The organism is Pseudomonas kairouanensis, assembly GCF_004682055.1.
Lineage (GTDB): Bacteria > Pseudomonadota > Gammaproteobacteria > Pseudomonadales > Pseudomonadaceae > Aquipseudomonas > Aquipseudomonas kairouanensis.
Genome location: NZ_QUZU01000022.1, coordinates 1 through 96913 on the forward strand (window position 1 = coordinate 1; position 96913 = coordinate 96913).

Here is a 96913-nt window from a genome sequence, read left to right on the forward strand (position 1 = left end):
AGATGCAAGCCCCGGCCCACCGCTGCAGCCATTCAGCCAATCCCAAACACACTCCCCTGCATCACCGGCTCCACACTCCCGGTCAACACCACCCCACCCTCACCCGCCCAGTGCACGGTCACTGTGCCGCCGTCGCACTGCACCTGCACCGTGGCATCCAGCAACCCGCGACGGATGCCATTGACCACCGCCCCGCAACAGCACGAGCCGGAGCCCAGCGGCACACCGCCGCCACGTTCCCAGATACGCAGGCGGATGCGGCCACGGTCGAGCACCTGCACAAAATGCACATTGGTCTTGGCCGGGAACAGTGGGTTAACTTCCAATAGAGGCCCCACGGCGGCCACATCCACAGTGGCAATGTCGTCGACAAAAAACGTGCAATGAGGATTGCCCATGCTGCACGCCGCCGGGTCGCCTTCGATGGGCAAATGCTGTGTATCCATGGCCTCGGCCAACGGCACCGCCGACCAATCCAGCGACGGCTCGCCCATGTTCACCGACACTTGTCGCCCGGGCTGCCACACGCAGGTCAGCAAGCCGCGATCAGTGCGCAGCACCACCGAGTCGCTGCAGGTTTCGTGCATCAAACGCTCGGCGACGCCACGGGTGGCGCTGCCGCAGGTGGCCAGCGGCGTGCCGTTGGGGTTCCAGAACTTGATGCGGGCGGCGGCGTCATCACAGTCCAGCACCACGGCCAGCTGGTTGAAGCCGATGCCAGTGTGGCGGTTGCCCAACTGGCGGGCGATCTGCGGCGTAATCGGATCATTCAGGCCACGGCGGTCGATGATGATGAAGTCGTCGCCATGGGCGTGCATTTTCACGAACTGCAAGGGCATGGGCGGTCCTGTCTTCAGCGGGAGTGAGTGGCAGGATACCTTCATCAAATCCTACGCACCCATTAAAAACATCCTACTTGTTGATAACCATTATCAACTACCGCTAAACTCCGCGCCCTCCCACTTCCCAGTCTGTGCCCGATCGCACAGTCGCGCGCAGGCAGCTGACTCTCTTGGCGGATGAAAAACTCCAGCTTTACCTGACCCACCGGGCCGCGCTGCTGGATTATGCCGCGCCCATCGTGGGCTGCCGCGCCCGCGCCGAGGACGTGGTGCAGGAAGCCTGGCTGCGTTTCAGCGGCCAGGACGCGCAGGCCGATATCCGCCACCCGGCCAGCTACCTGTACCGCATCGTGCGCAACCTGGCGCTGGACCTCACGCGCCGCACCGCCACCGAACGGGTGCAGCCGGGTGGTGATGAACTGCTCAACGAATTGCCCTCAAGCTCCGCCTCGCCGGAACGCGAAGTGAGCAGCCAGAACGAACTGCACGCCATCGCCCGCGCCCTGGCCCAGTTGCCCGAACGCACGCGGCTTGCCTTCGAGATGCACCGCCTGGGCGGCTTCACCTTGCAGCAAGTCGCGGCCGAGCTGGGCGTGTCAACGGCACTGGTACACCAACTGGTACACGACGCCCTGCGCCATTGCATGGACTGCCTGGAGCCGGACGATGACTGATTTTCTGAAAAAACCCGTGGCTGCCGCGTCTTTTGCAGTCAAGGGCGATTCCATGGGAAGCTGCCCGCCGATTTTTGCCAGCGGAGATGCCCCGTTCATGCCCACCGAGGATTGCGCCAACGCCCGCCGTGACCAGGCGCTTGACTGGCTGCTGCGCGCGCAACAGGCCCCGCAGGATGCGGATTTGCAGGCACAGCTGACCCGCTGGTGCGCCCTCGACGAGGCCAATGCCAAGGCCTACCGCAAGGCCCAACGCATGTGGCAATTGACCGGGCAACTGGCCCCGACCACCGTGCAGCAATGGCCCACGCCGGTCGCGCCCTCGATAGCACGCCCGCTTGCCCGCCCACGGCGCACTCGCCGCTGGGTAGCTGCCGCCATCGCCGCCTGCCTGGTAGTGGCCTTGGCACCGAGCCTGCTGCTGCGCTGGCAAGCCGACTACCGCACAGGCTTTGGTGAAACCCGCGACATCACCTTAAGCGACGGCAGCGTGGTGCAACTGGACAGCCACTCGGCCATCGCCGTGGACATCGCCGGCAACCACCGCGACGTGAAGTTGCTCAGCGGCCAGGCGTTTTTCAAGGTGATGCCTGACAAGAGCAAACCTTTTCATGTGTGGACACAAACGTTGCAAGTGACCGTCACCGGCACAGCGTTCAACGTCGACACCCAACAAGACAGCGTCGCCGTGCAACAAGGCTCGGTCAACGTGAACAAGCGCCAGGCCGGCCGCCAACTCGCCAGCCTGGTACCGGGGCAACGCCTCACCTTGCGTGGCGGGCAGGCCGAACTCAGCGCCTTCGCCCCCAGCCAGGCCGCCGCCTGGCGCCAGGGCCAGTTGATTGCCGATGACTTGCCCATCAGCGACGTGCTGACGCAACTGCGCCGCTATACGCCTGCGATCATCGTACTGCGCGATAAACAGCTCGGCGCACAACGGGTCACCGGCGTCTACGACCTGCGCAAACCCCAGGCAGCACTGCAAGCGGTGCTGCAACCCTATGGGGCGAAAGTCACGGCCTACAGCCCGTGGTTGCTGATCCTGAGCAAGTGATTTCGCTGATTTCAAAAATATTTCATCTTTTTTCTGAAAATCCCCCGCGCTGTCCCGTCTTCTGTTCCGCGCGCAGCAATTGAGATTTATTCGTATTCATTTGACTGGCCGGTTGCTTGACCGGCGCGGGGACTTTTTGCATGACTCACACCCTTCACCGCTTGCCTGGGCAGCGCGGCCCATGGCCGCTGCGTCTTAAAAAAAGTGCCGGCGCCAGCTTGCTCGGCCTGTGCTGCGCCATGGCCGTGGTACCCCCGGCGCTGGCCCAACCCCAGGCCAGCGACACCAGCGCGGCGCGCGGTTTTGATATTCCGGCCCAATCCCTGGCGGGTGCGCTGATCGCCTTTGGGCAACAGAGCGGCCAACAGATCACCGTCGACCCGCAACTGCTCAAGGGCGTGAAGTCCCCCGGCGTGAACGGCGCCATGAGCAATGACGCCGCCCTCGCCTACCTGCTGCAAGGCACGGGTATCGGCTGGGGTTATCAGGACGGCGCGCTGATCTTCCATCGCCTGCCCACGGCCGAAGACGGGCCGGTGACCCTGGACAACACCGTCGTGCTGGGCTTTACCGAAGAGAACTCGTTCCAGGGCGCCACGGTGATCGATCACAAGGCGATCCAGGCGTTCCCCGGTGCCAACGGCGACATCACCACCCTGCTGCAAATGCACCCCAGCGTGCAGTTCAGCGGCTCGCAGCAAAAGTCCAATGCGCCCGGCGAAATCGACCCGGCCGATATCAGCATCAACGGCGCCAAGTTCTACCAAAACAACTTCATGATCGACGGCATCTCGATCAACAACGACCTCGACCCCGGCGCCCACGGCTACGGCGAAACACGCCAGTTCGACGCCGCCCCCAGCCGCTCCCATGGCATCGCCCTGGACGCCGACCTGCTGGAAGAAGTAAAGGTCTACGACAGCAACGTGCCGGCCGAATACGGGGGTTTCAACGGCGGTGTGGTCGATGCAATCACGCGGCGCCCCAGCCAGGACCTGCACGGCAAGCTGTCGTATTCGATGAGCCGTTCGGCGTGGACCAAATACCACATCACCGAGAAAGACCAGGCCAACTTCGACAACGCCTCCAACGAGCAGTACCAGCCCGAGTTCGAAAAGACCACCCTGCGCGGCCGCCTGGAAGGCCACCTGACCGAGGACTTCGGCGCTATGCTGAGCTTCTCGCAAAAGCGCTCGGTGATCCCCTTGAACAAGTACGAGGACGGCTATACCAGCGAGAACGGCGACAACCGGGAAGACCAAACGCGCCAGCTCGATAACTACATGCTCAACACCTACTGGAACGTCAACGACCGTCTCAGCCTCGACACTACCTTTATCAAGGCGCCCCAGGAAAACACCTACTTTCGCGAAAACTACAAGAACTCCAACTTCACCAACATCAACGGTGGCTGGCAGGGTTCGCTCAAAGCCGTATGGGAAGGCGACTCGGCGCGCTGGACCCACACCCTGGCGCTGACCGACCTCAATAGCTCTCGAGAGGCGGAGTCTGACGACGCCATCGCCTGGTATTACTCCAGCGTGAAGAACTGGGGCCGCCCTACCAGCGCGACCTCCCGCAGTGGCGAAGGATCCTATGGCAACCTCGATCAGACCCAACGCGGTATCAACTACAGGCTCAAGACCGACTGGCAGGCATTCAGCTGGGGCGGCGCCGAACACGCGCTGGTCAGCGGTATGGAGCTGACGCGCACTCAAGCTACTTGGGAGCGCGCCACCGAGGCCACCTCGGCCAATATCACACGACGCGATGACGGAGCGAGCTGCGTCAACGACGACCCGTTGTGCTCCGTGGGCCTGCTGATCAACGGCAACACCCGCCAGTGGGCCAACGCCCGTAACGTCTACGGCGCCGGCAAGCTGGACATGGTGGAAAACAAGTACGCGTTTTACATCCAGGACACGATGCAGATTGGCAAACTGGGTCTGCGTCCAGGCCTGCGCCTGGAAGGCGACGACTACATGAAGCAGCAAAACCTGGCGCCGCGTTTCTCGGGTGACTACGACTTCTTCGGCGATCGCAGCACGGTGATGGTGTTTGGTTTAAACCGTTACTACGGGCGCAACCTTTTCAAATACCGCCTGGCCGATGGTCGCCAGGGCTTTAACACCCGCTACACCCGCACCACCCAAGGCGGCGCCTGGACGGCGATCAAGACCGAAAACCTGAACAAGTTCAGCGACCTCAAAGTGCCCTACGACGACGAACTGACCCTGGGGCTGGATCAAGTCTGGCTCGACACCGACTTCCGTCTCAAATACGTGCACCGCGAGGGCAAGGACAAAATCGGCAGGGCCTCGTCCCGCGTGCTCGGGCTGGGCCCGCAGGCTGGCTTCGACAGCATCTACTACACCTACACCAACAAGGCTTCCAGCGAGAGCGACAACATCACGCTGAGCATCACCCCCAAGCATGAGTTTCGCTGGCAAAACACGCGCACCAGCCTGCAGGCGGCGTTTGATTGGTCGCGCACCAAGGACGCTTACGGCACATACGAGTCAGGCATCACCGCCGATCAATACGCCAACGAAGACGTGATGTACGACGGCAAGCAGATCGCCTACAGCGAATTGCCGGCCAGCGACTTCAACCGACCATGGACCGCACGACTCACCGCCATCACCGAAATCCCGCAGTGGAACCTGACGATCAGCAACTTCCTGCGTTATCGCGGGGCCTATGAGCAAATCGTCAGCACCGACGACATCGTCACCGTCAACGGTGAGGACCTTGCGGTCTACGAGGCCGCCAAGGTCAAGGCCGCCCCCACCTGGGACATGCGCATCGATTGGGAGATTCCCACCGGCAAGGACCAGGCGCTCTTCGCCGCCGTGGACATCACCAACGTCACTGACCAGGTCAACGAAATCGTCGGCAGTGGCAGCGCCACCGTCACCTATGAAGTCGGCCGCCAATACTGGCTGGAAGTCGGCTACCGCTTCTAACCCCCTCACCCGTTTAGCCTGGAAACCCTGATGAACAAGATGCTTGCTGGCCTGCTCGGCCCGCTACTGCTGTGCGCCTGCGCGTCGCCCGCAACCGAGACGCCGCTCCCTTGGGCCCCGCAAGTGGTGCGCGGGCAATTGGCCAATGGCCTGGAATACCGTCTGGTGCGCGACGCCAGCCAGGTCGGGCGCCTGGACCTGCGCCTGACCGTGCGCGCCGGCTCGGTGGACGAAGACGACGATCAGGTGGGCGTGGCCCATATGCTTGAACACTTGACCTTTCGCAGCCGTGCCGGGCAAGCCGTTGACCTGCGCGCACAAATGACCGAATTGGGCTGGGTGCAGGGGCGCAATTTCAATGCAGTGACCAGCTACGACCGCACCCAATACCTGCTCAGCCCCATGGCCGGCAGCACACAAACGCCGCTGGCCCTGGAAAAGCTCGCACAACTGGTCTTTGCCGGCGATTACAACGCCCTGGACCTTGAGCGCGAACGCCCCATCGTGATCGAAGAATGGCGCGGCGGCCTAGGGGTTGCGCAGCGCATGAATGACCAGCGCGCCGCCACCCAGCGCGTAGGCTCGCGTTACCCGCAGCACCGCACCATCGGCAATGAAGCGGCGATTCGTACGGCGTCCCTCAGTGCCTTGCAGCGCTTCCAGCAACGTTGGTATGTGCCGAACAATATGATCCTGTCGGTGGTCGGCGATTTCGATCCGCAGCAGCTGGCACAACAGATCGCGCAGGCCTTCGGTGGCCCTGCCGCGCAGGAACTGCCCACGCGCGATCATCGTGAGTTACCCCTCGACGACACGTTGAAAATCTTCCGCCTGCAAGACCCGCAAACCGGCAGCAACCAGGTGTCACTGCTGTTTCGCCTGCATGAGCCGGACAGCCGTGGCTCCACCGCCGAGGCCAGCCGCGAGCGCTTGATCGACCGCATCACCCTGTCGGCGCTGTTGGCCCAACTGCGCCTGCAACCGCTGCAACCCGGCGTGCGCAGCCTGACCGTGCAAAAGACCTTGATCGGCGAACAGTCCAGCGTGCTCGGGGTGGCCGCCGGTGTCGACGGCGCCCATCATGATGAGGCCTTGAAGCAAGTACTGACCGAGCTTGAGCGCTTGCGCCAACACGGTTTGACCGCCCAGGATTTGCAGCGCGAGCAAGCCAAGCTGCGCCAATTGGCCGACGGCATGCTGGCCAAGGATGAGTCGCGCACCTTCGAGCAGTGGGTAACCTCGCTCAACGATGCCGCCGTGCAAAACCGCCCTGTCGTGGCGCCGCACCAGATTGCCCAACGCACGTTGCGGGCACTGGACAGCATCGACCTGGCCGCCGTGAATGCGCGGCTCAACCGCTGGCTCGACAGCCCCGACCAAGTGCTGCAATTGACGGCACCGGGCAACAGCGTGGTGCGCCTGCCCAGCGTGAAAGAAGTGCAGCAACTGCGCACGACCATCGCTCAAACCTCGCTGGTTGCGCCGGTTACCGCAGCCCCTGTAGCGCCGCCGAGCATCACCTTCACACCCGCGTCTGCCGGCCAGCCGGGCAGCGTCGTGGGCAAGCGGGTTTTCGCCGCTGAACTGGTCGAACATTGGAACCTGGCCAACGGTGACCGACTGGTGTGGCTGCGCCGCAATGCCGAGGACGGTAAGTGGCGCCTGCAAGCCGAATCGGCCGCAGGCTTTAACCGTAGCGACGTGCCCGCCTGGCGCCTGCAAATGGCTGCGCAACTGGGCAGTGTCAGTGGCGGCGAGGGGTTGGAGGCGTGGCGCAAGCAACATAAAGCCACCCTCAGCCTTGAGCACAGCGCCACGCGCTTGCAGTTGAGCGGCACCAGCCCAGCGTCCAACGGAGCACTGGCCACACTGCTGCAAAGCTATCGCCAGAGCCAGGTGGGTGCGGTAATTGACGATGAGTTGTTCAGCGAGGCGCGGGATGATTTGTTGTCGCGGGTCAGCACACGCCCGGATGCCATCGCAGCGGCCCGGCGTGAAGTGCGCTACGGCGCCGACAGCTGGCAGGCGCCTGATCAAGCCGCGCTAGAGCAACTGCAACCGGGCACCCTGACGGGCGACTGGCAGCAACTGGTGAAGGCCCCTGTCACCTATTACCTGATGGCGGATATCGAGCCGGCGCAACTGGACGCCCTAGTGCGTGAGCAACTGGCCAATATCCCCCGTGGCACCGCACACCCTACCCTCCCGGCCCTGCAACAGCCCGGGCAACGCCTGCGCGATATTGCCGTCGCCCTTGAACCCCGTGTGGTGCTGGAAGCCAGCAGTTTCAGCGAGCACCCTTGGACACCCGAAGCCGCCGCCCGTGTCGCGGCCCTGCGTGACCTGGCCAACCAGCAACTCAAGCAGCGCCTGCGCGGTGAAGCCTCCGGCGTGTACCGCCTGCGCTTCGACAGCGAGCTAAACCCAGACACCCAACGCATCGAAAGCCAGCTGAGCTTCACCTGCGACCCTCGACGCGCCGATGAACTGTGGGCCCTGGCCCAGCAAACCCTCGCGCAATTGGGTCATTCGGTGGATGCAAAATGGGTCGCCAGCGCACGCAACGAACTGCGGCGCCAGGAGAAAGCCCGCCTTACCGATCCCGCTACCCAATGGCGCCGCCTGTTGCTTAGCGAACGCCAGTGGCAAGACCCGCGCTACCTGAGCCGCCAGGCGCGTTTGCCGGATGGCCTGCGTATCGAGTTGATCAAACCCTTGGCCAGCCAAGTGTTCCCCGCGTCTAACCAGGTGTTGTTGCGCGTACTGCCCAAGGCGCACGCCCAGTGAAAAGCCTGCGTACCTTCTACCGCCTGGCCGCGCCGTTCTGGCGCCAGGGCTCGCAATGGCTGGGCTGGCTGATGCTGGCCGGCATCATCGGCATGGGCTTGTTGATCGTGCAGATCAACGTGCTGATCAATGCCTGGAGCAAGACCTTCTACGACACCCTCGGCGAGTTCGACACCGGCGCGTTGTACGCGCTGATGGGCCGCTACGTGTTGTACCTCAGCGCCTACGTGCTGATCGTGGTGGCATTGGACTGGGTGCGCAAAGCCCTGGTACTGCGTTGGCGCCAGGCCATGACCGCGCAGTTCACCCAGGCCTGGCTGGCGGACCAGGCGTTCTATCGCCTGGGCCTCGCCGGTGAGCCGGACAACCCCGACCAGCGCATCGCCGAAGACGTAAACATCGTCGCCGACCTGAGTGTGGAGTTGGTGGCCTCGTTCATCATCAACATGGCCCAGGTGGGCGCGTTTATGAGCATCCTGTGGCAGTTGTCGGGGGTGCAGACGTTCACTGTCGGTGGCTACAGCATCACGCTGTCGGGTTACCTGGTGTGGATTGTGTTGCTCTACACCTTGGCGGGCAGCTTGATCACCCACTGGGTCGGCCGCCCGCTGCACCGGTTGAATGTGGATCGCCAACACTTTGAAGCCGACTTTCGTGCCAGCCTGTTGCGCAAGCGCGAGCATGCCGAACAAATCGCCCTGTACCGTGGCGAAGCGGTGGAGCGCCAGCACTTGGCCGAGCGTTTCCAGGCCATTACCGGCAACTGGCGCCAACTGATGGGGCGCGAGCGCAACCTGAGCTTGTTCACCGTCAGCTATGAGCGGGTGAGCCTGATCATCCCGGTGTTTGCCGCCCTGCCCGCCTTTTTGGCCAAGACCATCACCTTGGGCGGTTTGATGCAAATCCGCAGCGCCTTCGGTGCAGTGCAAGGCTCCCTCAGTTGGTTTATCAAGCTCTACCCGAAGTTGATGCACTGGAGTTCGGCGGTGGAACGGCTGGGGCAGTTCGAACAAGCCATCGCCGCCAGCCGCTGCCAGGCCAAGGCGCCGGTGATTGGCGACTGCCTGTGCATCAATGGCCTGGACGTATTGCGCCCGGACGCCGGGGTGCTGCTGGGGGATGTGTCGGTGCAAGTGGCCCAAGGCGAATGGCTGTTGATTGCCGGGCGCAGTGGCATCGGCAAATCGACCTTGCTGCGCACCTTGCAAGGTATCTGGCCGTACTGTCGCGGTGGCTGGCAACTGCCGCCGGGGCGCAGCTTGTTGCTGCCGCAGAAGCCTTATTTACCACGCATGCCGTTGCGTAACTTGCTGGCATACCCGGCGGTCGAGGTACCGAGTGCGGTGCGGTTGATGGCGGTGTTGCAGCAGGTGGGGTTGGCGGGACTGGTGCGGCGCCTGGATGAGCAGGTGGAATGGGCGCGGGAATTGTCTGGCGGTGAGCAACAGCGCATCGGCGTGGCGCGGGCGTTGTTGTATGCACCGGATACGTTGTATCTGGATGAGGCGACGAACCAGTTGGATGAGTTGAGTGCACGGGCATTGCTGGTGTTGCTGCGTGAAGAGTTACCCAATTGCACGGTGATTGGCATCAGCCATCAAGCGGCATTGGCAGCACTGTTCGATCGAATCTGGACCCCAAAATAACGGTTCAACTCGGTCAAATGTGGGAGGGGGCTTGCCCCCGATGGCAGTGTGTCAGTCGTAGATGTTCTGACTGAACCACCGCTATCGGGAGCAAGCCCCCTCCCACATTTTGACCGCGTTCGACCGAGTATTTAGAGCACGCTGCCCATGGCTTTCATGAGCACCAGATCCCTTCCATAGATATCCGGCGCATACACCAGCCCACCCTGGCGATCGACCTCCACGGTCCAATAGCCCAACAGCACCGGCACCGGTGTGGCCAGCCTGAACTCATGGGTCACTCCGGTGGCCAGCAGCGCATCGGTGCGCGCCCGCTCGGCCGGGGTCACCAGCAGGTCGCGCAGCAGCAACGGTTGTTCAACCCGCACACACCCTGAACTGAACGCCCGTGGCCCCTTGGTAAACAGCGGCTGGCTCGGGGTGTCGTGCAAGTACACCGAATACGGGTTGGGAAAGCGCATCACGATCTTGCCCAGCGGGTTACGCGGGCCGGCTTCCTGGCGCAGCAGGATATTGCCAGGGCGCGCCCAGTCGATTTGCTCGGGGGCCAGTGGGTGGCCTTCGGCGTCGAGCACTTGCAGGTTTTGTTGGCGCAGGTATTCGGGGTTGAGGCGGATGGCCGGGAGTTTGTCCTCGCGCATGATGGTGGGCGGGATGGTCCAGGTGGGGTTGAGGGTTAGCCGGGTAATGCGCGATTTGAGCAGCGGCGTCTGGCGTTCGGCACGCCCCACTTGCAGGCGGGTTTGCCATACGGGGATGCCGCTCTGGTACACGCTCAATTGCGCGGCGGCAACGTTGACCAGCACGCCTTCGGGCTCCAGGTCCTGGGCCAGCCAGCGGAAGCGTTCGAGGTTGATGCGCAGCTGTTCGCGGCGCACTGCCGGGCTGATATTCAGCTCGGCCACGGTGCCGGCACCGATCACACCATCGGCCTGCAACGAGTGGCTGAGCTGGAAGGCCTTGACCGCCTTGACCAGTTCGTCGCGGTATTGCCTGCCGCTGGGCGCGCTGGCCAGGTAGCCGCCACCGACCAGTCGCCGCGCCAGTTCCGGTACACGCGGGTCTTCCATGCCGGGGCGCAGCAACGGGCCGCTGGCGACCGGGTCCCAATGGGGCAAGGGCTGGTGGCGCACGCTGGAATATGCATTGCGCAAGCTACGGTACAGATCGGCGCTGGGGCGCGCCTGGTCGAAGGCTTGGGCCATGTCCTGCAAACCGGTGGCGGCAAACGCCAGCACTTCGGTATTGGGATCATGGGCAGGCGGCTGGGAATGCCACAGGGGCTCAAAACGCGATTGCTGCAAGCGCCCGTAGTGCAAATCCTGCAGGGCTTGCAGGTACTGGCGGCTGCTGTCGATATCGCTGCACAGCACGTTGGCCGTGGCGTCTGGCGCAGGCAGGCTATAGTGGGTGGGGTCCAGGCCGTCGTCGGCGAGCAGTTGCAACTGGGCGTTCAAGCCCTGGCGACGCTCGTCGACGGACCACAGCGGCGTGTTGCCCTGCTGCTGGTAGAAGGCTTGCAGGCGCAGTTGCGCGGCGGCGTCGAGGTGCGGCGCCAAGCTGGGACAAACGCTGGGCAGTTGGGCCAGCGCCTGCTGCACGGGCGCCAGATCCACCGGCGCCGGGGTGGTCACCGGTAGCGGCTCGGCCGGCAGCTCATCGGCTGTCGCGACCAGTGGTGCAACGAGCAGGCAAATGCTCAAGTAACATGCGTGTTTTTTGAACACTTGGCTTAACTCCAATCCGCAGCGGGGGGCTGTACTGCAGATGCTGACTTTTTTGTGCCGGCTTGGCCTGGCTACCATGACCCTGGCTGTTTTGAGCAATTTTGCGCTCGCCGCCAATGGCAACTCTCCTACCTTGTATAGCAGCCTGGCGCGCTCGGCTCCAGAACTCAATCCCACGGTACTCAAAAGCGCCCTGAACGCCGTGCAGTGTGCGGTCAATAACGGCGAGGAACGCTCCGACCGCCTGGCCGTCATTGACTACTCCCAACCGTCGACCGCCCGTCGGCTGTGGATCTTCGACCTGCGCAAAAAGACCCTGGTACTGCGTGACCTGGTGGCCCATGGCGCCAAGTCCGGGGAAAACTTCGCCACCGCGTTCTCCAATCGCGAGGGCAGCCACCAGTCGAGCCTGGGCCTGTTCCGCACCCAGGAAAGTTACCTGGGCACCCACGGCTATTCGCTGCGCATGGACGGCCTGGAGCCAGGGTTCAACGACCTGGCCCGCGACCGCGCCATCGTGATCCACGCCGCCGACTACGTGAGCCCCCTGTGGAGCAAGCGCGAAGGCCGCATCGGGCGCAGCCAGGGTTGCCCGGCCGTACGCCCGCAAGTGGCACGCCAAGTGGTGGACAAGCTCAAGGATGGCCAGTTCATGTTCTCGTGGTACCCCGACCAGCACTGGTTGAAGTCCTCGACGTACCTCAATTGCAAACCCCAACAGGTGGCAAGTAGTCGTACAATCCGTGGCGGATAGCCTGTCCCCATAGATATAAAAGAGAGCGACGCATGCTTCTACATAAGTCCACCTGGATCGAGATCGGACAGTTCCTGGAACGTAGCCGCACGGTGGTGATTCCCATCGGTTCCAATGAACAGCACGGCCCTACCGGTCTTTTGGGTACCGACTGGATGTGCCCGGAAATCATCGCCCATGAGGCGCAGAACACTGCCGACATCCTGATCGGCCCGACCTTCAACATTGGCATGGCCCAGCACCACCTGGGCTTTCCCGGCACCATTTCCCTGCGCCCTTCCACCTTTATCGCCGCGATTGGCGACTGGGTGCGTTCGCTGGCCGGGCATGGTTTTGACAAGATCCTGTTTCTGAACGGTCATGGCGGCAATATCGCCACGATTGAAGCCGCGTTTTCCGAACTGTACGCCGACGCCAGCTTTGCCCGACGCCCGGCCGGGTTTGCGTTGAAACTGGTGAACTGGTGGGATTTGGAAGGCGTCAACGACCTGGCCCAGCGCCAATTCCCGGTTGGCCACGGCAGCCACGCCACGCCGTCGGAGATCGCGGTGACGCAGTGGGCTTATCCGGATTCGATCAAGACTGCCGAGTACTCGCCGCAGATCGCCAATACCGGGCCGATTCGTGAAGCACTGGATTTCCGTGCACGTTTCCCGGATGGGCGCATGGGCTCTGACCCGGCGCTGGCGACGGTGGAAAAAGGTGGAGAGTTGGTGAAGTTGGCGGCGCAGGGGTTGGTCAAAACGGTCAATGCTTTCAGCAACGAAGCCAAGCCTTAAGCCAAGTACAAATTAAAATGTGGGAGGGGGCTTGCTCCCGATTGCAGAGTGTCAGTCACAGATGTTCTGACTGATCCACTGCAATCGGGGGCAAGCCCCCTCCCACATTTAGCCTTGTGTGTTACTTACATTCTTGTGCTGCCAGTTCTAACCGCGACGGCGTGAGCGCCGACGCCAACGGCTTGCGCTCATACAAGAACACCTTGCCGCCATCCTGGGCCTTGTAGACCTCCAGCACGTCATCGGCGGCGATCTTGCTGGTCAACACCACTTTGGCGTGACGCGAGTTCTGGGTCACCGTCGAAGTGATCCCATGTTTCTCCAGCTTGGGCAGTACGCACTGCACATAGGCTTCAGGTGCCTTGCTGCTCTGCAGGGTCAGGGTTGGGGCATTGGGGGCAGACACACAACCGGTCAGCAACAGCGAAGCAAAGGCCAGGCCCGGTACGAAAAAAGAACGCATGAAAAAATCCTGAAGATAAAGATAAAAGTTCACATCAACCCGCACGGACCAACGCTTTGAGCGACACATCAAACTGCTTCAAGGCGTCCAGTTGCACATCGCGCTGTTGCCCGATCTGCGCGGCAATTTCCGGCGCGGCCTTGTCGTGTACCCACACCGACGGCACTTGCTTGTGCACCGAGCCTTCGGCCTTGGCGATGTATTGCAGGTTCGCGTCATAGAACCGCGCAACAAACCGCGCCTCGACCACATCGTTACGCTGGGTCAGCAGTTGGTTATGGGTATCGAGCATCACCACCACATCGGGGTGAGCCTGCACCAGGGCGTCCAGGTTGTCGTAGACCGTGACCGACAAAAAGGTGCCTTGCAGCGAACTCATCAGCCAGTCAATGGCCAGTTCCGGGTCGGAACTGCTGACGAACGCCTGGCGGATACGCTCATCGAGCCCACCCTTGGCGCCATTCAAGGCCATGTCGTGATAGCGTTCAAGGTAACTGAGGTTATCGCGGGTGTTATCGCTCAACAGCACACCCACCGACTGCGCATGTTGCAGGGAGTCTACGCTACCGTCGATAGGTAGCAAATGGCTATCATGCAATTCATCCGCGAAGGCAGCGTTGCTGATGGCGACGGTACCCAGCATCAGGGCCATCAAAGCTAGTTGGATAATCGTCCTCATCGCGCATTTCCTTGAACAGCGTTTCGATGGGGTGATTTTCCGCTCAAGACCCAAAAAACAGAACTTGCGATCCGTGATGGTGACTATTATCTGAACCGATAGTGCACCCATAAAACCTATAAGGACCCGCTATGAAGCCCCACCAGAAAACCTTCGACCGCATCCGCGAAGCCGTCTTGCCAGAGTTTCGCGAGCGGGTTGCCGATTACCTGGTCGACTATGAAAAGGTGCTGCAGGACACAGCGGCCAACGCCGGTCAGGTCATCGCCAACGCCCAGCAATTGCGCGGTTACCTGCGCGGCTTGAACACCACGCGGGTGCTGGGCATGGCTGATTGGGAAGACCTGGACCGCCGCGTGGCCCAGGAATGGCTGTAAAAACCTAGAGCGCCGGACGCGTCAGGTTTACCCATTCCTGCACCGATGGCCGCTGCCATTGGCGCTGCGCGTAGGCCACCAGTTCGGCGGGCACGTCGTCGCCGTTGAGGATCAGGCGGTTGAGCATCACGGCCAGGTCCACGTCGGCAATCGACCACTCACCAAACAGGTTCGCCGGGTTCCCCGCCAACAACGCCTGCGCCGCACCGATCAACTTCGCGGCTGCCACTTCAGCCTGGGGCGACAGCGGCGGCATTTTTTGCCCGCAGAACACCACCAACGTCGAACGCTCCTGGCGAATCGGCAGCAGGTCGCTGCGCAACCAGGCCTGCACCTGCCGCGCCCTCGCCCGCTGCTTGGCATCGGTCGGGTAGATCGGTGTAGCGGGATACGTTTCTTCTAGGTACTCCGTGATCGCCGAGGATTCCGACAGCGCAAACTCGCCCTCCACCAGGGTGGGCACGCGTTGGGTCAGGGACAGCCTGGCAAAGTCGGCGCTCTGGTTTTGCGCCGCGTCCAGGTCCAGGGTCAGGGTATCGAAGGCCAGGCCTTTTTCCCGCAGGGCCACAAACACCGACATGGCATAGGGGCTGGTGAACAGACTATCGACGTACAGGCGCAACGCAGGTGGGTTCATGGCGGGTCTCCTTGTGTGATAGCCCACGCTACGAGATCTGCGGCGAGAAAGACAATGGCGGGTTTTTATAGGGGCATTCCGGTTGGGAATAGCCCCTCATTTGGACCTGCGTCGCGGTTTAGAAATCGACCGTGGCCGAGACCTTCACCGTTCGCGGCTCGCCCTGGGTCAGGTAGTTGTTGGCGGTGGAGGCCGACGCCCAGTACGCCTTGTTCGCCACGTTCTCGACGTTGGCACGCAGGGTGATGTACTTGTCATCGGCTTTGAAACCGTAGCGGGCACCGAGGTCGACGCGGGTCCAGGCCGGGATGTTCAGGGTGTTGGCGGCGTTGACGTATTCGCCCCCTGTTCGCAGCATCCGCGCGTTGACCGCAGCACCCTGGATGCCCGGAATATCCCAGTCGGCCCCCACGTTGTACTGGAAGCGCGGCACCCCGGCGGCACGGTTGCCGTCGGTGAGGCCGTTGGAGGTGTTCTGCAACTCGGTGTTCATCCAGGTGGCGCCGGCCAGCAGGCGCAGGCCATCAACCGGCTCACCGAAGACATTCAACTCCACCCCTTTGTTGATTTGTTTGCCATCCACGCTAAACGTGTTGGTGCCATTGGCGTTAGTGTTAGTCGCGCTATTGGGCTGCTCGATACGGTAAACACCCAGGGTTGCGCCGTAGGTATCCCAGTCCAGCTTCACCCCTGCCTCGGTTTGTTTGCTGCGGTTGGGCGCAAACACTTCACCGGGGTTGGTCACGTTGGTCAACGGTGCCGTTGGTCCCTGGGCCAGGCCTTCGATGCGGTTGGCATAGAACGACACGTGCTCCCACGGTTTAACCACCAGGCCATACACCGGCGTGGTGATCGACTCCGCGTAGTTGGCGTTGCGCACCCCTGTGGTGGTGTTCCAGGCATCCACTTCGATGGTCTGGCGACGAACGCCCAGGGTCAGCAGCACACGGTCATCGATAAAGCCCAAGGTGTCGGACACCGCCGCACTCTTGATACGGTTCTTGCCCACCACCCGTGGGTCGTGAATATCGCTGCCGAAATAGGTCACGCTGGGGCGCGGGATCTGGGTCGGGTTGTACAGGTTGCCCGGCTGGCGGTTGGCTTGCAGGATCGCCTCGAACGCCGAGCGCTGTTCGCCCCAGATGCCCGACAAGCCGACGTTCATCTGGTGGGTCACCGGCCCCGTGTCGAAATGCCCGTTCAGGCCGGCCATGGCGCTCTTGTTGTCCTCGTCATGGGGCGAATACAAAAAACCGACCCGTCCCGCGCCGTTGTTGCCCACGTACAGCGACGAATACTGACCGTTTTCTCGCGTGTGCTTGGCGCCGCCGCCCACGTAGGCGGTCCAGCTTTCATTCAGGTCATATTCGGCATTGAACATTCCGTAGGTGTCTTCCAGCTCCGACCAACTCCAGTCCTGGGCATAGTTATGCTTGGCCGACGGCGCCTTGGGCACTTGGGTGCCGTTGGGGTAGACCACCGAGCGGCCGTTGTTGATGCGCTCTTTCTGGTAGCCAAAGTCGGTGGACACCCGCAAGCGATCACCCCGGTAGTCCAGGGCCACGGCCACCAGTTGGGAGCTTTTGAACTCGTCATCGATGGCCGTGTCGCCACCGTGCTTAGCCAGGTTGATGCGTGCGCCGAAGCGGTTGTCTTCGCCAAAGCGCTGGCCCAGGTCCAGATGGCCGCCGGTTTGCCCGCCGCTGGCCGCATCCAGGGTGACGCTGCGAGTTGCAACGTCTTCGGCGCGCTTGGGCACCAGGTTGACGCTGCCGCCAATCCCCGAACCGGCTGGCGATACGCCGTTGACGAAGGCGTTGGGGCCTTTGAACAACTCCACGCGCTCCAGGGCTTCGGTGGTGATGATCTGCCGTGGCAGTACGCCGTACAAGCCGTTGAAGGCAATGTCATCGGTGTTCAGCGGCAGGCCGCGAATGGTGAACACCTGGGAAAAGTTGCCGAAGCCCGAGGATTGGCGCACCGAGGCATCGTTGAGCAATACATCGCCCACCGTGCGTGCCTGCTGGTCGGCGATGGTCTTAGCGGTGTAGCTGACCACGCTGAACGGCACATCATTGATCGAACGGTTGCCCAACACGCCAAGCCGCGCCGAACGCGCCACCTGGCCACCGCCGTAGGTGTCGGCCTGTGCACCGCTTTCGCCGCTGATGGTGGTCGCCCCCAGTTGCACCGCATCGCCCGTGGCCTCTGGCACCACGGTATAGCCATTCGCACCGGTGCTTTGCAGGGTGTAGCCGCTGCCTTGCAGCAACTGCATAAAGCCTGATTGCGCGGTGTAGTTGCCCTGCAAGCCGGGGCTTTGCTGGTCGTTGAGCAGCGTGGAGTCAAACGACAGCGGCACCCCCGACAACGCCGCAAACTGTGCCAACACATTGCCCAACGGCCCCGGTGCGATGTTGTAGCTACGCGCTGCGCTGGTGGACGCCGCGTCTGCGGCCTGCGCGTAATGCATCGGCGCGATGGCGGCCAGGGCAACGGCCAGGCTCAAGGCCTTCAGGGGGCGGATGGGGTGCGGGGTGGAGGTCATGGGCATTCCTGTCGGCGCGGTGCAAAGTTGAGGGTTCTCCCCTACACCGCACGACAACGAAAAAGGTGTCAGCGAAAGTTGAAATTCAATTCAGCGCGGTTCGACCGTCACCCAGTAGCCGGTCAAGCTGCTGACGGTGACCGGCAGGGTTTGCTGCAACAGGCGCAGGCTGGCGTCGATGTCACGCAGGGGAAACGCCCCGGAAACCCTCAGCCCAGCCACGCTGGCATGGCAGCGCAACACGCCATGGCGGTAGCGACCCAATTCATCCAGCAGGTCCGCCAGGGGCATCTGCTGGGCCAGCAACATGCCGTTTTCCCAGGTCATGGCGCTGATATCCAAGGGCTGCACCGCCGCGACAGTGTCGCTGCCGAATGCGCTCTGCTCACCGGCCTTGAGGATCACGCCGCGGCTTGCGTGCGCAGGCAGCATTTGCACCGCGCCTTCGCTGACCGCCACCCGGCTGCTGTGCTCCCCGACCCGCACGCTAAAATGCGTGCCCAGGGCGCGGGCCGTGCCATGGCGGGTCTGCACGACAAAGGGGCGATGGGTCGGTGCTGGGTCCTTGGCGGTGGTGATCATCACCTCGCCTTGCAGCAACTCGATGCGCCGCATCTGGTCGGTAAAGGCGATGTTCAGTGAGCTGGCGGTGTTGATCAGCAACTGCGTGCCATCGGGCAACGTGAGGTTGCGCTGTTCGCCAATGGCCGTGTGCTGGTCGGCGGTCCACGCTTGCCACGGCTTTTGCCGATAGGCCAACCAGGTCGCCGGGCCCGCCAACAGCAGCAGCCCCAGGGCCTGGCGGCGGCCGAGGGATTTCTTGCGGCCGATGCGCTTGAGGGTATCGCCGGCAATGGCGCCGGGCACGCTGTTGAAGTCCCCCAGGATCGCCTGCGCCCGCTGCCAGGCCTGAGCGTGCTGGGCACTGCGGCCTTGCCATTGGGCGATGGCGCGACGGTCTTCGTCGGTGGCGCTGCCGGACTGCAATTGCACCATCCAGTCGGCGGCTTCACCGAGGATCAGCGGGTCGATGGACGGGTTCATGCCACGCTCAGGCATGCGAGGAAGGCATCGCGCATATAGCGTTTGACCGACGCCAGCGACACCTTCAATTCATCGGCGATCTGCGGGTAAGTCAGGCCATCGATCTGCGACATCAGGAACGCCTGGCGGGTTTTGTCCGGCAGGTCGCGCAACATGGCTTCGATGCGATACAACGCCTCCAGGATCAACCAACGGGTTTCCGGCGACGGCACTTCCTGCTCCGGCAGGTGGGCGATGGTTTCCAGGTAGGCACGCTCGACTTCCTGGCGGCGCCAGCTGTCGATCATCAGGCCCTTGGCAATATGGGTGAGCAACGCCCGTGGCTCGCTGCCAAAGCCTGCTGGGTTCTGGCGGGTGAGCAAGCGCATGAAGGTGTCATGGGCCAGGTCCGCTGCATCACTGGCATTGCCCAGCTTGCGATCGAGCCAGCGGTACAGCCATCCGTGGTGTTCGCAGTACAACGCCTGGACAGGCAGATGGAGCGAAGTCGACATGCAGATCACCCGGAACCCGGAAGTAATTAAGAATTGATCGCATTCTAATCGGAGCAACGAAGCCCGGCAACGCACAAATTAATGTTATAGGATAACGCCCCCTTTCCCCCTGCCCTGCGATCCCGCCCATGACCGACGCTGTTCCCTTGCGCCAACGCCTGCTTTCCATCGACGCCCTGCGCGGCCTGGTGATCCTGTTCATGTTGCTGGACCACGTACGCGAAACCTTCCTGCTGCACCGCCAGGTCAGCGACCCCATGACCATCGACAGCACCGAGCCCGCGCTGTTTATCAGCCGCACCCTCGCCCACTTGTGCGCGCCGGTGTTTGTGTTGCTCACCGGGCTGTCCGCGTGGTTGTACGGCCAGAAGTACCAGGGCCGGCGCGATGTATCGGCGTTCCTGTTCAAGCGTGGGTTGTTCCTCGTGGTGCTGGAGTTCACCCTGGTCAACTTCGCCTGGACCTTCCAACTGCCGCCCAGCGTGATCTACATGCAAGTGATCTGGGCGATTGGCGTGAGCATGCTCGCCCTTGCCGCGCTGGTATGGCTGCCACGCCCGCTGTTGATCGGCGTGGCGCTGGTGATCATCGGCGGGCATAACCTGCTCGATGGCCTGCACTTCGCGCCGGGGTCGGCGCTGCAAAACCTGTGGGCGATCCTGCATGAGCGCAGCTGGATCGAGGTCGGCGACACCCTGCGCCTGCGCATCACTTACCCGGTGCTGCCCTGGATCGGCGTGATTGCCCTGGGCTATGGCCTGGGACCGTGGTTTGCCAATGGCGCGCTACCTGCGTTACGTAAGCGGTATTTGCTGCTGGCGGGTGTGGCTGCCTTGGTAGGGTTTGTGGTGTTGCGAGCCTTTAATGGCTACGGGGAAAAACCTTGGCAAGGCTATGAAAACGGCGTGCAGACGTTGATGAGTTTTTTCAACGTGACCAAGTACCCGCCTTCGCTGTTGTTTTTGGCGTTGACCTTGGGGGTTGGGTTACTGCTGTTGCGGGTGTTTGAGCGTGTGGGGCATAAGCGCTGGATCACAGTGCTGGCCACGTTTGGGGCCGTGCCGATGTTCTTCTACCTGTTGCACCTGTATGTGCTGAAAATACTGTATGTCGCGTGCGTGGCGTTGTTTAGCTTGAACCATGGCAACTACTTTGGTTTCGACAGTATTGGGGCGGTGTGGCTGGTGGCGCTGGTGTTGCCACTTGCACTGTATTGGCCAGTGCAATGGTTTGCCAGGCTAAAAGCCCGGCGCCGCGACCTGGCCTGGCTCAAATACCTCTGACCCAACACAGGCCAAAATGTGGGAGGGGGCTTGCTCCCGATTGCAGTGGGTCAGCTACAGATAAGCTGATTGATCCACCGCCATCGGGAGCAAGCCCCCTCCCACATTTAGATTGCGTTACTCCCAAGAATCAGGCCAGTTCAGCCCGCAGTTGGCGAGCCGCTGCAACCATATGAATCAACGCCGCCTCAGTCTCCGGCCAACCTCGCGTTTTCAACCCGCAATCGGGGTTCACCCACAACCGCTCGGCCGGAATCCGCTTGGCCGCCTTGCGCAGCAGGTTGGCCATCTCCGATACATCCGGCACCCGTGGCGAGTGGATGTCGTACACGCCGGGCCCGATTTCATTCGGGTAGGCGAAGGCTTCAAACGCCTCCAGCAACTCCATGTCCGAGCGCGATGTTTCGATGGTGATTACATCGGCATCCATCGCTGCGATGCTTTCGATCACATCGTTGAACTCGCTGTAGCACATGTGGGTGTGGATCTGGGTTTCATCGCGCACGCCCGAGGCACACAGGCGGAACACTTCGGTGGCCCAGTCCAGGTAGTGCTGCCACTGCGCCTGGCGCAACGGCAAGCCTTCACGGAACGCGGCTTCGTCGATCTGCACGATCTTGATGCCGGCCGTTTCCAGGTCCACCACCTCGTCACGAATCGCCAGGGCCAGTTGCCGGGCCTGCACTTCGCGGCTCACGTCTTCACGGGGGAACGACCACATCAGCATGGTCACCGGGCCGGTCAGCATGCCCTTCATCACTTTGCTGGTCAGGCCTTGGGCGTAGCGGATCCACTCCACGGTCATGGCCTTCGGGCGGCTCAGGTCGCCGAAGATCACTGCCGGTTTCACGCAGCGCGAGCCGTAGCTTTGCACCCAGCCGAAGCGGGTGAACACGTAGCCGTCGAGTTGCTCGGCAAAGTACTCGACCATGTCGTTGCGCTCGGCTTCGCCGTGCACCAGCACGTCCAGGCCGAGGTTTTCCTGCACTTCGACGGCGTGCTTGATCTCGCTGTGCATGGCTTCGACGTATTCGGCCTCGCTCAACTTGCCGGCTTTATAGGACTGGCGCGCCAGGCGGATCGAGGCGGTCTGCGGGAACGAACCGATGGTGGTGGTCGGGAACAGCGGCAGGTTCAGGCCGGCGCGTTGTTTCTCGATACGCTGGGCAAACAGCGATTGGCGCTGGCTGTCCTGGGCAGTGATCGCCGCCACACGGGCTTGTACCGCAGGTTTGTGAATACGGGGCGACGCAGCACGCGCGGCTTGCACGGCACGGCTGTGGGCCAAGGCGGCCAACACATCGGGGGCTTCAGGCGCGGTGACGGCTTTAGCCAGCACCGCCACTTCAGCGCATTTTTGCACGGCAAAGGCCAGCCAGCTTTTCAGTTCGGCATCCAGTTGGTCTTCGCGGCCCAAATCCACCGGGCTGTGCAGCAACGAGCAAGACGGTGCCACCCATAGGCGATCCCCGAGCTTTTCATGGGCGTGCTGCAAGGTCGCCAGGGCTTTTTCCAGGTCGCACCGCCATACGTTACGGCCATTGACCACACCCAAGGACAGCACTTTATAAGCAGGTAGACGGTCGAGAATGGTCGGGTACTGTTCCGGTGCGCGCACCAGGTCGATATGCAGGCCGTCCACCGGCAGGTTGGCGGCTAAACCAAGGTTCTCTTCCAGGCCACCGAAGTAGGTGGCCACCAGCTTTTTCAGCGGGTCGCGCTGGATCTGGTTGTAGGCACGCTCGAACGCGTTTTTCCATTCCTGCGGCAGGTCCAGCACCAGGATCGGCTCATCGATCTGCACCCACTCCACGCCCAGGTCGGCCAGGCGTTGGAAGATCTGGCCGTACAGCGGCAGCAGGCGGTCCAGCAGGTCGAGCTTGTCGAAATCACCGCCCTTGGCCTTGCCCAGCCACAGATACGTCAGCGGGCCAATCACCACCGGCTTGACGGTGTGGCCCAATTCGCGGGCTTCCTGAACTTCTTCGAACAACTGGTCCCAACCCAGGTGGAACTGCTGGTCAGCACTGAATTCCGGCACCAGGTAGTGATAGTTGGTATCGAACCACTTGGTCATTTCCTGGGCATGGGCACCGCCGCAGCAGCTGTCGCTGACGCCACGGGCCATGCCGAACAGGGTTTGCAGGGTGGCATGGCCGTCGGCCGGGCGGAAACGCTCGGGGATCACGCCGAACATCAGCGAATGAGTCAGCACCTGGTCGTACCAGGCGAAATCCCCAGCGGGCAGCAACTCGATGCCTGCTTGCTTTTGCAATGCCCAGTGGGTCTTGCGCAAATCACGGCCAATGGCCCGCAGGCCGGCTTCGTCGAGCTCGCCCTTCCAGAACGCTTCCTGCGCTTTTTTCAGTTCACGATCGCGTCCAATGCGCGGAAATCCCAGGGAATGAGCGACTGCCATGACTTACAACTCCAATGTCGTTTTGTATGGCAGCTATTGTCGGCAAGCAGTGATAGTGAGACAAACTCATATTATTCTAGATGATCACAAGATCTACTCATGTTGAGACCAGGTGCACGTAGAACGCGTGGAACATGAAATACGCACACACTGCCAGTGCGATTCCCATGCAGCGGTTGAACAAGGTGAACGCCGACGCCCCGTTGATCCGCCGCCCCAGCAGCGCCCCCAGCAATGAGTAAAGCCACGGCGCACCGAACGCCCCAAAGGCCAACACCGCCGAGACCGCCGCGATGGACACCCCAGTGATATGCGCCGCCGGCAGCATCACGCTGGTGATCGGCAACACCGCCATGATGCCCTTGGGGTTAAGCAGCTGGATCACCAGGCCGTTCCAGAAGGTGAGGGTTTTGGCCGGTGCGCTTGAGGACTCTTCAACCACCGTGCGTGCGTTGAATACCTGGTAAGCGAGGTAAAGCGTGTACACCCCGCCAATCAACGAGATGTACGGCAACGCCGCCTGGGAAATGATCGCCTCCCCGGTGTAGCCGAACACAACGAACAGCAACATCATCGCGCAGCCCACGCCGATGAAAAAGCCGGTAGAGCGGCGGAACTGACCGGTAAGCCCGGCGTTGAGCCCCATGAAATTCACGGGACCGGGGCTGTACATGACGCTGAAGGCGTAGAGGAAAATGTCCATGGAAGACCTGCACTGGAGAAAGTGCGGCCAGTCTATGGTGGGGGTTGGCAGGCAATCTTGTACGTTTGTGGTCGTAAGCCGGGCACAGCTTCAATGTGGGAGGGGGCTTGCTCCCGATGAGGGCGTGTCAGCCGATACATCTGCAACTGAAATACCGCTATCGGGAGCAAGCCCCCTCCCACATTAGACCGGGGTACATCCATAGATGGTCATGTTCAGTGGGTAGGTTGAAAACTGGCGCAGCAAATTCCGCCCACTAACCTTTCGATTCGCCCCAAGTGCGGGCACAATGCGTGTCCTTTTTTGGCAGGCACCGCCGCAGGCTCTCAAAAATGATCAAAACGCCGTACTACCTCATCGATAAACAGAAGCTTCTGGTCAACATGCAGAAGATCGCTTACGTACGCGAGCAGTCCGGCGCCAAGGCGTTGCTGGCGCTCAAGTGCTTTGCCACCTGGTCGGTGTTCGACCTGATGCAGCAATACATGGACGGCACCACCTCCTCGTCGCTGTATGAGTTGAAACTGGGCCGCCAGAAGTTCGAAGGTGAAGCGCACGCCTACAGCGTGGCCTGGGCCGACGATGAAATCGAAGAGATGCTGGATAACTGCGACAAGATCATCTTCAACTCCATCAGCCAATTGCAGCGTTTTGCCGAGCGTTCCGAAGGCAAGACCCGTGGCCTGCGCGTCAACCCGCAGGTGAGCAGCTCGGACTACCTGCTGGCCGACCCGGCGCGCCCGTTCAGCCGTTTGGGCGAGTGGGACCCAGTGAAGATCGAAGGCGTGATCGAGCAAATCTCCGGCTTCATGTTCCACAACAACTGCGAGAACGGCGATTTCAGCCTGTTCGACAAAATGCTCGGCACCATCGAAGAACGCTTCGGCGCGCTGCTGCATAAAGTCGAGTGGGTGAGCCTGGGCGGCGGTATCCACTTCACCGGCGAAGACTATGCCGTGGACGCCTTCTGCGCCCGCCTGAAAGCCTTCTCCGAAAAATACGGCGTACAGGTCTACCTGGAACCGGGTGAAGCGGCGATCACTAACAGCGCCTCCCTGGAAGTCACCGTGCTCGACACCCTCTACAACGGCAAGAACCTCGCCGTGGTAGACAGCTCCATCGAAGCCCACCTGCTGGACCTGCTGATCTATCGCCTCAACGCCAAGCTGGCGCCGAGCGATGGCGAACACACCGTGATGGTGTGCGGCAAATCCTGCCTGGCCGGGGACATCTTCGGTGAGTACCAATTTGATCGTCCGCTGGCCATCGGCGATCGGCTGTCGTTCATCGACACCGCGGGCTACACCATGGTCAAGAAAAATTGGTTCAACGGCCTGAAAATGCCGTCCATCGTAGTGAAACAACTCGACGGTACAGTCGAGGTGGTTCGTGAATTTGGTTACGACGACTACCTGTCCAGCCTTTCGTAAGCTGGCGGATAAAGGAGAGATAAAGCAATTGAAAAAGAACGTTCTTATCATTGGTGCAGGAGGTGTCGCCAAGGTGGTGGCCCACAAGTGCGCGCAGCACAACGACGAACTCGGTCGTATTGCTATCGCGTCGCGCAACATCTCCAAATGCCAGGCCATCATCGACAGCGTCAAGGCCAAGGGTAGCCTCAAAGTACCCGCCGATATCCAAGCCTTCGCGCTGAACGCCCTGGACGTGGAAGCGACCAAGGCCCTGATCCGCGAGACCCAATCGCAGATCGTCATCAACGTCGGGTCCTCGTTCCTGAACATGTCGGTCCTGCGTGCCTGCATCGACACCGGCGTGGCGTACCTCGACACCGCGATCCACGAAGAGCCGGGCAAGGTCTGCGAGACGCCACCTTGGTACGGCAACTACGAGTGGAACCACCTCGAAGAGTGCAAACAGAAGAACATCACCGCCATTCTTGGCGTGGGCTTCGACCCGGGTGTGGTCAACGCGTATGCCGCGTTGGCGCAGCAACAGCATTTTGACCGCATTGATTCGATCGACATTCTCGACGTCAATGCCGGCTCCCACGGCAAATACTTCGCCACCAATTTCGACCCGGAAATCAACTTCCGCGAATTCACCGGACAGGTGTGGAGCTGGCAGAACAGCCAGTGGACCAGCAACACCATGTTCGAAGTCAAACGCACCGACGACCTGCCGGTAGTCGGTTCGCAGAACCTCTACCTCACCGGCCACGATGAAGTGCACTCGCTGTCGAAAAACCTCGACGTGCCCAACGTGCGTTTCTGGATGAGTTTTGGCGAACACTACATCAACGTGTTCACCGTGCTGAACAAGCTCGGCCTGCTCTCCGAAAAACCGGTCACCACCGCCGAAGGCCTGGAAGTGGTGCCACTGAAACTGGTCAAGGCCGTACTGCCCGACCCGTCTTCACTGGCCCCTGGCTACACCGGCAAAACCTGCATCGGCGACCTGGTCAAAGGCACCAAGGACGGCAAGGCGCGCGAAGTGTTCATCTACAACGTAGCTGACCACGAAGAAGCCTTCGCTGAAACCGACAGCCAGGGCATCTCCTACACCGCAGGCGTACCACCGGTAGCCGCAGCGCTGCTGGTCGCCCGTGGCGAGTGGGACGTGCAACGCATGGCCAACGTCGAGGAGCTGCCGGCTGAGCCGTTCCTGAAGGCGCTGGACGTGATGGGCTTGCCGACACGTATCAAGGACGAGCACGGTGATCGTGCCTGGGATGCGATTGCCTGATAGGCGATAGCGACCCGAACAAAAAAATGCGCCCCCAGGGCGCATTTTTTGTTTGGGGAAAAACACATTTCTCAAGCCCAATGACGCCCAAAATGTGGGAGCGGGCTTGAAGGTGTGCAACTGTTGCTGGACATGGCGTTGGATCAAGCTCATCCGGTGACCTGATCGTGCTGGACGTGATGGGCTTAACGACTCGGATCAAGGACGCATACGGTGATCGTGCATGAGATTCGAATGCGCGATGCCCCTTAGACGATGCCTAGTTGCCTAGCGCATATTCATTGCAATATTTTCCGACGATTACGGTGATATGTCGCACACATTAACGACGCCGTCACTCAATCGTGCAAAAGGACTAAAGCCACTCAACTCTACAGCGCCGGATGCCACACCAAAAAAAACGCGCCTAATAGAAAGACCCGTGACATAAGGCAAAAAATAAGTTTGCCGGACAACAGAATCACAATCGATGAACAACTGCTCTGTCTCATCGGCCACTTGTGCATCCATCGTGACAACCCCCTTCCAAATCCGCCCCACTACTTCTTTCAACGCACGCACAATATCCTCGGCACCGGAAACATCAATATTGTTCGCCCGCAAACACACATCAAATAGCCTTATCCACTCACAAGACAAACCACGCAAGACAGATACGTCATCCAGCGCATAACAACTATATAAAGCTGACTTGGCAGCAGTCTCGCAACGCGAAAAATCGCCCTCACTGCACCGTTCGATCAAGACACTACGCCGAACCGCTCGGCGCGCCAATTCAGCAATCAACGCTTCATTATTACTCTCTGAGGGAAAACTCATCTTCCAGAGTGGCATCCAATTGTCCGTATGTAAAACATCACCCGCAAGCATCGTAACAAATACTGAGTGAAGCCTGGCGCTAGCGGATTTAGCAGCATAAGCGCTTTCAATTTCTGGCTGGCTGTGTGCGTAGGCGTATAACTGCCGCCATACTTGATATCGCGGCATCAGCAATTGCCATATACAGCCACCCATTGAAAGCTCAGCGGCCTCCTCGTGACCAAGTTCCCCGCACCGACATGACAGAACATCATCGGTCACAGCGGACAGCGCAGAGCCATAACCACGCACAGCCTCCACCCCGCCAGACAATAATGCGAAAAACACTTCATTTAAAACCTCACCATTTTGATGATCAGACACCACATCGGTCACTTCGTTATAACGCACGATATTATCGGTGGCGCGCTTTAACTTCCCACACCGACTCATTGACCTAAAATAACCTGACGCATCCACCAACCTACAGTATCGACTGGAGTTCATGATGATCTGCAGGTACTGAGGCATTGCCGCGTCCCAATAACGTAGCAAGAAGAACTCACGGGGCGTCACAATGCCACCCGCAGAAGCTACAAATAACGGCAACTCCGGTACATCCTGCATAGCGTTAACCATATATTGCTTTAGCTTCATGACCAGACAGGCAACGATCCCCCCCTGTAGCATTTTCTTCGGCGCTACGCCCCCAAGACAATCCAGGCCGTCGCTCGTGACCAGTTGAAAATCTTCAATCCTCGCTCCTGAGTCATCTGGAGCACCTACGTAATCAATAGCGGCAGTCAAAGATATTATCGATCCAGAAAGATCATGTATCTGAGGATCATCACTTCGAATGAACTGCCAAGCATAGAGGCTTGAAAAGTAGTCACGAAGCACCATCGCAGGTATATCCGAAACATCCAATAAAGGGCGGTGCGCATAGTACTCTCGGCCCCACGCCGAAATCTCGCCGCCTTTCTTCGGCGCCCATCGCGCGATAAAACATAACTTTCTCGAGACAGTGCAACTGGCTTCTGGCGCGATGTCAGTCATCAGCCACCTGCTTGCCGCTGTCACCATAGCCAAAGCTGACAATGGACTTTTCATCACTGAACAATCGAGCGCCTCACACTCCATAGCTTCAAGTGCCCGATCAAATATGTGCGCACCGATTGCATTGGGTTCGATACAGCGCGAATGGTACGGTTCATAACGAGTGGGCGTGGCAATATAGGTCATCGCGCCACTACTTTTATCTCGGTCGAGTCCGTTCCGGCTACGGCCTGCGAAACACTCATACAAACGTAACTCTCCAGCCTTGTCGCCGATCAAGTCCAACTCATCCACACTCCATATATCCAACTCCTTATATCGACCTAACAACTCAACGCGCAAACGACAAATCCCACTGGGATCCCGCAGCCATTGCGCAACGATGTGATCGCGCCTATAACCCAACGTATCCACTTTTACCTCCCGCGCCAAAGCTCACACATCAAACCTGAGGCAAGGGTTTTATAGACGCCCATAGCCTGCTTTCAAGCGCACAAGTTCCTGCCACAGCGCCTCAATACATTTATTCGGCGCAACTACGTCGCACAATTGTCGCCACCCTTCATCAAAGCATTGGTCGATACGCGTCACACCGCCTGCGCCCAGATGCGACAACATCGCCGCCGCCAGCGGACCAGGTTGCGCCCCACTGACAACCTCACTATTACGCTGCTGTAATCGCACAAAGTGTGCCGCGCTCAAATCCTCCGCCAACCAGGCCCAAACCCACGACGGTCGGTTGTTACGCAAATCTTCATAGCGTTTGGCAATGTCAACCTGGTCACTCAAATTGCTTAAGTCATCCAGCATTTGCAGCGCCTTACCCAACTGTTGCCCATACGCTGTCAACGCATCGACAAGTGCGACCGAACCTCCCGCTGCGATAGCCCCCAATGACGTCGCCAGCCCCATCAACTGCCCCGTTTTCAAACCAGAGACCACTGCGACAATGGACGGTAGTTCCTCTTGACGTAAAGCAGTGAGGCGCACGGACAGGTCCAGCGCTTGACCGGAATGGCAATGTAATAAGGTGGAAGAAAACCGGCGCGACAATTGCTGCTCAATGCCACTGGGCAGCTCTAAGCGATGTACCAGGTTGAGCGCCCAGAAATACAGCCAGTTGCCCGTATTCAGCGCCAACGGTAACCCGTGAGTCAGATACAGCGCCGGCCTGCCGCGCCGTTGGGTCGAGTAATCTTCGATGTCATCCACGATCAGCGAGCCCCCGTGAAGGGCTTCAAGAATGATCGGAAGCTCAGGCGGCACAGGCGATGCGCCACCCGCCAAGCGCCAGCCGAGATCGACCAGCGACGCACGAAAACTTTTCCCCGGCGCGCTGAAAAACGTCCGGGCCGGATCCAGTAACGCTTTCTCCCAAAAACACAGAGGCAAGGTGTGCCCTGGAACACATTGCGATGACAATAGACAGTCCTGCTCAAGCAACTGCAACAAGGTGATAGTCACTGGTGCGGGCGCTGACGATTGAAGGTCGATGGACATGATCGGCTCATCCCTGAACGGTTTACACAGAACCCACGTGTGCTGGGTGGCTATCGCATACCGTGGCGATTCCCCGCGTCAAGCGTGCATAGGGGTTGAAACCACCCAACTCTACGGCGCTGGTGGCTACGCCAAAAAAGGCACGCCGCACCACCAGCCCCATCGCCAACGGCAAGGCATAAGTGCGCCGCACCGCTGAGTCGCAATCAACATACAAGCGCTCAGTGTCAGCGCCAGCCTGTACGTCACAGGCCACCGTGTCTTGCCAGGCTCGAAGCAGCGCCGCGCGAAGCGCGTTCAGGATCTGCGGATACGCCGTGGGGCTGACAGAACTGACCTCCAGGCAAGCGTCAAACAGCCCAACCCAGTACTCGGCCAATTCACGCAGTTCCAAAAGCGTTTCCAGCCTGTCGCAACGCTCCAGGAGCGGCGCGATGAGGTGCTCCAAAGCATGCGGGTGCTGTCGGTTTTGCGGCAACAGACACCGCAGCATGACGCGGCGCGCCAACTCACTGATCAAGGTTGGCCCCTGGGCCGCAGAGCCAACCTGCCATAGGGGCTTCCAGGACCGGTCATGCAGGCACTCACCCGGCAACAACTTCAGCATCACGCCCTGTAATCGCTGTCCGGCAGGCAGAGGCGCAAAGGCTGTGCCCACATGGCCTGGACCGTCGCGAAACGCGTGCAATTGCCTCCAGACTTGAAAGCGCGGCAACAGCAGATACCAGAGCGCGCCGCCCATGGACATTTCGGCAGCGACCTCATGCCCTCGGGCCCCACATTCGCAGCGCAATACCTCGTCGGTCACACACGCCAGGCAAGTCCCATATTCACGCACCGCCTCGACGCCCCCCAACGACAGCGCAACGCGTGCCTCATTGAACACCTCACCATTGGTGTAATCAGGGACAAGATCGATTACTTCGTTGTAGCGGATGAGGTTGTCGATAGCGCGCCGAACGGCATGGCAATGCGCAAATGAATCAAACGCATCGGCTTCGTTCATCAGGGAGTGATAGCCATCCGAGTTCATGACCATTCGGTGGTAAGGGCACATTCCCGCATCCCACCAGCGTCCTACAAAAAATTCCGCCGGGGTAACCGGCCCTCCCGCTGCGTCGATAAACGCAAGCAAATCCCCGTGGTACTGCGAGGCTGCCACCATCTCATCCTTGGTGATCATGAACGCGCACGCCACTACCATATCCTGCACAGCCTGATGAATGGCGCGCCCACCCAAATGCACAAGACCGTCACTGCCGGCCACTTGATAAGCCCTGCCAACGGCACCCGGGTCATCCTTGGCGCCCACGTAGTCAATCGCCGTGGTCAATACCATCAACGAACCACACAGGTCGTGAACGCGTGCGTCAGGGCTGCGGATGTACTGCCAGGCAAACGTACTGGCACAAAAATCGCGCAGGATCATCGCGGGAACATCCTGTGCCTTCACGCCAGGCAAAAGCGTTCGATAAGCGTCCGGCAACCGCTCAACTTCCAAGCCCTTTTTGGGGGCAATGTGCGCAAGTGCCCTCAACCCCTGCGCGATGTGACGATTACCTTCGGTCGCCGAACGTGCTGCAAGCCACAGGCTGGCACTTGCCGTCAAGGCTATTGCCGCGAGCGCGCCCGTGGAGACCGTCCGGCAAACCGGCTCGGCACGGATCAAAGCCAGTAATTGCTCAAAGCGCTGCAAACCTTGTTCGCGGGGCTGTATCGAAAGTGACGTGTAGGGCACATAAGGCGCTGCATGCAACATACGGCTCGTTGGCTGGCCGTGCTCGTCCTGATCATGGGGCATCGAGTCGAACAGCGAAGCGACCGCGTCGTTTACCAACCCCAGCGTGTCTGCACTCCATATATCTGCGCTTGCGCTCGTTTCAACAAAACGGGCGCGTATTTCACGGATCTCACGGGGATCACGCAGCCAACGCTGCGCGACTTCAAGGGCGATGGGACTAGGCATGACGAGCCGCTCCTGACTGGTTCCGACGGGATCAGCTTTGACTGGGTCGAACGACATGCCAGGGCACTGCGCGGGGCAAAGACTAGCGAAAGCCAGGTGAGGAATTTTGAGCCTAGAAGAGCTTTTTGGGAGCGTCAAACACCGTCGATCACCGAGGCGCCCGAACATAGACGGCACGCGGCGCGTAAGCTATCTTCACGCACTTTTCCCACAGACCCGGAACAGGAAGCCACCGCTTGAAAACGACCCCCTTCCTGCGAGGCCGCACCTTCGCCCTCCTCGCTGGCATCGCCTTTATTGCCGTAGACCAACTCGTCAAACTGTTGGCCCTGGTTTCGCTGCAAGCCCACAGCTTCAAGATCGGCGCCAACCCGTTCAACCTGGCACTGGAACTGAGCCTGAATCCCGGCGCCTTCCTGAGTCTGGGCGCGGCGTTGCCGCCGCAGGTCAAGCAGCTGATCTTTATCGTCGGCGTGGCAGTGGTGGTGGCTTGGGCGATGGGGTGGTCGCTCTCCAACTGGAGCCAACCGCTGCGTAAAGTCTTGCCGCTCTACGCCATTGCCCTGGGCGGTATCGCCAACCTGATTGACCGTGTATTTCGTGACGGGCGCGTAGTCGACTACATGGTGCTGAACATTGGCCCCACGCATACCGGCGTGTTCAATATTGCCGATATCGCCATCACTGCCGGGGCGCTGTACCTGATGGTGGATCTGTTTGTGAAACCGCGTAAAGCCTAGGCATTAAGGGGGTTCACCCCCCCCAGCGTCCTTAAAACACCGACCACCCAATCCGCTCACTCAACAGTTCCAACGCCTTGATCCCCGCCAGGGAGTTCCCCGCCGCATTCAACTCTGGCGACCACACGCACACCGTAAACTGCCCCGGCACCACCGCGACGATGCCGCCGCCCACGCCGCTTTTGCCTGGCAAGCCCACGCGGTAGGCAAAATTGCCCGCCTCGTCGTACAGGCCGCTGGTGGCCATGATCGAGTTGACCTGCTTGGTCTGGCGCGCCGTCAAAACCTGTTCGCCGCTGTGGGCACTCACCCCCTCGTTGGCCAAAAAGCTGAAGGCCTTGGCCAGGTCCAGGCAGCTCATCTGCAACGCGCAGTAGTTGAAGTAGCTGTGCAATACCGCGTCCACGTCGTTGTGGAAGTTGCCGAAGGATTTCATCAGGTAGGCCATGGCCGCATTACGCGCGCCGTGCTGGGCTTCGGATTCGGCAACGACGCTGTTGACCAGGATCTGTGGGTTGCCTGACAGGCGTCGCACAAAGTCGCGCATCGACAGGATCGGTACGGCAAAGCGCGACTGGTTGATGTCGCAGATCACCAGCGCACCGGCATTGATGAACGGGTTACGCGGCCGACCCCGTTCAAATTCCAACTGCACCAGCGAGTTGAACGGCTGCCCCGAAGGTTCGTGGCCCAGGCGCTCCCAGATGGTTTCGCCGCCATGATCGATGGCCTGCACCAGGCTGAACACCTTGGAAATGCTCTGCACCGAGAACAGGGTGTTGGCGTCACCGGCGCAGTACGCCGCGCCGTCGTTGCCGTATACCGCAATGCCCAGTTGGTTGGCGGGCACATCGGCCAAGGCGGGGATGTAATCGGCGACCTTGCCGAGGCCGATCAGTGGACGAACTTCGTCCAGGATCGACTCCAGCAAGGCCTGCATGTCTTGTCCTGTCATCTGTCTTGCAATCAGTGGATAGCGGGGCGCGGAGGATACTGCAATGGACGCCCGAGCCCCAGCATTCTCGACCTGAACTAGATGGCAATCTTCAATACCGCAGGCTCGGCCCGCACTGGCAAGCGCCGCACGTTAGCCTCCGCCCCACGCACCGCTGGAGCATCCACTTCCACGCCCAGCAACCCCAGCAACCGCGCGCGAATGGCCTGGAACCCTTCCTGGCCGGTGTCCCGCGCACGCGGCAGGTCGATGCGCAGTTGTTCGGCAATCTTGCCGTTCTCCAACACAATCACCCGATCCGCCAGCAGGATCGCCTCGTCCACATCGTGGGTCACCAGCAACACGGCCGGCGTGTGTTTGCGCCACAGTTCGATGATCAGGCGATGCATCTTGATGCGGGTCAGGGCGTCGAGGGCGGCGAAGGGTTCGTCGAGCAGCAACAACTTGGGTTCGCGCACCAGGCCACGGGCCAGGGCCACGCGTTGCGCTTCGCCGCCGGACAGGGTCGCCGGGTAGGCGTCCAGGCGGTGGGCCAGGCCGACTTCGGTGAGGGCCTGTACCGCCCGCTCCTTGGCATTGGCAATGCGCAGGCCCAGCACCACGTTTTTCCAGGCGCGCTTCCAGGGCATCAGGCGTGGCTCCTGGAACACCGCCGCACGCGCCGTGGGCACCCGCAGTTGGCCGCTGTCGATACTGTCCAAACCTGCCAGGCTGCGCAGCAAGGTGGTCTTGCCCGAGCCACTGGCGCCGAGCAAGGCCACGAATTCACCGGGAGCGATGTCCAGGTCCAGGCCATCGATGACCCGTTGCTCGCCGAACTGGCGCACCACATTGCGCAGTTGTACGGGCGCTTCAAATGCCGACATATCAGTTCCTCACAAAAGATGGGCGCCAGGCCAGGGCGAAACGTTCAAGGGTGCGGATCAAACCGTCGATCAGCAGGCCCAGCACGCTGTAGATCAGCAGGCAGATCACGATGACGTCGGTGCGCATGAAGTCCCGTGCGTCACTGGCCAAAAAACCAATACCGGCGGTGGTGTTGATCTGTTCGACAAACACCAAGGCCAGCCAGGAGATGCCCAAGGCGTAGCGCAGGCCAACGAAAAACGAAGGCAGCGAGCCCGGCAAAATCACATGCCAGATCAGCTCGCGACGGCTGAGGCCCAGGGTGTTGGCGGCCTCGATCAATTTGGGGTCGATATTGCGGATGCCGGCGAACAGGTTGAGGTACACGGGAAAGGTCGTGCCCACCACGATCAGGGCGATCTTGGTGAATTCACCAATGCCGAACCACAGGATAAACAGCGGCACCAGGGCCAGGGACGGGATGGTGCGCACCATCTGCATGGGCGAGTCGAGGATCACTTCACCGCGCTTGGACAAGCCGCTGATCAACGCCGCCGCCACACCGATGCTCACGCCGATACTCAGGCCGAACAACGCGCGCTGCAGGGACACCAGCAGGTGCTTGCCCAGCTCGCCGGAGACGATCATCGCCCACAACGTGCCGCCGATCTGCGAGGGTGCCGCAATCACCCGTGCGGGAATCCAGCCCAGTTGCGAGGCCAGCTCCCACAGCAGCAACAGCACCAAGGGGCTGACCAGCCGTAGCAACGCGTCCGGCGTGCGCCATGTGCGCGTGGCCCTGGGTTGAACCTGGGGCTTATTGATGGAGAACGTCTCGGTCATCAGGCTGCTTCCTTAATTAAGACTCGACCCCATGCTAATCGCATAAAAAATGGCTGTGAAAGTCTTTTAAGGAATAAACTAATACGTGCAAAATGCAAATTACTGATACATCAAACAATTAATGATTCAACATTTTAATAATTAGGATAGAACCAAACGGCATTTTACAGGCCCGCCCCCTGCCCCTACTTTGGACGCGAATAACCGACCCCCTGCCCGGAGGAGGTGCCCATCCCGTACCAGACAAGGACAGACCATGAGCATTGAATTCATCGGCTACATCGGCGGCCACCACGCGTCCGAGATCCACCCGCGCAGCGGCCCTACCCTGCAACCGGACTATGTGGAAACCGTGGCCCGCGCCCACGAAGAGGCCGGTTTCGACCGTGCGCTGGTGGCCTTTCACTCCAACAGCCCGGACAGCACGCTGATCGCCTCCCATGCCGCCAGCGTCACCAAGAAGCTGCAATTCTTGATCGCCCACCGCCCAGGGTTTGCCCAGCCCACTTTGGCAGCTCGTCAGTTCACCACCCTGGATGTATTCAACGGCGGCCGCACGGCGGTGCACATCATCACCGGCGGCGACGACCGCGAACTGCGCGCCGACGGCAGCCATATCGGCAAGGACGAGCGCTACGCCCGCACCGACGAATACCTGAGCGTGGTGCGCCAGGAATGGACCAGCGAGCAGCCGTTCGATTTTGAGGGCACCTACTACCAGGTCGAAGGCGCGCACTCCACGGTGAAATCGCCGCAGCAGCCGCATATTCCGCTGTACTTCGGCGGCTCCTCACCGGCCGCGATTGCAGTGGCCGGCAAGCACGCCGATGTCTACGCACTGTGGGGCGAGACCTACGAACAAGTGCGTGAAATCGTCACCCAGGTGCGCGCCGAAGCCGCCAAGCATGGGCGCACGATTCGCTTCAGCTTGTCGCTGCGGCCGATCCTCGCCGAGACCGAAGAACTGGCGTGGGCGCGGGCGGACAGCATCCTGCAACAGGCCACTGAATTGGCTGAGAAGAATGGCTTTGTGCGGCGCGAACCGCCGAATGAAGGCTCACGCCGGTTGCTGGCGGCAGCGGCGCAAGGGTCACGGTTGGATAAGCGTTTGTGGACTGGGATTGCCGGGTTGCTAGGGGCGCAAGGCAACTCCACGTCACTGGTGGGCACTGCCGAGCAAGTGGCCGAAGCGTTGGTGGATTACTACGACCTGGGGATCACCACGTTCCTGATTCGTGGCTTTGATCCGTTGAACGATGCCATCGACTACGGCAAACGGCTGATCCCCCTCACCCGCCAACTGATCGCAGAGCGCGAACAGGCCAAGCAGGTCGCTTAAATCAAGAACACCACAAAACCAAATGTGGGAGGGGCAAGCCCCCTCCCACTTTTGATCTTCCACATTTTTAGATCTTCATTAGACTCAAGGTCAGTTTTTGTAGTCGGTATCGGTGCGCTCCAACTGCCGCACCAGCGCATTCCAATGCCGCGCCACGCCTGGGCCTTCGCCACTGGAATGAGCCTTGGCCTGCTGCTCGACCTTCTCCACCACCTCCTGGGGTGGGAAGATCAATTCCGCATTCCCCGCCGCTTGCGCCGCCACCTGGATATTGCAGGCGCGCTCAAGCTGTTGCAGTTGCTGGAAGGCATGCTCAACGCTCACACCCGCCGTTAACAAACCATGGTTACGCAGGATCATCACGCTCTTGTCGCCCAGGTCCGCCACCAGGCGCTCGCGCTCGTCCAGGTCCAGGGCGATGCCCTCATAGCCGTGGTAGGCCACGCGCCCGGAAAACCCGATGGAGTGTTGGGAGATCGGCAGCAAGCCGTCCTTCTGTGCCGACACCGCGATGCCGTCGCGGGTATGGGTGTGCAGCACGGCTTGCAGGTCGTGGCGCGCGCCGTGGATAGCGCTGTGGATCACATAACCTGCGTAGTTGATACCCAGGCCGGTGGGGTCATCGACGATGGTGCCGTCGAGGTCGACCTTGACTAGGTTGGACGCGCTGATTTCATCGAACAACAGGCCAAAGGCGTTGATCAGGAAGTGCTCCTCCGGGCCCGGCACACGGGCAGAGAAGTGGGTATAGATGTGGTCGGTCCACTTGTAGAGGGCCGCCAGGCGATAGGCGGCGGCCAGCTTGACGCGCACTTCCCATTCTTCTGGAGTAACGCGTTGGCGAACATTGTTGGAAACGCTGGAAATCGAGGTGACGCTGCTCATGGCAAAACTTCCTGGATGGCCTTAAGGTCTTCCAGACAAGCCTAGGGGATGCAAAAAAATAATAAAAAGCACATTTTAATCTAAGCTAATTATTATTTTTTTTCATAACCAGACCTCACACAAAACACTGTAGGAGCGAGCTTGCTCGCGAAAAACCCACAGCCGCCGCGTTCATCCAGAAAGCTCGCGTTATCGTTGGCGTCTTTCGCGAGCAAGCTCGCTCCTACACAAGGTCAGGCAGCGTCGCGAATCTTGTGCAACGAAGCCGCCACCAACTTGCCAAACGCATCCACCGGCCCCTGCAAGTTGCCCAGAAAATGCGGGTAGATCAGCCACAAATCCATCACCGGCTTGAAGTCCTTGAGCGGCATTACCGCCAACTGCTCACGGTGGGCACTGCGCTCCAGCAGCGGGCGTGGCACCAGGCCCAGGCCCAGACCGTCCGCCACCAAGCCCAATTGCAACTCGGTGCCGAAGGTCTCAAGGTTCACTCGCAAGGCCAGCCCCTGGTCGGACAAGGTGCGCTGCAAGCCTGCACGGAAACCGCAGCCATCCGGGTTCAGAATCCAGCCGTTCTGGTACACATCCGCCAGCTTGCATGGCTTCTTCGGCAACTGCGCTTTAGCGCATACCACCACCAACTCCATCTTGCCGATGGACTCGCCAATGATGTTGTCCGGGAAGATCTTGCCCGCCGGGAACAACGCCGCCGCCGCATCCAGCTCGCCGCGCTCGATCTTGCCCACCAGTTGGCTGCCCCAGCCCGTGGCCACTTGCGCACGCAGGTCGGCGTATTCGGTGCGCAAATGCTTGAGCGCATCCAGCAGCACCACATCGCCGATGGTCTGCGGCACACCCAGGCGCAACAGGCCGGTGGGGGGTGCGTCGGTGGCCACCAGTTCACGCAGCGCATCCATCTCGCGCAGGATCAGCCGGCACTGCTCGTACACACGGGTACCGATGAGCGTAGGCTTGAGGGGCTTGGTATTGCGGTCGAACAACTCCACTCCCAGGGCCTGCTCAAAGTTCTGCACGCGACGGGTAATGGCCGGCTGGGTCAGTTGCAACGACTCGGCGGCATGGCTGATGGACTGGCAACGAATCACTTCGACAAAGGCATCGATATCGTCAATTTTCATTTGGGCCGCACATAGAGAACAGTCATTAAGATGTGCGCCAAGCATAGTTGCAGGAACGCGGTCTGGATAGCCCACGCTGTGATCGATAACGTCTAACCCTAGTCGGAGCAGTTCTAAATTACCTTAAGCTATAAGCTAATCATTAAAAAATAGCATATTAACTATAAACATTATGCTTATATAAGCTCAAGAACACCGACCAATGGAATTGCCATGACCCAGGCCAAACACCCCGAAAGACTGCGAGCCTTTATTGGCGCCCTGGCGGAATTGATCGACGGCAATCCACGCGAAGGCGACCTGCTGCACCGTGGCGGCAAGCTACTGGCGCAACTGGTCAGCCACGATGATTGGCTCCCCGACGAATTCGCCCAACCCAACCCCGAGCGCTACCAGCAGTTTTTGCTGCATGCCGATTCGCGCCAGCGCTTCAGTATCGTCAGCTTTGTGTGGGGGCCAGGGCAAAGCACACCCATTCATGACCACCGGGTGTGGGGCCTGATCGGCATGTTGCGCGGAGCCGAATTGTCCCAAGGCTTTGAACGCGCCCCCGACGGTAGCCTGGTGGCCGAAGGCAAGCCGATCCAGCTGGTGCCGGGCCAGGTGGAGGCGGTGTCGCCCAAGGTCGGCGACATTCACCAGGTAAGCAACGTGCACAGCGACCAGGTGTCCATCAGCATCCATGTGTATGGCGCCAATATCGGTGCCGTGCACCGCGCGGTGTACCAGCCGGACGGCAGCGAGAAGCTGTTTATCTCCGGTTACTCCAACGCCTTCCTCCCGAATATCTGGGATTTGTCCAAAGAAAAGAGCCCTGCCCTATGACCACCGTATCCACCCGCAGCTTTGCCCAGATTCGCCAGGCCCTGTTGGACCATGAAGAAGTCGCTTTGGTGGACGTGCGCGAGGAAGCGCCGTTTGCCGAATCCCACCCGCTGTTCGCCGCGAATATCCCGCTGTCCAAACTGGAGTTGGAGGTGTACTCGCGCATCCCGCGCCGCGATACCCAGGTCACCCTCTACGACAACGGCGAAGGCCTGGCTGCCCGTGCGGCCGAACGCCTGGTCGCCCTCGGTTACACTCAGGTCAGCCTGCTCGACGGTGGCCTGGACGGTTGGCGCAAGGCCGGTGGTGAGCTGTTTATCGACGTGAACGTACCGAGCAAGGCGTTTGGCGAACTGGTGGAAAGCGAGCGTCACACGCCGTCCTTGGCCGCAGAGCAAGTACAAGCCCTGCTCGACAGCCAAGCCGACGTGGTGGTGCTCGACGCCCGCCGTTTCGACGAATACCAGACCATGAGCATCCCCACCGGCATCAGCGTGCCCGGTGCCGAACTGGTGCTGCGCGCCCGTGAACTGGCGCCCGACCCGGCCACCCGCATCATCGTCAACTGCGCCGGGCGCACCCGCAGCATTATCGGCACCCAGTCGCTGATCAACGCGGGCGTGGCCAACCCGGTATCGGCCCTGCGCAACGGCACCATCGGCTGGACGTTGGCCGGGCAGAAACTCGCCCATGGCCAGTCGCGCCGTTTTGCGCCGACCTCGGAGGAACATCGCCAGGTGGCCGCAGCCGATGCCCGTCGCGTGGCCGACAAGGCCCGCGTCGGCCGCGCCAGCCTCGCCGATCTGCACGGCTGGCAGCAGGACGCCACGCGCACCACCTACCTGTTCGATGTACGCACCCCCGAAGAATTCGAAGCCGGCCACCTGCCAGGCGCACGCTCCACACCGGGCGGCCAACTGGTGCAGGAAACCGACCACGTCGCCAGCGTGCGCGGTGCACGCCTGGTGCTGGCCGACGACGACGGCGTGCGCGCCAATATGTCCGCGTCCTGGCTGGCCCAGCTGGGTTGGGACGTGCATGTACTCGACGGCCTGGAGCCTGCGCAGTTCAGCGAAAAAGGCGCCTGGGTCGCGCCGGTGCCTGCGCCACCCCAGGCCGAACTGATCAGCCCCCACACCCTGGCCGACTGGCTGGGCCATGGCGACACTGTGGTGCTGGACTTCACTGCCAGCGCCAACTACGTCAAGCGTCATATCCCCGGTGCCTGGTGGGCCTTGCGTGCGCAGTTGCCCGCGGCCCTGGCCAAAGCCCCCGCGGCCCAGCGTTACGTGCTGACCTGCGGCAGCAGCCAACTGGCGCGCCTGGCGGTGGCCGAAGTCGAAGCCATTACCGGCAAACCGGTGTTCCTGCTGCAAGACGGCACCGCCGGCTGGATCAACGCCCAACTGCCGCTGGAAGAAGGTGAAACCCACCTGGCCTCGCCACGCATCGACCGCTACCGCCGCCCGTACGAAGGCACCGACAACCCCAAGGAAGCCATGCAGGCCTACCTGGACTGGGAATTCGGCCTGGTCGACCAGTTGGCCCGCGACGGCACCCACGGTTTCTACGTGATCTGATCACCCCTGACTCACCTGCACCCACACCGGGTGCAGACTCCACATCCGACCCCTCTCCAGGCGGAGGCTGAACCCACACACGAGAGGACACCCGCATGACCCTGCATATCACCCGCCTGGAACCCACCATCGGCGCCGAAATCGCCGGCATCGACCTGCGCCAGCCGCTGACCGCTGCCCTGCGTGACGAACTGCGCCACCTGCTGCTCACGCACAAGGTGCTGTTCTTTCGCGACCAGGCCATCAACACCGAACAGCAAATCGCATTCGCCAAGGAATTCGGCGAACTCTACGTGCACCCCACCACCCAGCAGAACGACCCGACGCTGCCCCAGGCCCACCTGATCGAGGCCCAGGACGAACGCAAGCTCTACGGCCCACGCATCAGCGGCCGTTGGCACACCGACACCAGCTGGCTGCTGCAACCCACCCTCGGCGCTGTGCTGCGCGCGGTGGACTTGCCGGAAGTGGGCGGCGATACCCTGTGGGCCGACGCAGGCGCGGTATACCGGGCGCTGCCGGATGAACTGCGCGCAGAGATCGACACCCTGCATGTGGTGCACGACTTCAAGAAATCCCTGGACAAGGTTGGCTACGACTACCCGATTCTCGCCCACCCGCTGGTGCGCACCCACCCGGAAACCGGTGAAGACGGGCTGTTCATCAACTTCTCCCAAAACCCCTCGGTGATCGGCTGGACACCCCAGCAAAGCAAGCAATTGATCGACCGCCTGCTGCTGGAATTCAACAAGCCCGAGCACCAGGTGCGCTTCAAATGGCGCCCCGGTTCGGTAGCGTTCTGGGACAACCGCTCGACCCTGCACTACCCGGTCTACAACTACGGTGACTACCCACGTCGCATGGAGCGGGTGCTGATTGCCTATGACGATATTCCGCATCGGGTAAGAGCCGCTAACGCCGCCTGACCCACCCTTTTTCAACCCCTCACAGATCCCCCAGTGCATGCGATCCCCTGTGGGAGGGGGCTTGCTCCCGATTGCGGTACATCAGCCAGCCCATCAGTGACTGACACGCCGCCATCGGGAGCAAACCCCCTCCCACACTGACTGCATTCACAGGTGGAGATCTGCGGCGTTCTCTCGTCTTTCGGAAACAGCCCCATGCCTCCATCGCGCTTTCACTACTGCGCAGCAGCGCTGAGCCTGCTCGCCATCCAAACCCCGGCCCAGGCCGAAGACCCCGACAAAACCCTCGGCACCGTGGTGGTCACCGGCAACCGTGGCAACCAGGCGCGCACCATCGCCGACAGCCCCTCGCCCATCGATGTGATCAGCGCCGAACAACTGCAAGCCAGCGGCAAGGTCGGCCTCAAGGAGTTGCTGGCGCGCCTGCTGCCGTCGTTCAACCTGCCGGCCATCAACGGCGGCGGCACCTCGTGGTCGGTGCGTGGGGTGACCATGCGCGGCTTGTCTGGCGACCAGGTGCTGGTGCTGGTCAACGGCAAGCGCCGCCACAACACCGCGCTGATCAACAACCTGGCGCGCATCGGCACGGCGGCGGTGCCGGTCAACCTGGACCTGATCCCGGTGTCGGCCATCGACCATATCGAAGTGCTGCGTGACGGGGCCTCCGCCCAATACGGCTCGGATGCGATCGCCGGGGTGATCAACATCATCCTCAAGGAAAACGACAGCGGCGGCAGTGCCGAAACCTCCTTCGGCCGCTATGGCGCGGGCGATGGCGACACCGTGCACCAAACCGTCAACTACGGCTTGGCGCTGCCCAACGACGGCTTCGCCAACCTGGCGCTGGACGTCAAGGAACAGGAGCCGTTCAACCGCACCGGCAGCGCCACCGGCCGCCTGTATGGCACCGCCGCCAGCCCCGACAGCCGCGACCAGACCGTCAACCGCCACGGCTGGAACCCCAGCTATGGCCTGGGCCGCGAGAAGGTCACCAACGCCAGCTACAACCTCGAATTGCCGTTGCAGGACGACCTCAAGTTCTACTCGTTCTCCACCGCCAGCTACATGGAAACCACCAAGGTCACTGGCAACTATCGCCCCAACGAAATCACCTCCCTGGCCGGCGACCCAAACACGCCCTACCCCGACGGCATCCATGCGCAACGGCGCAACCGCACCAAGGACTTCCAGGTAGCCGGCGGCTTCAAGGGCCTGGTGGGCGGCTGGGACTACGACGTCAGTTCCACCTGGGGCGAGGACGATTCCACCCTCAATGCCAACAACACGCTCAACCCGTCACTGGGCCCCACCAGCCCCACCTCGTTCAACCTGGCCTCGCAGATCTTCGACCAGTGGACCAACAACCTGGACCTGAGTCGCACCTTCGACATTGGCCTCAGCCACCCGCTGCAAACCGCGTTCGGCTTTGAATACCGTTGGGAGAAATACCAGATCGAAGCGGGCGACTATGCGTCCTATACGCCGGGCAACTACGTGCTGCCCAGCGGCCCGTTTGCCGGGCAAACCCCGCTGCCGGGGCTGGCCTCCTATAACGGCACCAGCACGGCGGATGCCGGTGAGATCAGCCGCAGCAACGTCGCCAGCTACCTGGACCTGGGCCTGGACGTGACCGACCGCTGGTACGTCGGCGCCGCCGCCCGCTACGAGCGCTACACCCAAGACATCGGCAGCACCTGGAGCGGCAAACTCTCCACGCGCTTCAAGCTCACGCCGGAGTTCGCCCTGCGCGGCACCATCAACAATGGCTTTCGCGCACCGTCCCTGGCCCAGACCATTTATGCCTCGTCTACCTTCACCTCCGGCGGCGTGGTCAACGGCCAGCAAGTGTCAGTGCCGGTCAAAGTGCTGCCGGTGGACACCGCCGAAGCGCAAGCGCTGGGCGCCGAAAAACTCAAGTCGGAAAAATCCCTCAACTACAGCTTTGGTTTCACTTACGAACCGACGCAGAACTACCGGCTGACCACCGACCTGTACCAGATCGGCATCCGCGACCGCATTGTGTCCACCAGCCTGCTCGGCGGCCCGGCCGTGTCGCAGATCCTGGCCGCCAACGGCCTGTCGCCGGGCCTGTACGCCCAGTACTACACCAACGCCGTGGACACCCGCACCCGTGGCATCGACATCATCAACGAATACCGCCAGCAGTTGGACCAGTACGGCCAAGTGCGCTGGAGCCTGGCCTACAACTGGAACCAGACCAAGATCGAAAAGCTCCAGGACACCCCACCCGCACTGGCCAGCCTGGGCTCCAACTATCAGATCTTCGACCGCCGCCTGCAAAAAGACCTGACCGTCGCCACGCCCCAATCCAAGCTGATCCTGGCGGCCAACTGGAAGGTCAGCGCCTACACCTTGAACCTGGCGCTGACCCGTTTCGGCAGCTACATCGAAGGCGACAACAACCCGGTCAACGACCGCAAGTTCAGCGCCAAATGGATCAGCGACGTGGACGCCGCGTACGACATCAACAAGCACTTCACGGTGGCCCTGGGCGCCAACAACCTGTTCAACGTGTACCCGGACAAAAAGGGCATCAAGGACTGGGCCGGCGGTTATGAATATGGGCAGTTCTCGCCGTTCGGCTTCGGCGGTGCGTATTACTACACGCGCCTGGCGTACAACTTCTGAGGCCCCAGCCATGAGCGAATCGAGCTGCGATGTATTGATCATCGGCGGCGGCCTGGCGGGCACCTGGGCCGCCGCCATCGCCGCAGCCCGGGAGGGCGTGCGTGTGGTCCTGGTAGACAAGGGCTACTGCGGCACCAGTGGCGTCACCGCCACCGCCGGCCCCGGCCATTGGTGGGTGCCACCGGGCGCCCGCGAAGCCGCCATCGACAAACGCCTGGGCACCGCCTACGGCCTGGCCGATGCGCGCTGGATGGCGCGGGCCATCGACACCACCTGGACCAGCCTGCCGGGCTTGAGCGACTACTACGCGTTCGCGCAGAACGAACGGGGCGAGACCCAATACCGAGGCCTGCGCGGCCCCGAATACCTGCGCGGCCTGCGCCGGCGTGTGCTGGACAGCGGCGTGACCATCCTCGATCACCACCCCGCCCTGGAACTGCTGCGCGACGACCATGGCAACGTGGTCGGCGCCCGTGGCTGGCGGCGCCAGGCCGGTGGCGATTGGCTGATCCGCGCGGGTGCAGTGGTGCTGGCCACTGGCGGTTGCGCGTTCCTGTCACGCCTGTTGGGCAACCACACCAACACCGGCGACGGCTACCTGATGGCCGCCGAGGCCGGTGCCGAGTTGTCGGGCATGGAGTTTTCCAACTACTACTGCATTGCCGCACAGGGCAGCAGCATGACGCGTTCGATGGTGTACAGCTTTGGCGAGTATTTCGACGCGGCGGATCGGCCGTTGGATATCAGCGGCGGCCCCAGCTTTACCGAGGACTTGGCCAAGGCCCTGCTCAATGGCCCGGTGTATTGCCGCTTGAACCGGGTGCCGGCCGACATTCGCGCGCAGCTGCCGAGTATCCAGCCCAACCTGATGCTGCCGTTTGACCGGCGCGGGGTGGACCCGTATCGCGAGCGGTTTGCCGTGACCCTGCATCCCGAGGGCACCATTCGTGGCGTGGGGGGATTGCGCTTGATCAACGATGACTGCCAGACCACCGTACCTGGCGTGTTCGCCGCCGGTGATGCCGCCAGCCGCGAGCCGATTGCCGGTGCCACCTCCGGCGGCGGTGCGCAGAACTCGGCGTGGGCCTTGTCCACCGGGCAATGGGCAGGGCGTGGCGCGGCACAATGGGCCCGGCAAAAAACGGCGTACCAGGGCGCCCTGCGCGGCTACGGCGGCACTGCCGGTGGCAGCGTTGAACTGCTGCAACGCATCCAGGCCGAAATGCACCCACTGGACAAAAACCTGTTCCGCAGCGGCGCCCAACTGGAGCGTTCCTTGCGCGAACTCGACACCCTCTGGGACCAAATACGCAACAGCCCCTCCGCCCTCAACCCCCTACGCGCCCGCGAAACCGCCGCCATGGCCGCCACCGCCCGCTGGTGCTACACCGCCGCCGCAACGCGTAAGGAAAGCCGAGGCATGCACCAGCGCAGTGACACGCCGCAACAGAGTGCGCTGTATGACGCGCACTTGCGTGTGTCCGGCGTGGACCAGGTGCAGACGCGTTTTGATCCCATCTACCCAGGCCACCCCCAATGATTGAACTGATCTACTCCGACCTGTGCAACGGCTGCGGCCAATGCGTCGCCGTCTGCCCCACCAACGTGCTGGCCGCCAACGCCCAGGGCACCCCCCTGATCGCCGATCAGCAAGCCTGCCAGACGTGCTTTATGTGCGAGCTGTATTGCACCAGCGACGCGCTCTATGTCGACCCGGACGCCGAACACCTGCGCCACCCCGACCCCGTGGCGGTGCGTGAAGCCGGGCTGCTGGGCCAGTACCGGCGGGATTCGGGCTGGGATGAATGGGCGCAAGATCCCAGGCATCAGAATGAACACTGGCGCATGGATGGGATTTTTGCGTTGGCGCGGGACCTGCATTCAAATGCAATAAGAGAATAATCAATTCAACCATAATGAATTATTTTGATAATTACCATATAACCAAAAAGAACTTCACAGCGAGTTCTTATGGGCATAACGTCAACTCACTCACCGACCCCTTCTCCAGGCGGAGGTAACCGAACCCTTTCTTGATCTGCCTGGAGCCTGTATCCCATGGTCTTTACCACCCCCTTCAAACGCCTGCTCCTGGGCACCGCCCTTGCCCTTGGCCTGATCGGCAGCAGCCATGGCGCCGACCTGCAACCGCTGCGGGTGGCCAATCAAAAATCGACGATCAAGGCACTGCTGGAAGTGTCCGGCGAGGCCAAGAATGTGCCGTATGAAATCCAGTGGTCGGAATTCCCCTCTGCCTCGCCCCTGGGCGAAGCGTTGAACGCCGGTGCCGTGGATATCGGTGCCCTGGGTGACGCACCCTATGTGTTTGCCCTGGGCGCAGGGGCGTCGCTCAAGGTGGTCAGCATCATCCACGCCGAAGGGCGCAACACCACCGCGCTGTTGGTGAACAAGGATTCGCCGATCAAGACCGTGGCGGATCTTAAGGGCAAGAAGATCGTCACCGGCCGTGGCTCCATCGGGCACTACCTGGCGATCAAGGCCTTGGCCACGGCGGGGCTGACCACCAAGGACGTGCAGTTCATTTTCCTGCTGCCGAGCGAGTCGCGCCTGGTGCTGGATAACGGCACCGCCGACGCCTGGGCCACCTGGGACCCGTACACCACCGTGGTCACCTCCCAAAGCCAGGCCCGCGTGTTGATCAGCGGCAACAAGCTGCTGAGCAACCACCTGTACCTGGCCGCCACCAGCCAAGCCATCGCCGACAAGCGTGCGCAATTGGATGACTTTGTGGCGCGCCTGGACCGCGCCTATGCCTGGGCCAACGTGCACCCCAATGAATACGCCGCAGCGCAAGCCAAGATCACCGGCCTGCCGCTGGAAGTGCATGTGGAAGTGGCCAAGGACACGCGCCTGACGCCCGTGGCGATTGACGATTCCGTTATCAGCGGCCTGCAAGCGACCGCCGACATCTACCAACAAGAAGGCTTGGTGACCAAGCACATCGATGTGTCCCAGGGTTTTGATAAGAGCTTTAACGCCAAGCGTGCCCCATTTTCCCAAGCCTCTCGCTAAAGGAGCAGAACATGAGCAAAGCCCGTCAATTGAAACTCGGAGCCATGGTCCACGGAGTCGGTCACGGTTGGGGCGAATGGCGCCACCCGCAGGCCCAGCCGAACGCCAGTACCAACTTTGGTTTCTACAAGCAGCAGACTGAACTGGCCGAAGCCGCCAAATTCGACTTCGTTTTTATCGCCGACAGCCTGCATATCCACGCTAAATCCAGCCCCCACTACCTCAACCGTTTCGAGCCGCTGACCATCCTCTCGGCCCTGGCCGCGATCACCACAAACATCGGCCTGGTGGCCACCGTGACCGTCAGCTACACCGAGCCCTACCAGGTGGCGCGTCAGTTCGCGTCCCTGGACCATATCAGCGGCGGTCGCGCCGGCTGGAACGTCGTCACCTCGTGGCTCAGCGGCACCGCTGACAACTTCGGCAAGGCCGAACACCCGCCCCATGCCGTGCGTTACCGCATCGCCAAGGAGCACGTAAACACCGTCAAGGGCCTGTGGGACTCCTGGGAAGACGACGCCTTTGCCTACAACAAGCAAAGCGGTGAGTTCTTCACCCCGAGCAAGCTGCATGCCCTGAACCACAAGGGCGAGTTTTTCTCGGTCAAAGGCCCGCTGAATATCGCCCGCTCCCGCCAGGGTCAGCCGGTGATTTTCCAGGCGGGCACCTCGGAAGATGGGCGCAATTTTGCCGCGCAGAACTCCGACGCGATCTTTGTGCATGTGGAGAGCATCGAGGAAGGCCTGGCCTATTCCCAAGACCTCAAGCGCCGCGCCAAGGGCTTTGGCCGTGACCCCGAAAGCCTGTCGATCCTGCCGGGCATCCGCCCGATTGTCGGGCGCGACGCAGCCGAAGTGGAAAGCCGCTATCAGCAGGCCGTGGAGCTGGTCACCGTGGAAGACGCCATCGTCGCCCTCGGTCGCCCGTTCAACGACCATGACTTCAGCCAATACCCGCTGGACGAACCCTTCCCGGATCTCGGCGACCTGGGTTCCAACAGCCAAAAAGGCGGCTCCGACCGCATCAAGCAACTGGCCAAGGACGAAGGCCTGACCCTGCGGGAAGTGGCCCTGCGTTTTTCGCGGCCCAAGCGCGACTTTGTCGGCACCCCGGAGCAAGTCGCCGATGCGATCCAGACCTGGTTCGAGCGCGGCGCCAGCGACGGTTTCATCGTCAATTCGGTGTTGCCGGACGGCTTGCAGTACTTCACCGAACTGGTGGTGCCGGTGTTGCAGCAACGCGGCCTGTTCCGTACCGAGTACACCGGCCACACCCTACGCGACAACCTGGGCCTGGACGTGCCGGCCAACCGCTACAGCGTCACCGAGATTGAAGAGAAGCAGGAGGCGCTGGCATGAGCGAATCCCTGAATCGTCAACTGGCGGACCTGCACGCCGAACGCGTGGCCACCTGGGCGCCCGAGTCATTGAAGGTCAATATCGACCAGCGCCAGCGCCTGGTGGATCAAGCCCGGCCGGACGACTACGTGCAAGTGGGTGATGAGTTGGACCCGTTCACCTTGCTCAATGTGGAAGGTGGCGAACTCAACCGCGACCTGCTGCTGGCCGACGGCCCGGCGGTGCTGGTGTTCTTCCGCTTTGCCGGCTGCCCGGCCTGCAACATCGCCCTGCCCTATTACGAACGCCAGCTGTACCCGCGCCTGCGTGAACTGGGGGTGCCGCTGGTGGCCGTAAGCCCGCAAGTGCCTGAACGCCTGGTGGACATCAAGACCCGCCACAACCTGCAACTGCTGGTCGCCAGCGACAAGGACAACAACCTGGGCCGCCGCCTGGGCATCCTCTACAGCTTTGACGAAGCCTCGCGCATCGCGGCGTTGGCCAAGGGCAGCAGTATTGGCGAAACCACAGGCACCGGCACCTGGGAGTTGCCGCAACCGACGGTGGTGGTGATTGCCAAGGATGGGACGGTGGCGTTTGTAGAGGTGAGCCCGGACTGGTTGGTGCGCACGGAGGCTGAGCCGGTGTTGCAGGTGGTGGAGCAGCTGCTGGGCGAGCAGCCCGTGCGCCTGGCCATCTGATAAACACCTACCCCACTGTAGGAGCGAGCTTGCTCGCGAAAAACCTGAGGGCGCCACTGAGTGTCAGGCGCCCCGCGTCATCGTTGACGACCTTCGCGAGCAAGCTCGCTCCTACAGTCATTGTGAGTACATTCTTATGACCCAACCGTCTCTACGCTCCGTGGAAGTCGCCAACTTCGAAGCCCTGCTCGAACGCCTGACCACCGAGCTGGCCAGCACCGCCCACCACTTCGATGAAAGCGGTGCCTTCCCCCATGCCAACTTCAAGTTGCTGCACGATCACGGCCTGGTCGCCCTCACCGTGCCAAAATCCCTGGGCGGCGGCGGTGCCAGCCTGCCACAGGCACGCAAGGCCATCAGTGCGATTGCCAAGGGTGAACCCTCCACCGCGCTGATCCTGGTGATGCAGTACCTGCAGCACACACGCCTGCAAGACAGTAAGACCTGGCCCGCGCACCTGCGCACCCAAGTGGCCGAAGACGCGGTGCGCAACGGCGCATTGATCAACGCCCTGCGCGTCGAACCCGACCTCGGCACCCCGGCCCGTGGCGGCCTGCCGGCGACCATCGCCGTGCGCACCGCCGAGGGTTGGCGCATCAGCGGGCGCAAGATCTACTCCACCGGCAGCCATGGCCTGACCTGGTTCAGCGTCTGGGGCCGCAGCGATGACGCCGACCCACTGGTGGGCGCCTGGCTCGTGCCCAAAGACAGCCCCGGCGTGAGCATCATCGACACCTGGGATCACCTGGGCATGCGTGCCACCTGCAGCCATGAAGTGGTGCTCGACAACGTGCTGGTACCGTTGGACCACGCCGTCAGCGTCAGCCCCTGGAGCGCACCGTCGCCGGAATTGGATGGCGAAGGCTTCCTGTGGATGTCGGTGTTGCTGTCGTCGGTGTACGACGCCGTGGCCCACGCCGCCCGGGATTGGCTGGTGAACTGGCTGGAAGAACGCGCGCCGTCCAACCTCGGTGCGTCACTGTCCACCTTGCCGCGCTTTCAGGAAACCGTCGGCCATATCGATACCCTGTTGTTTGCCAACCGCAGCCTGCTGGACGCCGCCGCCGAGGGCCACACCCCCGCGGCCAATGCCGCGCAGTTGAAGTACCTGGTGACCAACAACGCCATCCGCGCGGTGGAATTGGCCATCGAAGCCTCGGGCAACCCCGGTCTGTCACGCCTTAACCCGCTGCAACGGCATTACCGCGACGTGCTGTGCAGCCGCGTGCATACCCCGCAGAACGACGCCGTGCTGCAAGGCGTCGGCAAGGCCGTCTTCGCCCAACGTCAAAAGGAACGCACATGAGTCAGGTGATTATTGCCAGCCAGCTGGACGAAGATTTCAACGACGTGATCCGTGAACGCCTCAAGGCCATCCACCCCGATGCCCAAGTGATCGGCGTGCCCGCCGGGGTGCCGAGCGACCTGCCGCCCCAGGTCAATATCCTGCTGGCGCGCCCAATCAATGTGCGCGGCTACACCGCGCCGGACACCCCGCCACCGGGCTGGCCGTACGGTGCGCAATGGGTGCACCTGGTGTCCTCGGGCATCGACTTCTACCCATCGTGGCTGTTCAACGGCCCGCCGGTAACCACCTCCCGTGGCAGCGCCGCCAACAACCTGGCCGAGTTCGCCTTGGCCGCGATCTTCGCCGCGTCCAAGCACTTGCCGGATATCTGGGTGAAGGATGCCCAGTGGACCTTCACCCCGCTGCGCCCGCTCAAGGGCACCACCCTGGGCATCCTGGGCTTTGGGGCGATTGGCGAGAGCCTGGCGCAAAAGGCCCTGGCCCTGGGGATCAACGTCGTGGCGCTGCGCCAGAGCCAGGCACCGTTCAGCGAAGGCGTGCAAGCAGCCAAGGATATCCACGACCTGTTCGCCCGCGCCGACCACCTGGTGGTGGCTGCGCCGCTGACCGAGGCCACGCGCAACCTCATCAATCGGGATGTGCTGGGCAGTGCCAAGCCGGGGCTGCACCTGATCAACATCGCGCGCGGTGGGTTGCTGGACCAGGAGGCGCTGTTGGAGGCCCTGGATAACGGGCAAGTCGGGCTGGCTTCGTTGGATGTGACCGAGCCTGAGCCGCTGCCGGATGGTCATCCGTTGTATACGCACCCACGGGTGAGGTTGTCGCCGCATACGTCGGCGATATCGACCAATAGCAAACATGAGATTGCGCAGACGTTTTTGGCGAATTTGGAGCGATATGTCGGCGGTCAGGCGCTGGCGAACCTGGCGAATGCATAACGTCGTATGAAGATCCAAATGTGGGAGCGGGCTTGCTCGCGAATGCTGAGTGTCAGTCAATACATCTGTGACTGATACGCCGTATTCGCGAGCAAGCCCGCTCCCACATTTGGTTTTTGTGTGGGTCGGAAAATCTCATTTGATGCGGTAGTGGAAGGTGTTGCGCACGGCCGGGACGGGTACGGGTTTGCCGTCCACGATCCTCGGCTGATAGCGGAAGGTGTTCGCCGCTGCCAATGACGGGCGCATGAACAATGGGTGACAGCCGTCCAGCACCCTGGGGTTCTCCACGCGGCCCTGGGTGTTGACGGTGTACTCCACTGAGCAGTCGCCTTCGATGTTCTTGTCCAACGCACGTTCGGGGTAGTCCGGCGCCTCCTTGCTCAAGGGTTGGTATTGGCGGCTGTCGAAAGCCGGTGCGGGCGCCGGGGCAGCTGGGCGTTGACGCTCGGCTGCCAGACGTTCCTGGTTCAAACGCTGTTGTTCCAGTTCGCGATTGCGCTGTTCAGTGGCCATGCGTTGTTGTTGCTGTTGCTGCTGCTCGACTTTCTTTTCCTCGACCCGCTTGCGTGCGAGCGCGGCCTTCTCAAGTTTTTGCGCCTGGACCTGTGGGTCGACCACCGGTTTGGGCGGTACCGGCACTGCCACCGGTTCCGGCAGCGGTGCTGCCACGGCCACCGGTTGCGCGTCTGGTACAGGAGCAGGCGCCGGGGGCATGACCACCAACTGGGTATGCATCACCCGTGGCGCCTGCACCAGCGGTTTTTCCGTGGACCAGCCCACCACCAGCGCGGCCAGTACGCCAACGTGCAGCGCCACTGCAAGGCTGGCTGCCACGCTGTTGCGCCAGAACCCAGCGCTGTCGCGTGGTGCCATGGTCAATATTGGGCTGTGCATGATCATCGCCGTCATTGCGGGGCCTCGGTCACCAGCCCCAGGTTGCTCACACCGCCTTTGTGCAACACCGCCATCGCCGCCACCACCCGGCCGTAGCCGGCGTTGTCGTCGGCGCGGATGTACACCTGGGTGTCACTGCGCGCCGCCACCACCTGCATGACCTTGGCACCCATTTCATCCAGGCTCACGGCGCTGTCGGTCTGGTGTTGGGTGTCGAGTTCGCCGCCCAGGTTCCAGTAGTAGCCGCCATCGGCTTTTACCGACAGCGTGAGGATTTGCTGGCGGGTGTCGGTGGCCAGCGCCTCGGCGGCAACCTTGGGCAGTTCGATCTTGACGCCCTGGGTCAGCATGGGCGCGGTGACCATGAAGATCACCAGCAGCACCAGCATCACGTCGATATAGGGCACCACGTTCATTTCGGCCTTGGGCCCGTGCTTGCGTTGCGGCCTGGTCAGCATGGTCTTGCTCCTGTTCAGGCGGCCACGGCCAGGTTGATCGACGTGCCGCGCAGGGTGCGATGCAGGCGCACTTGCAGCTCATTGCCGAAGGCGTAATAGCGGGTGAGCAAGGTCTGGCCACGCGCCGCAAAGCGGTTGTAGGCGATCACCGCCGGGATGGCCGCAAACAAACCGATGGCCGTGGCGATCAAGGCTTCGGCGATACCCGGTGCCACCGTGGACAGCGTGGCCTGCTGCACCTGGGACAAGCCGATAAAGGAATTCATGATGCCCCACACCGTGCCGAACAGGCCGATGTAGGGGCTGACCGAACCCACGGTGGCGAGAAATTGCAGGCCCTTTTCCAGTTCGATTTCCTGCTCGGTGATCGCCACCTGCAAGGCGCGTTCGACGCCTTCGAGCACCGCCGGGTCATGGCTGTACAGGTGCTGGTATTCCTGCACGCCGGCGATAAAGATCGGCGCAATACCGCCCTCGCCCGCCTGCACGGTGTCGCGGTACAGCGGCTGCAAGTCGGGCGCGGCACGAAAGCGCTGCACAAAACCGCTCATTTGCCGTTCCAGGCGGCGCAGCACGCTGGCGCGCTGGATGATCAGGTACCAACTGACCACGGAGGCCAACAGCAAGGTGAGCATCACCGCCTTGACCAACAGGCTGGCGTCGGTGATCAGGCCCCAGATCGTCATATGTTCGATTGTCGCGTGCATGGTAGAGCTCCTATTCGATTAAAAAGTCATGACCGGGTGATGACGGTTCACGGCAATTTCAATGTGCGGGTGACATCCGCCCACGGCACGAACTTGAAGTTCTGCGCCTGCTCGGGCATGCGCTTGCGCCCGTCCTGCACCACCAGCATGCCCTGGCTCCAGGGGCCGCCAAGGTTGATGGCGGTGACTTCGAGACCATCGGTTTCCGAGGAACCGTCGATACCGGCAGCGGCGTTGAGGCCCACACGGAATGCGCCATGGATGGCAAACGGTGGCTCGGCGTCCACCACCAGGTAGCTGTCGTTGCCTTGGCTGGAGATCACCAAGTAGTCGCGCTTGTCGCTCTGGTACAACGCCAGGCCTTCCACATCGGCGTGCAATTGCGGCCCGACCTTGATCACGCTGGTGAGCTTGGCCGGCTGGTCGGCACGGGCATCCACCGCCCACACGCCGACGTCTTCCTCGCCGATAAACAGGCGCTGGCGCTGGTCATCAGCCACGCAGCCTTCGGGCTGGCTGTCGACCTTGAACTGGCGCACCAACTCACCCTGCACGCGGCCATCCGGCGCACTCAGGCGGTATTGCAGGAAGGTGCCGTCCTTGTCGTTGGCGATGGCATAGATCTCACCGCTGGCGGGCTGGAACAGACAAATGCCGTAGATTGCCTTGAGGGGCGTGGGCACTTCACCGGCTTCGCGCAGTTCGCCGGTTTTACGGTCGATACTGAACAGGCTCAGGCTGTTGTGATCACGGTTACTGGCCACGGCCAGGTCGACCGTGTGCGCACCGAACTTGAAGTTGGGGCGTACATCGACGTTGTTCAGGCGGCCCACGGCCAGCTCTTGCAATAGCTTGCCGTCGAGGTCGTAGGCCAGCAGGCCCTGCTTTTTGTTGGTGCCCAGCACGCGGCTTTTGGACGGTTGCTCGGGGTGAATCCAGATCGCCGGGTCATCGGCGGCATCGCCCTGGCGGCCCACCGGGTCGGTTTGGCGCACGGCAGTGACTTCAGGCAGTACAGGTTCGCCCGCTACCGGCTTAGCCTTCCAGTTGAGTGTGCCCTGATAAAGCTTGCCGCTGTCGTCATCGCGCACCAGCAAGGTCTGGCCGTTGAGGGTTAGTTGCTCGGGTTCCTTAAGGCCCGGCAAGGTCAGCCTGGGTTGCTCGACCCAACGCTCGCCGCTTTGCTGGAACAGATGCAGTTGAGCGGTCTTTGGATCAAGGGCAATGACCCCGCCCGGTACCAACGCGATGGCGCCGGCTTCACGTTTGGGGTTATCGAACAGCGCCACCGGCGTGCGTTTCACATCGGCTTCCGGGTGCGCCGGGTAGGCCCACCAACCGACATTGGTCTCGTTCACTACCAGGCGACGGGCGCCGTCATCCACCTGGCAGAACTCGGCCGAGGGCGGCAGCGGCAAACCGCGCACACGCTGGGCTTCGCTCAACAAGGTCGCACCATTGCCCACCAGCCATTGCTCGCCCTTGCCCTCTTCGCCCACCAGGAATACGAACAGGTTGGCGGCCGAGTCGCGGTACAGGCACAGGCCGTTCACTGCATAGTCGCGGGTGGGCAGGTAGAGCGGTTTGCCGAAAGTTTTAGCGGAGGCGTCAAGGCTGATCAGCAGGGCCTGCTGGCGATCGTTATCGAGGCTGGCCACCAGTGTCTGGCTGCCGGCGGCGCGGGTGTCGAGGCTGGTGAAGTTGCCGTTGAAACGGGCCAGTTCGGTGCCTTTGGCGTCCACCAGTTGCAGGCCGTCGCGGGGGCTGGCGGTGAGGCGTTGGGTGGTGTTTACGAAGGCCATGGCTTCGGCGTTGAGGTTGGGTGCCCAAGGGCTTAGTGCCAGGTCGGCGGCATTGGCATGACCACAGGTTGCCAGTGCGATCAGCAGGTACAGCTTGGAAATTCTCATGAACTAACAAATCCTTCGAAAACAATAGAGATCTACTGTGGGAGGGGCGGTGCGACGATTCGACTTGCTCCCGATGGCGGTGGCTCAGTTGGCACATGTGCTGAATGACACACTGCTATCGGGAGCAGGCCCCCTCCCACATTTGAAATGCTGTGTGGGTTAGAAATGGGTAAAGGTCAGGCCCAGCTTGTAGGTGGGGCCGTACTCTTCGTACTGGCCGTTGTAGCTGCGATGGCCGGTGTAGACGAAGTACGACTCATCGGTAAGGTTCTGCGCCTCGAAGCTCACTTGCAGGTTCTTGGTCAGCGAGTAACGCGCGCTGAAATCCACGAAGGTCTGGGCATCGACGTGCAGGTCGTGGGCCTTGTCATTGATCGACGCCAGTTCGTACAGGTAGGCCGACTTGTAGTTGGCCGACAGGCGCAGGCTGAGCTTGTCGTCTTCCCAGCCGAGCATCAGGTTGCCCACGGTGTCCGACTGGTTGGGCAGGCTGATGTTGCGTTTGCGGTTAGTGCCGCTGGTGCTGTCGAAGCCTTCGATATCGGCGCTTGAGCGGCTGAAGGTGGTGTTGGCACCCACCAGCAAACCGTTCCATGGCGCGGGCAGCCAATCGAATTTCTGTGAGTAGGCCAGTTCCAGGCCATAGAGCTTGGCGCTGTCGCCGTTGGCGTAGGTGTGGGCCTCGGCGAAGTTGGTCCAGGCACCGGTGCCGGCCAGGTCAGTGTTGTAGACAAAATTCTTGATGTCTTTGTAAAACACGAACGCCGACACGGTACCGGCACGGCCCATGAAGTGCTCGATGCCCAGGTCCAGGTTGCTCGACTCCAGCGGCTTGAGGTCCGGGTTGCCGAAGGTGGCTTCGTCATCGTCAATCACAAAACCCGGCGCCAGTTGGCCGAAGGTCGGGCGCACCACGGACTTGGTCCAGGCCGCACGCACTTGGGTGTTCTTGTCGATCTGGTAACGCGCATGCAGGCCCGGCAGCCAGTGGTGGTAACGACGCTTGGTGTCGGTGGCGGTGAACACACCGTCGGTGGCGCCGGTGCCTTTGGCTTCGAACTCGGTGCCTTCGTAGCGCAGGCCGGCAATGAATCGCCAGTCGTCGATATCGAGGGTGTTCATGAAGTAGCCGGCGTTGATGTCTTCGCGGATGGTGTAGTCGTTGACCCGCGATTCGGTCTCGTCATAGAAGTCGGCAGCGTTGAGGCTGCCGATCAACTGCTTGATGCTGCTGGGGCTGATGCCGGGGCCAAAGTTGCCCAGGCGATAGTCAACGCTGCCCTTCTGGAATTGGGTGAGGTTGAGCTGGTCGGCGCTGAAGCCCAGGGTGTCGAAGTCTTCATAGACCCAGGCTTCCAGGTCGTTGGTCTTGTGGCGGCGGCTGACCTTGCCGCCAAATTTGAACTGCGAGGCGTAGCCGCTCAGGTCGTAGTCGCGGGCCAGGTCCAGGCGCAGGTTTTTCTCGGTGTCCTGGGTGTTTTGCTTTTCCCAATCGACTTTATCGAGGGTGTAGTTGCTGGCATCAAAGAAGCCGGCGCCAATGATCGGGCGTGGCTTGTCCTTGTCGTAGAAGCCGCTGTTGGCAAAGTCGCCGCCGTCGAACGTGGCACTGGCGATATGCCCTGGGCTGTCTTCGCTGGACTGGCTGTAGCCGGCCTGGCCGCTCAGGGTCCACAGGCCGAGCATGCGCTCACCGCCGAATACGTAGGACTGGATCTCCTGGGTCTCTTCACGGTTTTTCAGCTTGCGCTTGGCTTCGGCATCCCCCAGTTCGCCAGCGACCAGCGGGTCGGCAAACTCGATGCTGGTGGAGTTGCGGGTCTCGGTGTCTTTGTAGCGGCTGTAGAGGGTGCGCAGGTAGTAGCTGCTGAGGTCATCGGGCTTGTAGTCGAAGTTCAGGCCGCCGCCGGCGCGTTCGCGGCTGATGTCGTAGTCGCGCTGCTCGAATTCGTTGAGCTTGGCGCCGTCGGTGAAGTCCCAGGCACCGCCGGTTTCGACGTTGTCCGAACCAAAATCACGCTTCTGCCAACTCAAGGCGGCGGCCACGCCGAAGTTGTCGATGCCGTCGCCCAGGCTGAAACGGTTGCTGGCAGCGCCCGAGAATTTCGGGCTGGTCTGGTGGGTGTTCTTGTCGTAGCTGGCTTCGGTGCTGCCGGTGTAGAACAAGCCCTTGTGGTCGAAGGCCGAGAGGCTTTGCACATCCACGGTGCCGCCGAGGGAGTTGGCGTCCATGTCCGGGGTGAGGGTCTTGATCACCGACAACGACTGCACCAGTTCCGAGGGCAGCACATCGAGGGCCACGGCGCGGCGGCCGGCTTCCGGCGCGGGCACCAGGGTGCCGTTGATGGTCACGCTGTTGAGGTCCGGGCCCAGGCCCCGCACGCTGACGAAGCGCCCTTCGCCCTGGTCGCGCTCTACGCTGATGCCGGGCAGGCGCTGTACGGCTTCGGCGACGTTTTCATCCGGCAACTGGGCCACACCGTCGGCGTGTACCACGCTCTTGATGCTGTCGGAGGTGCGCTGTTCTTTGAGCGCCGAATCGATGGCAGCCGCCTGGCCAACCACTTCGACGTGCTCGGTGGTGGCCCCTTCGGCCGCCGCCAGCCGCTCGCTGGCAATCGCCAGGGCCAAGGCGGTAAGCGTAAAGCTGACGAGCCCGGTGCGCTTGTACATGAAATCCTCCCCAAGAATCCGTTGGCGCCAGGCAAAGGGCCCGGCAACTGGGAGGGCACGCTAGGGGTGGGGGATGACGGTTCTGTGACAGGGGTTGGCGCGAAGGCCTGTAAACCGGGGCTTTAGGCTGGGACTCGATGTGAAATGAGCTGATATGACCTGTGAAGATCAACTGTGGGAGGGGGCTTGCCCCCGATAGCGGTGGGTCAGTCATCTGATTTTCCACTGACACACCGCTATCGGGGGCAAGCCCCCTCCCACATTTTTGATTTTCAGTGCCTGGACGGATGAGCTGATTCGACCCACCTTCACCGTCACGCAACCGTCACATCCATCTGCTGTGCTGGCGCCCATCGCCCAGTTACCCAAGGACACGCGACCCATGTTCTCCGTGCTCAAACCCCACCGCTGGAAACTCGGCCTGCTGTTGATCGCCGCCAACCTCGGGCTGATCCTGCACCTGGCCTGCGGCGACCTGAAAAGCTTCAGCGAATGGGTGTGGCTGGATATCTTCGGCGAAGGCGGCTCGGCTCTCCTGGCGCTGGTATGGCTGGGCCTGGTGCTCAAAAGCCGCCCCGCCGGGCGAGTCACTAACTATCTGGCGCTAGGCCTGTCGTGCATCTTCTTCTCGTGGTGGATCGACAGCCTCGACGAGTTCATCCGCCTGCCGGACAGCATCACCTGGGACCACTGGCTGGAATCCGGGCCGATGCCGGTGGGCATGATCCTGTTGACCATTGGCATCTACCACTGGCACCGCGAGCAACTGGCGATCAGTGCGCAGATGGAGAAACGTGAGCGGCTGTTTCGCGAGCATCGGTTGTTCGACAAACTCACGCCCCTGGCCGGGGCGGATTACCTCAAGCGCCAACTGGCCGACAGCCTGCAAGACAGTCGCGAGCAGCAACAGCCGCTGTCGCTGCTGGCCCTGGACCTGGACAACTTCGCCGCCATCAATCAGGCCTACGGGCATGCCGAAGGCGATGGGGTGTTGCAGGCCCTCAGTCACGCGTTGCTGCTGAACCTGCGCCGCCAGGATTTGCTCTGCCGCCTGGCCGGTGATCGCTTCGTGGTGCTGCTGCCCAACACCGGCGAACGCCAGGCCCAGGTGCTGGCGCTGGAGTTGCAGCAAGCCGTGCGCGCCCTCGCCCACAAGACCCGCCAACAAGGCGAACGCCTGCAACTAGGGGCCACCACCGCCGTGGTGATGGCCCTGGACGAGCCGCCCCAGGACCTGCTCAAGCGCCTGAACCTGGCGCTGGCCAAGGCCAAGCAACCCCTTGCGAAAAGCGCCTGACATGGCCGTGAAAACCAACTGGTATGAAGCCGACAGCCGCTTCATCCCCGGCCATTACCAGCCTGCCACCCTGATCGACCTGGCCCTGTCCCGAGACATCGACAGCCACCGACTGCTGCGCGGCACCGGGCTGTTTCATGAGGACATCCTGGCCGGCACGGCGCGCCTGAGCCCGCAGCAATTTTTGGGTTTGATCGGCAATAGCCGCAAACTGCTCGACGCCGACGACAGCAGCTTCCTGTTCGGTCAACGCCTGCTACCCGGCTATTACGGCGCGGCCAGCCATGCGTTAGGGCATGCGCAGAACCTGCACCAGGCACTGGAGATTCTGATCCAGCAACAGGTACTGCTCAGTCCGTTGGTCACCCTGCAACTGGAACTGGATGAACACCACGCTTACCTCTACTGGCTGGACAGTTGCGGCGCTGGCGAACACTGGCGTTTCTTGCTGGAAGCCAGCATGACTTCGCTGGTTGCCATGAGCCAATGGCTCAGCGGCGAGCGCCTGCCCTGGGCCTGCAGTTTCAGCCATGCCGAGCCGCGTTATGTGGAGCAATACTGGGTGCACCTGGGGGAAGAAACCCGCTTCGAGCGCCCGTTGGACATGCTCTGCATCCCGCGTGAATACCTCACCCGCCCCTGGCCGGGCGCCTCGGCCACCGCCGGCCAGGTGGCGCGCCAGCAAGCTCGCGAGCAGATCGAACAGCTGGGCTTTGCCGGCAGCTTTCTCGACTGCCTCTACGACTACCTGCATGAACAGGTACGCCAACCGCCAAGCCTGGAACAGGCCGCGCTGGCCTTCGCCATGAGCCCGGCAACCCTCAAGCGCAAGCTGCACAAGCACGACACGGGGTTTCAGCAGCAGGTGGACCGGGTGCGCAAGCAGGTGGCGCTGCACCTGTACCAGGTCAAGGGCTACAGCAATGAAGAAGTGGCGGCGTATTTGAACTTCAGCGATGCGGCGAACTTTCGCCGCGCGTTCAAGCGCTGGACCGGCAGTACGCCAAGCCTGATCTGGCAGTTGTTCAACAGCCGCTAGCCAGGCGTTCGCGCAGGAACTCCACCAGTGCCTGCACCGGGCGTGAGCTTTGCCGGTGTTGCGGATACACCGCCGACAAGGTCAGGTCTTCGGGGGCGAATTCATCGAGGAGGGTGACCAGGCGGCCGTCCTTCAAGGCATCGCCGACGATAAAGGTCGGCAAATAGGTGATGCCAAACCCGGCAATGGCCGTGTCGCGCAGCAGATCGCCGTTGTTCACGCGCATGCGCCCGCACACATTCAACGCCTGCAACTTGCCCTTGAAGCGCCACTGCACCTGGCGGCTGTGGCCGTACGGCAGGCAGTCGTGCCTGGCCAGATCTTCAGGCTGTTGCGGCGTACCACGCAAGGCCAGGTAGTCGGGGCTGGCACAGTACACGCGCGGGATGCTGGCGATGCGGCGGGCAATCAGGGTGGAGTCTTCCAGGGTGCCGATGCGCAGCACCAGGTCGTAGCCTTCGCCGATCAGGTCCACGGGGCGGTCGCTGAGGTCGACTTCCACCGCGACTTCGGGATACTGCTGCAAGAAAAGCGGCAGCAGGCAGCCCAGGTGCGCAATGGCAAACGACAACGGCGCACTGAGGCGAATGGTGCCGCGGGGTTCGCTGTTCTGGCCCGTGATGCCCTGCTCCACCTGCTCGACTTCACTGAGCAGGCGCAAGGCCGACTCGTAATAACTCTGGCCCAGGGGGGTAACATCCAGGCGGCGGGTGGAGCGGTTGAGCAGGCGCACGCCGAGGCGGTCTTCCAGCTGGATCAGGCGGCGGCTCACGAACTGTTTGGACAAGCCCAACTGTTCGGCGGCGGCGGTAAAGCTGCCGGACTCCATGACCTGGCAAAACAGGCGCATGTCTTCAAAGGGGTTCATTGTCGCTTCTCGGTGGACATTTATGCGGTTGTATAACCGGTTCGTCGCAACACCACAAACCAAAATGTGGGAGCGGGCTTGCTCGCGAATGCGGTGGGTCAGTCACATCATCTGTTGACTGACACTCCGTATTCGCGAGCAAGCCCGCTCCCACAGGGGTATTGCGGTCCGCTTGGGGGCAGGTTACTTGGCAGTGAATGCCGAGTAGCTGTTCATCAGGTTGCGGTAGTTGGGGATGCGTGGCGACAGCAGGTTGGCCAGGCCTTCCATGTCGTTGCGCCAGTCAACTTGCAGCTCGCACGCCACCGAGAACCAGTTCACCAGCTGTGCACCGGCGGCGGTCATACGCGACCAGGCGGCTTGTTGCACGGTTTCGTTGAAGGTGCCGGAAGCGTCGGTCACCACGAACACTTCGAAGCCTTCTTCCAGCGCGCACAGGGTTGGGAACGCTACGCACACGTCGGTGACTACACCGGCGATGATGATCTGCTTGCGACCGGTGGCCTTGACGGCCTTGACGAAGTCTTCGTTGTCCCAGGCGTTGATCTGGCCTGGGCGAGCGATGTACGGCGCGTCCGGGAACAGTTCTTTGAGCTCTGGCACCAGCGGGCCGTTGGGACCGGCTTCAAAGCTGGTGGTCAGGATGGTCGGCAGGTTGAAGAACTTGGCGACGTCGGCCAGGGCCAGCACGTTGTTCTTGAACTCGTTCGGCGAGAAGTCTTGTACCAGCGAGATCAGGCCAGTCTGGTGGTCGACCAGGAGGACAACGGCATCATCTTTGTTCAAACGGTTGTAAGCCATGGGGTTATCTCCTAACGGGGGTTTGAGTAATCAGAACGCAAAGCACGAGCAGCCAAACGCACCCCAGAAACCCTGGAAGTCGCTGACCGGCACGCTGGATAGGCGGGCCTTTTCGTGGCTGTGGGAATGCACGCCGCACGGGCCGCTGCACTGGTGCACTTGCGCCTGCAACGGCGAGCTTGGGCGCCAGTGCCCCGGCACCTTGACCACCGGCGACCAGTCCGGCAGCACGGGTACGCGAGGCGGTGCGTAGTCTTCAAAATCGCCGGCGCCGTAGACCACCTTGCCGCCGACCACAGTGAGGACCGATTCAATCCACTTGATGGCTTCTTCATCGACACTGAAGAAGTCCGCCGACAGCGCAGCCACGTCCGCCAGTTGGCCGACCTTGATCTGGCCCTTCTTGCCCTGCTCGGACGAGAACCAGGCGCTGCCATGGGTGAACAATTCCAGTGCAGTAAGGCGCGGCAGGCCTTCGGCGTGCAGTTCCAGGCCACCCACGGTGCGGCCGCTGACCATCCAGTACAGCGAGGTCCACGGGTTGTAGCTCGACACCCGCGTGGCATCGGTGCCCGCCCCTACCGGCACGCCTTCGGCCAGCATGCGCTTGATCGGCGGCGTGGCCTCGGCGGCCTTGGCGCCGTAGCGCTCCACAAAGTACTCACCCTGGAACGCCATGCGGTCCTGGATCGCAATACCGCCACCCAGCGCCCGAACGCGTTCGATGTTTTTCGGGGTAATGGTTTCGGCGTGGTCGAAGAACCACGGCAGGCCATTGAACGGGATATCGCGGTTGACCTTCTCGAACACGTCGAGCATGCGCGAGATGGACTCGTCATAGGTGGCGTGCAGGCGGAACGGCCAGCGCTGCTCCACCAGGTGACGCACCACCGGCTCCAGTTCCTGTTCCATGGTCAACGGCAGGTCCGGCCGCGGCTCAAGGAAGTCCTCGAAATCGGCGGCCGAGAACACCAGCATCTCGCCGGCGCCGTTGTGGCGCAGGTAGTCATCGCCCTGGTGCAACTTGACGCTGCCGGTCCAGTTCTGGAAGTCGCTGAGCTCTTCCTTGGGCTTCTGGGTGAACAGGTTGTAGGCGATGCGCACCGTCAACTGTTCTTCCTTGGCCAGCTGTTCGATCACTGCGTAGTCATCGGGGTAGTTCTGGAAGCCACCGCCGGCGTCGATGGCGCTGGTCAGGCCCAGGCGATTGAGCTCGCGCATGAACTGGCGGGTGGAGTTGACCTGGTATTCCAAAGGCAGTTTCGGGCCTTTGGCCAGGGTCGAATACAGGATCATCGCGTTGGGACGCGCCACCAGCATGCCGGTGGGGTTGCCGTTGCTGTCGCGCACGATCTCGCCGCCCGGTGGGTTCGGCGTGTCCTTGGTGTAGCCGGCCACACGCAGGGCGGCGCGGTTGAGCAAGGCGCGGTCGTACAGGTGCAGCACGAACACTGGGGTATCGGGCGCAGCCTGGTTGAGTTCTTCCAGGGTGGGCATGCGTTTTTCGGCGAACTGGAATTCGTTCCAGCCGCCCACCACACGCACCCACTGCGGGGTTGGGGTGCGGTCGGCCTGGTCCTTGAGCATGCGCAGGGCATCGGCCAGGGATGGCACGCCTTCCCAGCGCAGCTCCAGGTTGTAGTTCAGGCCGCCACGGATCAGGTGCAGGTGGGAGTCGTTGAGGCCGGGGATGACGGTGCGACCCTTGAGGTCGATGACCTTGGTGCCACTGCCGCGCAGGGCCATGGCTTCACCATCGGTGCCCACGGCGACAAAGCGCCCCTGGCTGATGGCGACGGCGGTTGCCCGCGGGTTTTCACGGTCCACGGTGTGGAACTGGCCATTGAACAAAATCAGATCGGCGTTCATAGGGTTTCCTTTACAGAGGCTTCAAGCCAGGGAGCGAACAGGCGGGTGGCCGCCGGCATCAGCAGGTACACCACCAGCAACACGATGGTCACGGTGACCAGGAAGGTGGCGACGACATAGTTGGAGAGAAACGGGTGCAGGCGCAGCACCGGGCCCCAGATGATCGGGACCAGCAGGGTCAACGGCAGGATCACAAACAGGGTGACCACGGCTTGCTTCCAGCGCGGCGGCTTGGCAGCGCTGTCGGTCGCGGGGTTGAACCAGAATTCGTTGACGGCGCCGATTTCGGTGTTGTCGCCGTCGGCCAGCATCGGTGCGGCTTCGTCGATCAGGGTTTTGCGCTCGGGGGAGTCGAGCCAGGTTTCCAGATCGTCCGTGGAGCGGTAGCGCAGTACACAGGTGAACAGGGTCAAACCGTTCTGCTGGGTACGCACCACATCAACGCCGAGGTGGCCTGGGCGCTCGCCGGCGATGCGGACGATGCGGCGCAACCAGGCTTCATAGTTGGCCTCATGGCCTTGCTTGATGAGGTGCTTGACCACCAGGGTAACGACTTCGTCGGGGCCTGTCTGGGGTGATGGGGCCATGGGTTTTCCCTCTGCTTCGAGATATCAGCGATGAGGGAAGTTTGCCGGGGCCGGGGTGGGGAAAATTGGATGTACGTGCTGTTTGAGGGGGTGGTGGGGCGAGCAAGCCCGCCCACCTGCAACAGCGCCTGGCGATCAGGCCGCGTCGCGGTCTTTTTTCAGGCTCTGCATATCGATCACGAACCGATACTTCACATCGCCCTTGAGCATGCGCTCGTACGCCTCATTGATGCCCTGGATATCGATCATCTCGATGTCGGAGACAATCTTGTGCCTGGCGCAAAAATCGAGCATGTCCTGGGTTTCCTGGATGCCCCCGATCAACGACCCGGCGATACTGCGGCGCTTGAAGATCAGGTTGAACACCGCCGGCGACGGGTGCGGGCTGTCGGGGGCGCCGACCAGGGTCATGGTGCCGTCGCGCTTGAGCAGGCTGATAAAGGCATCGAGGTTGTGCGGCGCAGCCACGGTGTTGAGGATGAAATCCAGGCTGTTGGCGACCTTGGCCATCTCATCGGCGTTCCTGGACACCACCACCACGTCGGCGCCCAGGCGCAGGCCGTCTTCGCGCTTGTTGGGCGAGGTGGTAAACAGCGTGACATGGGCGCCCATGGCATGGGCGATCTTCACGGCCATGTGGCCCAGGCCGCCGAGGCCGACCACCCCGACCTTCTTGCCGGGGCCTACCTTCCAGTGATGCAGCGGCGAATAGGTGGTGATGCCCGCACACAGCAACGGCGCCACAGCAGCCAGGTTGGCATCGCCATGGGAGATCCGCAGCACGAACTTCTCCTTGACCACGATGCTGTCGGAGTAACCGCCGTAGGTGTTCTCACCGCCAAACACCGGCCCGTTGTAGGTGCCGGTAAAGCCGTTCTCGCAGTATTGCTCCTCGCCCTCGGCGCAGGACGCACAGTGCTGGCAGCTGTCGACCATGCAGCCGACGCCCGCCAGGTCGCCGACCTTGAAGGCCTGCACATTGGCGCCCACCGCCGTGACACGGCCGACGATTTCGTGGCCGGGCACCGAGGGGTACAGGGTGTTCTGCCATTCGTTGCGCACGGTGTGCAGGTCGGAGTGGCAGACCCCGCAGAACAGAATGTCGATCTGCACGTCATCCGCCCCCGGCGTGCGGCGCTCGAAAGTAAAGGGCTTGAGGGCATCCTTGGCGTTCTGCGCGGCGTAGCTGTAAGTCTTGGCCATTTCGTTCACCTGTGTGATCGGACAGTGGAAGTCAGTGGACCAGCATAGACGCTGAACCGTTCAACCGAGCACACCCGTACAAGCCCTTCGTCCGGTTTAGGACAATAGTGAGCCAGCGTCATTTTCCACTCACCCAGGAGTTTTCCATGAGCACCTTCGTTGCCAAAGACGGAACCCAGATCTACTTCAAGGACTGGGGCAGCGGCAAGCCTGTCCTGTTCAGCCACGGTTGGCCGCTGGACGCGGACATGTGGGAATACCAGATGGAATACCTGAGCAGCCGGGGCTTTCGCACCATTGCGTTTGACCGTCGTGGCTTCGGGCGCTCGGACCAGCCCTGGACCGGCAATGACTACAACACCTTCGCCGACGATATCGCTCAACTGATCGAGCACCTGGACCTCAAGGACGTGACCCTGGTGGGCTTCTCCATGGGTGGCGGCGACGTGGCGCGCTACATCGCACGCCATGGCAGCGCCCGCGTGGCCGGCCTGGTACTGCTGGGGGCGGTGACGCCGATCTTTGGCCAGACCGCCGATTACCCGCAGGGGGTGCCGGCCGAGGTGTTCGACGGCATCAAGGCAGGCCTGTTGAAGGACCGTGCGCAATTCATCTCCGACTTCAACACGCCCTTCTTTGGCATCAACAAGGGCCAGGTCGTCTCGCCCGGCGTGCTGACCCAGACCTTGCAGATCGCCCTGCAGGCCTCGCTCAAATCGACGGTGGACTGCGTCACTGCCTTCGCCGACACCGACTTCCGCCCGGACATGGCCAAGATCGATGTACCGACCCTGGTGATCCATGGCGATGGCGACCAGATCGTGCCGTTCGAGACCACCGGTAAAGTGGCGGCCGAGCTGATCAAGGGTGCCGAGCTGAAAGTCTACAAGGATGCGCCGCACGGGTTTGCCGTGACCCACACCCAGCAACTGAACGAAGACTTGCTGGCGTTCCTGAACCGCTGATGCAACCCGTGGCGAGGGAGCGTGCTCCCTCGCCACTGTTGCTCAGCTAAAGCGCTGGCTCACCACCCACCGTCCCGGCCCGCTGATCAGCAGCGTGGTGAAAATGATCAACAGCAACCAGCCAAACTGCGCCTCGAACAGCGTCCACTCCGGGTGCACCACCACCAGCGCAATCACCAGCACGCTCAGGATCGGCAGGCACGCCAGGCGCACCAGTACCCCGGCGATGATCAACAGTGGGCACAGCACCTCGGCAAAAATCGCCAACAGCAGGGTAATGTTCGCCCCCAGGTGAAAAGGGTCTTCGATCAGTTTCAGTTGCTCGCTGTAGTTGAGCAACTTGGGCAAGCCATGCACCCACAGCAGAAACAGCGCCCCGCTCACCCGCAAAAACAGCAGCCCCAGGTCCTGATTTCTTGATTCGTTCATAAGCGACCTTTCCAGGTAAAAGCCGCCGGCGAGTTGCACGGCGGCCGTAGGGATTCAATCGATCAGCGGTACATGCGCCGCGCGCTTGTAAGGGCCGTACTCCACCGGCACCCATTGGAAATGCTTGCCCTCGGTGGCGATATGACCGATACCCGGAAACGGCAGATGCGCCGCCGTCACCCAGATCTTGCTGGCGGCCGCCGCACTGAAGACCGCTTCACGGCTCTTGATCGCCTGCTGGCCATTCACGTCAAAACCGATAGACACCTCGGGATGTTCGAACTGGACGGCAAGGTTATGCACCAGGTCGCCCATGAACAGAATGCTCTGGCCCTGGGAGTTGAAACGGTAGGTGGTACTGCCCGGCGTATGCCCTGGCTCCTGCGCCGTTTCGACGCCGTCAACCGGCAACTTGCCAGGCTCAAACGTCTTGAAGCGATTGGCGGCGATATAAGGTGCGGTCGAATCCTGGGCAATCTTGAAAAACCCTTTGGCCGCTTCCGGCGCCTTGGCCAGCGCTTGTGGGTCTAGCCAGTAGTCGGCCTCGGCCTTGGCGGCGTAAACAGTGGCATTGGCAAAGATCGGCTGGTGCTGGGCGTCAACCAGGCCGCACACGTGGTCCAGGTGCAGGTGGGTCAGCAGGATCGTATCCACCTGGGATGGCTCATAACCGGCGGCCTTCATATTGGCTGAGAGTTGACCGGCGGTGGCCCCGATGCACTGCCCGGCACCGGTGTCCACCAGGATCAGTTGCTTGCCGGTGTTGACCAGGAATGCGTTGAACGCGGTCTGCACGCCTGGGGTTTCAATCGAACGGCGCGCCAACAGTGCACGGATCTGGCTTTGGGTCATGCCCTTGAGCAACTTGGGCGACAGGTCGTTGTAACCATCGAACAACGCCGTCACTTCATAATCGCCCACAGCCAGGCGGAAGTAGCCCGGCACCTGGGTACCGACCTGGGCCGGTGCTGCAGCGAAGGCAGAGGCCCCCGCCAATGCCACTGCAAGGCTGACTGCACACGCTAATTTTCTGGTCATCTCGTCACCCGCGAACCTACATAAGGAGGGTGATTGTGAGCGCACCACGCAGCAGGAAATTGCAAGCCTGTGCTGACTACTCCCCCGTACCGGCGAACGCCGCGACGATTTCATCGATCACCACCCGCACACGGGCGGTGTGGCGCAGGTCGGCGTGGGTGACGAGCCACACGTCGTAGGGCAACGGCCGCTGGCGCTCGGGCCACAGGCGCACCAGTCCGTCGCGCTCGCCGGTGTACACCGGGATCTCGCCAATGCCGATGCCAGCGGCAATCGAGCGCCGTACCAGCAGGCTGGAGCTCAAGGCCGCGACAATGCGGCCACGGCCAATGGGTTCGGACACCAGGGTCATGTCTTTCTGGGTTTGCAGGTAGGGTTGATACACCACCAGGTCGTGGCCCTGGAACAGGCTGCCCGGCTGCGGCACACCCCGGCGATCAAGATAGGCTTGGGCGGCAAACAGCCCTACCGGCCAGCGCGCAATGCGCCGGGCAATCAGGTCGGGGTTGTCGGGGCGGGTATTGCGCACGGCAATGTCGGCTTCGCGCTTGGCCAGGCTGATGATCTGGGTGGAGGCGTCCAGTTGCACGCGCACATCGGGGTGCTTGTGGTGCAACTGCGCAATGGCCGGGATCAGGAAGTCGATGGCCAGGGAGTCGGTGGTGCTGACCCGCACGGTGCCGGTCAGGCGGTCGTCCAGGCCTTGGATCTGGCGTTGCAGGTCGAGTGCCGAGCGCTCCATTTTTTCCACCGACACCAAGGCGGCTTCGCCCAGGGCGGTGAGTGCATAGCCCTCGGACGTGCGCAGGAACAAGGTTGCGTCCAGGGACTTTTCCAGGGCGTTGATGCGCCGCCCCACTGTGGCCTGGTCCACGCCCAATACCCGCGCTGCGCCGCGCAACGTGGATTCGCGGCACACCGCGAGGAATACCCGTGCGTCATCCCAATTCATCGTGCTCTCCAGTGCTGCATATATGCATCTACCATCAGCGAAATCGCAGCATTATTGCATCACCAAACCTGGATATGCTGGACACCATTGAAAAATACCCAGGACAGCCATCATGCTCGACACCCACGCTTCACCTCGCAGCCCGACCTGGCTGCCCATCTTCGCTGGCCTGTGTGCCAGCCTGGTAAGCATCGGCCTGGCCCGATTCGCCTACACGCCGCTGATCCCGAGCCTGATCCAGGCCCACTGGTTCAGCGCCAGTGACGTGGTGTACCTCGGCGCCGCCAACCTGGTGGGTTACCTGATCGGCGCACTGATCGGTCGGCCCATCGCCCAACGCACCAGTAACAAAACCGCCCTGCGCCTGATGATGGTGGCGGCGACCCTGGCGTTCTTCGCCTGTGGCTTTCCGCTGTCGGTAGCCTGGTTCTTTGGCTGGCGCCTGCTGTCGGGCATCGCCGGTGGCGCGATCATGGTGTTGGTGGCCTCAACGGTACTGCCCCACGTTCCCGTGGAGCGCCGTGGCCTGGCCAGTGGCGCGATCTTCCTGGGCATCGGCTTGGGCATCGCCGGCTCCGGGACAATCGTGCCGCCCCTGTTGAGCCTGGGCCTGCAACAGACCTGGTTCGGTTTGGGACTGCTGGCATTGGTGCTGACGGCGGCAAGTTGGTTCGCCTGGCCCGCCAAAACGCCACATGAAGCCCCGGTGCACGCGGGCACAACCGCACCGACGCCGCCTGGCGTGTACCTGCTGTTTGCGCAATACGCCTTTATGGCGGCGGGCCTGGTGCCGGCCATGGTGTTCCTGGTGGACTACGTGGCCCGTGGCTTGGGCGACGGTGCCCAGGTCGGCGCAATGATCTGGGTGATGTACGGCCTGGGCTCGATCGCAGGCCCTGTCACCTACGGGTTCCTGGCGGACAAACTCGGTGCCCGCGCCGGTATCCGCCTGGTGCTGGTGGTACAGGCGCTGGTGCTCGGCCTGTTGCCCTTTGCCACGTCGTTCACGGCCCTGGCAGTGCTGGCGGTGATCCTCGGCTCGTTCCCGCCGGGCATCGTGCCGCTGGCCCTGGCCCGTGTGCATGAGTTGTTGCCCAACCATCACCAGCAACAAGTGGCGTGGAGCCGCGCCACGGTATCGTTCGCCTCGTTCCAGGCCCTGTCCGGCTTTGCCTACTCGGCGCTGTTCAACAGCAGCGGCGGGCAGTATGGGGTGCTGTTCATGCTTGCCGCCGGGGCGATTGTGGTCGCGCTGCTGCTGGAATTGGGCATGCGTTTGCTGAACCGTCGACCGTCCGCTGCGGTCCCAAACCCAACGCTCATCTACACAGGACTCGCAAAATGACCCTGCCAACCGACATGACCCTGATTGAAATCACCACCCCCGGCGGCCCCGAGGTGCTCAAGCCACGCCAGGTGCCCGTGCCCTCCCCGGCTGACGGTGAGATCCTGATCCGCGTGCACGCCGCCGGGGTCAACCGCCCCGATGCCCTGCAACGCGCCGGCAAATACCCGATGAAGCCCGGCATGAGCCCCTACCCCGGCCTGGAAGTCGCGGGTGAAGTGGTGGCGCTGGGCAAAGGGGTCAGTGAATACGCCCTTGGCGACAAGGTGTGCGCCCTGACCAACGGCGGTGGCTACGCCCAATATTGCGCGGTGCCCGCCAGCCAGGCCCTGCCGGTTCCCGAGGGCCTGGAGTGGGTCCAGGCAGCGGCGATCCCTGAAACGTTCTTTACCGTATGGGCCAACCTGTTCGGCATTGGCGGCGCCCATAAGGGCCAGCGCGTGCTGATCCACGGCGGCACCAGTGGCATCGGCACCACCGCGTTGATGCTTTGCCGCGAATTCGGCATCCAGGCGTTCGCCACCGCCGGCAGCGAAGACAAATGCGCGGTGATTCGCAGCTTGGGCGCCGAGGCCATCAATTATCGCGAACAGGACTTCGCCGACGTCATCGGCGACCAGGGTGTGGATGTGCTCCTCGACATCATGGGTGGCTCCTACCTCAACAACAACCTCAAGGCCCTGGCCATGGACGGCCGCCTGGTGATGCTCGGTTATCTGGGCGGTGCCACGGCCAATGACGTGGACCTGCGCACCATCCTCGCCAAGCGCGCCATCGTCACCGGCTCCTTGCTGCGCGCGCGCACCCGGGATGAAAAAGCCGCGATTGCCGCACAGCTGCGCGAACACGTCTGGCCCGTGCTGTCTGCCGGGCGTTGCCTGCCGATGATCGACCAGGTGTTCGATTACACCGAGGCCGAGCAGGCGCACGCGCGGATGGAAGGCGGCGAGCATATCGGCAAGATCGTATTGCGGGTGCTCTGACCGCACAGCCGGCTACTGGGTGATTTTGTCGAGGTTGTTGTAGAACAGCTCGCTGTCGCGCCCATCGGTCATCGAATGCAACGAGTACGCGCGGTTGAGCCGCGCGCCCCCGTCGCGGGTCAACGGCGCCCAGACCAGGTTGGCACGGCGCATGGTCGACAGGCTCATCAACTCGTCGAACGGGATCGACAGGTACAAGCCCTTGTCGAAACTGCCTTCGCCGTATTGCTCTTTGGACGCCGTGGTCAGGGTGATCCACGCCCCCACGCGTACGCCATTGGTGAACTGGCGCGACAGGTCCAGGGTCGCGCCCCAGTCCCGGGCCAGGTATCGGCCCACGCTCAACGCGCCCTGGGTATTGAACGGCAGGTCGCTGTAGCCGGTGATATGCCCCGTCAGCGTGTGGTAGCTGCGCAGGCTGAAATCCTGCTGGAAGCCGCGCTGGCGCACGTAGTTCAAGTCCGCGCCCAACGCCCAGCCCCGGTCCATCGGCCGGTACAGCACTTCACCGCCGACGCCGGCATACATCGACTCCAGCAACCCGCCGTAGACCATGGCGTACAGGTCCTGGTCCAGGCGCTTGGCATGGTTGAGTTGGAAGGTAGGCAAGGTCACATCGGAGGCAGTCATGTACTGGCGCAGGTCGGTGCGTACCCGTGGCAAACCGCTGGGGGCGTCGTAGGTGAAGCCGTCGTAATTGTTCAGCAGGTTGACGCTGAGCAAGCCGCTCCACCAGGTGTTGCGGGTGAAGCGATACTCGGCGTCGAGGTCGGCGCTGACCTGGTAGAGCAAGCCATCCGGCCCGCCAACGTTTTGCTTGTAGCCCAGGCCCAGGCCATAGGTGAAAGGCTTGGGTGGCTGGGTGTAGAGCACGGTCTGGGTGTTGTCGCTGGCGCGGTTGACCTCCACCTGGCGGTGCAGGTTCTGCAGGTCTTCACGGTTGTTGACCACGTTGCGAAAGGTGGCGCGGGGCACACTGGTTTCTTCGATCCCCATGGCATACCGCTCGTTGACCAGGGTGAACCAGTCGATCTGGTCGTTCACGCTGTTATCGAGGATACGGCTGGCCCGCCCCACCGCCTTGGCGCTGTAGAAATAGCGCTGCTGCTCGCCGTACACCAACAGTTCCGGCCCGCGCTGGGCAATGCGCTGCACGTTGTACCCGGCGTTGTCGTGCAGGCGCCGGGACACATCGGCCCAGTCCACCTGGTCCGGCGGCATGCCGGGCGCCTGGGCAGGTAACGTGGGTGCCGGCGGGTCATAGGTTTTGGCCGGCGCCTGGCGGCTGACGAAATTGGTGTGCAGGGTGATGCCGAACATCGCCGTATTGCCACGCTCCCAGGCCGCACTCACATCGACCGAATCGGCCAGTTTGAAGACCACGCCGAGGTTGATCGGCGAGTCCTGGCGCTGGTTGTTGTCTCGGGGCTCGTGCTGGTAATCGTTGCCTTCGTATTCCAGCTTGAGGCTCAGCGGCGCCCAAGGGGTCTGGTAGGCAACACCGCCGAACAACGACGGCCGCCCGCGAAAATAGCCATTGGAGAAATTGCCCGAGCCTTCGGCGGTGGGACGGGTCTTGAAGCGATCATCCAGGGCGCCCAAGGGGTTGTCGAAATCACCGCGATTGCCCAGGTAGCCCCAGGCGACACCGGCGCTGAAATCCAGGTCGCCGTAACGCTTGTTGGCCACCACGTATTCGCTGGAAAACAACCCGGTACCGCCCAGGTCCATCAGCCCCACCGCCACCTGGGGCAGCCAGTGGCTTTCCTGGGTCAGCCGCACCTTGGCGTCCACGGCCTTGTCCTTGTAGCTCTGGCCGCCGCTGAACGACTCGGGGCCGTAGGGGCGGTTGGTGATCGCGGTATAGCGAAAGGTGCCTTCCAGCCAGTCCAGGGGTTGGGCCGAAAAACTGTAGCGGCTGTAGGGTTCGGTGCGGTTGGCATTCACGCTCAGTTCACCGGCGGGTGCCATGCGGGCGGTGGGGGTTTGTAGCAGCCCGACGCCGCCAAAATCGCTTTGGGTGTAACGGGGATCGCCATGCACGACGCCACAAGGCACCAGCAGCACGGCCGCAAGACAAAATTTCAAGGCGTGACCTCAGCCGGGAGTTGGGTGGCGAGAAACTCGGCCAGTTGCTGGTTCAGTTCCGGGGTGGGCGGGGCCAGGTCATCGCTGCGCAGCGGCACCAGCAAGGTGCTGCCGGGTGCCGGTGGCGTGCCGTCCTCGCGGTTCCAGGCGGCGATGCCCAAGCGGGTGACCTGCCCGTCGGGCTGGATCAGCCACAGGTCGTCAGTGGGCGCCAAGGGCGGGCAGGCCTCAAGGTAGTCACGCGCCCGCTGCAGTGGCCGGAACGCCACGGTGCAGGGCGCCACGACCGCACCGAGCACGCGCACCGTGTCGGGCCTTGGCGGGTAGACCAGGCGGTCGCCATCGCTGACCAACAGGTTGGGCGCAAACCCGACTTCCACCGCCACCGGGTCCAGCACCGCGACCTGGCGGCCGGTGACGGGCAAGGCCTGCACGTGCGCATACCACTGCGCGGCCATGCGGGCCCGCGCCTCATCGCCGGCGGCCAGGGCGGCGTCGTGCAAGGTCTGCAGGTCAAACAACACACCGGCCTTGAGCCGCGCCTGGCGGTCGCGCAAGGGTTGATGCAGCCACGCGGCGCCCAGCCAGTAACCCTCGGCATCCGGTTGCGACGCGGTGATCAGGTCGAGCAAACGGGCTTGGGGTTGCCATTCGATCGACCCAGGGTTGCGCACCTGGCCACTGACGGTGACGGCGGCCTGGCACGCGCTGGCGCAGCCCCACAAAACGGCGAGTGCCGCGAGGGTTCGACGGTTCATCGGGCGTCCTTGCGGGTGGGTTGCAGTTGGGTGATGGTCAGGGTCAGGTCGGGGGCAAGGTGCTGTTCGCTGCGCACGATAAAACCGTCCACCGGGTCGACCCAGTAGCGGTTGCGTGCCGCAAACCCCGGCGCTTGGACCTCTTCGTCAACCCGCAGCAAGGCATAGGTTTTGTGCAGGATCTCGACAGTCTCGATGCCTTGGCGGGTCATGCGACTGGCGAGTGTGACGCCCAGCCGGTAGCCATTCACCCAGTCCAGTTGGCGCGTGCTGCGATAGCCGTCCGGCACGCGGTGCAGGCCCAGCTGGAACGGCGACTGGCCGCTCCAATGGGTGCCATTGAGGTCCACCCCCAACCCCACCGTGCGCACCACCAGCCCATCGCGCAGCAGCAGTACCTGCTTGCCCGACGCGACCCAGAACTGCAGGTCGCCGCGCTGGCGGATCAACGCCATCACCCCTTCGCTGGACACCGTGGTGACCAGGATCTGGGGGAACGGCACCGCATCCACCTGGGCCTGGCTCAGTTCCAGCGCGGGCGGCCCGGCCACGGCCGCCTTGAAGGTATCCATCGAGGCACTCATCAGCGGATTGCAGCCACTCAACAGCCACGCCAACCCCATGCAAGTCGCGATTTTCAGACAGTTCACGCAGGTACCACCCTATCGGCTGCTGGCTTCGCTCAGGTTGTTCTGGGTGGACGCGCCGATGCCGATGATCGAGGCCGAGGGCACCAACTGGCTGATAAAGCGGTTCCATCGCGTGATATTGGCCGGGCCCACAAACACCACGTCCTGGGGCTGCACATCAAAGCGTGTGGCCAGGGCCATGGCCGACGGCGATGCCGCTTCCAGCTGGAACACCTTGGCCGGTTCCACGTCGATGTTCTGCGCGCCACGAATCACGTAGATCGCATCGGCGTTGGAGGTGTTCTGGTTGACCCCGCCCACCGAGCCCAGCACGTCGGACAGGTTCATGCTGCGGGTCTTGAAGCTCAGGGCGCGGGGCTGCATGACCTCGCCCATCACGTAGATGCGCTTGCGGTCGTTGTAGGCCAGGTACAACTGGTCGCCGTCCTTGAGGTAGATGTCATTCAAGCGCGACTGCCCCAGGTTGAGGGTGTCGAGGTCCAGGGTGTAACGCTTGCCGCCACGGGTGAGCGTGAGGTTGGACAGGTCGGCGTTGATCGGATCGACACCGGCGGCGCCCAGGGCCTCCGTCACGTTCATCGCAATGGTGGTGATCGGCACCGGCCCGGCCTTGATCACCGCGCCGGTAATCACCACCTTCTGGCTGGCAAAGCGCAGCACACTGACGTCCACTTGGGGGCTGTCGATGTACTGGCGCAGTTTTTCGGTGATTTCACTGCGCAACGCTTCGATGCTGCGGCCCTTGGCAACCAGCTCGCCCACATAGGGGTAGAACAGGTTGCCGTCGGGGCTCACCAGCCGGCCGTTGGCATCGATCTGCTGTTGCGGGCCGGACGGTGCGGTGAGTTCGGGGTGATCCCATACGGTGATGTACAGCGCATCGTTGGCACCGATCAAATACGGCCCCGGTTTATAACTTAAAAGTTCCGGCGCAATGGAATAAGGCACTTGGGTTGCCGCGTCCATGGCCAATAACTTTGGCGTGATGGGAATTAAATCCACTCGACTGTTTTGCGCGCCGCCGCCCTCGGTCAATGCCGCGATATCCATATATTGGCCCGGCGCAAACATGCAGCCCTGCAACACGGCAGCGGCCACGGCCGCCACAGAAAAAATACGCATCATAGTGTTAGGACACTCGCGATAAACAACAAGAAAAAAAGACCACTTGGACGGGGTTCCGAGTGGTCTAAAAGCGGAAGGTTTACAACTTAGTTGCCGGTACCTGTAGTGCCGGTCGTACCGGTGGTGCCTGTGGTCGTGCCGCCGTTGGAACTGCCGCCGCTGTTGGACGCAGCTGCAACGCCAGCAATCAGGGCGCTGCTAACCAGGAGCGTTTGCCCTACCGTCACCGTGCCTGCCACCGGGGTACTGAGCCCCAATGGCAACTCATCGGCCAACACCACAGTACTCATGACACTGAGCACACCCACAGCCAGTGCTTTTTTCATAACAGACTCCTTATTGTCAGTGAGTAGTCCGCACGATAGTGCCACCCCACTAAACAGCGCACCAGACAGTTCATAATTAACAGTGGCCGTTGAAATTAACGTTTTTCCGGCGAAGTGCCCGCCACTTCAATGCGAGGTGCCAACCGCTCTTATTTAAAATGTTATTAATTGTCGGACTTGCTCACGCCCGACCGTACTTATCTTCAAAGCGCACAATATCGTCTTCGCCCAAATAAGAGCCCGACTGTACTTCGATCAGTTCCAGCGCAATCACGCCCGGATTTTCCAGGGCATGCACCTGGCCGATGGGGATATAGGTCGACTCGTTTTCCGACACCAGGTAGGTCTGCTCGCCATTGGTGACCCGCGCCGTGCCGCTGACCACGATCCAGTGCTCGGCGCGGTGGTGATGCATCTGCACCGACAACTTGGCCCCCGGCTTCACCGTGATGCGCTTGACCTGATATCGCTGGCCGTTGTCCACCGAGTCGTACATGCCCCACGGCCGGTAGACCTCGCGGTGGTTCAGATGCTCATGGCGCCCGGCCTGCTTGAGCTGCTCGACGATGGCCTTGACCTGCTGCACCTGGTCCTTGTGAGCCACCAGCACGGCGTCCTTGGTTTCGACGATGATCAAGTCCTGCACGCCCACCGTGGCCACCAAGCGGCTGTCGGCGTGCACGTAGGTGTCGCGGGTTTGCAGGGCCAGCCCGTCGCCACGGATCACATTGCCATGGGCGTCCTTCTCACTGGCCTCCCACAGTGCCGACCAGGAGCCGATATCGCTCCAGCCGGCCTGCAGCGGCACCATCACGGCGTCGCTGGTTTTTTCCATCACGGCGTAGTCGATGGAGTCGTCCGGGCACGCTGCAAACGTGGCCGCATGCACGCGGGTGAACGGCAAATCCTGGCTACCGCCTTCCAACGCCACGCGGCAGGCTTCGAGGATTGCCGGCTGCAAGCGCTCCAGTTCCTCCAGGTAGCGGCTGGCGCGAAACATGAACATGCCGCTGTTCCAGTAGTACGCGCCGCTGGCCACGTAGGCGGCAGCGGTGGCGACGTCGGGTTTTTCGACAAAGCGCTTGACCCGGTAACCGCCCTCGCCCGCCGCCGCACCCTGCTCAATGTAGCCATAGCCGGTATGGGCGCAGGTAGGCGTGATGCCAAAGGTCACCAGCTTACCGGCCCGCGCCAGGGGCAGTGCCACCTCCAGGCTGGCGTGGAACGCCGGGATGTCTTCGATCAGGTGGTCCGCCGCCAGCACCAGCAGGATCGGATCATCACCCTCGCCAACCGCCTTGCACGCCGCCAGCGCAATGGCCGGCGCAGTGTTGCGCCCTACCGGCTCCAACAGAATGCTTGCCTGCTCCATGCCCAACTGGCGCAGTTGCTCGGCCACCAGGAAGCGGTGTTGTTCGTTGCAGATCAACTGGGGCAACCCGACGTTGGCGCCGGTCAGCCGTGTGATGGTCTGCTGCAACATGGACAAATGCGCATCGGTGAGGCGCAGGAACTGCTTGGGGTTCAGCTGTCGCGAGAGCGGCCACAGGCGTGACCCCGAGCCTCCCGCCATGATCACGGGGATTAACATGGGAGCATCCTTGGAAGAGAGTGGCTGAAATAGGCACGGGTGTTTTCATGCACCCGCAAGCTGAATCGCAGTTCATCCTGCGGCCACCACCGGTACTGCTGGTGTTGTGCGGTGGGCGGCTGCAGGGCCAGGCCTTCGGGCAGGTCCAGGCAATAGCTGAGCACCACGTAATGGGTGTCCGGGCCCAAGCCTGCATTGGCGAAGACGCTGTCATCGTAGAAATGCTCGAACACCCCCAGCAAGCGGGCTTCGGCACGCGCGAAGGTACGCCCCAACTCCTCGCGGGTGATGCGCTGGAAGGCGCGGTCCAGGCTTTCGTTCTTTTGAATCCGCCCGCCGGGTACGAACCAGTAGCCATAGGCCGGCCGGTTCATGCGCAAGCCCAGCAGGGCCTCGCCACGGGCGTTACGCACCACCAGGTCAATCGCCACCAACGGCGTGGACGCCACGACCGTTTTGAAGGTCGGTAAATCAAGCCACATAACGGTCAAACCTGTGCCAGAAAACGTTGCAGAATGCGTTCCTTGTCGAGGAACTCCTTGGCGTAGTTCAACGCCACCCCATTGCGTGCAGGCATGGCCAACACCTGCTCGATCCCGGCGTTCAGCGCCGTGACGGACTCCGGTTCGATCAGCACCGCAATGCCCTGGTGCTCCTGGCACAAGCGGCCGAGAGTGGTCTCGGGGTCGGCGGTGATGATGGCGTTGCCGCCCACCGCGAGGATATTGGTGAGCTTGGACGGCAATACCGCATCGGCCACGCCGCGCTTCTGGATCACCAGATGCCCGTCGGCCGAGGCCAGCAGCGCCGGCAAATCCTCATAGGCCTGCAACGGTGCGAACAGCACATTGCGCAAGCCATCGCGCTGGACCCGCTCCAGCAGGCGCGCCTTGCCGGTGCCCTGCCCCACGATCAGGAACACCAAGTCCGCCCGGTGCGCATGGGCCTGGGCGGCATCAAGGATCAGCTCCAGCCCCTGCTTCTCGCCGATGTTGCCGGAGTACAGCAACACCCGCGCCCCCGCTGGCACGCCCAGGCGCGCCAGCAATACGTGGTTGTGGGCGACTTGGCGAAAACGCGCGGTTTCCGACCAGTTGGGAAAAAACAGCAGGCGCCGACTGTGCACCCCCTTGTCCCGAGCCTTGTCGAGCATGCCGCTGGAAATCGTCGAGACCCGATCAAAACGCCGCAGCAACCAGCGTTCGATGCCAAACGCCAGGCGTCGCAACCACGAGCCGCCGCCTATGCCCAGGCCAAACATGGCATCCACTTCGTAGTCCTGGATATGCAGCACGGATTTGGCACCACTGAGCTTGGCCAGCAACAACGCCTGGGGCGCACAAAACAGCGTGGGCACCACCAGGATCACCAGGTCCGGCTTCCAGCGCAGTTGCCCCAGCACCGCCACGCATGAGCTGGCAGAAAAACTCACCAGGTGCAGCAAACGTGTCAACGCCGACGGCTGGCGCGGCACGAACAACGGGCAGCGGATCACCGTGACGCCGTCGTCCTGTTCGGTGCGATAGCGCCACGGCGAATAGCCCTCGCCCACCTGCCACTGCGGGTAATACGGCGGCGCGGTGATCACCCGCACCGCGTGGCCCTGTTCGGCCAGCCAGCGTGCCTGCTCCCCGCTGTACTTGCCGATACCGGTCAGCTCCGGGCTGTAGTTGATGCCATACAGGAGGATCTTCATCACTGGCCCCGAGGCTGTTCGAGGGCCGCAACGTAGGCGTTGTAGGCATCGCGCAGGCCCTCTTCCAGCGGCACATAGGCTTCCCAGCCAAGGGCGTTGATGCGGCTCACATCCAACAACTTGCGCGGTGCACCGTCGGGTTTGCTGGCGTCGAAACGCAGGCGCCCGTGAAAGCCGGTCACCCGCGCCAACGCCTGGGCCAGCTCGGCGATGGTGCAGTCCACGCCGGAGCCCACATTGAGGTGCGAACGCATCGGCTGGGTCTGCTCGCGGTAGCGCGCCGGATCCAGCTCCATCACATGCACGCTGGCGGCGGCCATGTCGTCCACATGCAAGAATTCACGGCGCGGACGGCCGCTGCCCCAGATCACCACTTCCTCGTCACCGCGCTGGGTCGCCTCATGAAAGCGGCGCAACAACGCCGCGATCACATGGCTGTTTTCCGGGTGATAGTTGTCACCCGGCCCGTACAGGTTGGTGGGCATCACGCTGCGGTAGTCCCGGCCGTACTGGCGGTTGTAGCTTTCGCACAGTTTGATCCCGGCGATCTTGGCCACCGCGTAGGGCTCGTTGGTGGGCTCCAGCGCGCCGTCCAGCAACACCGCTTCGATCATCGGTTGCGGCGCATGCACCGGGTAGATGCACGACGAGCCGAGGAACAGCAGCTTCTCCACGCCATGGCTGTGGGCCGCGTGGATCACGTTGGCCTGGATCATCAGGTTCTGGTAGATGAAATCCGCCGGGTACGTAGCGTTGGCGTGAATCCCGCCGACCTTGGCCGCCGCCAGGTACACCTGGCCCACCCGGTGTTTGGCGAAATACGCTTGCACCGCTGCCGCGTCCAGCAGGTCCAGCTCGGCGCGACTGGCCGTGAGGATCTGCGTGTAGCCCAGGGCCCACAGGCGCCGCACGATGGCCGAGCCGACCATGCCACGGTGGCCGGCGACAAAGATGCGCGCATCCAGATCACGGGCCATCTCAGTTCTCCACCGCAATCGGTGCGTCATGCCCGTGCAGGCGCAACAAGGCGTGACGCTGGGCAATCTTGAGGTCGGCGCGAACCATCTGCGCACACATTTCCTGGGCGCTGATTTCCGGCGTCCAGCCCAGCAGTTGCTTGGCCTTGGTCGGGTCGCCCAGCAAGGTCTCGACTTCTGCCGGACGGAAATAGCGCGGGTCGACCCGCACGATCACATCGCCCACCAGGATGCCGGGGGCCAGGTCGCCGTCGATGTGCTCCACCACCGCCACCTCGTCCACGCCCTCGCCCACGAAACGCAAGCGCAGCCCCAACTCGGCGGCCGACCAGCGAATGAAGTCGCGCACCGAGTACTGCACACCGGTGGCGATCACGAAGTCTTCGGGGCTCTCTTGCTGCAGCATCATCCACTGCATGCGCACGTAGTCCTTGGCATGGCCCCAGTCACGCAGCGCGTCCATGTTGCCCATGTACAGGCACTGTTCCAGGCCCAGGGCGATGTTGGTCAGGGCGCGGGTGATCTTGCGCGTCACGAAGGTTTCGCCACGGCGCGGCGACTCGTGGTTGAACAGGATGCCGTTGCAGGCATACAGGCCATAGGCTTCGCGGAAGTTCACGGTGATCCAGTAGGCATACAGCTTGGCCACCGCATAGGGCGAACGCGGATAGAACGGCGTGGTTTCCTTTTGCGGGGTTTCCTGCACCAGCCCGTACAACTCGGAGGTGGAGGCCTGGTAGAAGCGGGTCTTGTTTTCCAGGCCCAGCAGCCGGATGGCCTCAAGAATGCGCAAGGTGCCCAGGGCGTCCACATCGGCGGTGTACTCCGGCGAATCGAAGCTCACCGCCACATGGGATTGGGCGCCGAGGTTGTAGATTTCGTCGGGTTGGATCTGTTGGATGATGCGCGTCAGGTTGGACGAATCCGCCAGGTCGCCGTAGTGCAGGACCAGGTTTTTATTCAGGGCTTGGGGGTCTTGGTAAAGGTGATCGATGCGCTGGGTATTGAACGACGAAGAACGCCGTTTGAGACCGTGCACGGTATAGCCTTTTTCCAGCAGAAGCTCCGCCAGGTACGAGCCATCCTGACCGGTAATGCCGGTGATAAGTGCAACTTTGTTCATGTCTGTCTCCCAATTGATAGGCGAGCGAAGGCCGACACCCAAACTTGGGTGTTTGTTAAAAACGGTCAGTTACTTCGGTGTGGGCAGGTTCAAGTTATGGCCGGTCAACTTGGAAAGTTCCCGGACAATGGCTTCCTTGTCGTGTAAGTGAGCAATGGCAGTTTCAAGTTCCAGCACTTTGGCACCCACCAGAAAGCGGTACCAATAACCCTGGAGCAGGTGATAGACCAGGCCGCTGCGACCATCCAGAAACCCCAGCTGGATGATGTAGCGCCACAGAAAATACGCCGTGGAACTGAGGGTGAACGGCACGCGGTTGTACAGGCGGTTCTTCACCAGGCGCTTGGTCTTGGCCTGGAATGAACTCTGCCCGGTGTGCAGCTCATCGCGGATCGCAAACAACCCCATGCGTGCGTTGAGCACTTCGATGGCTTCACGGGTGGCGTACTGGTTGTGCTTGTGGGTGAAGAAGGTCAGGTCGTGCAGGTTATGGTCGGCAAAGCCGCCTTCGAGGGTAATGGTGCGGCCCTCGGCCACCGAGATGTGCTCGTCCATCCAACGGTCTTCCATGCGCCCCTGGCCGGTGCGCCACAGGCGCAGCATCTTCAGCGGGTAGCGCCCGCCGTGGCGTACCCAGCGCCCCATGAAGATGTGCTTGCGCTTGAAGTTGATGCCGGTGATATCGCGCGCCAGGCCAGGCAAGCGGCGGTTGATCTCGGCGGCCAGGTCTGCCTCGATGATCTCGTCGGCGTCCAGGCGCATCGTCCAGTTACCGGTGATCGGCAAGTGGTCCAGGGCCCACTGGAACTGCTTGGCCTGGTTGACGAACGGGTGCTGCACCACCAGCGCGCCGTGGCGCCGGGCGATGTCGCAGGTGTCGTCGCTGGAGTACGAGTCCACCACCAGCACTTCATCGCTGAACGCGCGGGCCGACTCGATGGCCCGAGCAATGTGCAGGCTTTCGTTGTAGGTGAGGATGATCACGCTGACGGTTTCACGCTTCATATCAGCCACCATGCAGTTGCAGGACTTCAGTGGTGAGCCTGCGCGGTGAACGCGCGGCACGGAAGTGGCTTTCCACGGGCAAGCCCACGGCAATCATCATGATCAGCCGCTCACTGGCCGGGATGGCGCCGACGGTGCGGATCTTCTTTTCCACCGAATTGAGCACGGCCAGGTTCAGCGGGCACGCGCCCAGGCCATTGGCATGGCAGGCCAGCAACAGGCCCATGGAAAACAGAGCGCCATCCACGTAAAGCTGGTTGCGCTGGCCGGCGCCGCCCCAAGCGGTGACTTCGGAAGTGACCACAAACAGGTTGTCCACCGACTGGGCAAACCCCCTTGAACCGCCCTGCAGCGCCAGTAACTGCGCGATCACCGCGCGGTCCTGGTACACATGCACCCGCGACGACTGGCGATTGCACTGCGAAGGCGACGACTGCGCCAGTTCCACCAGTGAGGTCAGCAGCGGGCTGTCGATCTTGCCGGGTTGGAACATGCGGCAACTGGAGCGCGATTGCAGGAACGCCTTGGCGTCCAGCCCGCCCTCCCCCAGCCAGGTGGCGGCGCGCTTGATGCCGCCGGTGCTTGCGGTGCCGTCGCGCTTGAGGTGCTCGACGTAGGCGTCGAGGTAGAACACGAACTCATCGCTGATGCCCAGGGTGCGATGCAGGTCGAGGTAGCCCTGGAAGGCGCCGAGGGCCATCTCCACCGGCAACGCCGAATAGCTGCGGTCGTAGTCGTTGAGCATCTGGATGATGGCGTTGATCTTGCCCTTGCCGAACAGCGGCTTGGGCTCTTTGAGGGACAGGCCTTTTTCCACGGTGTGGGTTTCGATCAGGATCTTGTAGAACAGCTTCTTGTTGCGGCCCTCCAGCGGCGAGTAACCGTTGTGGCGAATAAACCTGAGCATGTCGCCAAAGAACTCGCTGACGAACAACATCAACTTCCATGCCTTATCCATCATGCGTTTCACCTGTTTCATAGTGCGATGTCTCTCGGTTTCAAAGGGCGGCACGGCGCACCGACGCAAATCATCCAGGCCGGCAGGCTGGCGGTGACCACCGAGCGCGCGCCCACCACGCAGCCCTCCTCCAGCACGCAGCCGGGGTGGATAAAGGATTCGGCGGCGACCCACACATGGTCCTTGATCACAATCTCCCGCGTGACCAGCGGCCGCAGCAGGCTGCGGGTGTCATGGGTGCCGGTGCACAGGAAGCTGCGTTGGCTGATGGCGACCTTGGAGCCCAGGGTGATGCGGGCCATGGCGTACACATCCACGCCGTCGGCGATGGCGGTGTAGTCACCGATCTCCAGGTTCCACGGCGCCCAGATGCTGCAGGTGGGCGCAATGCGGCAGCCCACGCCGACCTTGGCGCCAAAGCAGCGCAGCAACCCGCTGCGCCAACGGTGCAGGGCCCAGCGCGGCGTGGGCCGGAACAGCAAGTGGTAGACGATCCCCCACAACAGGCGCCGCGCCTTGTTGCTGCGGGGCAAGGTGTCGACGTACTTGAGTTGGGCAAAATCGCTCATGGCTGCACTGCCGCCAGTTGTTCCAGCAGGTAGCGTTCACCCACCTGCTGCAAGGCCTGGCGCCGGGCACGCACGGCCACCCAGTCGATAGGCGCATCGATCAGGCGCTGCACCTGGCCTGCATCGTCGGCCGGCAGGAAGCGCTGGGACAGTTCGAGTTTTTCCAGCAGGTTGCGCACACGGGCATTGAGCGAGGCTTTGTTGCCGGGCAGGCCTACCGCGATGAAGGGCTTTTCGAAAATGATCGCGAACACCGTGGCGTGAAACGAATTGGTCACCACGTAGGCCGATTCCTTGAGCAGCTTGAGCCAGTCCTGGGGCCCCACCTGCACGGTCTCGCCGATCTGCCGCCAGCGCCGGTGGGCGTTGTACGGCGACACAATCGGCCCGGCCACCTGCCGGGACAATGCCTGGGCCACTTCCCGCACACCCACGCCGGTACGCAGCGCGTAGCAGAACACGTGGCCGATGCGGGTCTGGGTGGCGGTGGCAAGCAGCGCCGAATAATCGCGGTGCAACAGCGTCGGGTCGGGCACGCACTGGGCGGTGAGCCCCGAGACCTGCTGCACGATGCCCACCCCGCTCTCCTCGCGCACGCTGATGGCTGACAGCTGCTTGAGCAGGCCCTGGGCTTCGGCGTGGTAGTGGGGCTCCAGGTATTCCTTGCCAAAGCTGGCGGCGTAGGAAATACGCCGGGTCGCCTTGTCGCAGTCGAACGCCAGGAAGTACGCCGGGTCCAGGCCCGTCTGCCCCGAGGGGTTCCAGATCTGGTCACTGCCCGCCACCAGCAAGTGCTGGCCAGCCACCGCCTGCTTGAGCTGATGGGCATGGGCATAACGCGGCACCTGGATATTCAGGAAGCGCGTCTTGAACGCATGGAACTGGCGCGACTGGGCATTGGGCCCTAGCACACGGGTTTTAAACGCCAACGCCTTGAGGTACAGCGCCTTGAGATTGGCCTTGAGCTGGCGCGGGTTGAACAGTTGCCGGATCTCGCTGCCATCCTCGACATAGGCCGGGTGGTAGTTGATCAGGCTCACCTGCAAGCCTTGCTGCTGCAGCCAGCGTTGCAAGGCATAGGCTTGCAGCACCGCGCCGAAGTTCTCGCTGAAGTGGTACGTCAGTATCCCGGCCCTGACGGGGCGTGCAGATGCGCTCATGATCCAGCCTGTTTTAACAAGTAATGGGGGTATACGGCCTGGCGCGCAGGCGCGGTTTTGTTGAGCAGGCCGATGATCATCGACCACACCAGCAAATAGCTGCCGTCGAAGGTGGTGAAGAACTGGTAGCTGGTCTTGAACGAAAAGATCAGCAGAATCGCCACCACCGCCAGCGACACCGGCGTGCGCGGCAAGGTGCTGAACAGCAGGCAGAACAACGCCACGCCCACCACCCCAAGCTTGGCGGTCACGCCCCAGTAGCCGTTCTCGATATCGAACTTGGAGTTCTCGAACCAGCGCTCGTCATTGGTGGGCACACCGGGGGTCAACTGCTTGGCCAGGCCATTGCCGAGGAACACCGTGGCCGGGTTCTCCAGGAAGGTTTCCTTGGCATGGGCGATCTCGAAGGCACGGGTCACGTCCTCGCCCTTTTCTTCGAACAGGTAGGTGGCAAAGCGCGACACCGCCAGGGGGCTGGCATAGAACGTCAAGGTGCCCAGGGCCGCGATGGCCACCACCAGCACCCCCAGGGACTTGAGCTTGCGCTGGGTGATGGCCGACAACAGGATCATCACGGCCATGGCCGCCAGGATGGTCTTGGAACCGGCCGCCAGCAGCGTGACGGCCAGGATCAGCATCAGGCCGATCTTGCGTTGGCAGCAGGCATAGAAAAACAACAGCACCGCCGAGCTGGTGGGGAACAGCATGATGCGCCCCACCTCGTCGCTGGACTTGGACGCCGCGTTGGTCAAATCGATGCCCACCCCGTACAGGCTGACCTGCAGCAACTGACCAAGGGCGAAGAGGTAGATGATCCGCTCGATGATGCGTCGGTAGTTCGGGCTGTGGGCACGGGCGATCACTTCCACCTTGGCCATGACGTGGTGATAGCCGGCCAGCAGCAGCACAAAATAGAAAAACGGAATGCCCGAACGCAGGAACTGATACAGCGAAATCTTCGTGCCGCTGGTCAACAGCACCTGCAACACGCTGGCCCCTATGACCAGTGCCAACAACGCTGCCGCCCGCCTGAACCCGCGCAACGCATACAGCACAAACGGCGCCAACAGCAGCAGCGCCAGGGGTTGCGACAGGTTGTTGCTCAGCGCCAGGGGCAAGGCAAAAAACGTCAGTGGCAAATACAGGGTCAGGCGCGCCTGGGACAGCATCATGGCGTCACCTGCGCAGCGCGAAATACGCGCAGGTAAACCAGCACCACCAACTCCGGCAACGACAACAGCAGCGAGGCGCCCAACAGCGGATCGATACGGTCCTTGCAGGCCAGCCACAGCAACAAGGCCGCCGCGCTGCTCAGGGCATAGAGCAACGAGGTGCGGGTATGGCGGTTGGTGGAAATCAGCATCGCCGCGAGGATGAACCACGCCACGTTGAGAATCGTATGGGAGCCGATCAGCGCCAGGGACATGCGGTCAACCTGCACCAGGCCATGGCTCCACAGCAGGATCACCTGCGGACCGGCCCAGATACCGGCGGCGTACACCAGCACACACAGGCCCAGCACCAGGGAACTGGCGCGCTGGGTGAAGCGCCGCGCTTCGTCGAACTGGCCGCGCCCGGCCAGCCGTGAAATCTCCGGCGTGAGGGCATTGCTGCAGGTAATACCCAATTGAATGATCAGGCGCATCAGGGTGCGGGCCATGGTGTAGCCCACCACCACCGCGGGGCCGGCAATCTGGTTCAGCACCTGCAAGCCGCCCTGCAGGGTGGTCGCCTGGGCCAACGGGATGGCTGCACTGCCCACGGCCGGTTTCCAGATTCCACGGAACTCAGTCCAGGAAGCCGAGGCCAAGCCCAGCAATGGCCACGGCGATATGCGCCGCACAAACAGGGTCACCAGCACCAGGAACAGCACCTGGCTGAAGAACATGCCCTGGGCCAGTTGCAGTTCCGAGCCACCGAGCAGCAGCACGACGATGGACAGCACAATGTCCAGGGTCCGGCGGTTGGCCATGATAAAGACCCCGCCCACGGTGCGGTCGATGGTGCGAAACCAGGCATCAATCGGCCCGCCCAGCAACCGCGTGCACAGGTAACCGGACATGAACAGCACCACCAGGCTGGCCTGCTCCGGTGCCAGGGTCTTGAGCTTGAGCAGGTCGACCCAGTCGAGCCACTGGCCGAGGGTCAAGGCAAACAGCAACACCACCGCAACCACCGCCAAGGTAAAGGCCAAGGCGGTCTGCACACTGCGCCGCGCACCGGGCACATCGCCCTGGCTGGCGCGCAAGGTGGCGCTGGTGGCCGAGGCTTGAGCGACGCCCAGGTCCAGCAGGCTGAGCATCGACGGAATCCCGGTAAGCACCAGCCAATCGGCATAGCGCCCGGTGCCCCACGCATGCAGGAAAAACGGCACCAGCACCAGTTGCGCCGCCAGGGTCACCAGCTGGGTGTAGCCATAGCTGAGGACGTTGAGGCGAAAACGTCGCGACAACGAACGGGGAATTTCAAGCACCTTATCCATGGCGCATCACGCCTTGTCGGACTGATAGGCGTAGCTGTAGTAGCCGTAGTCGCCATAGCCATAACTGGCGGAGCGGCGTTTTTCCACGCCGTTGAAGATCGCGCCCTTGATGTCGATGCCGTTCTGGTGGAAGCGGCGCAGGGTCAGCTCGATTTCCTTGGCCGAGTTCACCCCGAAGCGCGTGACCATCAGGCTGGTGCCGGCCTGGCGCCCGACGATCGCCGCATCGGTCACCGCCAGCAACGGCGGCGTGTCGATGATCACCAGGTCGTAGCGCTCGCTGACCTGGGCCAGCAGCGTGGCGAAATTAGGGTGCATCAACAGTTCCGAGGGGTTCGGCGGGATCTGGCCTCGGCCGATAAAGTCGAAGCGTTCAACGCCGGTGGAGTGGATCGCCGCGTCCAGATCGCAGCGCTGTACCAGCAGGTCGGATAGCCCTGTCTCGACGGCCTTGCCGAGCATTTTGTGCAGATAGCCTTTGCGCATGTCGGCATCGACCAACAGCACCCGCTGGCCCGACTGCGCCACGATGGCCGCCAGGTTGGCGGAGACGAAGGTCTTGCCCACCTCGGGACTGGGCCCGGTGATCATCAGCCGGTTGTTCCTGGCTTCAAGCATGGCGAAATGCAGGCTGGTGCGCAGGCTGCGCATGGCTTCCATAACCAGGTCGTGGGGATGGTTCAGCGCCAACAACGGCGGCGTGCCGGACGGCTGCTTGGAAGCGTTGGCCTCCTCGGCTTTTTGCAAGGGGCTGAACGGAATCGAGGCGTATACCGGCAACCCGAGCTTCTCGATGTCATCCGGGCTTTCCAGGCCACGGTTGAGCAGGTTGCGCACCAGCACCAGGCCTACCGACAACATGCCACCGAGCACCATCGCCAACAGCACCACGATGAGTTTGCGCGGTGCCACCGGTTTGGCCAGGTTGGCGTCGGCGCTGTCGATCAGGCGCACATTGCCCACGGTGCCGGCGCGCATCACGTCCAGCTCCTGGGAACGGTTGAGCAACTGGGTGTAGATCTCGGTGCCCACTTGCACGTCGCGGGTCAGGCTGAGCAGTTCCTGTTGAGTGGTGGGCAGGCCTTCGACGCGCTTGGTCATCTGCGCCTGCTTGGCATTGAGTTCGGCGAGCTTGGCGACCAGGGCGCGATATGCCGGGTGCTGGGGCGTGAACTTGCGGTCCATCTCGGCCTGTTGCAGCTTGAGTTCGGAGATGCCGGTGTCCAGGGCCACCACCTGGTCAAGCACGGCCTTGGCTTCCAGGCTGATGTCGATGGATTTGCTGCGGGTTTGAAAGCGATTCAGGGCGTTCTCGGCCTTTTCCAGGTCGCGACGTACCTGGGGCAATTGGTCGTTGAGAAACGACAGGCTCTGGGCGGCCTCGGCCGAGGTGCGGTCGACGTTCTGCTTCACATACAGGTTGGAGATTTCATTGAGGGTGCGGATCGCCAAGGCCGGACGCGTGCTTTCCAGGGTCAGGCTGATGATTCCGGACTCCTTGCCCCGCTCGATCACGGTGAGCAGGTCCTGGTAGTCGGCCACGGCATCCAGGCGGGCCTTGCGCACGATCTTGAAGTGCGCACCGGGGTTGGCGCGCAAATGCTTCACCAGCACCTCTACGCCCTCGGCGGCGAACGGCTCGCCCACGCGGCCGGCGGCAATCTGGCGGCCATCTTCATCGAACAGGCTGTAGGCCTGGGCCTCGCCCGCCACCAATACCAGGGTGGTGCCCAGCAGTGCATTGGGCAGGTTCAAGACGCTGAGCTCAAGCTGCTCGCCGCCCGCCGAATAGCGGCTCAAACCCAATAGCGGCGGCGCAATGTCGCCCTTTTGCTGCGGCACATAACGGCGCGCAAGAAAACCGCCAATCAACGGAAAATGCTGGGGCGTGATGGTGATATCCAGCGCCAGGGTGTCCACGGTCTTGCCGATGATGGTGCGCGACTTGATCAACTCGATCTCGGTCACCGCTGGCGATTCCTTGCCCAGCAGGCTGCTGACATCGGAGAAGCCGAGCATGTCGTTTTTCTTCGGTTCAACCTGGATCAACGCGTTCGCCTGGAACACTGGCGCCGCCAGGACCGCGTAGGCCGCACCGACCAACATGCAGGTGCCGGTGATGCCCGCGATCAACCATTTGTGATCGATCAGGGTGCCGAGCATGCCGAGCACATCGATCTCGTCACGGTGGGGACTGTCCGGGGGAGCGTTCTGGGGTGAATACATAAATCGCGTCTTCTTCCTTGCAATCATTTAAAGAAGGGCGTCAGCGCGCCAGGCGCTGGGCCCAGGCCTGGGCGGCCTGTTCGATCAAGGCATAGGCCTGCACAAAAGCAGGCTTGCCCTGGCGATAGGGGTCGGTGATTTCGCGGTCGTGCTGCCATTTGCCGAGCAGGAACACCTTGCCCCGCGCTTCGGGGGCCAGGTTGAGCACGCCGTCGATGTGCCGTTGTTCCATCACCAGGATCAGGTCGGCGGCGCTCACGGCCTCGACGCTCAGCTGCCGCGCCTTGTGCGCTTGGGGCACATGCCCGTGCTCCTGCAACACCTGCCCCGCCAGCGGCTCCAGTGGATGGTCGCGCAAGGCCGCAAGGCCTGCGGAACTCACCGAAATCCCGACAGGCGCCAACGCGGCGCCCAGCAACTGTTGCGCCGTGGGGCTGCGGCAAATGTTGCCGATGCACACAATCAGTATGTTTTTGAACAAGGCAACCTCCCACGCACCGCACACTTATTCTTCGGCAAAAGGGACAGCCTTATTAAATAGCGAGCAACTAACGACGGACTAATTATGGTCATATGCAATCAACTGCGACCATCTATCGCGCAAGACAAAAAATAACAATATCGGCACTCACCGACTAAAAATAACATTCCAGTACTTTTTCACCTTCGCATAATAAAGTGCCCTTCAACTGCAACTGCAAGGGGATGGCCATGAACACTTCAAAGTTATTGGTAGAGCGTATTGGCCTTTTTCCTTCTTCGGGAAATATTCATGTCGAGGTGAATAATTCGAGCCGTGTGGTCGAGCGCATGCAGGTGTTGTATGCCGACAACTCCCTGGACAGCGACGAGTCTGGCGCCGGGCTGTCGATGGTGTTTGCCGATTGGCGCTTCAAATTGCAGGTGAGCGACCCGTTGTCGGTGTGCCTGTGTGTGGAAAGCCGTGGCGACAGCCGGTTCATGCAGGCCAAGACCGCAGAACTGCTGGCGAACATCTGCGGCCACGAGGAACGCCCATGAGCCTGCTGGGTGATTGGCGGCGCGGTTATGCGCTGAGGAAACTCACGGGGATCTTCGAAGGCTTCGGCGAACCGCCCCAGGGCGAGCAGTACCAGCGCAACACCCGGGCCATCGGCCACTGGCTGGACCACCTGCGCACCAGCTCGCCCCTGGACATTACCCACGCACTGCTCAAGCAGATGAAGGACGCCAGGCGCCGGGGCGACGTGCAGCGCTTCAATGCCCAGACGGTATTGCTGGAATTGATGGTGGACAGCAACCTGGCCCTGGACCTGGCGACTTACTCGGCCTTCGTGTGCGCCGTGTCCAGGCGCCAGGCCGGTTCCTGATGGGCCTGCTCGGCGCCCGACAGGCTGATGGCCACGCGGTTGAGCAGCAATTCGGCGTTGTACTTGGGCACCAGGGCGCATAACAGCAACAGCACCAGGCCACCGCCGATAAACCGAGGCGCCACTTGGACCTCGGTGTTTTCTATACGCCAAAGAAACACAACAGCCGCAGCCGCGCCCAACGTGGCGCCGGCCAAGGCTTCATTCAACGGATGGATATAAGGCGCGACGCAATACGCGCTGAACCAGGCACTGACCAACAACCCGGCCGCTGCCGCCGGCCAACGCCACATTGGATTGAACTGGCGCGCCACCAGGCTCGCCGTCACCGTGACCATCAGGCAGGTGTTCATGGCATGCCCACTTAATACCGCAATGTCCAAGTGCTGAAAGGACACACCCCAGCCTTTGAATAACAACTTACTGGCGGCCACCAGCGAATACGTTATCCCCACTGTTATTACCCAGGCCCGAAGTGCCCAGGGATTGGAATAACGCAACCACACGGCAATCATCAGTGCGGCCGGAATCATCACGGTAATACCGCCATACTGTGCAAGTTCTGCCCGCATTATTGCCAACCTGACAAACCCATATCGGCGCCCATCAGACCCTAGTGCCGGGGAAATTACAACGTTATCCAAAGTCAGGCTTTTTAACTGATACACACAGATCAAACTGTGAGAGCGGCGGTGCGACTTGCTCGCGACGGCGGTGTGTCAGTCAACTGATTCACTCACTGATACACCGCATTCGCGAGCAAGCACGCTCCCACATTTTGAGCGGGGTACACCCGCAGACACCCGTTAGCTACCAACTCGCTCCCAACCCCAACAACCCCAATATCTGCCGCCGCAGCTCCACCAGATACGGATCATCCCGATGCCGCGGGTACGGCCGCTCAATCGTCAGTTGCGCCTGGATCCGCGCGGGCCGGTCACTGAACACAATCACCCGATTGGCCAGCAGCAGGGCCTCCTCCACGTCATGGGTCACCAACAACGCCGTATACCCCTGGCGCTGCCACAACTCAATCAATTCCTTTTGCATGGTGATCCGCGTCAGCGAGTCCAGCTTGCCCAACGGCTCATCCAAAATCAGCAAGCGCGGTTGATTGACCAACGCCCGGGCCAGCGCCACACGTTGGGCCATGCCACCCGACAACTGCCGGGGATATGCCCGGGCAAATTGGCTGAGGCCGACTTTCGCCAAGGCCTCATCGACCTTGCCTGCGTGGGTCTTGAGCAGGCCCTGGGCTTCCAGGCCCAGTGCAACGTTGTCCCACACCCGGCGCCATGGATACAGCGTGGGGTCCTGGAACACCACCACACGGCTTGGGTCCGGCCCGGTGACTGCCTCACCATCGGCCAGCAAACGCCCGGAATCCGCCGGTTCCAGGCCGGCCACCAAGCGCAGCAACGTGGATTTGCCGCACCCCGAAGGCCCCAACAAGGCCACAAACTCACCCGGTGCCACGTCCAGCGACACCCGCTCCAACACCGGTAGGTGCGTGCCATCCAGGGCAAAGCCATGGCTCAGGTTTTCGATGCGCAGCGCCAACCCTGTGGACGCCGATACAGCCTTTGGGAGGGCTACCATTTCATTGCTCCTTTCTGCCAGGCCAACAAGCGGTCACGCACCAGGAACAACCCGGTGATCAAGCCTGAACAGGCCAAGGCCATGATCAGCAACGCGGCGTACATATTCGCGTAGGCCGCCCAGCCCTGGGCCCATTGCAGGTACCAACCGATGCCGGATTTGACCCCCATCATTTCCGCCACCACCAGGGTGGAAAACGAAGCCCCCAACCCCATGAACAGACCCACAAACACATGGGGCAACGCGGCCGGAATCGCCACTTTGAAGATCAGGAAGCCCTGTTTGGCCCCGAGGGTGCGCGCCACGTCGTAATAGGCTTTGTCCACACTGGCAACCCCCGACCAGGTCAACACCGTGACCGGAAACCACGTCGCCAGGGCGATCAGGAACACACTGGCGCTCCAACTGCTGGGGAACAGGAAAAAACACAGCGGCAGCAGCGCCGTGGACGGCACCGGCCCCAGGATGCGCAACACCGGGTGCAACCAGTAGCCGATGCGCGTCGACCAGCCAATGGCTACACCGGCGATAAACCCGGTGACCGCCCCCAGCGCCACGCCCGAGCCCAGCAATAACGCCGAGTGCAACAGGCTGTCGGCCAAGCGCGCGTAGTCTTCGACATACACCGCCAGTAACGCCTGGGGCGGCGCAAAAAACGGCACCGGCAGCAGCGCGAGCTTGGCGGTGAGCAACTCCCAGATAGCCAGTAACACCGGCAACGCAATCAGCCAAGGCCCGGCCGTGCGCAGGCGCGTGCCCAGCCTGGTCACCCTGCGCCCCACCACGCTCAGCACCACGAACACGGCCGCCACGCCAACGCAGACATTGGCCAAGCCCTGGGTCATGGGCCAGTTGCGTACCGCGTTGGGCCAGTAGCTGATCAACAGTGCGACGGCCAGCCAGGCCGCCACCACTGCAGCGCCCTGCCCCCAGAACTTCAGGGATAGCGGCGGGTTAAGGGTGGAGGCTTCAGCTGAAGACATCGGCGGTGATCTCCTTGGCAAACTCCACCGGGTCGGTGCCCTTGCTGATGACTTCGACGGTTTTTAGGTCGGTGACGTAGGTGGTGATTTCTTGGGTCAGCGCGGCGCCCACCGCATGGTGGCCGTGGGTGTGGTCGTGAAGAATCGCTTGCACTTCCTCCACCGAGGTATTCAGCGCATGGGCCTGGAAGCCCTTGGCGACTTCCTCCGGGTGCTGCACGGAATAGTCGTGGGCTTCCAGGATGGCCTGGGTCAGCGCCGCGACCACGCGTTTGTCTTCGCGTACCAACTTGCCGGTAACGCCGACCACGCAGCAACTGAGGTTGGCGTATTCCTCCACCAGGTTGGTGGACAGCTCCCGCGCCGTGCCGGCTTTGATCAGCCGGTACATGAACGGGTCGCTGCCGCTGATCGCCTGCACCTCACCGCGCTCCAGCGCGGTGCCGAGCAGGTCGGCCGGGTACAGGCGCCACTCCACATCGCGCACCGGGTCGACGCCGTGTTTTTTCAGCAGGATCGAGAAGAAATTGCGGTCTGGGCTGGCCATGTCGGTCACGCCGATGGCCTTGCCTTTGAGGTCTTCGAGCTTGGCGACCGTGCCGTTCACCGCACTGAGCAAGCGCAGGCAACCGCCGTGGGTGCCAGCGGTGAGCTTCACATCAAAACCCTGTTCCAACGCCTTGAGCCAACGCAACGCCATGCCCACACCTGCGTCGGCTTTGCCGGTGGCGATGGCCTCCAGCAGTACCTCGGTGGAGTTGCCGAAGTTGACCAGTTCCACATCCAGATTGTGCTTGGTAAAAAAGCCCTGGCCGTGGGCAATGACCACCGGGGCCAGGCACACCGCATTGAGGTTCACCGCCAGCTTCAACTTGCGTGGCGCGTCGAGGCGGATGAACTCGCCCGTGCCCGTGGGTTCCTGGGCGACAGCGTGACCGGCGTGTTCATCGGCCGCGAAACCAAAGCGTGGCAGCGACAGGCTGGCCACGGTGATCCCGGCCATGCCCAACAGGCGACGGCGGGTGAGACGGGCGAAATCATCCATGCACAACATCCTCTTATAGAATCAATTCGATTATATAAATGGACAATTATTATGAAAGAAACATATAACTCTATGGTTATGCCCGATTCGTCGAAACGCTGAAAAACCGCCCTAAGCTAAGATCGAAAGAGTATTTAACGAATGGTTTTTAGAACTTTATGCTCGGCACTATTTCGTTGAAGATCGAGTTCGCCATGTCCATACGTCGTCCCCTCGTTGCCGTACTCGGGTTGCTGGCCTTTTCTGTCGCCGTGAGCGCCGGGGCCCAGGAAACCGTGCGCATCGGTTACCAGAAGTCCTCTACCCTGATCACCCTGCTCAAAACCCAGGGCACCCTGGAAAAAGCCCTCAAGGCCGACAATATCGACGTGAGCTGGCACGAGTTCCCCAGCGGCCTGCCGTTGCTGGAAGCGCTGAACGTGGGCAACGTGGACATCAGTGCCGACGTCGCTGACACCGTGCCGATCTTCGCCCAGGCCGCCCAGGCCAAACTCACCTACTTCGCCCAGGAAGCGCCCTCGCCTTCGGCCCAGGCCATCGTGGTGCGCAAGGACTCGCCGATCCAGCAACTGGGCGACCTCAAAGGCAAGAAAATCGCCGTGACCAAAGCGGCGGGCACGCACTACCTGTTGATTGCCGCACTGGCCAAAGCAGGGCTGGCGTTCTCCGACATTGAACCGGCCTACCTCTCCCCTGCCGATGGCCGCGCGGCATTCGAGAACAACAAGGTGGACGCCTGGGTCACCTGGGAACCCTTCCTCACCAGCGTGCAACGTCAGCTGCCCACGCGCACCTTGGCCGATGGCGCAGGCCTGGCCAGCTACAAGCGCTATTACCTGACGGGCACGCCGTACGCCAAGGCGCATCCAGAGGTGCTGAAGGTGGTGTATGAGCAATTGGACAAGGCTGGCCAGTGGGTGAAAACCCATCCGCAGGACGCGGCGAAAGTGCTGGGCCCGTTGTGGGGCAACCTGGATGTGGCCACGGTTGAAGCCGCCAATGCACACCGCAGCTACCAGGTGCAGCCGGTGACGGTTGACCAGTTGGGTGAGCAGCAGAAGATTGCCGATGCGTTCTTCAAGGCGGGGTTGTTGCCCAAAGCCGTGGATGCCAAGGACGTACAGACCTGGAAGCCCTAAAGGCTGCTGAGCACTCAAGACCTGTGAGGGCTAAATGTGGGAGGGGGCTTGCTCCCGATGGCGGTGGGTCAGGTACAGATGAGCTGACTGATCCACCGC

85 protein-coding genes and 1 pseudogene are annotated in these 96913 nt (G+C 62.1%); 32 read left to right on the forward strand and 54 right to left on the reverse strand.

Annotation, left to right across the window (positions count from 1 at the left end; all coding sequences use genetic code 11):
- Positions 1-32: 32 nt before the first annotated feature.
- Positions 33-839, reverse strand: a complete 807-nt coding sequence (gene dapF, locus DYL59_RS17650) for a diaminopimelate epimerase (RefSeq protein WP_135290299.1) — start codon at positions 837-839, stop codon at positions 33-35.
- A gap of 173 nt (positions 840-1012) precedes the next feature.
- Here dapF and DYL59_RS17655 point away from each other — a divergent pair, with 173 nt between their 5' ends.
- The 5 genes from DYL59_RS17655 (at position 1013) to DYL59_RS17675 (ending at position 9969) form a co-directional block, all read left to right on the forward strand.
- Positions 1013-1516: a sigma-70 family RNA polymerase sigma factor gene (locus tag DYL59_RS17655; protein ID WP_135290300.1), complete on the forward strand. Its 504-nt coding sequence runs from the start codon at positions 1013-1015 to the stop codon at positions 1514-1516.
- On the forward strand, positions 1509-2570 hold the full coding sequence (locus DYL59_RS17660) for a FecR family protein (RefSeq protein WP_238340708.1): 1062 nt from the start codon (positions 1509-1511) through the stop codon (positions 2568-2570). The genes DYL59_RS17655 and DYL59_RS17660 overlap by 8 nt, the downstream gene beginning before the upstream one ends.
- Before the next feature lie 140 nt (positions 2571-2710).
- Positions 2711-5536, forward strand: coding sequence for a TonB-dependent receptor (locus DYL59_RS17665; protein WP_135290301.1), 2826 nt, complete (start codon positions 2711-2713; stop codon positions 5534-5536).
- Between the two features lie 30 nt (positions 5537-5566).
- Complete coding sequence (locus DYL59_RS17670; RefSeq protein WP_135290302.1) at positions 5567-8323, forward strand: M16 family metallopeptidase; 2757 nt, start codon at positions 5567-5569, stop codon at positions 8321-8323.
- A complete protein-coding gene (locus DYL59_RS17675; RefSeq protein ID WP_135290303.1) occupies positions 8320-9969 on the forward strand; it encodes an ABC transporter ATP-binding protein/permease in 1650 nt (549 codons plus the stop codon). The genes DYL59_RS17670 and DYL59_RS17675 overlap by 4 nt, the downstream gene beginning before the upstream one ends.
- Before the next feature lie 131 nt (positions 9970-10100).
- Here DYL59_RS17675 and DYL59_RS17680 read toward each other — a convergent pair whose 3' ends face one another.
- Complete coding sequence (locus DYL59_RS17680; RefSeq protein WP_135290304.1) at positions 10101-11696, reverse strand: L,D-transpeptidase family protein; 1596 nt, start codon at positions 11694-11696, stop codon at positions 10101-10103.
- A gap of 40 nt (positions 11697-11736) precedes the next feature.
- Between DYL59_RS17680 and DYL59_RS17685 the strand changes: the two genes are divergently transcribed.
- Together DYL59_RS17685 and DYL59_RS17690 are read left to right on the forward strand one after the other, a co-directional pair.
- Positions 11737-12450: a murein L,D-transpeptidase catalytic domain family protein gene (locus DYL59_RS17685; RefSeq protein ID WP_135290305.1), complete on the forward strand. Its 714-nt coding sequence runs from the start codon at positions 11737-11739 to the stop codon at positions 12448-12450.
- A gap of 32 nt (positions 12451-12482) precedes the next feature.
- Positions 12483-13229 (forward strand): creatininase family protein, encoded by a 747-nt coding sequence (locus DYL59_RS17690; RefSeq protein WP_135290306.1) that lies wholly within the window; start codon positions 12483-12485, stop codon positions 13227-13229.
- 121 nt (positions 13230-13350) lie between these two features.
- Here DYL59_RS17690 and DYL59_RS17695 read toward each other — a convergent pair whose 3' ends face one another.
- The gene (locus DYL59_RS17695) at positions 13351-13692 is read right to left on the reverse strand and encodes a hypothetical protein (protein WP_135290307.1); all 342 of its coding nucleotides are present in this window, start codon (positions 13690-13692) and stop codon (positions 13351-13353) included.
- Positions 13693-13726: 34 nt separating this feature from the next.
- A complete protein-coding gene (locus DYL59_RS17700; RefSeq protein ID WP_135290308.1) occupies positions 13727-14371 on the reverse strand; it encodes an ATPase in 645 nt (214 codons plus the stop codon).
- 131 nt (positions 14372-14502) lie between these two features.
- Between DYL59_RS17700 and DYL59_RS17705 the strand changes: the two genes are divergently transcribed.
- On the forward strand, positions 14503-14748 hold the full coding sequence (locus DYL59_RS17705) for a hypothetical protein (protein WP_135290309.1): 246 nt from the start codon (positions 14503-14505) through the stop codon (positions 14746-14748).
- A gap of 4 nt (positions 14749-14752) precedes the next feature.
- On the opposite strand, the gene yfcF is transcribed toward DYL59_RS17705, so the two are convergent.
- The 4 genes from yfcF to DYL59_RS17725 all read right to left on the reverse strand — a co-directional run bounded on the left by yfcF (position 14753) and on the right by DYL59_RS17725 (position 19471).
- Complete coding sequence (gene yfcF / locus DYL59_RS17710) at positions 14753-15385, reverse strand: glutathione transferase (RefSeq protein ID WP_135290310.1); 633 nt, start codon at positions 15383-15385, stop codon at positions 14753-14755.
- A 118-nt stretch (positions 15386-15503) separates the two neighbouring features.
- A complete protein-coding gene (locus DYL59_RS17715) occupies positions 15504-17933 on the reverse strand; it encodes a TonB-dependent receptor (RefSeq protein WP_135290311.1) in 2430 nt (809 codons plus the stop codon).
- A 90-nt stretch (positions 17934-18023) separates the two neighbouring features.
- Entirely contained in the window at positions 18024-18977 is a 954-nt protein-coding gene (locus DYL59_RS17720; protein ID WP_135290312.1) for a FecR domain-containing protein, read from the reverse strand.
- Positions 18974-19471, reverse strand: a complete 498-nt coding sequence (locus DYL59_RS17725) for a sigma-70 family RNA polymerase sigma factor (RefSeq protein WP_135290313.1) — start codon at positions 19469-19471, stop codon at positions 18974-18976. Before DYL59_RS17725 ends, DYL59_RS17720 begins: the two co-directional genes overlap by 4 nt.
- Positions 19472-19599: 128 nt before the next feature.
- On the opposite strand from DYL59_RS17725, the gene DYL59_RS17730 reads away from it, so the two are divergent.
- Positions 19600-20754 carry an acetyltransferase domain-containing protein gene (locus DYL59_RS17730; RefSeq protein WP_135290314.1) on the forward strand — a complete coding sequence of 385 codons (1155 nt, stop codon included), beginning with the start codon at positions 19600-19602 and terminating at the stop codon, positions 20752-20754.
- Between the two features lie 130 nt (positions 20755-20884).
- Here DYL59_RS17730 and metE read toward each other — a convergent pair whose 3' ends face one another.
- Both metE and DYL59_RS17740 read right to left on the reverse strand, forming a co-directional pair.
- Positions 20885-23173: a 5-methyltetrahydropteroyltriglutamate--homocysteine S-methyltransferase gene (gene metE / locus DYL59_RS17735; RefSeq protein WP_135290315.1), complete on the reverse strand. Its 2289-nt coding sequence runs from the start codon at positions 23171-23173 to the stop codon at positions 20885-20887.
- Between the two features lie 97 nt (positions 23174-23270).
- Entirely contained in the window at positions 23271-23876 is a 606-nt protein-coding gene (locus DYL59_RS17740) for a LysE family translocator (RefSeq protein WP_135290316.1), read from the reverse strand.
- 332 nt (positions 23877-24208) lie between these two features.
- Here DYL59_RS17740 and DYL59_RS17745 point away from each other — a divergent pair, with 332 nt between their 5' ends.
- Together DYL59_RS17745 and DYL59_RS17750 are read left to right on the forward strand one after the other, a co-directional pair.
- Positions 24209-25306, forward strand: a complete 1098-nt coding sequence (locus DYL59_RS17745) for a carboxynorspermidine decarboxylase (protein WP_058423990.1) — start codon at positions 24209-24211, stop codon at positions 25304-25306.
- A 28-nt stretch (positions 25307-25334) separates the two neighbouring features.
- Entirely contained in the window at positions 25335-26579 is a 1245-nt protein-coding gene (locus DYL59_RS17750) for a saccharopine dehydrogenase family protein (RefSeq protein ID WP_135290317.1), read from the forward strand.
- 300 nt (positions 26580-26879) lie between these two features.
- Here the strand turns inward: DYL59_RS17750 and DYL59_RS17755 are convergent, their stop codons facing one another.
- From DYL59_RS17755 to DYL59_RS17765, 3 genes are read right to left on the reverse strand one after another with little or no spacing between them, the layout of a single operon-like run.
- On the reverse strand, positions 26880-28847 hold the full coding sequence (locus tag DYL59_RS17755; protein ID WP_135290318.1) for a hypothetical protein: 1968 nt from the start codon (positions 28845-28847) through the stop codon (positions 26880-26882).
- A gap of 48 nt (positions 28848-28895) precedes the next feature.
- Positions 28896-29933 carry a polyprenyl synthetase family protein gene (locus DYL59_RS17760; RefSeq protein ID WP_135290319.1) on the reverse strand — a complete coding sequence of 346 codons (1038 nt, stop codon included), beginning with the start codon at positions 29931-29933 and terminating at the stop codon, positions 28896-28898.
- 22 nt (positions 29934-29955) lie between these two features.
- Positions 29956-31899, reverse strand: a complete 1944-nt coding sequence (locus tag DYL59_RS17765) for a hypothetical protein (protein WP_135290320.1) — start codon at positions 31897-31899, stop codon at positions 29956-29958.
- A gap of 236 nt (positions 31900-32135) precedes the next feature.
- Here DYL59_RS17765 and DYL59_RS17770 point away from each other — a divergent pair, with 236 nt between their 5' ends.
- A complete protein-coding gene (locus DYL59_RS17770; RefSeq protein ID WP_135290321.1) occupies positions 32136-32639 on the forward strand; it encodes a signal peptidase II in 504 nt (167 codons plus the stop codon).
- Positions 32640-32670: 31 nt separating this feature from the next.
- Here the strand turns inward: DYL59_RS17770 and glsB are convergent, their stop codons facing one another.
- From glsB to DYL59_RS17785, 3 genes are all read right to left on the reverse strand, one after another.
- A complete protein-coding gene (glsB, locus tag DYL59_RS17775; protein WP_135290322.1) occupies positions 32671-33579 on the reverse strand; it encodes a glutaminase B in 909 nt (302 codons plus the stop codon).
- A 92-nt stretch (positions 33580-33671) separates the two neighbouring features.
- Entirely contained in the window at positions 33672-34460 is a 789-nt protein-coding gene (locus DYL59_RS17780; protein ID WP_135290323.1) for an ABC transporter ATP-binding protein, read from the reverse strand.
- Position 34461: 1 nt separating this feature from the next.
- Complete coding sequence (locus DYL59_RS17785; RefSeq protein WP_135290324.1) at positions 34462-35283, reverse strand: ABC transporter permease subunit; 822 nt, start codon at positions 35281-35283, stop codon at positions 34462-34464.
- Positions 35284-35539: 256 nt separating this feature from the next.
- Between DYL59_RS17785 and DYL59_RS17790 the strand changes: the two genes are divergently transcribed.
- Positions 35540-36622 (forward strand): LLM class flavin-dependent oxidoreductase, encoded by a 1083-nt coding sequence (locus DYL59_RS17790; protein ID WP_135290325.1) that lies wholly within the window; start codon positions 35540-35542, stop codon positions 36620-36622.
- A 90-nt stretch (positions 36623-36712) separates the two neighbouring features.
- On the opposite strand, the gene DYL59_RS17795 is transcribed toward DYL59_RS17790, so the two are convergent.
- Both DYL59_RS17795 and DYL59_RS17800 read right to left on the reverse strand, forming a co-directional pair.
- A complete protein-coding gene (locus tag DYL59_RS17795) occupies positions 36713-37507 on the reverse strand; it encodes a class II aldolase/adducin family protein (RefSeq protein WP_135290326.1) in 795 nt (264 codons plus the stop codon).
- 233 nt (positions 37508-37740) lie between these two features.
- Positions 37741-38646, reverse strand: a complete 906-nt coding sequence (locus DYL59_RS17800) for a LysR family transcriptional regulator (RefSeq protein WP_135290327.1) — start codon at positions 38644-38646, stop codon at positions 37741-37743.
- A gap of 213 nt (positions 38647-38859) precedes the next feature.
- On the opposite strand from DYL59_RS17800, the gene DYL59_RS17805 reads away from it, so the two are divergent.
- The 9 genes from DYL59_RS17805 to DYL59_RS17845 all read left to right on the forward strand — a co-directional run bounded on the left by DYL59_RS17805 (position 38860) and on the right by DYL59_RS17845 (position 49697).
- Entirely contained in the window at positions 38860-39471 is a 612-nt protein-coding gene (locus tag DYL59_RS17805) for a cysteine dioxygenase family protein (protein WP_135290328.1), read from the forward strand.
- On the forward strand, positions 39468-41051 hold the full coding sequence (locus tag DYL59_RS17810) for a rhodanese-related sulfurtransferase (protein WP_135290329.1): 1584 nt from the start codon (positions 39468-39470) through the stop codon (positions 41049-41051). The genes DYL59_RS17805 and DYL59_RS17810 overlap by 4 nt, the downstream gene beginning before the upstream one ends.
- 95 nt (positions 41052-41146) lie before the next feature.
- Positions 41147-41977, forward strand: a complete 831-nt coding sequence (locus tag DYL59_RS17815; protein WP_135290330.1) for a TauD/TfdA dioxygenase family protein — start codon at positions 41147-41149, stop codon at positions 41975-41977.
- A 195-nt stretch (positions 41978-42172) separates the two neighbouring features.
- A complete protein-coding gene (locus DYL59_RS17820) occupies positions 42173-44626 on the forward strand; it encodes a TonB-dependent receptor plug domain-containing protein (RefSeq protein ID WP_135290331.1) in 2454 nt (817 codons plus the stop codon).
- Positions 44627-44636: 10 nt separating this feature from the next.
- Positions 44637-46166 (forward strand): FAD-dependent oxidoreductase, encoded by a 1530-nt coding sequence (locus DYL59_RS17825; protein WP_135290332.1) that lies wholly within the window; start codon positions 44637-44639, stop codon positions 46164-46166.
- A complete protein-coding gene (locus DYL59_RS17830) occupies positions 46163-46528 on the forward strand; it encodes a 4Fe-4S dicluster domain-containing protein (RefSeq protein WP_135290333.1) in 366 nt (121 codons plus the stop codon). Before DYL59_RS17825 ends, DYL59_RS17830 begins: the two co-directional genes overlap by 4 nt.
- 156 nt (positions 46529-46684) lie before the next feature.
- Positions 46685-47659, forward strand: a complete 975-nt coding sequence (locus DYL59_RS17835) for an ABC transporter substrate-binding protein (RefSeq protein ID WP_135290334.1) — start codon at positions 46685-46687, stop codon at positions 47657-47659.
- An 11-nt stretch (positions 47660-47670) separates the two neighbouring features.
- Complete coding sequence (locus DYL59_RS17840; RefSeq protein ID WP_135290335.1) at positions 47671-49017, forward strand: LLM class flavin-dependent oxidoreductase; 1347 nt, start codon at positions 47671-47673, stop codon at positions 49015-49017.
- A complete protein-coding gene (locus tag DYL59_RS17845) occupies positions 49014-49697 on the forward strand; it encodes a peroxiredoxin-like family protein (RefSeq protein ID WP_135290336.1) in 684 nt (227 codons plus the stop codon). Before DYL59_RS17840 ends, DYL59_RS17845 begins: the two co-directional genes overlap by 4 nt.
- 13 nt (positions 49698-49710) lie before the next feature.
- Here the strand turns inward: DYL59_RS17845 and DYL59_RS31715 are convergent.
- Positions 49711-49818, reverse strand: a pseudogene (locus tag DYL59_RS31715) (outer membrane lipoprotein carrier protein LolA); the annotation flags it as partial.
- A gap of 15 nt (positions 49819-49833) precedes the next feature.
- Here DYL59_RS31715 and DYL59_RS17850 point away from each other — a divergent pair.
- A complete protein-coding gene (locus tag DYL59_RS17850) occupies positions 49834-51003 on the forward strand; it encodes an acyl-CoA dehydrogenase family protein (RefSeq protein ID WP_135290337.1) in 1170 nt (389 codons plus the stop codon).
- A complete protein-coding gene (locus DYL59_RS17855; RefSeq protein ID WP_135290338.1) occupies positions 51000-51944 on the forward strand; it encodes a D-isomer specific 2-hydroxyacid dehydrogenase family protein in 945 nt (314 codons plus the stop codon). Before DYL59_RS17850 ends, DYL59_RS17855 begins: the two co-directional genes overlap by 4 nt.
- Before the next feature lie 135 nt (positions 51945-52079).
- Here DYL59_RS17855 and DYL59_RS17860 read toward each other — a convergent pair whose 3' ends face one another.
- From DYL59_RS17860 to DYL59_RS17880, 5 genes are all read right to left on the reverse strand, one after another.
- Positions 52080-52856, reverse strand: a complete 777-nt coding sequence (locus DYL59_RS17860; protein WP_135290339.1) for an energy transducer TonB — start codon at positions 52854-52856, stop codon at positions 52080-52082.
- A complete protein-coding gene (gene tolR, locus DYL59_RS17865) occupies positions 52853-53299 on the reverse strand; it encodes a protein TolR (RefSeq protein ID WP_135290340.1) in 447 nt (148 codons plus the stop codon). Before tolR ends, DYL59_RS17860 begins: the two co-directional genes overlap by 4 nt.
- Before the next feature lie 14 nt (positions 53300-53313).
- Positions 53314-54006, reverse strand: a complete 693-nt coding sequence (gene tolQ / locus DYL59_RS17870) for a protein TolQ (RefSeq protein WP_135290341.1) — start codon at positions 54004-54006, stop codon at positions 53314-53316.
- A 47-nt stretch (positions 54007-54053) separates the two neighbouring features.
- The gene (locus DYL59_RS17875) at positions 54054-55916 is read right to left on the reverse strand and encodes a phytase (RefSeq protein WP_135290342.1); all 1863 of its coding nucleotides are present in this window, start codon (positions 55914-55916) and stop codon (positions 54054-54056) included.
- A gap of 159 nt (positions 55917-56075) precedes the next feature.
- On the reverse strand, positions 56076-58589 hold the full coding sequence (locus DYL59_RS17880; protein WP_135290343.1) for a TonB-dependent receptor: 2514 nt from the start codon (positions 58587-58589) through the stop codon (positions 56076-56078).
- 382 nt (positions 58590-58971) lie between these two features.
- Here DYL59_RS17880 and DYL59_RS17885 point away from each other — a divergent pair, with 382 nt between their 5' ends.
- Both DYL59_RS17885 and DYL59_RS17890 read left to right on the forward strand, forming a co-directional pair.
- The gene (locus DYL59_RS17885; RefSeq protein ID WP_135290344.1) at positions 58972-59886 is read left to right on the forward strand and encodes a GGDEF domain-containing protein; all 915 of its coding nucleotides are present in this window, start codon (positions 58972-58974) and stop codon (positions 59884-59886) included.
- A gap of 1 nt (position 59887) precedes the next feature.
- Complete coding sequence (locus DYL59_RS17890; RefSeq protein ID WP_135290345.1) at positions 59888-60925, forward strand: AraC family transcriptional regulator; 1038 nt, start codon at positions 59888-59890, stop codon at positions 60923-60925.
- Here the strand turns inward: DYL59_RS17890 and DYL59_RS17895 are convergent.
- From DYL59_RS17895 to DYL59_RS17915, 5 genes are all read right to left on the reverse strand, one after another.
- Positions 60912-61793, reverse strand: a complete 882-nt coding sequence (locus DYL59_RS17895) for a LysR family transcriptional regulator (protein WP_135290346.1) — start codon at positions 61791-61793, stop codon at positions 60912-60914. The genes DYL59_RS17890 and DYL59_RS17895 overlap by 14 nt on opposite strands.
- Positions 61794-61976: 183 nt before the next feature.
- Entirely contained in the window at positions 61977-62594 is a 618-nt protein-coding gene (gene ycaC / locus DYL59_RS17900; protein ID WP_135290347.1) for an isochorismate family cysteine hydrolase YcaC, read from the reverse strand.
- Between the two features lie 30 nt (positions 62595-62624).
- A complete protein-coding gene (locus tag DYL59_RS17905; RefSeq protein WP_105699741.1) occupies positions 62625-64463 on the reverse strand; it encodes an amidohydrolase in 1839 nt (612 codons plus the stop codon).
- Positions 64460-65050 (reverse strand): antibiotic biosynthesis monooxygenase, encoded by a 591-nt coding sequence (locus DYL59_RS17910; protein WP_135290348.1) that lies wholly within the window; start codon positions 65048-65050, stop codon positions 64460-64462. The genes DYL59_RS17905 and DYL59_RS17910 overlap by 4 nt, the downstream gene beginning before the upstream one ends.
- Before the next feature lie 135 nt (positions 65051-65185).
- Positions 65186-66253, reverse strand: coding sequence for an NAD(P)-dependent alcohol dehydrogenase (locus tag DYL59_RS17915; protein WP_135290349.1), 1068 nt, complete (start codon positions 66251-66253; stop codon positions 65186-65188).
- A gap of 146 nt (positions 66254-66399) precedes the next feature.
- On the opposite strand from DYL59_RS17915, the gene DYL59_RS17920 reads away from it, so the two are divergent.
- Positions 66400-67218: an alpha/beta fold hydrolase gene (locus DYL59_RS17920; protein ID WP_135290350.1), complete on the forward strand. Its 819-nt coding sequence runs from the start codon at positions 66400-66402 to the stop codon at positions 67216-67218.
- Between the two features lie 42 nt (positions 67219-67260).
- Here DYL59_RS17920 and DYL59_RS17925 read toward each other — a convergent pair whose 3' ends face one another.
- The 3 genes from DYL59_RS17925 to DYL59_RS17935 form a co-directional block, all read right to left on the reverse strand.
- Positions 67261-67647, reverse strand: a complete 387-nt coding sequence (locus DYL59_RS17925) for a DoxX family protein (protein WP_135290351.1) — start codon at positions 67645-67647, stop codon at positions 67261-67263.
- A gap of 54 nt (positions 67648-67701) precedes the next feature.
- Complete coding sequence (locus DYL59_RS17930; protein ID WP_135290352.1) at positions 67702-68685, reverse strand: MBL fold metallo-hydrolase; 984 nt, start codon at positions 68683-68685, stop codon at positions 67702-67704.
- A 76-nt stretch (positions 68686-68761) separates the two neighbouring features.
- A complete protein-coding gene (locus DYL59_RS17935; RefSeq protein ID WP_135290353.1) occupies positions 68762-69637 on the reverse strand; it encodes a LysR family transcriptional regulator in 876 nt (291 codons plus the stop codon).
- 112 nt (positions 69638-69749) lie between these two features.
- Between DYL59_RS17935 and DYL59_RS17940 the strand changes: the two genes are divergently transcribed.
- Together DYL59_RS17940 and DYL59_RS17945 are read left to right on the forward strand one after the other, a co-directional pair.
- The gene (locus DYL59_RS17940) at positions 69750-70982 is read left to right on the forward strand and encodes a YbfB/YjiJ family MFS transporter (protein ID WP_135290354.1); all 1233 of its coding nucleotides are present in this window, start codon (positions 69750-69752) and stop codon (positions 70980-70982) included.
- Positions 70979-71965, forward strand: coding sequence for an NAD(P)H-quinone oxidoreductase (locus DYL59_RS17945; protein ID WP_135290355.1), 987 nt, complete (start codon positions 70979-70981; stop codon positions 71963-71965). The genes DYL59_RS17940 and DYL59_RS17945 overlap by 4 nt, the downstream gene beginning before the upstream one ends.
- A 12-nt stretch (positions 71966-71977) precedes the next feature.
- Here the strand turns inward: DYL59_RS17945 and DYL59_RS17950 are convergent, their stop codons facing one another.
- The 18 genes from DYL59_RS17950 to DYL59_RS18035 form a co-directional block, all read right to left on the reverse strand.
- Positions 71978-74053, reverse strand: a complete 2076-nt coding sequence (locus DYL59_RS17950; protein WP_135290356.1) for a YjbH domain-containing protein — start codon at positions 74051-74053, stop codon at positions 71978-71980.
- Entirely contained in the window at positions 74050-74811 is a 762-nt protein-coding gene (locus DYL59_RS17955; RefSeq protein WP_135290357.1) for a capsule biosynthesis GfcC family protein, read from the reverse strand. The genes DYL59_RS17950 and DYL59_RS17955 overlap by 4 nt, the downstream gene beginning before the upstream one ends.
- Entirely contained in the window at positions 74808-75461 is a 654-nt protein-coding gene (locus tag DYL59_RS17960; protein ID WP_272948864.1) for a YjbF family lipoprotein, read from the reverse strand. Before DYL59_RS17960 ends, DYL59_RS17955 begins: the two co-directional genes overlap by 4 nt.
- A gap of 12 nt (positions 75462-75473) precedes the next feature.
- On the reverse strand, positions 75474-76586 hold the full coding sequence (locus tag DYL59_RS17965) for a polysaccharide biosynthesis/export family protein (protein ID WP_135290358.1): 1113 nt from the start codon (positions 76584-76586) through the stop codon (positions 75474-75476).
- An 86-nt stretch (positions 76587-76672) separates the two neighbouring features.
- Positions 76673-76912 carry a hypothetical protein gene (locus DYL59_RS17970; protein WP_135290359.1) on the reverse strand — a complete coding sequence of 80 codons (240 nt, stop codon included), beginning with the start codon at positions 76910-76912 and terminating at the stop codon, positions 76673-76675.
- A 181-nt stretch (positions 76913-77093) separates the two neighbouring features.
- Positions 77094-78503 carry a mannose-1-phosphate guanylyltransferase/mannose-6-phosphate isomerase gene (locus DYL59_RS17975; RefSeq protein ID WP_135290360.1) on the reverse strand — a complete coding sequence of 470 codons (1410 nt, stop codon included), beginning with the start codon at positions 78501-78503 and terminating at the stop codon, positions 77094-77096.
- Complete coding sequence (locus DYL59_RS17980) at positions 78497-78985, reverse strand: GDP-mannose mannosyl hydrolase (protein WP_135290361.1); 489 nt, start codon at positions 78983-78985, stop codon at positions 78497-78499. Before DYL59_RS17980 ends, DYL59_RS17975 begins: the two co-directional genes overlap by 7 nt.
- 5 nt (positions 78986-78990) lie before the next feature.
- Positions 78991-80199: a glycosyltransferase WbuB gene (locus DYL59_RS17985; RefSeq protein ID WP_135290362.1), complete on the reverse strand. Its 1209-nt coding sequence runs from the start codon at positions 80197-80199 to the stop codon at positions 78991-78993.
- Entirely contained in the window at positions 80199-81176 is a 978-nt protein-coding gene (gene fcl, locus DYL59_RS17990; protein ID WP_135290363.1) for a GDP-L-fucose synthase, read from the reverse strand. The genes DYL59_RS17985 and fcl overlap by 1 nt, the downstream gene beginning before the upstream one ends.
- A gap of 1 nt (position 81177) precedes the next feature.
- Positions 81178-82299: a GDP-mannose 4,6-dehydratase gene (gene gmd, locus DYL59_RS17995; protein WP_135290364.1), complete on the reverse strand. Its 1122-nt coding sequence runs from the start codon at positions 82297-82299 to the stop codon at positions 81178-81180.
- Positions 82300-82368: 69 nt separating this feature from the next.
- Positions 82369-83304, reverse strand: coding sequence for a glycosyltransferase family 2 protein (locus tag DYL59_RS18000; RefSeq protein ID WP_135290365.1), 936 nt, complete (start codon positions 83302-83304; stop codon positions 82369-82371).
- Position 83305: 1 nt separating this feature from the next.
- A complete protein-coding gene (locus DYL59_RS18005) occupies positions 83306-84265 on the reverse strand; it encodes a nitroreductase family protein (protein WP_167496690.1) in 960 nt (319 codons plus the stop codon).
- 14 nt (positions 84266-84279) lie between these two features.
- Positions 84280-84831 carry an LbetaH domain-containing protein gene (locus tag DYL59_RS18010; RefSeq protein WP_135290367.1) on the reverse strand — a complete coding sequence of 184 codons (552 nt, stop codon included), beginning with the start codon at positions 84829-84831 and terminating at the stop codon, positions 84280-84282.
- Complete coding sequence (locus DYL59_RS18015) at positions 84828-85991, reverse strand: polysaccharide pyruvyl transferase family protein (protein WP_135290368.1); 1164 nt, start codon at positions 85989-85991, stop codon at positions 84828-84830. The genes DYL59_RS18010 and DYL59_RS18015 overlap by 4 nt, the downstream gene beginning before the upstream one ends.
- Positions 85988-87163 (reverse strand): O-antigen ligase family protein, encoded by a 1176-nt coding sequence (locus DYL59_RS18020; RefSeq protein ID WP_135290369.1) that lies wholly within the window; start codon positions 87161-87163, stop codon positions 85988-85990. Before DYL59_RS18020 ends, DYL59_RS18015 begins: the two co-directional genes overlap by 4 nt.
- Complete coding sequence (locus DYL59_RS18025; RefSeq protein WP_135290370.1) at positions 87160-88473, reverse strand: lipopolysaccharide biosynthesis protein; 1314 nt, start codon at positions 88471-88473, stop codon at positions 87160-87162. Before DYL59_RS18025 ends, DYL59_RS18020 begins: the two co-directional genes overlap by 4 nt.
- Positions 88474-88479: 6 nt before the next feature.
- A complete protein-coding gene (locus DYL59_RS18030; protein ID WP_135290371.1) occupies positions 88480-90699 on the reverse strand; it encodes a polysaccharide biosynthesis tyrosine autokinase in 2220 nt (739 codons plus the stop codon).
- 40 nt (positions 90700-90739) lie between these two features.
- The gene (locus DYL59_RS18035) at positions 90740-91180 is read right to left on the reverse strand and encodes a low molecular weight protein-tyrosine-phosphatase (RefSeq protein ID WP_135290372.1); all 441 of its coding nucleotides are present in this window, start codon (positions 91178-91180) and stop codon (positions 90740-90742) included.
- A 230-nt stretch (positions 91181-91410) separates the two neighbouring features.
- Here DYL59_RS18035 and DYL59_RS18040 point away from each other — a divergent pair, with 230 nt between their 5' ends.
- Positions 91411-91719, forward strand: coding sequence for a phosphomannomutase (locus tag DYL59_RS18040; RefSeq protein ID WP_238340709.1), 309 nt, complete (start codon positions 91411-91413; stop codon positions 91717-91719).
- Positions 91716-92048 carry a hypothetical protein gene (locus tag DYL59_RS18045; protein WP_135290373.1) on the forward strand — a complete coding sequence of 111 codons (333 nt, stop codon included), beginning with the start codon at positions 91716-91718 and terminating at the stop codon, positions 92046-92048. The genes DYL59_RS18040 and DYL59_RS18045 overlap by 4 nt, the downstream gene beginning before the upstream one ends.
- Here the strand turns inward: DYL59_RS18045 and DYL59_RS18050 are convergent.
- From DYL59_RS18050 to DYL59_RS18065, 4 genes are all read right to left on the reverse strand, one after another.
- Positions 92000-92620, reverse strand: coding sequence for a phosphatase PAP2 family protein (locus DYL59_RS18050; protein WP_420359292.1), 621 nt, complete (start codon positions 92618-92620; stop codon positions 92000-92002). The two genes, DYL59_RS18045 and DYL59_RS18050, sit on opposite strands and share 49 nt — an antisense overlap.
- A 238-nt stretch (positions 92621-92858) precedes the next feature.
- Positions 92859-93647: an ABC transporter ATP-binding protein gene (locus DYL59_RS18055; RefSeq protein ID WP_135290374.1), complete on the reverse strand. Its 789-nt coding sequence runs from the start codon at positions 93645-93647 to the stop codon at positions 92859-92861.
- Positions 93641-94630 (reverse strand): ABC transporter permease, encoded by a 990-nt coding sequence (locus tag DYL59_RS18060; RefSeq protein WP_135290375.1) that lies wholly within the window; start codon positions 94628-94630, stop codon positions 93641-93643. Before DYL59_RS18060 ends, DYL59_RS18055 begins: the two co-directional genes overlap by 7 nt.
- Positions 94617-95675, reverse strand: coding sequence for an ABC transporter substrate-binding protein (locus tag DYL59_RS18065; protein WP_135290376.1), 1059 nt, complete (start codon positions 95673-95675; stop codon positions 94617-94619). Before DYL59_RS18065 ends, DYL59_RS18060 begins: the two co-directional genes overlap by 14 nt.
- A 194-nt stretch (positions 95676-95869) precedes the next feature.
- Here DYL59_RS18065 and DYL59_RS18070 point away from each other — a divergent pair, with 194 nt between their 5' ends.
- The gene (locus tag DYL59_RS18070; protein ID WP_135290377.1) at positions 95870-96814 is read left to right on the forward strand and encodes an aliphatic sulfonate ABC transporter substrate-binding protein; all 945 of its coding nucleotides are present in this window, start codon (positions 95870-95872) and stop codon (positions 96812-96814) included.
- Positions 96815-96913 lie beyond the last annotated feature (99 nt).

Coding starts and splice junctions, on each gene's coding strand:
- dapF (WP_135290299.1), bottom strand. CDS start 839: ATGCCCTTGCAGTTCGTGAAAATGCACGCCCATGGCGACGACTTCATC.
- DYL59_RS17660 (WP_238340708.1), top strand. CDS start 1,509: ATGACTGATTTTCTGAAAAAACCCGTGGCTGCCGCGTCTTTTGCAGTC.
- DYL59_RS17665 (WP_135290301.1), top strand. CDS start 2,711: ATGACTCACACCCTTCACCGCTTGCCTGGGCAGCGCGGCCCATGGCCG.
- DYL59_RS17670 (WP_135290302.1), top strand. CDS start 5,567: ATGAACAAGATGCTTGCTGGCCTGCTCGGCCCGCTACTGCTGTGCGCC.
- DYL59_RS17685 (WP_135290305.1), top strand. CDS start 11,737: ATGCTGACTTTTTTGTGCCGGCTTGGCCTGGCTACCATGACCCTGGCT.
- DYL59_RS17690 (WP_135290306.1), top strand. CDS start 12,483: ATGCTTCTACATAAGTCCACCTGGATCGAGATCGGACAGTTCCTGGAA.
- DYL59_RS17695 (WP_135290307.1), bottom strand. CDS start 13,692: ATGCGTTCTTTTTTCGTACCGGGCCTGGCCTTTGCTTCGCTGTTGCTG.
- DYL59_RS17700 (WP_135290308.1), bottom strand. CDS start 14,371: ATGAGGACGATTATCCAACTAGCTTTGATGGCCCTGATGCTGGGTACC.
- DYL59_RS17705 (WP_135290309.1), top strand. CDS start 14,503: ATGAAGCCCCACCAGAAAACCTTCGACCGCATCCGCGAAGCCGTCTTG.
- yfcF (WP_135290310.1), bottom strand. CDS start 15,385: ATGAACCCACCTGCGTTGCGCCTGTACGTCGATAGTCTGTTCACCAGC.
- DYL59_RS17715 (WP_135290311.1), bottom strand. CDS start 17,933: ATGACCTCCACCCCGCACCCCATCCGCCCCCTGAAGGCCTTGAGCCTG.
- DYL59_RS17720 (WP_135290312.1), bottom strand. CDS start 18,977: ATGAACCCGTCCATCGACCCGCTGATCCTCGGTGAAGCCGCCGACTGG.
- DYL59_RS17725 (WP_135290313.1), bottom strand. CDS start 19,471: ATGTCGACTTCGCTCCATCTGCCTGTCCAGGCGTTGTACTGCGAACAC.
- DYL59_RS17730 (WP_135290314.1), top strand. CDS start 19,600: ATGACCGACGCTGTTCCCTTGCGCCAACGCCTGCTTTCCATCGACGCC.
- metE (WP_135290315.1), bottom strand. CDS start 23,173: ATGGCAGTCGCTCATTCCCTGGGATTTCCGCGCATTGGACGCGATCGT.
- DYL59_RS17740 (WP_135290316.1), bottom strand. CDS start 23,876: ATGGACATTTTCCTCTACGCCTTCAGCGTCATGTACAGCCCCGGTCCC.
- DYL59_RS17745 (WP_058423990.1), top strand. CDS start 24,209: ATGATCAAAACGCCGTACTACCTCATCGATAAACAGAAGCTTCTGGTC.
- DYL59_RS17760 (WP_135290319.1), bottom strand. CDS start 29,933: ATGTCCATCGACCTTCAATCGTCAGCGCCCGCACCAGTGACTATCACC.
- DYL59_RS17765 (WP_135290320.1), bottom strand. CDS start 31,899: ATGCCTAGTCCCATCGCCCTTGAAGTCGCGCAGCGTTGGCTGCGTGAT.
- glsB (WP_135290322.1), bottom strand. CDS start 33,579: ATGCAGGCCTTGCTGGAGTCGATCCTGGACGAAGTTCGTCCACTGATC.
- DYL59_RS17780 (WP_135290323.1), bottom strand. CDS start 34,460: ATGTCGGCATTTGAAGCGCCCGTACAACTGCGCAATGTGGTGCGCCAG.
- DYL59_RS17785 (WP_135290324.1), bottom strand. CDS start 35,283: ATGACCGAGACGTTCTCCATCAATAAGCCCCAGGTTCAACCCAGGGCC.
- DYL59_RS17790 (WP_135290325.1), top strand. CDS start 35,540: ATGAGCATTGAATTCATCGGCTACATCGGCGGCCACCACGCGTCCGAG.
- DYL59_RS17795 (WP_135290326.1), bottom strand. CDS start 37,507: ATGAGCAGCGTCACCTCGATTTCCAGCGTTTCCAACAATGTTCGCCAA.
- DYL59_RS17800 (WP_135290327.1), bottom strand. CDS start 38,646: ATGAAAATTGACGATATCGATGCCTTTGTCGAAGTGATTCGTTGCCAG.
- DYL59_RS17805 (WP_135290328.1), top strand. CDS start 38,860: ATGACCCAGGCCAAACACCCCGAAAGACTGCGAGCCTTTATTGGCGCC.
- DYL59_RS17810 (WP_135290329.1), top strand. CDS start 39,468: ATGACCACCGTATCCACCCGCAGCTTTGCCCAGATTCGCCAGGCCCTG.
- DYL59_RS17815 (WP_135290330.1), top strand. CDS start 41,147: ATGACCCTGCATATCACCCGCCTGGAACCCACCATCGGCGCCGAAATC.
- DYL59_RS17820 (WP_135290331.1), top strand. CDS start 42,173: ATGCCTCCATCGCGCTTTCACTACTGCGCAGCAGCGCTGAGCCTGCTC.
- DYL59_RS17825 (WP_135290332.1), top strand. CDS start 44,637: ATGAGCGAATCGAGCTGCGATGTATTGATCATCGGCGGCGGCCTGGCG.
- DYL59_RS17830 (WP_135290333.1), top strand. CDS start 46,163: ATGATTGAACTGATCTACTCCGACCTGTGCAACGGCTGCGGCCAATGC.
- DYL59_RS17835 (WP_135290334.1), top strand. CDS start 46,685: ATGGTCTTTACCACCCCCTTCAAACGCCTGCTCCTGGGCACCGCCCTT.
- DYL59_RS17840 (WP_135290335.1), top strand. CDS start 47,671: ATGAGCAAAGCCCGTCAATTGAAACTCGGAGCCATGGTCCACGGAGTC.
- DYL59_RS17845 (WP_135290336.1), top strand. CDS start 49,014: ATGAGCGAATCCCTGAATCGTCAACTGGCGGACCTGCACGCCGAACGC.
- DYL59_RS17850 (WP_135290337.1), top strand. CDS start 49,834: ATGACCCAACCGTCTCTACGCTCCGTGGAAGTCGCCAACTTCGAAGCC.
- DYL59_RS17855 (WP_135290338.1), top strand. CDS start 51,000: ATGAGTCAGGTGATTATTGCCAGCCAGCTGGACGAAGATTTCAACGAC.
- DYL59_RS17860 (WP_135290339.1), bottom strand. CDS start 52,856: ATGACGGCGATGATCATGCACAGCCCAATATTGACCATGGCACCACGC.
- tolR (WP_135290340.1), bottom strand. CDS start 53,299: ATGCTGACCAGGCCGCAACGCAAGCACGGGCCCAAGGCCGAAATGAAC.
- tolQ (WP_135290341.1), bottom strand. CDS start 54,006: ATGCACGCGACAATCGAACATATGACGATCTGGGGCCTGATCACCGAC.
- DYL59_RS17875 (WP_135290342.1), bottom strand. CDS start 55,916: ATGAGAATTTCCAAGCTGTACCTGCTGATCGCACTGGCAACCTGTGGT.
- DYL59_RS17880 (WP_135290343.1), bottom strand. CDS start 58,589: ATGTACAAGCGCACCGGGCTCGTCAGCTTTACGCTTACCGCCTTGGCC.
- DYL59_RS17885 (WP_135290344.1), top strand. CDS start 58,972: ATGTTCTCCGTGCTCAAACCCCACCGCTGGAAACTCGGCCTGCTGTTG.
- DYL59_RS17890 (WP_135290345.1), top strand. CDS start 59,888: ATGGCCGTGAAAACCAACTGGTATGAAGCCGACAGCCGCTTCATCCCC.
- DYL59_RS17895 (WP_135290346.1), bottom strand. CDS start 61,793: ATGAACCCCTTTGAAGACATGCGCCTGTTTTGCCAGGTCATGGAGTCC.
- ycaC (WP_135290347.1), bottom strand. CDS start 62,594: ATGGCTTACAACCGTTTGAACAAAGATGATGCCGTTGTCCTCCTGGTC.
- DYL59_RS17905 (WP_105699741.1), bottom strand. CDS start 64,463: ATGAACGCCGATCTGATTTTGTTCAATGGCCAGTTCCACACCGTGGAC.
- DYL59_RS17910 (WP_135290348.1), bottom strand. CDS start 65,050: ATGGCCCCATCACCCCAGACAGGCCCCGACGAAGTCGTTACCCTGGTG.
- DYL59_RS17915 (WP_135290349.1), bottom strand. CDS start 66,253: ATGGCCAAGACTTACAGCTACGCCGCGCAGAACGCCAAGGATGCCCTC.
- DYL59_RS17920 (WP_135290350.1), top strand. CDS start 66,400: ATGAGCACCTTCGTTGCCAAAGACGGAACCCAGATCTACTTCAAGGAC.
- DYL59_RS17925 (WP_135290351.1), bottom strand. CDS start 67,647: ATGAACGAATCAAGAAATCAGGACCTGGGGCTGCTGTTTTTGCGGGTG.
- DYL59_RS17930 (WP_135290352.1), bottom strand. CDS start 68,685: ATGACCAGAAAATTAGCGTGTGCAGTCAGCCTTGCAGTGGCATTGGCG.
- DYL59_RS17935 (WP_135290353.1), bottom strand. CDS start 69,637: ATGAATTGGGATGACGCACGGGTATTCCTCGCGGTGTGCCGCGAATCC.
- DYL59_RS17940 (WP_135290354.1), top strand. CDS start 69,750: ATGCTCGACACCCACGCTTCACCTCGCAGCCCGACCTGGCTGCCCATC.
- DYL59_RS17945 (WP_135290355.1), top strand. CDS start 70,979: ATGACCCTGCCAACCGACATGACCCTGATTGAAATCACCACCCCCGGC.
- DYL59_RS17955 (WP_135290357.1), bottom strand. CDS start 74,811: ATGAACCGTCGAACCCTCGCGGCACTCGCCGTTTTGTGGGGCTGCGCC.
- DYL59_RS17965 (WP_135290358.1), bottom strand. CDS start 76,586: ATGATGCGTATTTTTTCTGTGGCGGCCGTGGCCGCTGCCGTGTTGCAG.
- DYL59_RS17970 (WP_135290359.1), bottom strand. CDS start 76,912: ATGAAAAAAGCACTGGCTGTGGGTGTGCTCAGTGTCATGAGTACTGTG.
- DYL59_RS17975 (WP_135290360.1), bottom strand. CDS start 78,503: ATGTTAATCCCCGTGATCATGGCGGGAGGCTCGGGGTCACGCCTGTGG.
- DYL59_RS17980 (WP_135290361.1), bottom strand. CDS start 78,985: ATGTGGCTTGATTTACCGACCTTCAAAACGGTCGTGGCGTCCACGCCG.
- DYL59_RS17985 (WP_135290362.1), bottom strand. CDS start 80,199: ATGAAGATCCTCCTGTATGGCATCAACTACAGCCCGGAGCTGACCGGT.
- fcl (WP_135290363.1), bottom strand. CDS start 81,176: ATGGCCCGTGATCTGGATGCGCGCATCTTTGTCGCCGGCCACCGTGGC.
- gmd (WP_135290364.1), bottom strand. CDS start 82,299: ATGAACAAAGTTGCACTTATCACCGGCATTACCGGTCAGGATGGCTCG.
- DYL59_RS18000 (WP_135290365.1), bottom strand. CDS start 83,304: ATGAAGCGTGAAACCGTCAGCGTGATCATCCTCACCTACAACGAAAGC.
- DYL59_RS18005 (WP_167496690.1), bottom strand. CDS start 84,265: ATGATGGATAAGGCATGGAAGTTGATGTTGTTCGTCAGCGAGTTCTTT.
- DYL59_RS18010 (WP_135290367.1), bottom strand. CDS start 84,831: ATGAGCGATTTTGCCCAACTCAAGTACGTCGACACCTTGCCCCGCAGC.
- DYL59_RS18015 (WP_135290368.1), bottom strand. CDS start 85,991: ATGAGCGCATCTGCACGCCCCGTCAGGGCCGGGATACTGACGTACCAC.
- DYL59_RS18020 (WP_135290369.1), bottom strand. CDS start 87,163: ATGATGCTGTCCCAGGCGCGCCTGACCCTGTATTTGCCACTGACGTTT.
- DYL59_RS18025 (WP_135290370.1), bottom strand. CDS start 88,473: ATGGATAAGGTGCTTGAAATTCCCCGTTCGTTGTCGCGACGTTTTCGC.
- DYL59_RS18030 (WP_135290371.1), bottom strand. CDS start 90,699: ATGTATTCACCCCAGAACGCTCCCCCGGACAGTCCCCACCGTGACGAG.
- DYL59_RS18040 (WP_238340709.1), top strand. CDS start 91,411: ATGAACACTTCAAAGTTATTGGTAGAGCGTATTGGCCTTTTTCCTTCT.
- DYL59_RS18045 (WP_135290373.1), top strand. CDS start 91,716: ATGAGCCTGCTGGGTGATTGGCGGCGCGGTTATGCGCTGAGGAAACTC.
- DYL59_RS18050 (WP_420359292.1), bottom strand. CDS start 92,620: ATGCGGGCAGAACTTGCACAGTATGGCGGTATTACCGTGATGATTCCG.
- DYL59_RS18055 (WP_135290374.1), bottom strand. CDS start 93,647: ATGGTAGCCCTCCCAAAGGCTGTATCGGCGTCCACAGGGTTGGCGCTG.
- DYL59_RS18060 (WP_135290375.1), bottom strand. CDS start 94,630: ATGTCTTCAGCTGAAGCCTCCACCCTTAACCCGCCGCTATCCCTGAAG.
- DYL59_RS18065 (WP_135290376.1), bottom strand. CDS start 95,675: ATGGATGATTTCGCCCGTCTCACCCGCCGTCGCCTGTTGGGCATGGCC.
- DYL59_RS18070 (WP_135290377.1), top strand. CDS start 95,870: ATGTCCATACGTCGTCCCCTCGTTGCCGTACTCGGGTTGCTGGCCTTT.